The organism is Pseudomonas kuykendallii (assembly GCF_900106975.1).
Lineage (GTDB): Bacteria > Pseudomonadota > Gammaproteobacteria > Pseudomonadales > Pseudomonadaceae > Pseudomonas_O > Pseudomonas_O kuykendallii.
Genome location: NZ_FNNU01000001.1, coordinates 531,286 through 643,503 on the forward strand (window position 1 = coordinate 531,286; position 112,218 = coordinate 643,503).

At 67.4% G+C, this 112,218-nt stretch carries 106 protein-coding genes and 1 riboswitch (2 of these 107 cut by a window edge); of the genes, 57 read left to right on the forward strand and 49 right to left on the reverse strand.

The window, feature by feature from the left end:
• Both argH and BLV15_RS02385 read left to right on the forward strand, forming a co-directional pair.
• Positions 1-530, forward strand: partial view of an argininosuccinate lyase gene (argH, locus tag BLV15_RS02380; protein WP_090224299.1) — the end only. It extends 865 nt beyond the left edge of the window; the window shows 530 of its 1,395 coding nt (coding positions 866-1,395); its start codon lies beyond the left edge, outside the window; it ends in the stop codon at positions 528-530.
• A 94-nt stretch (positions 531-624) separates the two neighbouring features.
• A complete protein-coding gene (locus BLV15_RS02385; RefSeq protein WP_090224300.1) occupies positions 625-1,047 on the forward strand; it encodes a hypothetical protein in 423 nt (140 codons plus the stop codon).
• 7 nt (positions 1,048-1,054) lie between these two features.
• Here BLV15_RS02385 and BLV15_RS02390 read toward each other — a convergent pair whose 3' ends face one another.
• Positions 1,055-2,029: a magnesium transporter CorA family protein gene (locus BLV15_RS02390; RefSeq protein WP_090224302.1), complete on the reverse strand. Its 975-nt coding sequence runs from the start codon at positions 2,027-2,029 to the stop codon at positions 1,055-1,057.
• Positions 2,030-2,161: 132 nt separating this feature from the next.
• On the opposite strand from BLV15_RS02390, the gene BLV15_RS02395 reads away from it, so the two are divergent.
• From BLV15_RS02395 to BLV15_RS02410, 4 genes are all read left to right on the forward strand, one after another.
• The gene (locus tag BLV15_RS02395) at positions 2,162-2,428 is read left to right on the forward strand and encodes a hypothetical protein (protein ID WP_090224304.1); all 267 of its coding nucleotides are present in this window, start codon (positions 2,162-2,164) and stop codon (positions 2,426-2,428) included.
• 57 nt (positions 2,429-2,485) lie between these two features.
• Positions 2,486-3,232, forward strand: a complete 747-nt coding sequence (locus BLV15_RS02400; RefSeq protein ID WP_090225178.1) for a substrate-binding periplasmic protein — start codon at positions 2,486-2,488, stop codon at positions 3,230-3,232.
• Positions 3,233-3,291: 59 nt separating this feature from the next.
• Positions 3,292-3,540, forward strand: a complete 249-nt coding sequence (locus tag BLV15_RS02405) for a TIGR02647 family protein (RefSeq protein ID WP_090224306.1) — start codon at positions 3,292-3,294, stop codon at positions 3,538-3,540.
• Between the two features lie 131 nt (positions 3,541-3,671).
• A complete protein-coding gene (locus BLV15_RS02410; RefSeq protein WP_090224307.1) occupies positions 3,672-6,539 on the forward strand; it encodes a class I adenylate cyclase in 2,868 nt (955 codons plus the stop codon).
• Between the two features lie 18 nt (positions 6,540-6,557).
• On the opposite strand, the gene BLV15_RS02415 is transcribed toward BLV15_RS02410, so the two are convergent.
• Positions 6,558-6,722: a DUF1289 domain-containing protein gene (locus BLV15_RS02415; protein WP_090224309.1), complete on the reverse strand. Its 165-nt coding sequence runs from the start codon at positions 6,720-6,722 to the stop codon at positions 6,558-6,560.
• Positions 6,723-6,744: 22 nt separating this feature from the next.
• Positions 6,745-7,077: an iron donor protein CyaY gene (cyaY, locus tag BLV15_RS02420; protein WP_090224311.1), complete on the reverse strand. Its 333-nt coding sequence runs from the start codon at positions 7,075-7,077 to the stop codon at positions 6,745-6,747.
• Positions 7,078-7,324: 247 nt separating this feature from the next.
• On the opposite strand from cyaY, the gene lptM reads away from it, so the two are divergent.
• The 6 genes from lptM to BLV15_RS02450 all read left to right on the forward strand — a co-directional run bounded on the left by lptM (position 7,325) and on the right by BLV15_RS02450 (position 12,109).
• Positions 7,325-7,459, forward strand: coding sequence for an LPS translocon maturation chaperone LptM (gene lptM / locus BLV15_RS02425; protein ID WP_090224313.1), 135 nt, complete (start codon positions 7,325-7,327; stop codon positions 7,457-7,459).
• Positions 7,460-7,662: 203 nt separating this feature from the next.
• Positions 7,663-8,910 (forward strand): diaminopimelate decarboxylase, encoded by a 1,248-nt coding sequence (lysA, locus tag BLV15_RS02430; RefSeq protein ID WP_090224315.1) that lies wholly within the window; start codon positions 7,663-7,665, stop codon positions 8,908-8,910.
• 10 nt (positions 8,911-8,920) lie between these two features.
• Complete coding sequence (gene dapF / locus BLV15_RS02435) at positions 8,921-9,751, forward strand: diaminopimelate epimerase (RefSeq protein WP_090224316.1); 831 nt, start codon at positions 8,921-8,923, stop codon at positions 9,749-9,751.
• A 13-nt stretch (positions 9,752-9,764) separates the two neighbouring features.
• Entirely contained in the window at positions 9,765-10,463 is a 699-nt protein-coding gene (locus BLV15_RS02440; RefSeq protein ID WP_090224318.1) for a DUF484 family protein, read from the forward strand.
• A 51-nt stretch (positions 10,464-10,514) separates the two neighbouring features.
• Positions 10,515-11,411, forward strand: coding sequence for a tyrosine recombinase XerC (xerC, locus tag BLV15_RS02445; protein ID WP_090224320.1), 897 nt, complete (start codon positions 10,515-10,517; stop codon positions 11,409-11,411).
• Complete coding sequence (locus BLV15_RS02450; protein WP_090224322.1) at positions 11,408-12,109, forward strand: HAD family hydrolase; 702 nt, start codon at positions 11,408-11,410, stop codon at positions 12,107-12,109. The genes xerC and BLV15_RS02450 overlap by 4 nt, the downstream gene beginning before the upstream one ends.
• Before the next feature lie 61 nt (positions 12,110-12,170).
• On the opposite strand, the gene sutA is transcribed toward BLV15_RS02450, so the two are convergent.
• From sutA to glnK, 4 genes are all read right to left on the reverse strand, one after another.
• Positions 12,171-12,488, reverse strand: a complete 318-nt coding sequence (gene sutA / locus BLV15_RS02455; protein ID WP_090224324.1) for a transcriptional regulator SutA — start codon at positions 12,486-12,488, stop codon at positions 12,171-12,173.
• A gap of 68 nt (positions 12,489-12,556) precedes the next feature.
• Positions 12,557-12,982 (reverse strand): secondary thiamine-phosphate synthase enzyme YjbQ, encoded by a 426-nt coding sequence (locus tag BLV15_RS02460; RefSeq protein WP_090224326.1) that lies wholly within the window; start codon positions 12,980-12,982, stop codon positions 12,557-12,559.
• 188 nt (positions 12,983-13,170) lie between these two features.
• Positions 13,171-14,487: an ammonium transporter gene (locus BLV15_RS02465; RefSeq protein ID WP_090224327.1), complete on the reverse strand. Its 1,317-nt coding sequence runs from the start codon at positions 14,485-14,487 to the stop codon at positions 13,171-13,173.
• Positions 14,488-14,517: 30 nt separating this feature from the next.
• Positions 14,518-14,856: a P-II family nitrogen regulator gene (gene glnK, locus BLV15_RS02470; protein WP_003457590.1), complete on the reverse strand. Its 339-nt coding sequence runs from the start codon at positions 14,854-14,856 to the stop codon at positions 14,518-14,520.
• Positions 14,857-15,260: 404 nt separating this feature from the next.
• On the opposite strand from glnK, the gene BLV15_RS02475 reads away from it, so the two are divergent.
• Together BLV15_RS02475 and BLV15_RS02480 are read left to right on the forward strand one after the other, a co-directional pair.
• Positions 15,261-15,533 carry an accessory factor UbiK family protein gene (locus BLV15_RS02475; RefSeq protein ID WP_090224329.1) on the forward strand — a complete coding sequence of 91 codons (273 nt, stop codon included), beginning with the start codon at positions 15,261-15,263 and terminating at the stop codon, positions 15,531-15,533.
• A gap of 39 nt (positions 15,534-15,572) precedes the next feature.
• On the forward strand, positions 15,573-17,069 hold the full coding sequence (locus BLV15_RS02480; protein ID WP_090224331.1) for a YifB family Mg chelatase-like AAA ATPase: 1,497 nt from the start codon (positions 15,573-15,575) through the stop codon (positions 17,067-17,069).
• On the opposite strand, the gene BLV15_RS02485 is transcribed toward BLV15_RS02480, so the two are convergent.
• Entirely contained in the window at positions 17,066-18,715 is a 1,650-nt protein-coding gene (locus BLV15_RS02485; protein WP_090225179.1) for a putative bifunctional diguanylate cyclase/phosphodiesterase, read from the reverse strand. The two genes, BLV15_RS02480 and BLV15_RS02485, sit on opposite strands and share 4 nt — an antisense overlap.
• A gap of 324 nt (positions 18,716-19,039) precedes the next feature.
• On the opposite strand from BLV15_RS02485, the gene rep reads away from it, so the two are divergent.
• From rep to BLV15_RS02500, 3 genes are all read left to right on the forward strand, one after another.
• Complete coding sequence (gene rep / locus BLV15_RS02490; RefSeq protein WP_090224333.1) at positions 19,040-21,049, forward strand: DNA helicase Rep; 2,010 nt, start codon at positions 19,040-19,042, stop codon at positions 21,047-21,049.
• A gap of 132 nt (positions 21,050-21,181) precedes the next feature.
• Positions 21,182-21,715, forward strand: a complete 534-nt coding sequence (locus BLV15_RS02495) for a Dps family protein (protein ID WP_090224335.1) — start codon at positions 21,182-21,184, stop codon at positions 21,713-21,715.
• A gap of 177 nt (positions 21,716-21,892) precedes the next feature.
• Positions 21,893-22,456, forward strand: coding sequence for a histidine phosphatase family protein (locus BLV15_RS02500; protein ID WP_090224337.1), 564 nt, complete (start codon positions 21,893-21,895; stop codon positions 22,454-22,456).
• A gap of 69 nt (positions 22,457-22,525) precedes the next feature.
• Here the strand turns inward: BLV15_RS02500 and BLV15_RS02505 are convergent, their stop codons facing one another.
• From BLV15_RS02505 to BLV15_RS02515, 3 genes are all read right to left on the reverse strand, one after another.
• Positions 22,526-23,371, reverse strand: a complete 846-nt coding sequence (locus BLV15_RS02505) for a copper resistance protein B (RefSeq protein ID WP_175534271.1) — start codon at positions 23,369-23,371, stop codon at positions 22,526-22,528.
• Positions 23,368-25,095 carry a copper resistance system multicopper oxidase gene (locus BLV15_RS02510; protein ID WP_090224340.1) on the reverse strand — a complete coding sequence of 576 codons (1,728 nt, stop codon included), beginning with the start codon at positions 25,093-25,095 and terminating at the stop codon, positions 23,368-23,370. Before BLV15_RS02510 ends, BLV15_RS02505 begins: the two co-directional genes overlap by 4 nt.
• Before the next feature lie 90 nt (positions 25,096-25,185).
• On the reverse strand, positions 25,186-25,542 hold the full coding sequence (locus BLV15_RS02515; protein WP_090224342.1) for a hypothetical protein: 357 nt from the start codon (positions 25,540-25,542) through the stop codon (positions 25,186-25,188).
• A 182-nt stretch (positions 25,543-25,724) separates the two neighbouring features.
• Between BLV15_RS02515 and BLV15_RS02520 the strand changes: the two genes are divergently transcribed.
• Positions 25,725-26,297, forward strand: coding sequence for a xanthine phosphoribosyltransferase (locus BLV15_RS02520; protein ID WP_090225181.1), 573 nt, complete (start codon positions 25,725-25,727; stop codon positions 26,295-26,297).
• 18 nt (positions 26,298-26,315) lie between these two features.
• Here the strand turns inward: BLV15_RS02520 and BLV15_RS02525 are convergent, their stop codons facing one another.
• The 7 genes from BLV15_RS02525 to dadA form a co-directional block, all read right to left on the reverse strand.
• The gene (locus tag BLV15_RS02525; protein WP_090224343.1) at positions 26,316-26,837 is read right to left on the reverse strand and encodes a DNA-binding protein; all 522 of its coding nucleotides are present in this window, start codon (positions 26,835-26,837) and stop codon (positions 26,316-26,318) included.
• Between the two features lie 10 nt (positions 26,838-26,847).
• Positions 26,848-28,980: an acetyl-CoA hydrolase/transferase C-terminal domain-containing protein gene (locus BLV15_RS02530; protein WP_090224345.1), complete on the reverse strand. Its 2,133-nt coding sequence runs from the start codon at positions 28,978-28,980 to the stop codon at positions 26,848-26,850.
• A gap of 141 nt (positions 28,981-29,121) precedes the next feature.
• Positions 29,122-29,544, reverse strand: coding sequence for a c-type cytochrome (locus BLV15_RS02535; RefSeq protein ID WP_175534272.1), 423 nt, complete (start codon positions 29,542-29,544; stop codon positions 29,122-29,124).
• Positions 29,545-29,680: 136 nt separating this feature from the next.
• Positions 29,681-30,229: a cupin domain-containing protein gene (locus BLV15_RS02540; RefSeq protein WP_090224349.1), complete on the reverse strand. Its 549-nt coding sequence runs from the start codon at positions 30,227-30,229 to the stop codon at positions 29,681-29,683.
• A 141-nt stretch (positions 30,230-30,370) separates the two neighbouring features.
• On the reverse strand, positions 30,371-31,459 hold the full coding sequence (gene alr, locus BLV15_RS02545; protein WP_090224350.1) for an alanine racemase: 1,089 nt from the start codon (positions 31,457-31,459) through the stop codon (positions 30,371-30,373).
• Positions 31,460-31,512: 53 nt separating this feature from the next.
• A complete protein-coding gene (locus BLV15_RS02550; protein WP_090224352.1) occupies positions 31,513-31,863 on the reverse strand; it encodes a RidA family protein in 351 nt (116 codons plus the stop codon).
• Positions 31,838-33,136, reverse strand: a complete 1,299-nt coding sequence (gene dadA / locus BLV15_RS02555; RefSeq protein WP_090224354.1) for a D-amino acid dehydrogenase — start codon at positions 33,134-33,136, stop codon at positions 31,838-31,840. The genes BLV15_RS02550 and dadA overlap by 26 nt, the downstream gene beginning before the upstream one ends.
• A gap of 156 nt (positions 33,137-33,292) precedes the next feature.
• Here dadA and dadR point away from each other — a divergent pair, with 156 nt between their 5' ends.
• Positions 33,293-33,781: a transcriptional regulator DadR gene (dadR, locus tag BLV15_RS02560; protein WP_090224356.1), complete on the forward strand. Its 489-nt coding sequence runs from the start codon at positions 33,293-33,295 to the stop codon at positions 33,779-33,781.
• Between the two features lie 191 nt (positions 33,782-33,972).
• Positions 33,973-35,295 (forward strand): NAD(P)/FAD-dependent oxidoreductase, encoded by a 1,323-nt coding sequence (locus BLV15_RS02565; protein ID WP_090224357.1) that lies wholly within the window; start codon positions 33,973-33,975, stop codon positions 35,293-35,295.
• A gap of 14 nt (positions 35,296-35,309) precedes the next feature.
• Here BLV15_RS02565 and BLV15_RS02570 read toward each other — a convergent pair whose 3' ends face one another.
• Positions 35,310-35,588, reverse strand: coding sequence for a DUF1127 domain-containing protein (locus tag BLV15_RS02570; RefSeq protein WP_090224359.1), 279 nt, complete (start codon positions 35,586-35,588; stop codon positions 35,310-35,312).
• Between the two features lie 165 nt (positions 35,589-35,753).
• On the opposite strand from BLV15_RS02570, the gene BLV15_RS02575 reads away from it, so the two are divergent.
• Positions 35,754-37,172: an aminotransferase-like domain-containing protein gene (locus tag BLV15_RS02575; RefSeq protein WP_090224361.1), complete on the forward strand. Its 1,419-nt coding sequence runs from the start codon at positions 35,754-35,756 to the stop codon at positions 37,170-37,172.
• Between the two features lie 99 nt (positions 37,173-37,271).
• The gene (locus BLV15_RS02580; protein WP_245728122.1) at positions 37,272-38,804 is read left to right on the forward strand and encodes a phospholipase D family protein; all 1,533 of its coding nucleotides are present in this window, start codon (positions 37,272-37,274) and stop codon (positions 38,802-38,804) included.
• 202 nt (positions 38,805-39,006) lie between these two features.
• On the opposite strand, the gene BLV15_RS02585 is transcribed toward BLV15_RS02580, so the two are convergent.
• Complete coding sequence (locus BLV15_RS02585; RefSeq protein ID WP_090224363.1) at positions 39,007-40,155, reverse strand: MFS transporter; 1,149 nt, start codon at positions 40,153-40,155, stop codon at positions 39,007-39,009.
• A 218-nt stretch (positions 40,156-40,373) separates the two neighbouring features.
• Complete coding sequence (locus BLV15_RS02590; RefSeq protein ID WP_090224365.1) at positions 40,374-41,864, reverse strand: aldehyde dehydrogenase; 1,491 nt, start codon at positions 41,862-41,864, stop codon at positions 40,374-40,376.
• Between the two features lie 184 nt (positions 41,865-42,048).
• Here BLV15_RS02590 and BLV15_RS02595 point away from each other — a divergent pair, with 184 nt between their 5' ends.
• Positions 42,049-42,414 carry a cupin domain-containing protein gene (locus tag BLV15_RS02595; protein ID WP_090224367.1) on the forward strand — a complete coding sequence of 122 codons (366 nt, stop codon included), beginning with the start codon at positions 42,049-42,051 and terminating at the stop codon, positions 42,412-42,414.
• Between the two features lie 99 nt (positions 42,415-42,513).
• Here the strand turns inward: BLV15_RS02595 and rpmG are convergent, their stop codons facing one another.
• Together rpmG and rpmB are read right to left on the reverse strand one after the other, a co-directional pair.
• Positions 42,514-42,669, reverse strand: coding sequence for a 50S ribosomal protein L33 (gene rpmG, locus BLV15_RS02600; protein WP_003284185.1), 156 nt, complete (start codon positions 42,667-42,669; stop codon positions 42,514-42,516).
• Between the two features lie 26 nt (positions 42,670-42,695).
• The gene (gene rpmB / locus BLV15_RS02605; protein ID WP_090224368.1) at positions 42,696-42,932 is read right to left on the reverse strand and encodes a 50S ribosomal protein L28; all 237 of its coding nucleotides are present in this window, start codon (positions 42,930-42,932) and stop codon (positions 42,696-42,698) included.
• 338 nt (positions 42,933-43,270) lie between these two features.
• Here rpmB and BLV15_RS02610 point away from each other — a divergent pair, with 338 nt between their 5' ends.
• Entirely contained in the window at positions 43,271-44,848 is a 1,578-nt protein-coding gene (locus BLV15_RS02610; RefSeq protein ID WP_090224370.1) for an ABC transporter substrate-binding protein, read from the forward strand.
• A 10-nt stretch (positions 44,849-44,858) separates the two neighbouring features.
• On the opposite strand, the gene BLV15_RS02615 is transcribed toward BLV15_RS02610, so the two are convergent.
• A complete protein-coding gene (locus BLV15_RS02615) occupies positions 44,859-45,773 on the reverse strand; it encodes a D-hexose-6-phosphate mutarotase (protein WP_090224372.1) in 915 nt (304 codons plus the stop codon).
• Positions 45,774-45,864: 91 nt separating this feature from the next.
• Positions 45,865-46,266: an acyl-CoA thioesterase gene (locus BLV15_RS02620; protein ID WP_090224374.1), complete on the reverse strand. Its 402-nt coding sequence runs from the start codon at positions 46,264-46,266 to the stop codon at positions 45,865-45,867.
• A gap of 327 nt (positions 46,267-46,593) precedes the next feature.
• On the opposite strand from BLV15_RS02620, the gene BLV15_RS02625 reads away from it, so the two are divergent.
• The 19 genes from BLV15_RS02625 to BLV15_RS02715 all read left to right on the forward strand — a co-directional run bounded on the left by BLV15_RS02625 (position 46,594) and on the right by BLV15_RS02715 (position 66,721).
• A complete protein-coding gene (locus tag BLV15_RS02625; protein ID WP_090224375.1) occupies positions 46,594-47,901 on the forward strand; it encodes an MFS transporter in 1,308 nt (435 codons plus the stop codon).
• A 148-nt stretch (positions 47,902-48,049) separates the two neighbouring features.
• Positions 48,050-49,018 carry a phosphate ABC transporter substrate-binding protein PstS family protein gene (locus tag BLV15_RS02630; RefSeq protein ID WP_090224377.1) on the forward strand — a complete coding sequence of 323 codons (969 nt, stop codon included), beginning with the start codon at positions 48,050-48,052 and terminating at the stop codon, positions 49,016-49,018.
• A gap of 170 nt (positions 49,019-49,188) precedes the next feature.
• Positions 49,189-51,471: an ABC transporter permease subunit gene (locus BLV15_RS02635; RefSeq protein ID WP_090224379.1), complete on the forward strand. Its 2,283-nt coding sequence runs from the start codon at positions 49,189-49,191 to the stop codon at positions 51,469-51,471.
• A gap of 113 nt (positions 51,472-51,584) precedes the next feature.
• Positions 51,585-53,306: a phosphate ABC transporter permease PstA gene (gene pstA, locus BLV15_RS02640; protein WP_090224380.1), complete on the forward strand. Its 1,722-nt coding sequence runs from the start codon at positions 51,585-51,587 to the stop codon at positions 53,304-53,306.
• A gap of 64 nt (positions 53,307-53,370) precedes the next feature.
• Positions 53,371-54,204 carry a phosphate ABC transporter ATP-binding protein PstB gene (gene pstB, locus BLV15_RS02645; protein WP_090224382.1) on the forward strand — a complete coding sequence of 278 codons (834 nt, stop codon included), beginning with the start codon at positions 53,371-53,373 and terminating at the stop codon, positions 54,202-54,204.
• Between the two features lie 86 nt (positions 54,205-54,290).
• Positions 54,291-55,028 carry a phosphate signaling complex protein PhoU gene (phoU, locus tag BLV15_RS02650; protein ID WP_090224383.1) on the forward strand — a complete coding sequence of 246 codons (738 nt, stop codon included), beginning with the start codon at positions 54,291-54,293 and terminating at the stop codon, positions 55,026-55,028.
• Positions 55,029-55,176: 148 nt separating this feature from the next.
• Positions 55,177-56,082, forward strand: a complete 906-nt coding sequence (locus BLV15_RS02655; RefSeq protein ID WP_090224385.1) for a response regulator — start codon at positions 55,177-55,179, stop codon at positions 56,080-56,082.
• Positions 56,083-56,286: 204 nt separating this feature from the next.
• Positions 56,287-57,183 (forward strand): peptidoglycan DD-metalloendopeptidase family protein, encoded by an 897-nt coding sequence (locus tag BLV15_RS02660; RefSeq protein ID WP_090224386.1) that lies wholly within the window; start codon positions 56,287-56,289, stop codon positions 57,181-57,183.
• 256 nt (positions 57,184-57,439) lie between these two features.
• Positions 57,440-57,545, forward strand: a riboswitch (guanidine-I (ykkC/yxkD leader).
• A 43-nt stretch (positions 57,546-57,588) separates the two neighbouring features.
• The gene (locus tag BLV15_RS02665) at positions 57,589-58,593 is read left to right on the forward strand and encodes an ABC transporter substrate-binding protein (protein ID WP_090224388.1); all 1,005 of its coding nucleotides are present in this window, start codon (positions 57,589-57,591) and stop codon (positions 58,591-58,593) included.
• Between the two features lie 97 nt (positions 58,594-58,690).
• On the forward strand, positions 58,691-59,713 hold the full coding sequence (locus BLV15_RS02670) for a fatty acid desaturase family protein (protein WP_090224390.1): 1,023 nt from the start codon (positions 58,691-58,693) through the stop codon (positions 59,711-59,713).
• A gap of 2 nt (positions 59,714-59,715) precedes the next feature.
• Entirely contained in the window at positions 59,716-60,489 is a 774-nt protein-coding gene (locus BLV15_RS02675; protein ID WP_090224392.1) for an SDR family NAD(P)-dependent oxidoreductase, read from the forward strand.
• A complete protein-coding gene (locus tag BLV15_RS02680) occupies positions 60,489-61,238 on the forward strand; it encodes an SDR family NAD(P)-dependent oxidoreductase (protein WP_090224394.1) in 750 nt (249 codons plus the stop codon). The genes BLV15_RS02675 and BLV15_RS02680 overlap by 1 nt, the downstream gene beginning before the upstream one ends.
• Positions 61,239-61,240: 2 nt before the next feature.
• Positions 61,241-62,125: a DMT family transporter gene (locus BLV15_RS02685; RefSeq protein ID WP_090224396.1), complete on the forward strand. Its 885-nt coding sequence runs from the start codon at positions 61,241-61,243 to the stop codon at positions 62,123-62,125.
• A complete protein-coding gene (locus BLV15_RS02690; protein ID WP_090224397.1) occupies positions 62,122-62,889 on the forward strand; it encodes a creatininase in 768 nt (255 codons plus the stop codon). Before BLV15_RS02685 ends, BLV15_RS02690 begins: the two co-directional genes overlap by 4 nt.
• Positions 62,877-63,515 carry a cysteine hydrolase family protein gene (locus BLV15_RS02695; RefSeq protein ID WP_255964505.1) on the forward strand — a complete coding sequence of 213 codons (639 nt, stop codon included), beginning with the start codon at positions 62,877-62,879 and terminating at the stop codon, positions 63,513-63,515. The genes BLV15_RS02690 and BLV15_RS02695 overlap by 13 nt, the downstream gene beginning before the upstream one ends.
• Positions 63,512-64,288 (forward strand): N-acyl homoserine lactonase family protein, encoded by a 777-nt coding sequence (locus BLV15_RS02700; RefSeq protein WP_090224399.1) that lies wholly within the window; start codon positions 63,512-63,514, stop codon positions 64,286-64,288. The genes BLV15_RS02695 and BLV15_RS02700 overlap by 4 nt, the downstream gene beginning before the upstream one ends.
• A complete protein-coding gene (locus BLV15_RS02705) occupies positions 64,285-65,040 on the forward strand; it encodes a hypothetical protein (protein ID WP_090224400.1) in 756 nt (251 codons plus the stop codon). Before BLV15_RS02700 ends, BLV15_RS02705 begins: the two co-directional genes overlap by 4 nt.
• Positions 65,037-65,873 (forward strand): ABC transporter permease, encoded by an 837-nt coding sequence (locus tag BLV15_RS02710; protein WP_090224402.1) that lies wholly within the window; start codon positions 65,037-65,039, stop codon positions 65,871-65,873. Before BLV15_RS02705 ends, BLV15_RS02710 begins: the two co-directional genes overlap by 4 nt.
• Positions 65,874-65,878: 5 nt before the next feature.
• Positions 65,879-66,721 carry an ABC transporter ATP-binding protein gene (locus BLV15_RS02715; protein ID WP_090224403.1) on the forward strand — a complete coding sequence of 281 codons (843 nt, stop codon included), beginning with the start codon at positions 65,879-65,881 and terminating at the stop codon, positions 66,719-66,721.
• An 87-nt stretch (positions 66,722-66,808) separates the two neighbouring features.
• On the opposite strand, the gene BLV15_RS02720 is transcribed toward BLV15_RS02715, so the two are convergent.
• Both BLV15_RS02720 and BLV15_RS02725 read right to left on the reverse strand, forming a co-directional pair.
• Complete coding sequence (locus BLV15_RS02720) at positions 66,809-67,552, reverse strand: endonuclease/exonuclease/phosphatase family protein (RefSeq protein ID WP_090224405.1); 744 nt, start codon at positions 67,550-67,552, stop codon at positions 66,809-66,811.
• 135 nt (positions 67,553-67,687) lie between these two features.
• Positions 67,688-68,524, reverse strand: coding sequence for a MurR/RpiR family transcriptional regulator (locus tag BLV15_RS02725; RefSeq protein ID WP_090224407.1), 837 nt, complete (start codon positions 68,522-68,524; stop codon positions 67,688-67,690).
• 199 nt (positions 68,525-68,723) lie between these two features.
• Between BLV15_RS02725 and BLV15_RS02730 the strand changes: the two genes are divergently transcribed.
• From BLV15_RS02730 to BLV15_RS02750, 5 genes are all read left to right on the forward strand, one after another.
• On the forward strand, positions 68,724-69,782 hold the full coding sequence (locus BLV15_RS02730) for a polyamine ABC transporter substrate-binding protein (RefSeq protein ID WP_090224409.1): 1,059 nt from the start codon (positions 68,724-68,726) through the stop codon (positions 69,780-69,782).
• A 112-nt stretch (positions 69,783-69,894) separates the two neighbouring features.
• Positions 69,895-71,010, forward strand: coding sequence for an ABC transporter ATP-binding protein (locus tag BLV15_RS02735; RefSeq protein ID WP_090224410.1), 1,116 nt, complete (start codon positions 69,895-69,897; stop codon positions 71,008-71,010).
• Complete coding sequence (locus BLV15_RS02740; protein WP_090224412.1) at positions 71,010-71,909, forward strand: ABC transporter permease; 900 nt, start codon at positions 71,010-71,012, stop codon at positions 71,907-71,909. The genes BLV15_RS02735 and BLV15_RS02740 overlap by 1 nt, the downstream gene beginning before the upstream one ends.
• Positions 71,906-72,769 (forward strand): ABC transporter permease, encoded by an 864-nt coding sequence (locus tag BLV15_RS02745; RefSeq protein WP_090224414.1) that lies wholly within the window; start codon positions 71,906-71,908, stop codon positions 72,767-72,769. The genes BLV15_RS02740 and BLV15_RS02745 overlap by 4 nt, the downstream gene beginning before the upstream one ends.
• Positions 72,762-73,856, forward strand: coding sequence for a DmpA family aminopeptidase (locus tag BLV15_RS02750; protein WP_090224415.1), 1,095 nt, complete (start codon positions 72,762-72,764; stop codon positions 73,854-73,856). Before BLV15_RS02745 ends, BLV15_RS02750 begins: the two co-directional genes overlap by 8 nt.
• Here the strand turns inward: BLV15_RS02750 and BLV15_RS02755 are convergent.
• From BLV15_RS02755 to BLV15_RS02805, 11 genes are all read right to left on the reverse strand, one after another.
• Positions 73,843-75,180, reverse strand: coding sequence for a hemolysin family protein (locus BLV15_RS02755; RefSeq protein ID WP_090224417.1), 1,338 nt, complete (start codon positions 75,178-75,180; stop codon positions 73,843-73,845). The two genes, BLV15_RS02750 and BLV15_RS02755, sit on opposite strands and share 14 nt — an antisense overlap.
• A gap of 134 nt (positions 75,181-75,314) precedes the next feature.
• Positions 75,315-76,646 carry a phosphate regulon sensor histidine kinase PhoR gene (gene phoR / locus BLV15_RS02760; protein WP_090224419.1) on the reverse strand — a complete coding sequence of 444 codons (1,332 nt, stop codon included), beginning with the start codon at positions 76,644-76,646 and terminating at the stop codon, positions 75,315-75,317.
• A gap of 86 nt (positions 76,647-76,732) precedes the next feature.
• Positions 76,733-77,422 carry a phosphate regulon transcriptional regulator PhoB gene (gene phoB / locus BLV15_RS02765; protein WP_090224421.1) on the reverse strand — a complete coding sequence of 230 codons (690 nt, stop codon included), beginning with the start codon at positions 77,420-77,422 and terminating at the stop codon, positions 76,733-76,735.
• A 78-nt stretch (positions 77,423-77,500) separates the two neighbouring features.
• A complete protein-coding gene (gene ubiA / locus BLV15_RS02770; RefSeq protein WP_090224423.1) occupies positions 77,501-78,388 on the reverse strand; it encodes a 4-hydroxybenzoate octaprenyltransferase in 888 nt (295 codons plus the stop codon).
• A gap of 70 nt (positions 78,389-78,458) precedes the next feature.
• A complete protein-coding gene (locus BLV15_RS02775) occupies positions 78,459-79,004 on the reverse strand; it encodes a chorismate--pyruvate lyase family protein (RefSeq protein ID WP_407072438.1) in 546 nt (181 codons plus the stop codon).
• A 52-nt stretch (positions 79,005-79,056) separates the two neighbouring features.
• Positions 79,057-79,581, reverse strand: a complete 525-nt coding sequence (locus BLV15_RS02780; RefSeq protein WP_090224426.1) for an Mpo1 family 2-hydroxy fatty acid dioxygenase — start codon at positions 79,579-79,581, stop codon at positions 79,057-79,059.
• Positions 79,582-79,661: 80 nt separating this feature from the next.
• Positions 79,662-81,227, reverse strand: coding sequence for a methyl-accepting chemotaxis protein (locus BLV15_RS02785; protein WP_090224428.1), 1,566 nt, complete (start codon positions 81,225-81,227; stop codon positions 79,662-79,664).
• 149 nt (positions 81,228-81,376) lie between these two features.
• Positions 81,377-83,221, reverse strand: a complete 1,845-nt coding sequence (gene recD / locus BLV15_RS02790; protein WP_090224430.1) for an exodeoxyribonuclease V subunit alpha — start codon at positions 83,219-83,221, stop codon at positions 81,377-81,379.
• 289 nt (positions 83,222-83,510) lie between these two features.
• Positions 83,511-87,083: an exodeoxyribonuclease V subunit beta gene (gene recB / locus BLV15_RS02795; protein ID WP_090224432.1), complete on the reverse strand. Its 3,573-nt coding sequence runs from the start codon at positions 87,081-87,083 to the stop codon at positions 83,511-83,513.
• Positions 87,080-90,367 carry an exodeoxyribonuclease V subunit gamma gene (gene recC / locus BLV15_RS02800; protein ID WP_090224434.1) on the reverse strand — a complete coding sequence of 1,096 codons (3,288 nt, stop codon included), beginning with the start codon at positions 90,365-90,367 and terminating at the stop codon, positions 87,080-87,082. Before recC ends, recB begins: the two co-directional genes overlap by 4 nt.
• Positions 90,368-90,436: 69 nt before the next feature.
• Positions 90,437-90,988, reverse strand: a complete 552-nt coding sequence (locus tag BLV15_RS02805; protein ID WP_090224436.1) for a DUF1003 domain-containing protein — start codon at positions 90,986-90,988, stop codon at positions 90,437-90,439.
• Positions 90,989-91,106: 118 nt separating this feature from the next.
• Here BLV15_RS02805 and BLV15_RS02810 point away from each other — a divergent pair, with 118 nt between their 5' ends.
• The 4 genes from BLV15_RS02810 (at position 91,107) to BLV15_RS02825 (ending at position 96,912) form a co-directional block, all read left to right on the forward strand.
• Positions 91,107-92,219 carry a PilT/PilU family type 4a pilus ATPase gene (locus BLV15_RS02810; protein ID WP_090224438.1) on the forward strand — a complete coding sequence of 371 codons (1,113 nt, stop codon included), beginning with the start codon at positions 91,107-91,109 and terminating at the stop codon, positions 92,217-92,219.
• 172 nt (positions 92,220-92,391) lie between these two features.
• Positions 92,392-94,116: a Na/Pi cotransporter family protein gene (locus BLV15_RS02815; protein WP_090224439.1), complete on the forward strand. Its 1,725-nt coding sequence runs from the start codon at positions 92,392-92,394 to the stop codon at positions 94,114-94,116.
• Between the two features lie 66 nt (positions 94,117-94,182).
• Positions 94,183-94,503, forward strand: coding sequence for a hypothetical protein (locus BLV15_RS02820; protein WP_090224441.1), 321 nt, complete (start codon positions 94,183-94,185; stop codon positions 94,501-94,503).
• A gap of 153 nt (positions 94,504-94,656) precedes the next feature.
• Positions 94,657-96,912, forward strand: coding sequence for a putative bifunctional diguanylate cyclase/phosphodiesterase (locus BLV15_RS02825; RefSeq protein WP_090224443.1), 2,256 nt, complete (start codon positions 94,657-94,659; stop codon positions 96,910-96,912).
• Between the two features lie 127 nt (positions 96,913-97,039).
• On the opposite strand, the gene BLV15_RS02830 is transcribed toward BLV15_RS02825, so the two are convergent.
• Entirely contained in the window at positions 97,040-98,269 is a 1,230-nt protein-coding gene (locus BLV15_RS02830; RefSeq protein ID WP_090224444.1) for a nucleoside recognition domain-containing protein, read from the reverse strand.
• 107 nt (positions 98,270-98,376) lie between these two features.
• On the opposite strand from BLV15_RS02830, the gene wrbA reads away from it, so the two are divergent.
• Complete coding sequence (gene wrbA, locus BLV15_RS02835) at positions 98,377-98,973, forward strand: NAD(P)H:quinone oxidoreductase (RefSeq protein WP_090224446.1); 597 nt, start codon at positions 98,377-98,379, stop codon at positions 98,971-98,973.
• A gap of 314 nt (positions 98,974-99,287) precedes the next feature.
• Here the strand turns inward: wrbA and BLV15_RS02840 are convergent, their stop codons facing one another.
• The 4 genes from BLV15_RS02840 to BLV15_RS02850 all read right to left on the reverse strand — a co-directional run bounded on the left by BLV15_RS02840 (position 99,288) and on the right by BLV15_RS02850 (position 100,642).
• On the reverse strand, positions 99,288-99,455 hold the full coding sequence (locus BLV15_RS02840; protein ID WP_090224448.1) for a DUF1328 domain-containing protein: 168 nt from the start codon (positions 99,453-99,455) through the stop codon (positions 99,288-99,290).
• Positions 99,456-99,493: 38 nt separating this feature from the next.
• Positions 99,494-99,649, reverse strand: coding sequence for a hypothetical protein (locus tag BLV15_RS22030; protein WP_175534273.1), 156 nt, complete (start codon positions 99,647-99,649; stop codon positions 99,494-99,496).
• Between the two features lie 40 nt (positions 99,650-99,689).
• The gene (locus BLV15_RS02845) at positions 99,690-99,983 is read right to left on the reverse strand and encodes a hypothetical protein (RefSeq protein ID WP_090224450.1); all 294 of its coding nucleotides are present in this window, start codon (positions 99,981-99,983) and stop codon (positions 99,690-99,692) included.
• A gap of 224 nt (positions 99,984-100,207) precedes the next feature.
• Positions 100,208-100,642 (reverse strand): ferritin-like domain-containing protein, encoded by a 435-nt coding sequence (locus BLV15_RS02850; RefSeq protein ID WP_090224452.1) that lies wholly within the window; start codon positions 100,640-100,642, stop codon positions 100,208-100,210.
• 374 nt (positions 100,643-101,016) lie between these two features.
• Here BLV15_RS02850 and algB point away from each other — a divergent pair, with 374 nt between their 5' ends.
• Positions 101,017-102,366: a sigma-54-dependent response regulator transcription factor AlgB gene (gene algB / locus BLV15_RS02855; protein WP_407072439.1), complete on the forward strand. Its 1,350-nt coding sequence runs from the start codon at positions 101,017-101,019 to the stop codon at positions 102,364-102,366.
• Positions 102,363-104,150 carry an ATP-binding protein gene (locus BLV15_RS02860; protein WP_090224455.1) on the forward strand — a complete coding sequence of 596 codons (1,788 nt, stop codon included), beginning with the start codon at positions 102,363-102,365 and terminating at the stop codon, positions 104,148-104,150. The genes algB and BLV15_RS02860 overlap by 4 nt, the downstream gene beginning before the upstream one ends.
• Positions 104,151-104,156: 6 nt before the next feature.
• Here the strand turns inward: BLV15_RS02860 and BLV15_RS02865 are convergent, their stop codons facing one another.
• On the reverse strand, positions 104,157-104,945 hold the full coding sequence (locus BLV15_RS02865; RefSeq protein WP_090224457.1) for an N-acetylmuramoyl-L-alanine amidase: 789 nt from the start codon (positions 104,943-104,945) through the stop codon (positions 104,157-104,159).
• Positions 104,946-105,190: 245 nt separating this feature from the next.
• Here BLV15_RS02865 and BLV15_RS02870 point away from each other — a divergent pair, with 245 nt between their 5' ends.
• Positions 105,191-106,663: a DASH family cryptochrome gene (locus BLV15_RS02870; RefSeq protein ID WP_090224459.1), complete on the forward strand. Its 1,473-nt coding sequence runs from the start codon at positions 105,191-105,193 to the stop codon at positions 106,661-106,663.
• Here the strand turns inward: BLV15_RS02870 and BLV15_RS02875 are convergent.
• The 4 genes from BLV15_RS02875 to BLV15_RS02890 all read right to left on the reverse strand — a co-directional run bounded on the left by BLV15_RS02875 (position 106,618) and on the right by BLV15_RS02890 (position 110,860).
• Positions 106,618-108,558 carry a GGDEF domain-containing protein gene (locus BLV15_RS02875; RefSeq protein ID WP_090224460.1) on the reverse strand — a complete coding sequence of 647 codons (1,941 nt, stop codon included), beginning with the start codon at positions 108,556-108,558 and terminating at the stop codon, positions 106,618-106,620. The genes BLV15_RS02870 and BLV15_RS02875 overlap by 46 nt on opposite strands.
• On the reverse strand, positions 108,555-109,433 hold the full coding sequence (locus BLV15_RS02880; protein ID WP_175534274.1) for an endonuclease/exonuclease/phosphatase family protein: 879 nt from the start codon (positions 109,431-109,433) through the stop codon (positions 108,555-108,557). Before BLV15_RS02880 ends, BLV15_RS02875 begins: the two co-directional genes overlap by 4 nt.
• A gap of 22 nt (positions 109,434-109,455) precedes the next feature.
• Positions 109,456-110,085 (reverse strand): thiol:disulfide interchange protein DsbA/DsbL, encoded by a 630-nt coding sequence (locus tag BLV15_RS02885; protein WP_090224462.1) that lies wholly within the window; start codon positions 110,083-110,085, stop codon positions 109,456-109,458.
• A gap of 142 nt (positions 110,086-110,227) precedes the next feature.
• Positions 110,228-110,860 carry a c-type cytochrome gene (locus tag BLV15_RS02890; RefSeq protein ID WP_090224464.1) on the reverse strand — a complete coding sequence of 211 codons (633 nt, stop codon included), beginning with the start codon at positions 110,858-110,860 and terminating at the stop codon, positions 110,228-110,230.
• Positions 110,861-111,149: 289 nt separating this feature from the next.
• On the opposite strand from BLV15_RS02890, the gene yihA reads away from it, so the two are divergent.
• On the forward strand, positions 111,150-111,803 hold the full coding sequence (yihA, locus tag BLV15_RS02895; RefSeq protein ID WP_090224465.1) for a ribosome biogenesis GTP-binding protein YihA/YsxC: 654 nt from the start codon (positions 111,150-111,152) through the stop codon (positions 111,801-111,803).
• Between the two features lie 212 nt (positions 111,804-112,015).
• Here the strand turns inward: yihA and polA are convergent, their stop codons facing one another.
• Positions 112,016-112,218, reverse strand: the final stretch of a protein-coding gene (gene polA / locus BLV15_RS02900; protein ID WP_090224466.1) for a DNA polymerase I. It continues 2,587 nt past the right edge of the window; the window shows 203 of its 2,790 coding nt (coding positions 2,588-2,790); its start codon lies beyond the right edge, outside the window; the stop codon is at positions 112,016-112,018.

The window sequence follows — 112,218 nt, forward strand, 5'->3', positions numbered from 1 at the left end:
AGAACCCGGACGTCCCCGAGCTGGTGCGCGGCAAGACCGGCCGCGTGTTCGGCGCGCTGATGGGCCTGCTGACCCTGATGAAAGGCCAGCCGCTGGCCTACAACAAGGACAACCAGGAAGACAAGGAACCGCTGTTCGACGCCGCCGACACCCTGCGCGATTCGCTGCGCGCCTTCGCCGACATGATCCCGGCGATCAAGCCGAAGACCGCCATCATGCGCGAGGCGGCGCTGCGCGGTTTCTCCACCGCCACCGACCTGGCCGACTACCTGGTGCGCAAGGGCCTGCCGTTCCGCGACTGCCACGAGATCGTCGGCCATGCGGTGAAGTACGGCGTCGAGTCCGGCAAGGACCTGGCGGAGATGAGCCTCGACGAATTGCGCCAGTTCAGCGACCAGATCGAGCAGGACGTGTTCGCCGTGCTGACCCTGGAAGGCTCGGTCAACGCCCGCGACCATATTGGCGGGACCGCGCCGGCGCAGGTCCGCGCCGCCGTGCTGCGTGGCAAGCAACTGCTCGCCACACGATGAGCCGCCGCCCCGGGCCGCATTCGCGGCCCGCATCGCCCTCAAGCCGGGCGTTCGCTGGCCGATAGCCTGGCAAACCTCTTCAGGGAAGGCGGTAATGACCAGCATCAGCCAGAACCTCGCCGCGCATACGCGTATCGCCAGCACTGCCAACGGCGCCGTCGCCAACAGCGACGCCGCGACCAGCGGCAAGCTGTCGATCGGCAAGCCCAACCAGGCGACCGCCGCCAAGGCCAGCGGCTCGAGCGGCGACAGTTCCAACAGCACGGTGGACAAGCTCAAGGAAATGATCGCCAAGCTTCAGGAGCAGCTCAAGGAGGCCCAGAAGCGCCTGGACCAGGCGAGCCGCGACGCCAGCGCGAACCCCGATTCCGAAGCCAGTCAGGCGGCGTTGCAGGCGGCCCAGACCGAGGTCGCCTCGCTGAACAGCTCGCTGACCCAGGCCTACGCGATGCTGATGAAGGCGATCAAGGAAGCCGGCGGCAGCGCCACGGGCAACGCGGTGAGTGCCAGCGCCTGAGCGATGCTCACAGCCAACCCTTGTACTTGAACAGGGCATAGGAAAGCAGCGCCGAGCCGACCATCATGCCCAGCGCCATCGGGTAGCCCAGCGTCCAGTCCAGCTCCGGCATCACCTTGAAGTTCATCCCGTACACGGTGCCGACCAGCGTCGGCGGGAGGAACAGCACGGCGGCGATGGAAAACACCTTGATGATGCTGTTCTGCTCGATGTTGATCAGCCCGAGGGTGACGTCGAGCAGGAAGACGATCTCGCCGGACATCTTGGTCTGGTAGTCGTTGAGCGAGCGCACGTCGCGCTCGCTGGACTTGAGCCAGGTCCGCGCCGCCTCGCTGAGCCAGCCATTGCCAGCCTGGCGCACGTAGGTGATCTGCCGGCCGATGCTCAGGAGACTTTCGTTGAGCTTGGCCAGCAGCGAGTTGTAGCGCCCCAGATCCTTGATCACCCGCTGCAGGTCGGCCTTTTCCTGGGCGCGCTCGCGGGTCTCGCTGAAGATGTGCTGCGACAGGCTGTTGAGCTGCGCCTGGAGCTCCTCGAGCACGTCGGCGATGCGGTCGACCATGCTGTCCAGCAGCGAGGCGAACAGCATGTCGCTGTTCTGGTGGCAGTCGGCCTGGCGCGCGGCCTTGTTGACGAAGGTGCGGAATGCGGTCATCTCGCTGTAGCGCACGGTCACCAGCCAGCGCTCGGACAGCACGAAGGACGACTCCTCCGAACGCGGGTGTTTCTCGGTGATGCCGGTGACCACGCTGGTGGTCATGTAGAGCGCGCCGTTCTCCTCATAGAAGCGCGAGGAATCCTCGATCTCGGCCATTTCCTCGCGCGTCGGCACCCCCATGCCGAGGGCCTTTTCCACCAACTTCTCCTCGGCCGGCGTCGGGTTCAGCAGGTCGATCCACAGCGCCTCCGCGGGCAGCTCGCCGAGGTCGTCGGGATGACAGGCGCGCAGGCCCTCGCTGCTGGGCAGGTAGTAGGTGATCATGCGGGGAACACTCCAGGTTCTTCATCGGCTCGACGCCAGCAATAGAGCGGCATCGCGGGCGATTCGTTCTCGCGCGTCTGCCGCGCAGGCCGCGCGCATGGCAGACTGGCGCCTCATTCACGGGAAAACAGCATGAACGAAAACGACGACGAAGCATTCGCCGAAGCGCGGCTGATCGAAGCCATCGAGAACCAGCTCGAAGCCGGCGAGCCGGCGGCGGCACAGGCGACCTTCAACAAGCTGACCCTGGTCGGCTACGAGCGCGAAGACATTCTCGCGTTGATGGCCCAGGTCCTGGCCCAGGAAATCCGCACGATGCTGCGCGACGACCGTGGTTTCGACATGGACTGGTACGAGCAGGCCCTGCGCGCGCTCCCGGAGCTGCCGGAGGACGACTGAACACGGCTGGCTGGACTCTTGCTTGCCTTCCGTCGACTCATTGCCGGCCGTTCGTTCATGCTCGTACCGCGTTTGCTGTTGTTGTTTGCCGCTGCACTCCTTGGTGCGCAAGCGCTGGCCGAACACTACGTGGTCGGCGCCGAAGACGATTGGTACCCCTACACCGCCCTGCGCGACGACAAGATAACCGGCATGTCGGCGGACATCGTCCGGGCCGCTTTCGAGGCGGTCGGCGCGGATGTCGAACTGGTCGCCTATCCCTACTCGCGCTGCATGCAGCTGGCCCGCCAGGGCACCATCGCCGGCTGTTTCAACACCGCACCGGACCGGCGCATCGCCGCCGAGTTCCAGCTGTCCCAGCCCCTCTTCAGTGCCGAACTGATGCTCTGGGCGCGCCGCGACCAGGCGGAGGCCCTGGACGACCTCGGGCAACTGGCAGGAAAGAAGGTGGCGATGGTGATCGGCTACGAATACGGGCCGCTCATCGATCAGCACCCGACCCTGAAGCGGGTGCCGGTGCGCCGCGATCTCAACGGTTTTCTGATGCTGCAGCGCGGTCGCGTCGACTACTGCGTGGCCTATAGAGGCACCAGCGAAGCGCTGTTTCGCGAGACGCCGGCCCTGCAGGACCAGTTCGTGGCGGTCGCCAGCGTCCTGCGCCCGCAGCTGAGCCTGTCGTTTTCCCGCCGTTACCCGGGAGCCGACGAACTGCGGCAGCGTTTCGACGAGGGCCTGCAGCGCATTCACGAAAACGGACGCTATGAGCGCATCCTGACTGCCTGGCGTCATGAAACATCCGACTGATCGCGGTCTACACTGCTGATGCCCGCCCAAAGTAGGCGGGCTCACACTCTGGAGTTGCCATGTCCTATACGCCCGAGCTGATCGCAGAACTCGAAATCCTCGCCCTGTTCAACCTGGCCAACACCCAGGAAGGACTGAAGATCCACCACACTGCCGCGCCTTCCGCCATTGCCGCCGTTCGCCGGCTGTACGACAAGGGCCTGGTCGATGCCGCCGATGGCGGCTACCTGACCAGCCTCGGCCTCGACGCCGCCGAGCATGCCCAATCGCTGCTGACCATCCTGGCCTTCGAACCCGAAACGGCCTGACGCCGGACCGCCCCGCTTCGCCGGCCTCTGCGCCGGCGTTTCCCCTCAAGAACGCCCCGAAACGCCCGATACACTGAGCATTCGGCGCACCTCCTGATAGGCTGGGCGCCCTCATTCGACGCGGACCCGCCATGTCGCGCAGCCACGAAATTCGCCCCGACATCGACGAGGGTATCGACCGCAAGGTGCTCAAGCAGCTTCGCGCGCGCTACCTGGCGGTCAATGACGGTCGCCTGCAGCGCGCCATGCAGATGCTTTCCACGCGCCAGCAACTGGTCCTGCGGCTGATGCCGCTGCTGTTCCACGTCAACCACCCGCTGCTTCCCGGCTACGTCTCCGGCACCACGCCCGCAGGCCTTTCGGGCTTTCAGCCGGACGACCAGATCCTCGCCGAAGCGCAGCGCCTGACCCGTTCCTTCGCCTACCGCGAGCGCACCGGCAACCCACTCGCCGGCAAGCCCCGGCAACCGATCCACGGTCTATTCCTGATGGGCAGCCTGGGCACCGTCGCGCAGGCCGATCAGAGCGACATGGATATCTGGGTCTGCCACGCGCCGGAGCTGAGCGCCGCCGAAGTCGCCGACCTGCAGCGCAAGTGCGATCAACTCGAAGCCTGGGCCACCACCCAGGGCACCGAGGCGCACTTCTTCCTCATCGACCCCTCGCGTTTCGCCAGCGGCGAGCGCGAAGGCAAGCTGACCTCGGATGACTGCGGCACCACCCAGCACTACCTGCTGCTGGACGAGTTCTACCGCACCGCGATCTGGCTCGGCGGACGCACGCCGGTGTGGTGGCTGGTGCCGGCGTACGAGGAGCAGCGCTATGCCGAGTACGTGCACACGCTACTGTCGAAGCGCTTCATCCGCGCCGAGGAGGTGCTCGACCTCGGTCACCTGGCACGGATTCCGCCCAGCGAATTCATCGGCGCCGGCATGTGGCAGCTGTTCAAGGGCATCGAGTCGCCCTACAAGTCGGTGCTCAAGCTGTTGCTCACCGAGGTCTACGCCAGCGAGCATCCGCAGGTCGAATGCCTGGCGCTGCGCTTCAAGCGCGCGGTGTTCGCCAACCAGCTGGACCTCGACGAACTCGACCCCTACATCGTCGTGCTGCGCCGACTGGAGGAGTACCTCGGCGAACGCGGCGAGCAGGAACGCCTGGAACTGGTGCGCCGGAGCCTCTACCTGAAGATCAACAAGAAGCTCAGCCGCCCCGCCCGCGGCCGGGCGAAGAGCTGGCAACGCCTGCTTCTGGAGCGCCTCGCCGACGAGTGGCAATGGCCGCCACGGCAACTGGCGATGCTCGACAGCCGCAGCCAGTGGAAAGTCCGCCAGGTCAGCGCCGAACGCCGCGCGCTGGTCAACGAGCTGACCTACAGCTACCGCTTCCTCTCGCAGTTCGCGCGCAACCTGCAGGTCGGCAGCTCGCTCAACAGCCGCGACCTCGGCGTGCTCGGCCGGCGCCTCTACGCCGCCTTCGAGCGAAAGGCCGGCAAGGTCGAGAACGTCAACCCGGGGATCGCCCCGGACCTCGCCGAGGATGCGCTGACCCTGGTGCACGCCTCGCTCGGCGAATACAACGGCGAAAGCCAGTGGGCGCTGTTCGGCGGCAACCTGAACGCCCAGGAATGGCAGGATTTCGCGCCGCTCAAGCGCGCCCGCGAGCTGATCGGCCTGCTCGCCTGGTGCCATCGCAACGGCGTCATCGACGCCAGCACGCGGCTCACCCTGCACGCCGGCAGCTCCGACCTCAGCGAGTTCGAACTGAACAACCTGCTGACCAGCCTGCGCCAGGTCTTCCCGCTGCCGCTGCCGACCGCCGGGGAGAGCGCCCTGCTGCGCGCCAGCGCGCCGAGCGAGGTGTTGCTGCTGGTGAACGTCGGCGTCGACCCGCTCAGGCAGCACAGCCAGCTCAACGTGCACCTGACCACCGAGCGCACCGACGCGCTGGGCTATGCCGGCGCGCGCGAGAACCTGGTGCTGACCCTCGACCAGGTCACCCTCAACAGCTGGAACGAGATGCTGGTCGCCCGCTTCGACGGCCCGTTCGCGCTGCTCGACTGCCTGCGCAGCGTCCTCGACAGCCTGCCCGCGGGCCGCGCGCGCCCGGACCTGCGGGTGCGCTGCTTCTGCCGCAACCGGGCGCCGGCGATCGCCCAGCGCGTGGAGGAGCTTTTCCAGGACGTACTCGGCCACCTCGACGGCGAACGCAACAGCCGCTACCTGGTGCAGGTCCAGCAGCAGTACCACCTCCTCGAACTGAATCCCGGCCAGGCCGTCAGTCACGCTGCCCTCGCCGACCTGCCGGCGCTGGTCGAGCACCTGGGCGCGGGGCTGGGCCATTTCAGCCCGCTGCACCTGGACCGCTACGCGCTGGAGGGCAGCGAGCTGGCGCTGATCCTGCCGCTGGGGCAGGCCGACTGCATCCAGGTGTTCTACCGCCTGGCCGGCGATTTCGCCGAGCTGAGCGTGCTCGACGAACGCAATGCGCTGTGGCGCCAGCAGTTGCCCTTCCGCGACGAACACAGCCTGCTCAACCCGCTGCAGCGCTTCCTGCAGTCGGTGCTCTACCGGCGCAACGCGTCGCAGCCGCTGGACGAGCTGCCGGCGCTGCCGCTGGATATCCGCTATTACGAAGTGCTGCCGGCGCCGCCCCTGCGCGCCCAGCGCCTGGAGCGCCGCGCCGCGCCGCAGAGTTCGGACAACCCGTTTTTCTACAACGTCCAGGCGATCGTCGAGCCGCTGGACAGCGTGCGCGAGAACGTCACCCTGTACTGCAATGACCGGGAATTTTCCGAACTGGAATACGGTGCCGACCTGTTCGCCGCCGTGGCGCGGCACATTGTCGAGCAGCGTCGCGAAAACGAGCGTTATCGCTGCTACCTGACCGATCTGGACCTCTCGCAGGTGGCCAGCGACGGCCAGCTGCAGACCATCGACTACCTGCGCTACAAGGCCAAGCTGGAAGAGGCGCTGAATGGGGCGTTGCTGGGAACGCCCTGAGCGCGAGGGAAGATAAGGCTAGGGTTGCCGGTTGCGCAGGCGGTCGGCGGCGGCATCGACGATCTGACGACGACGTGCGTCGTCAGACTCGCTCCACTGGAGGATTTCCTCAAGGCTGCGGCCGCAGCCCAGGCAGACGTCCAGCGCGTCGAGGCAGCAGCGCCGACAGCAGGGCGACGCCACCGACGCCGCGCCCGGCGTCGGCTCAGAGTTCCTCGAACTCAACGTCGCTGCCGGTCTGTTCGCGGGTCACCCGCGCCATCAGTTCGCCCAGCGGCTCCTCGCTGGTGTCGCAGATCCAGCGCGCGCTCTTCTCGTCGTAGTCGAAATGGAAACCGCCAGAACGTGCGGCGACCCACAGCTGGCGCAGCGGCTCCTGGCGGCTGAGGATCACCTGCGTGCCGTTCTCGAAACCGATCGTGAGGACCCCGGCGGAATTCTCCAGATCGACGTCCAGGTCGCTGTCGTCGAACACGTCCTCGATCTCCTGCTGGGCAGCGTCGATCAGGTCATGGTAGCGGGCTTCGCTCAGGCTCATCGGGTGAATCCTCGTCAATGGAACAGTCTTGTCGTAGCCAATCATCTCCCGGCACGCCAGTCGCGACGATGGCCGGGCGATGCCGTTGCCGCCCTTCGGCAGCCATCGCGAGGCCATTCGTCGGACCTCCGCCAATGCCCCGCGAGAACCGCCGTAAGCCGCGCCGGACGGGAGTCCTGCGCATAGGCAAGGCGCCGGGCGGCCGGTATACTCCGGCGCAATCACGCTTTTCACAAGGATTTTCGCCATGAAGCGCCTGCTGCTTCCCTTCCTCGCGCTGGTCGTGCTCAGCGCCACCCTCGCCGGCTGCGGCCAGAAAGGGCCGTTGTACCATCCGGACGACGAAAAGGCCGCCAACAGCAAAGATCGTTTCGAATTCTAAGAACCCGGTTCCCGGTCTGGCGAGCTAGCGCCGGACAGGCCTGAAGCGGCCCCGCAAGGCCCGAGACGGCGGAATCTGCGCATCGTAGATAAGCCCCGAAGGCCGCTTTCACGCCGCAGCAGATCGGGAACGGGTTCGACGAGGTCGCCCGCGGCCGCCGCACCGAGTGCCGGCGGAACGGGCGCTTCCACCGAGGAGGCATCATGGAATCCTTCAACTACCGCGACGGTTCGCTGTTCGCGGAGGGCGTGGCGCTGTCCGCCATCGCCGAACGTTTCGGCACGCCGACCTACGTCTACTCGCGCGCCCATATCGAGGCGCAGTACCGCGCCTACGCCGATGCGCTGGCCGGTGTTCCGCACCTGGTCTGCTTCGCGGTCAAGGCGAACTCGAACCTGGGCGTGCTCAACCTGCTGGCGCGCCTGGGCGCCGGCTTCGACATCGTCTCCAGTGGCGAACTCGAACGCGTGCTCGCCGCCGGCGGCGATGCCGGCAAGGTGATCTTTTCCGGCGTGGGCAAATCGCGCGACGACATGCGCCGCGCGCTGGAAGTCGGCGTGCACTGCTTCAACGTCGAATCCACCGACGAGCTGGAGCGCCTGCAGGAAGTCGCCGCCGAACAGGGCGTGAGCGCCGCCATCTCGCTGCGAGTGAACCCCGACGTCGACGCCGGCACCCATCCGTACATCTCCACCGGGCTCAAGGAAAACAAGTTCGGCATCGCCATCGCCGACGCCGAGGCGGTGTACGCGCGCGCCGCCAGCCTGCCGAACCTCAAGGTGCTCGGCGTGGACTGCCACATCGGCTCGCAGCTGACCAGCCTGCCGCCGTTCCTCGATGCCCTCGACCGCCTGCTGAGCCTGATCGACCGCCTCGCCGAGCGTGGCATCCAGATCCGCCACCTCGACCTCGGCGGCGGTCTCGGCGTGCGCTACAAGGACGAAACCCCGCCGCTGGCCAGCGACTACATCGCCGCGGTGCGCCAGCGCATCGCCGGCCGCGCGCTGACCCTGGTGTTCGAGCCGGGCCGCTCGATCGTCGCCAACGCCGGCGTGCTGCTGACCCAGGTCGAGTACCTGAAGCACACCGAGCACAAGGATTTCGCCATCGTCGATGCGGCGATGAACGACCTGATCCGCCCGGCGCTGTACCAGGCCTGGATGGACGTGGTACCGGTGCAGCAGCGTGACGGCGAGAAGCGCCGCTACGACCTGGTCGGCCCGATCTGTGAGACCGGCGACTTCCTCGCCAAGGACCGCGAACTGGCACTCGCCGAGGGCGACCTGCTGGCCGTGCGTTCGGCCGGGGCCTACGGTTTCGTGATGAGCTCCAATTACAACACCCGCGGCCGCGCCGCCGAGGTGCTGGTGGACGGCGAACAGGCCTACGAAGTGCGCCGTCGCGAAACCCTCGAAGAACTCTACGCAGGCGAAAGCCTGCTACCGGTCTGAGGGCCCGACCATGCTATTGCGCTTCACCAAGATGCACGGCCTGGGCAACGACTTCATGGTCCTCGACCTGGTCAGCCAGCACGCGCACATCCAGTCCAAACACGCACGCCAGTGGGGCGATCGGCACACCGGCGTCGGCTTCGACCAGTTGCTGATCGTCGAACCGCCCAGCAATCCGGACGTCGACTTCCGCTATCGCATCTTCAACGCCGACGGCACGGAAGTGGAGCAATGCGGCAACGGCGCGCGCTGCTTCGCACGCTTCGTCATCGACAAACGCCTGACCAGCAAGCGCGAGATTCGCGTCGAGACCAAGGGCGGCATCATCGAGTTGACCCTGCGCGCCGACGGCCAGATCAGCGTCGACATGGGCGCACCGCGCCTGCTGCCGAGCGAGATTCCGTTCCAGGCCGAAAGCCAGGCGCTGAGCTATCGGGTCGAGGTCGACGGCGAAAGCGTCGAGCTGGCCGCGGTGTCGATGGGCAATCCGCACGCCGTCCTGCGCGTCGACGACGTGCAGGCCGCTCCGGTGCGCACGCTGGGGCCGAAACTGGAACAGCATCCGCGCTTCCCGCAGCGGGTCAACGTCGGCTTCCTCCAGGTGCTCGACCGCAAACTGGCCCGCCTGCGCGTGTGGGAACGCGGCGTCGGCGAAACCCAGGCCTGCGGAACGGGCGCCTGCGCCGCCGCGGTTGCCGCGATCCAGCAGGGCTGGATGGATTCGCCGCTGCATCTGGACCTCACCGGCGGCCGCCTGGCCATCGAGTGGGCAGGCCCCGGTCACCCGGTTATCATGACCGGCCCTGCCGTACGCGTGTACGAAGGCCAGATCCGTCTATGAACAAGAGCCAGCGATGAGCGAGAAAAACCAAGAGCCGCCTGTACTCGACGCCGCCGCGGTCGCCGCCTACCTGCGCGAGCATCCGGAATTCTTCGTCGACTTCGAGGAGCTGATTCCGGAGCTGCGCATCCCGCATTCGCGGGGCGAGGCGGTGTCGCTGGTGGAGCGCCAGGTCAAGCTGCTGCGCGAGCGCAACATCGAGATGCGCCATCGCTTGTCGCAGCTGATGGATGTCGCCCGCGACAACGACCGGCTGTTCGACAAGACCCGCCGCCTGGTGCTCGACCTGCTCGACGCCGGCAGCCTGGAAGAAGTGGTCAGCGCCGTCGAAGACAGCCTGCGTCACGAGTTCCAGGTGCCCTTCGTCAGTCTGATCCTGTTCAGCGAAACGCCGCTGGGCGTTGGCCGCTCGGTGAGCGTCGCCGAAGCGCACCAGGCGGTCGGCGGCCTGCTTAGCGGCAGCAAGACCCTCTGCGGCGTGCTGCGCAGCCACGAGCTGGCCTTCCTCTTCGGCGACGAAGACCGCGAGAAGGTCGGTTCCGCCGCGGTGGTCGCGCTCAACCATCAGGGCCTGCACGGCCTGCTCGCGGTCGGCAGCCCCGATCCGCAGCACTACAAGAGCTCGCTGGGTACACTGTTCCTCAGCTACCTAGGCGAAGTGCTGTCTCGCGTGCTGCCGGGATTTTCGGCGCCGCTGCGCTCGGTGCGCTGAGTCGCCCGGCACGGCGCTCCGCTGGATGCGAACACGCCTGACCGGAGCCCCATGCAGAACGATCTCGACGCCTACCTGGAGCACCTACGCAGCGAACGCCAGGTCTCGCCACACACGCTGGAAGGCTATCGCCGCGATCTCGGCAAACTGCTCGCCTTCGCTGAAGAGGAGCAACTGGCCGACTGGCAGTCGCTGGATACGCGCCGCCTGCGTCGCCTGGTCGCCCAGCTGAACCAGCGCGGACAGTCGAGCCCGAGCCTGGCACGACTGCTCTCGGCGACGCGTGGGTTGTATCGCTACCTGATCCGCGAAGGTCGCTCCAACCACGATCCCGCCGCGGGCCTCAGCCCGCCGAAAGCGCAGAAGCGCCTGCCACGCACGCTGGACGCCGATCGCGCCCAACAGTTGCTGGATGGCGCGGTGGAGGACGACTTCCTCGCCCGCCGCGATCACGCCATGCTCGAGCTGTTCTACTCATCCGGACTGCGACTATCGGAGCTGGCCGGCCTCGACCTCGACGGCCTCGACCTGTCGGCCGGTCTGGTCCGCGTACACGGCAAGGGCAACAAGGTCCGCGAGCTGCCCGTCGGTCGCTACGCGCGCCAAGCGCTGGACACCTGGCTCGGCCTGCGCGCCCTGGCCAATCCGGCGGACCGCGCGGTATTCGTCAGCCGCCAGGGACAGCGCCTGGGCGCGCGCGCGATCCGCCAGCGCGTACATCTGGCCGGCGTGCGCGAACTGGGTCAGCACGTGCATCCGCACATGCTGCGCCACTCGTTCGCCAGCCACATGCTGGAGTCGTCGCAGGACCTGCGTGCGGTGCAGGAGCTGCTCGGCCACGCCGACATCGCGACCACGCAGATCTACACGCACCTGGACTTCCAGCACCTGTCGAAGGTCTACGACAGTGCCCACCCGCGGGCGAAGAGGCGCAGCGAACCCGAATGAGCATCCAACTGGTCACCTTCGATCTCGACGACACCCTGTGGGACAACCGCCCGGTGATCGTCGCTGCCGAGCGCAGCATGCGCGACTGGCTCAACCTCCACGCGCCGCGCCTGGGCGCGTTGCCGGTCGATCATCTGTGGGGCATCCGCTCGCGCCTGGTGGAAGCCGAACCCGGCCTCAGGTACCGCCTCAGCGAACTGCGCCGGCGCACACTCTTCCATGCGCTGGCGGAACTGGGCCACGGCGAAGGCGAGGCACGCGCACTCGCCGAGGGCGCGTTCCAGACCATGCTCGACGCCCGCCACCAGATCACCTTCTTTCCGGACACCCTCGCCACCCTGGAGCAACTCGCGGGACGCTATGCGCTGGCGGTGATCACCAACGGCAACGCCGACGTCCGTCGCCTGGGCCTGGCCGACTACTTCCGCTTCGCCCTCTGCGCCGAGGAACTCGGCGTCGGCAAGCCCGATCCGCATCCGTTCCAGGAAGCGCTGCGCCGCGCCGATGCGCAGGCCGAGCGTGCCGTGCATGTCGGCGACCATCCCGGCGACGACATTCTCGGTGCCCAGGCGGCGGGGATGCGCGCAGTCTGGTACAACCCGCTCGGCAACGCCTGGGAACAACCGGGCGCCCCGGATGCGCAGATTCGCAGCCTGACCGAGCTGCCGGCGCTGCTGGACGCCTGGAACCGCGACTGAGCCGAACGCCAGCCATGAAAAAGCCCGCGACATGGCGGGCTTTTTCATCGGCGGGACAGCCTCAGATGGGGCGGCTTCCGTACTTGCTGTCGGGCTTCTTGGGCGGATCGGCGACCACGTTGGGCTCTACTTCCTGCACCTTGCCACCGCGCGCGAGGAACTCTTCCATGGCTCTGGCCAGGGCGTCACGCTCCTTCTGCTTGGCTTCGACGCTGGGCAGCTCTTCGGGCTCGACGGCTGCCTTGGCCTTCTTGCCGGCCGGGGCAGGGGTCTCGCTCTCGCTGTCTTCGCTATCGACGTCTTCGGCAGCGGCGAGCTCCTCGCCTTCGTCCTCGTCGGTTCCTTCCAGTTCGTCCTGTTCCAGTTCTTCGTCGCTCATGTTCGACCTCACGCTCGCGATAAGCAGGTTGTTATGGTCCCGCCGCTACACTGCGCGACAGGAAAAAATCAGCAAACTTCGCCATGCAGGGTAGCGATCAACCGCCGTGCACCGCCCTGGTCGCGGTGCTCACCGAGGTAGACACCTTGCCAGGTCCCCAGCGCCAACTCACCCGACGCTATCGGCAGACTCAGCTGGCAGCCCAGCAGGCTCGCCTTGAAGTGCGCCGGCAGATCGTCGGGGCCTTCGTAATCGTGTTCATAGCCGTCGGCCCCCTGCGGCACTAAACGGTTGAAGAACCGCTCGAAGTCGCGACGCACCGCAGCGTCGGCATTCTCATTGACACTCAACGACGCCGACGTGTGCTGCAGCCACAGGTGTAACAGACCAACCCGATAACGGGACAGTTCCGGCAGAAAGCTCAGCACTTCGTCGGTTATCAGGTGGAAACCACGCGGACGCGCCCGCAAGGTGATCGATCGCTGCAGCCACATCTGGCGTTCTCCCCTTTTGGCGGGCGCATTCTAGCGCGACGCCGGAAAAAACAAAGGCCAGCCAGGGCCTCAATTTAGCCGGGGGTGGCGACTTTCGCCGCACGCTGCGATCTCTGTATAGCAAGGCGGAGGCCGTTTCGCAGGCAAAAAAAAAGCCCGGCGAACCGGGCTTTTCCTGGTGGAGCGTATTACAGGTTGTAGCCGCGCTCGTTGTGCTCGGCGAGGTCGAGGCCAACGGTCTCGGTCTCGTCGCTGACACGCAGGCCGATGACCAGATCGAGAACCTTGAGGATCACGAAGGTCACGATGCCGGTGTAGACAACGGTGAAGGCAACGCCTTTGAACTGGATGAACAGCTGAGCGGCGATGTCTTCCACGGTGCCGAAGCCACCCAGAGCCGGAGCGGCGAAGACGCCGGTCAGCAGAGCGCCGATGATGCCGCCGATGCCGTGCACGCCGAAGGCGTCCAGGGAGTCGTCGTAGCCCAGTTTGCGTTTCAGGCTGGTGGCGCAGAAGAAGCAGATCACGCCGGCGACCAGACCGATCACCAGGGCGCCCATCGGGCCGACAGTGCCGGCGGCCGGGGTGATGGCGACCAGACCGGCAACCACACCGGAAGCGATGCCCAGGGCGCTCGGCTTACCGTGGGTCAGCCACTCGGCGAACATCCAGCCCAGGGCAGCGGCGGCGGTAGCGATCTGGGTGACCAGCATGGCCATGCCCGCGGTGCCGTTGGCAGCTACAGCGGAGCCGGCGTTGAAGCCGAACCAGCCGATCCAGAGCATGGCGGCGCCGACCAGGGTGTAGCCCAGGTTGTGCGGAGCCATCGGAGTGGACGGGTAGCCTTTACGCTTGCCGAGCACGATGCAGGCAACCAGACCGGCGATACCGGCGTTGATGTGCACTACGGTGCCGCCCGCGAAGTCCAGCACGCCCCAGTCCCACAGCAGACCACCGTTGCCGCTCCACACCATGTGGGCGATCGGTGCGTACACCAGGGTGAACCACACGACCATGAAGATCAGCATGGCGGAGAACTTCATGCGCTCGGCGAAGGCGCCGACGATGAGGGCCGGGGTGATGATCGCGAAGGTCATCTGGAAGGTGATGAAAACGCTTTCCGGGAAGGCCGAGGTCAGGCTGTCGACGGTCAGGCCGCTGAGGAAGACGCGCGACAGGCCACCCACGAAGGAGTTGAAGTTGACGACGCCCTGCTCCATACCGGTGGTATCGAACGCCAGGCTATAGCCATAGACAACCCAGACGATGCTGATCAGGCCAGTGATGGCGAAGCACTGCATCATTACCGAGAGAATGTTTTTCGAACGCACCATGCCGCCGTAGAACAGCGCCAGGCCAGGGATGGTCATGAACAGCACGAGAGCCGTGGCAGTCAGCATCCAGGCGGTATCGCCAGAGTTCAGGGTAACTTCCTGAGCCATGGCCAAACCGGGGGTGAAAAGGGACAAAAGGGCTCCAAGCCCTGCGAACTGACGCAGAGTCATCTGTATATCTCCTGGGTCGGGGTCGGGGGCTTAAATCGCGTCTGTGCCGGTCTCGCCGGTACGGATACGGATAGCCTGTTCGAGGTTCACCACGAAAATCTTGCCGTCGCCGATCTTCCCGGTGTTGGCGGCCTTGGTGATGGCTTCGATGACGCGGTCCAGCTGATCGTCAGCGATGGCTACGTCGATCTTCACCTTGGGCAGAAAGTCGACGACGTATTCGGCGCCGCGATACAGCTCGGTGTGACCTTTCTGGCGACCGAAGCCTTTGACTTCAGTGACCGTGATGCCCTGCACGCCGATCTCCGACAGCGACTCGCGCACGTCGTCCAGCTTGAACGGTTTGATGATGGCAGTGACTAGCTTCATAACTATCTCCCGTGTAAATGACTTGCCCCAGGAACAGATGACCTGAACCAAGTCTATGCGCAGTGTCTGGCTTTGTAACGCGTCGCGGCCCTGGCTCGGCCGCGCCGACATCAACCTACCGTTCCCGACGAAGCATTCTCCCCCGCTTCGCCTAACGCACCGGAACTGCATCGGTGCACGCGTCACAGGCAGCTAAGCAGAAAGCTTGCCATCTACGGCGATAGACGGTTTTTGGGGGCTCGCGGGCAGATCGATCACCAATCGAGCCAGCCAAATCGTCAATGCGCACCAAAACGGAGCATACCCTACAGAGCGCATGCGCGATAAACGTGCGCTTATGCCTCAAGGCCGGGAATTTCCGGCGCCATGCTAGACTCCGCCGCCACTGTCACCGGAATTAGCCCATGTTGCCGCCCAAAGCCCTGCTCGATGCCCTCAGCACTCACGCTTCGCGACTGTTCAATGGCGAGCGCCCCGTTCAGCGCGAAGAATTCGAATCGCAGCTCAAGGCGTTGCTGCAAAGCACCTTCAGCAAGCTCGACCTGGTCAGCCGCGACGAATTCGACGGCCAGATGATCGTGCTCGCACGCACCCGCGCTCGCCTCGAAGCCCTGGAAAGCAAGGTTCTTGAACTCGAAGAACGCCTGGCGAAAGAGTCCCCTCCCGCCGTCGAGTGAATCGCGCTCGGCGAGCGGCATGTCATCAAGGAGTGATGCATGTCCCTGGCCATCGTCCACAGCCGCGCCCAGGTCGGCGTGGAAGCCCCGCCCGTCACCGTCGAGGCGCACCTGGCGAACGGCCTGCCGTCCCTGGCGCTGGTGGGCCTGCCGGAAACCGCGGTGAAGGAAAGCAAGGACCGCGTGCGCAGCGCCATCCTGAACTCGGGCTTCGACTTTCCACCCCGCAGAATCACCCTGAACCTGGCTCCGGCCGACCTGCCCAAGGACGGCGGCCGCTTCGACCTGGCCATCGCGCTGGGCATCCTCGCCGCCAGCGGACAACTGCCGGTGGAAAGCCTGGCCAACTGCGAATGTCTCGGCGAACTGGCACTTTCCGGCGCAGTACGGCCGGTGCAGGGCGTGTTGCCCGCCGCGCTGGCCGCCCGCGCGGCCGGACGCGCCCTGGTCGTGGCGAAGGCCAACGCCGAGGAAGCCAGCCTGGCGTCCGGGCTGGTGGTCTTCGCCGCCGACCATCTGCTGGAACTGGCCGCCCATTTCAGCGCGAAGACTCCGCTGGCGCCGTTCCAGGCGCAGGGTCTGCTGCGCCGCCTGCTGCCCTACCCCGACCTTGCGGACGTACAGGGGCAGATCGCCGCCAAGCGCGCGCTGCTGGTCGCCGCAGCCGGATCGCACAACCTGCTGCTCAGTGGCCCGCCGGGCACCGGCAAGACCCTGCTGGCCAGCCGTTTGCCGGGACTGCTGCCCGCGCTGGACGAGCGCGAGGCACTGGAAGTCGCCGCCATCCACTCCGTGGCCAGCCACACACCGCTGGAAGCCTGGCCGCAGCGCCCCTTTCGGCATCCGCACCATAGCGCTTCGGCACCGGCGCTGGTCGGCGGCGGCAGTCGCCCGCGCCCCGGCGAAATCACCCTGGCTCACCAGGGCGTCCTGTTTCTCGACGAACTGCCGGAGTTCGACCGCAAGGTCCTGGAAGTCCTCCGGGAGCCCCTGGAAAGTGGCGAAATCGTCATTGCCCGGGCCAACGACAAGGTGCGCTTTCCCGCACGCTTCCAGCTCGTCGCGGCGATGAATCCCTGCCCGTGCGGCTACCTCGGCGACCCCAGCGCACGTTGCCGTTGCTCCTCCGAGCAGATCCAGCGCTATCGCGGCAAGCTGTCCGGGCCGCTGCTCGACCGCATCGATCTGCACGTCGCCGTGCTGCGCGAGCCGATGGCCCTGGATACCGCCCCGCGACACGGCATGGGCAGCCACGAGGCGGCGGCCATCGTCGCCGCGGCGCGCCAGCGGCAACTGCGGCGCCAGGGCATGGCCAACGCGTTCCTCGACCTGCAGGGGCTGCGGGAGCATTGCCTGCTGAGCGCGGAGGACCGCCTCTGGCTGGAAACCGCCTGCGAGCGTCTCGGCCTGTCGTTGCGGGCGGCGCACCGGGTACTGAAGGTAGCGAGGACCCTGGCGGACCTCGAAGACGTCTCGACCCTCGACCGCGCGCACCTCGCCGAAGCCCTGCAGTACCGCGCCAGCGGCCTGGCTTAGGACGGCTGCTGCGGGTTGGCCTGGCGCGGACCGCCCGAGAGCAGCTGGACGAGATGCTGCAGCGCCAGCGGCCGGCTGATCAGGTAGCCCTGCACCTGGTCGCAGCCGAAGCGCGCCAGCAGCGCCAGTTGCTCGGCGCTTTCCACCCCCTCGGCGACCACGTCCAGACCGAGGTTGTGCGCCAGATCGATCATCGCCCGCACCAGCCGATAGCTTTCCGCCTTGTCATTCATGCCGCCGACGAAACTCTTGTCGATCTTCAGCAACGCGATCGGCAACCGGTCGAGGTGAACGAAGGAGGAAAACCCGGTACCGAAGTCATCCAGGGAGAAGCGCACGCCGAGCTTGCGCAGTGCCTGCATGGTCTGGCGCACCTGGTCGCTGCGGCGCATCACCGCCGTCTCGGTGAGCTCGAACTCCAGCCAGCGCGCGTCCACCTGGTTTTCCTCGATCAGCCGGCTCAGGGTCGGCAGCAACTGGCTGTCCTGGAACTGGCGGAACGACAGGTTGACCGCCATGTGCAGCGCCGGCAGCCCCTTCGCACGCAGGTCCTGCATGTCGCGCAGCGCGCGGGAGATCACCCAGTAGCCGAGCGGCACGATCAGGCCGCTCTCCTCGGCCAGTGGAACGAACTCGCTCGGCGCCAGCAGCCCCCGGCGCGGATGCTGCCAGCGCACCAGCGCCTCGACGCCGAGGAAGCGCCCGGATTGCAGGCACAGCCGCGGCTGGTAATGCAGCACCAGCTCGTCGCGGCGCAGCGCCCGGCGCAGCTCGCCTTCCAGCCGGGCGCGGGTACGGGCACTGTGGTTGATGCGCTCGTCGTAGAGATGGAAGGTGCAGCCCTGGGCGTTCTTGGCCTGCTGCATGGCGATGTGGGCGTGCCACATCAGCGGGTCGATCGCGCCGCCATTGGCGTGCGCCAGGCCCAGGCTGCAGCCGATCAACAGGCTTTCGCCCTCCAGCCAGTAAGGCTCTTCCAGGGCCTCGACGACCCGCGCGGCGAGCCGCTCGGCGCGGCGGAAGTCGTTGGAGGTATCGATCAGCAGGGCGAATTCGTCGCTACCCAGGCGTGCCAGGCGATCGCTCTCGCCGAGCTGGTCCTTCATCCGCGCGACCACTTGCAGGATCAGCCTGTCGCCGGCCTCGTAACCGAGGCTGTCGTTGACCGCGCGAAAGTTGTCCAGGTCCAGGTGCCCGAGGGCGAAGCCACGGCCCTCCTGCTCGGCCATGCGCGCACTCAGCAGCGCCTGGAAACCCTGGCGGTTGGCGATGCCAGTGAGCGGGTCCAGCTCGCCGAAACGGCGACGCAGGCTGCGCTCGGCGACATAACGCAGGCAGCGGCGCAGCGTCGCCGGACTGGTGTCGTCGTACACCAGCCAGTCGCTGACGCTGGGCGGCACGCTTTCCGGTTCCGCCTCCAGCAGCATCACGATGGGCACCGTGCTGGCGCCGGCCGCAGGCAACTGGTCCGGCGTGCAGAGCAGCAGGCAGTCGTCGTCGAGCAGTTCCGCCACGCCTTCCCAAGACGGCGCGCTGACCAGTTGCGGCGCATTGTCGAGGGTCGTCAGCCGGTCGCGCAGCAGCCCGACCCAGGACGGATCGTCGCCAAGAAGAATCAAACGCGAGGGTTGCACTAGCGCGGGCACGCGACCTCCCCAGGCCATGACAGTGTTCGCCGGAGCCTCCCTCACCACTACGACGGTGGCCAGGCTGCGGATCGCGGCCTCGCATCACCGCGCGAGGGGCTCAACCCGTGCTGCCTGGCACTGTTCGGGAGTCGTTTTTCTGGCGGTCTTCCCTGACCCGGCCGGGCGCGAAATCGTCGACGGCCATTTGACAATTCACCCGTAGCCTACTGGAGCAGGCGAAATAACCAAGCCGTGGCACGCTGCCATCAGCGCAACGGCGCGAGCCAGCGGCCCAGTGCCTGCTAGAATGCCGCCCCTTCTCCTGAGCGAAACGCGACGACCATGTCCCGACTCAATCCCCGGCAGCAGGAAGCCGTGAACTACGTCGGCGGCCCACTCCTGGTGCTCGCCGGCGCCGGCTCCGGCAAGACCAGCGTGATCACCCGCAAGATCGCCTACCTGATCCAGAAATGCGGCATCCAGGCCCGCCACATCGTCGCCATGACCTTCACCAACAAAGCGGCGCGCGAGATGAAGGAGCGCGTCGGCACGCTGCTGCGCGGCAGCGAGGGCAAGGGGCTGACGGTCTCGACCTTCCACAATCTGGGCATGAACATCATCCGCAAGGAGTACGCGCACCTGGGCTACAAGCCGGGCTTCTCGATCTTCGACGATGGCGACATCAAGGCGCTGCTCACCGACATCATGCAGAAGGAATACGCCGGCGATGACGGCGCCGACGAGATCAAGAACCTCATCGACAGCTGGAAGAACGAGCTGATCCTGCCCGACGAGGCCCTGGCCAACGCGCGCAACCCCAAGGAACAGACCGCCGCCATCGTTTACCTGCACTACCAGCGCACGCTCAAGGCGTACAACGCGGTGGACTTCAACGACCTGATCCTGCTGCCGGTGAAGCTGTTCCAGGAGCACAAGGACATCCTGGAAAAGTGGCAGAACCGCATCCGCTACCTGCTGGTGGACGAGTACCAGGACACCAACTCCAGCCAGTACCTGCTGGTGAAGCTGCTGGTGGGCATGCGCAACCAGATCACCGTGGTCGGCGACGATGACCAGTCAATCTACGCCTGGCGCGGCGCGCGCCCGGAAAACCTGATGCTGCTGAAAGAGGATTACCCGTCGCTGAAGGTGGTGATGCTGGAGCAGAACTACCGCTCCACCAGCCGCATCCTCAAGTGCGCCAACACCCTGATCGCCAACAACCCCCATGCCTTCGAGAAACAGCTGTGGAGCGAGATGGGCATGGGCGACGAGATCCGCGTGATCCGCACCCGCAACGAAGACGCCGAGTGCGAGCGCGTGGCCCTGGAAATCCTCACCGAGCACCTGCGCACCGAGCGCCCGTACAGCGATTTCGCCATCCTCTACCGCGGCAACTACCAGGCCAAACTGATGGAGCTGAAGCTGCAGCACCACCAGATTCCCTATCGCCTGTCCGGCGGCACCAGCTTTTTCGCCCGCCAGGAGGTGAAGGACCTGATGAGTTACTTCCGCCTGCTGGTCAATCCGGACGACGACAACGCCTTCCTCCGGGTGATCAACGTGCCGCGCCGCGAGATCGGCTCGACCACCCTGGAAAAGCTCGGCAACTACGCCACCGAACGCAAGATCAGCATGTACGCCGCCAGCGACGAGATCGGCCTCGGCGAACACCTCGACAGCCGCTACACCGAGCGTCTCTCGCGCTTCAAACGCTACATGGACAAGCTCCGCCAGCAGTGCTCGCAGGACGATCCCATCGCCGCGCTGCGCAGCATGGTGATGGACATCGACTACGAGCAGTGGCTGCGCCAGAACGCCTCCAGCGACAAGGTTGCCGAGGCGCGCATGGGCAACGTCTGGTTCCTCGTCGATGCGCTGAAGAACACGCTGGAGAAGGATGAAGACGGCGAGATGACCATCGAGGAGGCCATCGGCAAGCTGGTCCTGCGCGACATGCTCGAGCGCCAGCAGGAAGAGGAAGAAGGCGCCGAGGGCGTGCAGATGATGACGATCCACGCGTCCAAGGGGCTGGAGTTTCCTTCGGTGTACATCCTCGGCGTGGAGGAGGAAATCCTTCCGCACCGCTCCAGCATCGAAGCCGACACCATCGAGGAAGAGCGCCGCCTGGCGTACGTCGGCATCACCCGCGCCAAGCGCAACCTGACCATGACCTTCGCCGCCAAGCGCAAGCAGTACGGCGAGATCATCGAGTGCTCGCCGAGCCGGTTCCTCGACGAATTGCCGCCCGAGGACCTGATCTGGGAAGGCCAGGAAGACGCGCCGGTGGAAGTGAAGGCCGCGCGGGGCAACGACGCCCTGGCGGCGATGCGCTCGATGCTCAAGCGCTAACGGTCCATAGATAACGCTGCTTGGCGCCATCGACAAAAGTGATGAGTAACCACAGCGCGGGTGTGGTCTAGTTGAACCCAAGGTTTCAACGCCGCCACCGCGCGGAGATCGTTATTTTTCGAGGAGAGCACCATGGCCACTGCAAGCGCCAAGCAGGAACTGAAAACCGTCAACAGCGTCCGCGACGAGGCCGCGAAAGGCCCGGACGCCGGCATCGGCAACGCCGTCGAGATCGGCAAGGCCCTCACCGTGCTGGTGTCCGACATGTTCGCGCTGTACCTCAAGACCAAGAACTTCCACTGGCACGTCAGCGGGCCGCACTTCCGCGAGTACCACCTGCTGCTGGACGACCAGGCCGCGCAGATCTTCGCCATCATCGATCCGATCGCCGAACGTGCACGCAAGATCGGCCAGCCGACCCTGCGCTCGGTGGAGCAGGTGGTCGCCAGCAAGCGCCTGCAGAGCAGCGAAGTGGAGAACCTCAGCGCCGAGCAGATGCTCAGCGAGCTGCACGCCGACAACCAGGCCCTGGCCGCCTACATGCGCAGCACCCACACGCTGACCAGCGACGCCAACGACGTGGCCACCACCAGCCTGCTGGAAGAGTGGATCGACCAGGCCGAAGAGCGCGCCTGGTTCCTCGGCGAAACCCTGCGCAACCGCTGATTCCGGCTCGCGCCACGAACGAACGCCCCGCCTTTTCGGCGGGGCTTTTTTTTGCGCCGGAACGCCGTTCCGCCTGGCGATCACCGCCGGTCGCGCAACTTTCGCCCTGCGCCGGGCATCGAACCCGGACAGGCGCGCCATCCCGAGCGCCGACCACGCAGAGGGACCTCGCCCATCATGCAGATCACCCTGGTGCGCCACGGTCGCCCGAACTACTCCGGCGCCGAACGCTGTACGCCCCGCGAAATGAAGACCTGGATCGAAGGCTACAACCGCGCGCCGGTGGTGTGCTCCGAAGTGCCGCAATCGCTGATCGACCAGGCGAAACGCACCGAGGTGTTCGCCTGCAGCTCGATCTCGCGCTGCGTGGAATCGCGCACCCGCATCGCCGGCGGATGCACCGACGAGGTCGACGAGGTGTTCGCCGAAGCGCACCTGCCCTACCCCGACTGGAACGGGCCGAAGCTGCCGGTGAAGGTCTGGCGGATACTGTTCCGCGGCGCCTGGTTCCTCGGTTTCTCCCGGCACACCGAATCGATCCGGGTGTCGCGCAAGCGCGCCCGCAAAGCCGCCGACCGTCTCATCGAACTGGCCAGGATCCACGGCAGCGTGATGCTCGTCGGCCACGGCATCATGAACGTGCTGATCTCCGCCGAGCTGCGCAAGCGCGGCTGGTCCGGCCCGCTCAACCTGATCCTCAAGGATTACTGGCAGCCCTGCACGTACCGCAAGGCACGCTGAGCGCGGCTGCGGAGACCCCGGCGACGCCCGATTTCCCGAGGCGCACGACCGGGGTTCAGCCCTTTTCCGTCAGAACCAGAAGCGCAGGCCGGCGACCAGGCGCGAGTCGCTGCGCGCCTCGTCCCGATCCTCCCCGAGCGACGCGGTTTCGCCGAAGCGGCGGGTCCACTCGAGGCCGACATAGGGCGCGAACTGCGGCGTGACCTCGTAGCGCAGGCGCAAGCCGAAACGACCCTCGGCGAGGCCGCTGCCGATCGCCCTGGCGCGGTCGTCCCTGCCGTAGGCGTCCAGCTCCAGTTGCGGCGCCAACACCAGCTTCTGGCTCAGTTGCAGCTCGCGCTCGACCTCCAGCCGCGCCGCACTGCGGCCGTTCGGCCCCAGGTAGGCGCTGGCCTGCACCTCGAACCACCAGGGCGTGGTGCCGGCGATGCCGAAGGCCAGCCATTGCCGGTCGGGATCGCTGCCGAAGTCCTGGCGTACACCCAGGCGGCTGTCCCAGAAGGCCGCGACGGCATGCGACCAGAGCAGCTCCGCGCGCCCTTCGCTCTCGCCGCCGACACGCTCACCCTCGCTCTGCAGCCAGAGCTTGTCGGTATCGCCGCCCCACCAGGCGTCCGCGTCCCAGGCCAGGCCGTGGTCATCGCGCCCGTCCCGGTACTCGAGCCGCTCGAACAGCACCTGATGGGCCAGCGACTCGCCGTGGCGGTGCTGGTCATGACTGGCCGGCATCGGCATCGGCGGCGCCTGCTCTTCGCGCGGCAGGATGCGGTTGGCGTCTCCCGCGTCGCCCGTCGGCGCCGGCATGCCGTGGTCCATCATCCCCATGCCATGCATGTCGTGCGTCATGCCGGACATTTCCTCGGCCTGCAGCGCCGGAGCGAGCGCCAGCGCGGCGATCATCAGTAAACGCCTCATGCGACCACCACCTTGCGGAACATGCCCGCTTCCATGTGATACAGCAGGTGGCAATGGAACGCCCATTCGCCGGGCGCATCGGCGCTGACCAGCAGCGCTACCTGCTTGCCCGGCTGGACGTTGACGGTGTGCTTGCGCAGCAGCACGCCGCTCGCCTCGTTCTCCACCTCGAAGAACATCCCGTGCAGGTGGATCGGGTGATTCATCATGGTGTCGTTGATCAGCCGCAGGCGCAGGCGCTCGCCGTAACGCAGGGGGATCGGCTCGGCCTCGTTGTACTTCAGCCCGTCGAAGCCCCAGACGAAACGCTGCATGTTGCCGGTCAGGCGCAGCACCAGATCGCGCGCCGGCGGTCGAGGATCGAGTCCACCGCCCAGGCTGCTCAGGTCGGCGTAGGTCAGCACGCGACGGCCGTTGCCGCGCAGCCGCGGGCCGGGATCGTCCAGCGCGTCGGACGGATTGGCGACGCGCATGTCGACCTGCGCCGAGGTCGGCAAGGGCGCGCTGGCGGGCATGGCGGCGTGATCCATCCCGGCCATCGATCCATGATCCATCCCCGCCATTGCCATGTGTTCCATGCCGGCCATGGTTCCCTCGCCGTGGCCCATGTCGCGCATGTCCAGCCAGACCGGCGGATCGAGGCGCGGCACCGCCGCCTGCATGCCGGCCACCGGCGCCAGGGTCGCGCGGGCGTAGCCGCTGCGGTCCATGGACTGGCAGAAGATGCTGTAGGCCTGCGCGTCCGGCATGCGCACCAGCACGTCGTAGGTCTCACCGGGGGCGATGCGGAACTCGTCCACCGTCACCTCGGCGACCGCCTGGCCGTCGGTGGCGACCACCGTCAGCGGCAGGCCGGGAATCCGCACGTCGAAGTAGGTCGAGGTGCCGGCGTTGATGAAGCGCAGGCGCACCCGCTCGCCGGGTTCGGCGATGGCCGTCCAGTTGGCTGCCGGCGTGGCGCCGTTGACCAGGTAGGTGTAGGTAGCGCCGGACACGTCCTGCAGGTCGGTGGGGCTCATGCGCATGCGGTTCCACATCGCGCGCCTGTCCCAGGCGGCGGCCAGCCCGAGGTTTTCGACGTCGCGGGCGAACTGCGCCACGCTGGGCTTGGCGCGGGCGAAGTATTCGCTGTCCGCCTTCAGCCGGCCGAAGATGCGCATCGGGTCCTCGTCGGTCCAGTCGCTGAGCATCAGCGTGTAGTCGCGCTCCACCGCCAGCGGCTCGCCGTGTTCGGGCTCGACCAGCAGCGCGCCGTACAGCCCGGTCTGCTCCTGAAAGCCGCTGTGGCCGTGATACCAGTAGGTGCCGGCCTGCAGCACACGGAAGCGGTAGGTGAAGGTTTCCCCCGGCGCGATGCCGGCGAAGCTGATGCCGGGCACGCCGTCCATGTCGGCCGGCAGGAGGATGCCGTGCCAGTGGATCGAACTGGGTACGGCGAGGCGGTTGGTCACCCGCAGGCTGACCTCCTCGCCCTGGCGCCAGCGCAGGGTCGGCGCCGGCAGCGAGCCGTTCACCGTGGTGGCGAGCGCCGCGCGGCCGGTGTAGTTGACCGCCTGCTCGGCGATCTCCAGTTCGAAGCGATTACCCGAGAGTTGCCGCGGCGAAGGCGCGACGGCCTGCGCCAGTGCGCCCTGCGGCCAGCCGCCGGCGAGCGCCAGTGCGCCACCGGCGCCCAGCCCCTGGACGAAACGGCGCCGCGAAAGCGCCGGAAAGGATGCGTTCATCTGTGAAATCCTGATCGGGCGGAACAGGCGCGGTCGCGCAAGGACGACGGCGGCTGTCCGCGAAAGTCGAAAGAGAAGGAAGACGCGCGATCAGGCGAGGGAGCGCGGCGGGCGCCGCAAGGGGTCGGGAACGATGCTTCGGTAACGCTCGGGATCACCGAGCAGGGGCGCGGCGTGTACGGGCGCGGCGCCGGGCTCCATCAGGCTGGAGGCCAACGGCAGGGCGACGCAGGCCAGGCAACAGAGACCGAGGTCGTGGTCCATGCTGGCGGACGAGCTGTCGCAGGAGGCAGCCATCGCGGCATGCGCCGAGGCCGTCATCAGGCCGCCGTCATGGCTGGTCATCGGCATCTGCGTGCAGTCGATCATCGCCGACGCCGCCATCCCCCGCCCCGCCGTGGTGGCGAGCAGCAGCAACATGAGCAGGATGTGCAACGGACGATTCATCGGGGCGATCCGCGTGGGCGTGGTCGGATTCTAACCGAGCCAAAGGCGAAGAACAGCGGCGCGACACGCCTGCTTGACCCATTGCAAGGTTTCCGCCCGGCGGCCGGTGGAATTGACGGGCATACCGAGCCGTTTTGCGGGAGAATGCGCGGCTTTCCTTGGGGTCGCAGGGGGCCGCGTTCGTGGAACTGTTGAAAGAGAAAATTCGCACCGAAGGCATCGTGCTGTCGGAGCAGGTGCTGAAGGTCGACGCCTTCCTCAACCACCAGATCGATCCGCGGCTGATGCAGCAGATCGGCCACGCCTTCGCCGAGCGTTTCCGCGATCAGGGCATCACCAAGATCGTCACCATCGAGGCCTCGGGCATCGCGCCAGCGGTGATGGCCGGCCTGGAGCTCGGCGTGCCGGTGATCTTCGCACGCAAGTACCAGTCGCTGACCCTGCGGGAGAACCTGTACATCTCGAAGGTGTTCTCCTTCACCAAGCAGACCGAAAGCACCATCGCCATCTCCGCCAAGCACCTGCACGCCAATGACCACGTGCTGGTGATCGACGACTTCCTCGCCAACGGCCACGCCGCCAAGGCCCTGCTCGACCTGATCGGCCAGGCCGGCGCCAGCGTCGCCGGGCTCGGCATCGTCATCGAGAAGTCCTTCCAGGAAGGCCGCAGCCTGCTGGAGAACGAGGGCTACCGCGTCGAGTCCCTGGCCCGGGTGAAATCGCTGAAAGACGGCAAGGTCACCTTCGTCGACTGACCGGCGCCGACGGCCGACTCAGTGCGGCGGTCGCCACAGCCCCACCAGCCGGCCCTGACTGCCGGCCACCGGATCGGTCAGTGGCGGTGCGACGCGGGCTATGCGCGCGCGGTGGGCGTCATGGGTCGCCGCGTCGGGGCGCTGCAGGTCGAAGTCGCACTCCGGTGGATAGGCGCCGACCACCAGGAAATCCTCGCTGGCCTGCAGTCGGCAATGCCCGGTGCCGGCCGGCAGCACCAGCGCGTCGCCGGCGCGCACCTCCACCTCGGTTCCCGACTCGCCGCCCAGCAGCAGGCGCGCCCAGCCGCTCGCCACACCCAGCGCCTCGTGGGTGTCGGCGTGGTAATGCTGATAGTCGAACACGCTCGCGCGCCAGCGCGGCGGCCACAGGTGACTGGCGAACAGCCCCTCGAAGCGCTCGGCCAGCGCGTCCTGACCGAGCGGCAACCGACGGTAGATGAGCACCGGCAACGGGCTGTTCGGCGTGCGTCCGTCGCTGGCGAAATGCAGGGTCTCCGGTCTCGGCGCGGTGCTTGGCATCGCTCGGTCCTCAGTGTTGGGCGGTGGCCTTGAGGCCGGCCAGCACCAGTTTCTGGTAAAGCTGCTCGCGCAGGCCCTCGGGTTTTTCCAGCCCCATGCGCTCAAGGTGCGCGGCATAGGCGGCCGGCTCCGGCAGGTCGAACAGCGTGGCCATGCCCAGTTCGAGGATCTCGCTGAGCTTGAGCTTGCTCTTCAGCCAGCGCAGCGCGCGCAGCAGTGCCTGCTCCTCGGCCGTGAAATCGCAGCCCAGCGGGTATTCGGCGAACAGCCGCGGATGCTGCGACTGCACGTCGAGCAGTCGCCAGGGCGTGTTCTGCCGGTGGACCCAGTCCAGCTGGAAGTCCGCCGACAGCTTGCCGGCCTTCTGCGCCTGCTCGATCAGCGCGTCCTGGAACCGCGAGTCGGCGATGCGCAGCAGTGCCTTGATCACCTCCTCGTCGTTCTTGCCGCGCAGGTCGGCGATGCCGTACTCGGTGACGACGATGTCGCGCAGGTGGCGCGGAATGGTCGTGTGGCCGTACTGCCAGACGATGTTCGAACTGGCCTCGCCGCCCGACTCGCGCCAGGCGCGCAGCATCAGGATCGAGCGCGCGCCCTCCAGCTCGTGGGCCTGGGCGAAGAAGTCGTACTGCCCGCCAACGCCGCTGAGCACGCGGCCGTCCTCCAGCTGGTCGGCCACGCCGGCGCCGAGCAGGGTCACGGTGAAGGCGCTGTTGATGAAGCGCGCATCGCGGCGCTGCAGGCGCTTGAGCTCCTCGTCGCCATACAGGCGGTTGATGAAGCCGATGCCGGTCATGCCGACCCGCTGGCGCTGCGCGTGGCTCATCTGCCGAAGGCGTTCGTAGAAGGCCTGCGGGCCAAGGAAGAAGCCACCGTGCACCAGCACGCCGGCAGCCTGCCCGAGGTATTCGCTCAGCGCCTGCTCGCTGGCGCGGTCGTTGAGATCGGCGCTGACCAGCCGCCCGTCCGGCAGGCGCACGCCGTCCCGCTCCAGACGGACCTCGCCGTCGAGCAGGCCGTGACGTTGCAACCAGAGCAGGCTGCGCGGCGTGATCCGCGCCGGTAGCCCGGCGGCGACCAGCGTACCCAGGCTGCGCGGCCTGCCGTGGGCATCCAGCGCGCCGAGGTTGGCCATCCGTTGCAGGCGCGCGTCGGCGTACACGGGGCGGCGCACCACGCCGGCCTCCATCAGCGCCAGCATCCCGAGCACGAACATCTCGCTGCAGCCATAGAGCCCTTCGGCGAACGGCGCCAGGCCACCCTCGCGCTCGATCAGTTCGCCCCAGCCCTGCGGCACGCGAAGCTCCTCGAGCACCGCCCGGTAGCCGGCGTTGTCGGCCTGGCGCGCCAGCAGCGCCGCACTCAGCGCATCGCCCATGGCGCCGATGCCGATCTGCAAGGTGCCGCCGTCGCGCACCAGCGTGCTGGCGTGCAGGCCGATGGCATGGTCCTGCAGGCTGACCGGCATGTTCGGCGTGGAGAACAGCGTGTCACGCTCGAGCGGCTCGATCAGCAGGTCGAACTCGTCCTCGGGCAACTCGGCGTCGCCGGGCATGTACGGCAGGTCGGCATGCACCTGGGCGACGCTGAGCAGGGTTTCGCCGGCCTCGCGGCGCCGCTTGAGCAGCGGCATCAGGTCGAGGGTGATGTCCGGGTTGCAGGACAGGCTCAGGCAATCCGGATCGTCGCGGCGGCGGGCCACCAATTGCGCCACCAGGTTGATGCCCTTGCGGTCGAGATCGCGCGCGACCTGGCTGTAGTTCAGACTGATGTAGCCGCGCTGCGCCTGCGGGCTGTCCAGCAGGCTGCCGGGCTGCAGGTAGAACTCCTCGATGTGGATGTTCGCCGGCAGCTCGCCGCGTTGCAGGTCCAGGCGATAGTCGAGCTCGGGATAATCGCCGAACACCCGTTCGACGAACGGCCCGAGCAGCCGCTGCTCGAGTTCGCTGTGGGCCTGCGGGCGGCCCAGCGACAATGCGGTGTAGATCGTCAGCTCGCGCTGCGGCGTTTGCTTGATGCGCTGGTAGAGCGCATTGGCGAATCGATTCGGCTTGCCCAGCCCCAGTGGCAGGCCCAGGCGAATGTGACCCTCGATGCGTGCCAGCACGGCATCGACGGCCTGTTCCAGCGTGCAGGAAGGCACCGGCGGACTCCTTGGCGAATGCGTCGGAGTTTGGACCCGCCCGGATGCCGCTTTGATCCCCGCGGCGTGCCGAAGCCGGGGAGGCGAATCGCAGGCATGAAAAAGCCGCCCGGAGGCGGCTCTTTCAGCGAAGACGTGCGATCAGAGACCGGACATCTTCTTGACGGCGCCACGCAGGTCGTCATCGGAGCAGGTTGCGCAGGTGCCTTTCGGCGGCATGGCGTTGATCCCGCTGATGGCCTTGGCCAGCAGACCGTCGAGGCCACCCTGTTCGTCGGCACGGGTTTTCCAGGCCGCGGCATCACCGATCTTCGGTGCACCGAGCACGCCAGCGCCATGGCAGGCGTTGCAATGCTTGGCAATCACGTCGTCGGGGCTCATGCCACCGCCGGAAGCCGACGCGGCAACGGCGGCGACGCCCTTGCATTCCTGGCCGCTCACGCATACTTCGCCAACCGGCTTGAGGCGTGCGGCAATCTCATCATTGGTCGCAGCCTGAGCGCTCATCGCCCACAGGGCCAGCGCGGCGGCATTCGCCACCAGCATCTTGTTTATCCAGTTCACCCTTACACCCTCATCGTGGCTAGAAACGCTCGCGGCCACGGTTTCGCGAGCGGGCGCCAGTATACCGATAAGCCCGCCCAGCCGAAACAACCCTGCGCCATGCATGGGCTTGCGGCATCGCGTCGCAGCCGTGGCCTCAGAAGTTGGCAGGGGTGGTGGCGCTGATCAGTCGCGCCGGCTTGTCGAAGGGGTTGCGGAAGCGGTGCGGCTTGTTGCTCTCGAAGTAGTAGCTGTCGCCGCTCTCGAGCACGAACAGCTCGCCGGAGACGGTCAGTTCGAGGCGCCCGTCGATCAGCATGCCGGCCTCTTCGCCGTCATGGTTGAGCATCTCCGCGCCGGTATCCGCCCCCGGCGGGTAGGTTTCGTCGAGGAAGGCGATGGCGCGGCTGGGATGCGCCTTGCCGATCAGCTTCATGGTCACGGCGCCGTCGGAGATGTCGAGCAGCTCGCTGGCACGGTAGACCACCTGGGTCTGGTTGTCCTGTTCGAAATCCAGGGAAAAGAACTCCACCAGCGACATCGGGATGCCGCCGAGCACTTTCTTCAAGGAGCTGATCGAGGGGCTGACGCTGTTCTTCTCGATCATCGAGATGGTGCTGTTGGTGACGCCCGCACGCTTGGCGAGTTCACGCTGAGAGAGGCCTTTGTGCTTGCGGATGGATTGCAGTCGAACACCGACGTCCAATGGTTGAACCCTCCTCGAGGGGATAGCTGCGGTCGAAGTGGGCCGTATCATCGCACAGCGTTCGGAATTTACAACGCTGCGATCAGGTTTCCCGCACAAAAGCGCCGCAGCCCAGGATTCCTGGGGCCTGCAGAGGGGCCTTCAGTGGCCCGAATGGACGCGCGGTACGCGCTTCAGGTTGCACATCAGCTGGTAGGGGATGGTTTCGGCCCGGGCGGCGACCTCGCTCACCGAAACGGATTTGCCCCAGAACTCCACCCGGCTGCCGAGCCCGGCCTGCGGCAGGTCCGTCAAATCGACGGTGAGCATGTCCATCGAGACGCGCCCGATGAGCCGGCTCGGCTGGCCGTCGATGCTCACCGGCGTGCCGCTCGGAGCGTGCCGCGGGTAACCGTCGGCATAGCCCATGGCGACCACCCCGACGCGCGTCGGGCGCTCGCTGACGAAGCGTGCGCCATAGCCCACCGGCTCGCCGGCGGGCAGCTCGCGCACGCAGATGATCTTCGATTCGAGGGTCATCACCGGCCGTAGCCGATCGACCAACGGGTGCGCCTCTTCGAAGGGCGTGGCGCCGTAGAGCATGATCCCCGGCCGCAGCCAGTCGCTCGGGCGCTGCTGGGGAAAGAGCTGCGGCCAGCCCAGCAGCGCCGGCGAGTTGCGCAGGCTGACTTCCGCGGCCAGCCCTTCGCGGGCCGTCTCGAACACCGCGAGCTGCTCCGCCGTGCGGCCGTGGTCCAGCTCATCGGCGCGGGCGAAGTGGGTCATCAGCACGACCTTGGCCACCTTGCCGCTGGCCAGCAGCCGCCGGTGGCCCTGCTGGAACTCCGCCGGATGCAGGCCGACGCGGTGCATGCCGCTGTCGAGCTTGAGCCAGACGCACAGCGGCCGGCTCAGCGCGGTGCGCTCGATAGCCTCGATCTGCCAGCTCGAATGCACCACGCACCACAGGTCGTGCTCGGCGATCAGCGCCAGTTCATCGGCCTCGAAGAAACCTTCCAGCAGCAGGATCGGCGCGCGGATACCGGCGGCGCGCAGCTCCAGCGCTTCCTCGATCATCGCCACGGCGAAACCGTCCGCCTCGTCGGCCAGCACCGCCGCGCATTCCAGCGCGCCGTGGCCGTAGGCATCCGCCTTGACCACGGCGAGGGCGCGCGCGCCGCCCACTTCGCGGGCCAGGCGGTAGTTGTGACGGAAGGCTTGCAGGTCGATCAGGGCACGGGCGGGGCGCATGGTTCGGGACTTCTGAAGGATTGAAGGAGGCCCGGCGCGCGGCCGGGCAGCGGTCAGGCCTGAGCGGCGATCACGCTCATTTCCACCCGCACACGCGGGTCGTAGAGCGCGGCCTCGACGCAGGCGCGGGCTGGCGTGGCGCCCTCGGCGACCCAGGCGTCCCACTCCAGGTTCAACCCGGCGTAGTCGGCCATGTCCTTGAGGTAGATGGTCACCGAAAGGATCTTCGACTTGTCGCTGCTCGCCTCGGCCAGAAAGCGGTCGATGTTGGCCAGGGTCTCGCGGGTCTGCGCGCGGATGTCGCCGGCGTAGTCGTCGGCCAGTTGCCCCGCCAGGTAGACGGTGCCGTTATGGATGACGATTTCGCTGAAGCGTTTTTCAGTGCGCAGGCGCTGGATGGACATGCTTGTGGGTCTCCTGTGAGTTGCCGTAGCGGGTGATGTCCAGGCCTTCGGCGCTGATCTGCGGGCGCTTTTGCGCCATCAGGTCGGCGAGGAAACGGCCGGAGCCGCAGGCCATGGTCCAGCCCAGGGTACCGTGTCCGGTATTGAGGAACAGGTTGCGGAACGGCGTAGCACCGACGATCGGCGTGCCGTCCGGGGTCGCCGGGCGTAGGCCGGTCCAGAACTCGGCCTGGGCGAGGTCGCCGCCCTCGGGATAGAGGTCGTTGACCAGCATCTCCAGGGTGGCGCGGCGGCGCGGGTTGAGGCTCAGGTCGAAGCCGGCGATCTCGGCCATGCCGCCCACGCGGATGCGGTTGTCGAAGCGGGTCATGGCGACCTTGTAGGTCTCGTCGAGGATCGTCGAGCTGGGCGCCATCGCCGCGTTGGTGATCGGCACGGTCAGCGAGTAACCCTTGAGCGGATAGACCGGTGCGCGGATGCCCAGCGGTTTGAGCAACTGCGGGCTGTAGCTGCCCAAGGCCAGCACGTAGCGGTCGGCGGTTTCCAGCTTGCCGTCGATCCACACGCCGTTGATCCTGTCGCCGGCGAAATCCAGGCGCTGGATGTTCTGCCCGAAGCGGAATTCGACGCCCAGCGCGCGGGCCATTTCCGCCAGCCGCGTGGTGAACATCTGGCAGTCGCCGGTCTGGTCGTTGGGCAGGCGCAGCGCGCCGGCGAGCTTGTCGGTGACCTTGGCCAGCGCCGGCTCGACCCGGGCGATGCCGGCACGGTCGAGCAGTTCGTAGGGCACGCCGGACTGTTCCAGCACGGCGATGTCCTTGGCCGCGGCGTCCAATTGAGCCTGGGTGCGGAACAGCTGGGTGGTGCCGAGCTGACGGCCTTCGTAGGCGATGCCGGTTTCCGCACGCAGTTCGTCGAGGCAATCGCGGCTGTACTCCGAGAGGCGCACCATGCGTTCCTTGTTCACCGCGTAGCGCGCCGCCGTGCAGTTGCGCAGCATCTGCGCCATCCACAGGTACTGCTGAACGTCGCCGGTGGCCTTGATCGCCAGCGGAGCATGCTTCTGCAGCAGCCACTTCATCGCCTTGAACGGCACGCCGGGCGCCGCCCAAGGCGAGGCGTAGCCGGGCGAGACCTGGCCGGCGTTGGCGAAACTGGTTTCCATGGCAGGCGCGGGCTGACGGTCGACGACCGTCACCTCGAAGCCGGCACGGGCCAGATAATAGGCGCTGGCGGTACCAATGACACCGCTACCGAGAACCAGAACACGCATGCTGCCTCCTCGCCCGGACGCCATCCGAACGGCTAAGTTTGTCGAACCCGAATGTGCGGCAGTATATGGAGCAATAAGCAGTGATTTTGACTATTTAAAAAGCTATATTTGGCGACAAATCTGGGCCGAAAGGCTTTTTGTGGAGGGCTATCTCCTGTGAGAACTCAGCACCAATCGCGCCGCGAGCTGGACAAGATCGACCGCAACATCCTGCGCATCCTGCAAGAAGAAGGCCGCATCTCCTTCACCGAGCTGGGCGAGCGCATCGGCCTCTCCACCACACCCTGCACCGAGCGGGTCCGCCGGCTGGAGCGCGAGGGCATCATCATGGGCTACTCGGCGCGGCTCAATCCGCAGCACCTGAAGTCCAGCCTGCTGGTGTTCGTGCAGATCAGCCTCGACTACAAGTCCGGCGACACCTTCGAGGAGTTCCGCCGCGCCGTGCTCAAGCTGCCCCACGTGCTCGAGTGCCACCTGGTGTCCGGCGACTTCGACTACCTGGTGAAGGCGCGGATCAACGAGATGGCCTCCTACCGCAAGCTGCTCGGCGACATCCTTCTCAAGTTGCCGCACGTGCGCGAATCGAAAAGCTACATCGTCATGGAAGAGGTGAAGGAGAGCCTCAACCTGCCGGTGCCGGACTGATTTAGAAGGCGCCTATTCCTCGGACGGTGAGCCGGCCGATCGGTTCGCCTGGCAGTGAAGCGCGCTCGCCGCGCCAAAGCCGATCCAGCGGCATCCTGACACTTCCGCCACGGCCTCCGGGCCTTGATGCTCGACGGTGTCCCCCCTATGCTGCGTAAAATTTTCCACACACCCTAATCAGGATTTCACACATGAGCGCTCGCGTTCGGCTTCCGGTGCACACGGATCGGCATGCTCCTTCCTATTACACCGCCACCGCCAACCAGGCGCTCAGCTACCCGCCGCTGCGCGACGCCCTGCGCGTCGACGTGTGCATCGTTGGCGGCGGCTTCAGCGGGCTAAATACCGCCATCGAACTGGCCGAACGGGGGTTCTCCGTGGCGCTGCTGGAGGCCCGGCAGATCGGCTGGGGCGCCAGCGGACGCAACGGCGGCCAGCTGATTCGCGGCGTCGGCCACGGCGTCGAGCAGTTCCGCCCAGTGCTCGGCGAGGACGGCGTACGCTCACTCAAGCTAATGGGCCTGGAAGCCGTGGAAATCGTTCGCCGGCGCATCGAGAAGCACGCCATCGACTGCGACCTGACCTGGGGCTACTGCGACCTGGCGAACAAGCCGGCCGACCTGGCCGGTTTCGCCGAGGACATGGCCGAGCTGCAGGGGCTGGGCTATCGGCATCCGCTGCGCCTGCTGCAACCGGGCGAGATGCACAGCGTGGTGGGCTCGGACCGCTACGTCGGCGGGCTGATCGACATGGGTTCCGGCCACCTGCATCCGCTCAACCTCGCGCTCGGCGAGGCCGCCGCCGCCGCCGCGCTGGGCGTGCGCCTGTTCGAACATTCCGAAGTGATACGCATCGAGTACGGCGACGGGGTGAAGGTGCATACCGAACAGGGCCGGGTCTGCGCCAAGACCCTGGTGCTCGCCTGCAATGCGTACATCAACGACCTGGAGCCGCGGCTCGGCGGCAAGGTACTGCCCGCCGGCAGCTACGTGATCGCCACCGAGCCGCTTTCCGAGGACCAGGCACAGGCGCTGATCCCGCAGAACATGGCGCTTTGCGACCAGCGCGTCGCGCTGGACTACTATCGCCTGTCCGCCGACCGCCGCCTGCTGTTCGGCGGCGCGTGCCACTATTCAGGCCGCGACCCGGCGGACATCGCCGCCTACATGCGACCGAAGATGCTCAAGGTCTTCCCGCAACTGGAAAACACCCGTATCGACTACCAGTGGGGCGGGATGATCGGCATCGGCGCCAATCGCCTGCCGCAGATCGGCCGCTTCGCCGATCGCCCCAACGTGTATTACGCGCAGGCGTATTCCGGCCATGGACTGAACGCCACCCACCTGGCCGGCAAGCTCCTCGCCGAAGCCATCAGTGGGCAGCAGGGCGGCGGCTTCGATCTGTTCGACAAGGTTCCGCACATCACCTTTCCGGGCGGCAAACGCCTGCGCTCGCCGATGCTCGCCCTGGGCATGCTCTGGTACCGCTTCAAGGAAGCCACCGGGCTGGCGTGACACGGGCGTCGCCCTCACCGGTCCGGGCGCGTCCCGCGTCCGGTCTCGCGCCAGAGCGTCCAGATCGACTTTTCCGCCTCGGCCAGCGCATCGGCGCGGCTCAGGCCGATGTCGTGCAAGGCGTGGCGGCTGAGGCTCAGCAGCGCCTTGCGGGTGCGCAGGGCGCGCCAGAACACCACCCAGCGCCCCTCGCCCACCGGCGCGGCCGGCACCAGGCGCAGCGTCGGGCGCCGATCCTCCAGCACCGGTACGGGTTCGACGAGTTCCTCGCAGCTTTTGATCGAGTCGCGCATGACGCTCTCCTTGCCTTCATCTGTATGGGAGAACATCATTGCGTCCATCGAAAAACCGATACAGATTCAGCGTATAGAAATTTACCCCATACAGCCGGGCGAAAATCACCTCTGAATCGATAGTTTTTGACGTATCTGTACTGATTGCAGAGGAATCCTCACTCGATGACGCTTTACCAGAACCTTGCCGATGTGATCGGCGCCCGCATCGAGCAGGGCCTCTACCTGCCCGGTGATCGCCTGCCGTCGGTGCGCGCGCTGAGCGTCGAGCACGGAGTCAGCCTGAGCACCGTGCAGCAGGCCTACCGGCACCTCGAGGACCAGGGCCTGGCGACACCGCGGCCTAAGTCGGGCTACTTCGTGCCCGCCGCGCGCCAGGCGCCGGCGCTGCCCAACGTGATCCGCAACGCGCAGCGGCCGGTGGAGGTCTCGCAGTGGGATCAGGTGCTGGAGCAGATCGGCGGCGAGCCCAGCGAGAAGCTGATCCAGCTCGGGCGCGGCCGCCCGGACATCAGCAGCCCGACGCTGAAACCGCTGCTGCGCTCGCTGTCACGGCTGGGCCGGCGCCAGGACCTGAACACCCTCACCTACGGCAACATCTATGGCGACATCGGCCTGCGCGAACAGATCTCGCGGCTGATGCTCGACTCCGGCTGCCAGATTCCGGCCACCGAGATCGTCGTGACCACCGGCTGCCACGAAGCGCTGTCCGCCGCCATTCGCGCCCTGTGCGAGCCCGGCGACATCGTCGCGGTGGACTCGCCGAGCTTCCATGGCGTGATGCAGGCGCTCAAGGGTTTCGGCATGAAGGCCCTGGAGCTGCCCAGCGACCCGCTCACCGGGATCAGCCTGGAGGCGCTGGAGCTGGCCCTGGAGCAGTGGCCGATCAAGGCCATCCAGCTCACCCCGACCTGCAACAGCCCGCTCGGCTACATCATGCCGGAGGCCAACAAGCGCGCCCTGCTGACGCTGGCCCAGCGCTACGACGTGGCGATCATCGAGGACGACGTCTACGGCGAACTGGCCTACCGCTACCCGCGCCCGCGCACCATCAAGTCGTTCGACGAGGATGGCCGCGTGCTGCTCTGCAGCTCCTTCTCGAAAACCCTGGCGCCCGGCATGCGGGTCGGCTGGATCGCCCCTGGCCGTTACCTGGACCGCGTGCTGCACATGAAATACATGGGCACCGGCGCCACCGCACAACTGCCGCAACTGGCGCTCGCCGAATTCATCAGCGGCGGCCACTATGAACCGCACCTGCGGCGCATGCGCGCACAGTACCAGCGCAGCCGCGACGTGATGATCGAATGGATCGCCCGCTACTTCCCAGCCGGGGTGAAGGTCAGCCAGCCGCAGGGCAGTTTCATGATCTGGGTGGAAATGCCCGAGGGCTTCGACAGTCACCGGCTGAATCGTACCCTCGCCAGCCAGGGCATACAGATCGCCACCGGCAGCATCTTTTCCGCGGCGGGAAAATACCGGAACTGCCTGCGGATGAACTACGCCAGCAAGCCGAGCGCGCCGATCGAGCAGGCGGTGCGCGCCGTCGGCGAAGCGGTGGCGGCGCAGATGGCTGAAAGTTGAGCGGCGCGATTGCCCGCCCCAGAGCCCTCGCGCCGCTTCGCTGAATCAAACCGCGAGAGAGCCGTCTAACCGCTAGGTTGAACGTAGCGGGAGGCTACTTTGCGTCGACATCTGCTGTTGCTGGTTGCGCTACTGCTGACCGCCTGCGCCAATCACGTGCCGATCGAGCCCAGCCAGGCATTGCCGGCCAAGGATTCGCCGCTCGGCGCCGCCCTCATCGCCCAGTCACGGCAGCACCCGGCAGGACAGTCCGGCTTTCGCCTGCTGTCTTCCAGCACCGAGGCGTTCATCGCCCGCGCCGAGCTGATCCGCGCCGCCCGGCAGAGCCTCGACCTGCAGTACTACATCGTCCACGACGGCCTCAGCACCCGCGCGCTGATCGACGAGTTGCTCAAGGCCGCCGACCGCGGCGTGCGCGTGCGCATTCTCCTAGACGACACCACCAGCGACGGCCAGGACGACGAGATCGCCCTGCTCGGCGCCCACCCGAACGTCCAGGTACGGGTGTTCAACCCGCTGCACCTGGGCCGCGCCACCGGCATCACCCGCGCCTTGGGGCGGCTGTTCGACGTCACCCTGCAGCACCGCCGCATGCACAACAAACTCTGGCTGGCGGACAACGCCGTGGCGGTGGTCGGCGGGCGCAACCTGGGCGACGAGTATTTCGACGTCGAGCCGAACCTGAACTTCACCGACATCGACCTGCTCGGCGCCGGCCCGGTGGCCGAACAGCTCGGGCAGAGCTTCGATCAGTACTGGAACAGCGCGCTGAGCAAGCCGATCGAGCAATTCGTCAGCTTTCCGCCCAGCGCCCGCGACCTGGCGAAGACCCGTCGCGGACTGACCGACTATCTCAACGCGGCTCAGATCGAGCAGCGCGAGAACTACCAGCGACTGATGGACTACCAGGACCACCCGCGCCTGGCAGGCTGGCTGAACGAGCTGATCTGGGCGCACGGCAGCGCGATGTGGGATGCACCGACCAAGATCCTCAAGAGCGAGCCCGATCCACAGTTGCTGCTGACTTCGCAACTGGGCCCTGAGCTGACCAATGTCAGCGAGGAGCTGATGCTGATCTCCGCCTACTTCGTGCCCGCCGAGGATGGGCTGACCTACCTCACCGGGCGCGCCGACGCGGGCGTTTCGGTGAGCCTGCTGACCAACTCGCTGGAGGCCACCGACGTGCCTGCGGTGCACGGCGGTTACGCGCCCTACCGCAAGGCGCTGTTGCGTCACGGGGTGAAGCTCTTCGAGCTGCGCCGGCAGCCGGAGCAGGAGGCGTCCTACAACCTGAGCGGCTCCTCGGAGTCCAGCCTGCACAGCAAGGCGCTGGTGTTCGATCGGCGCAAGGTGTTCATCGGCTCGCTGAACTTCGACCCGCGCTCGATCCTCTGGAACACCGAGGTCGGCGTGCTGGTGGACAGCCCGGAGCTGGCCGGCGAGGTGCGCCGCCTGACCCTGGAAGGCATGGCGCCAGCGCTCAGCTACGAGGTGCGCCTGGAGAACGGGCGGCTGGTGTGGATCGCCGAGGACAATCGTCGCCTGCACCGCATCGACAGGGAGCCGGGCGGCGCCTGGCGCCAGTTCAACGCCTGGCTGGCCAAGGTCATCGGGCTGGAACGGTTGCTGTAGCCAGGCAACGCAGCGACAGGCTGATGCCAAGGCCAAGGTCATCCGATTGACAGTAGGGTGGGCTTCAGCCCACCGAGATATGCCGGCAGGTTGGTGGGCTAAAGCCCACCCTACGAGATTGGCGATCAGCGGTATCGCACCCTCCCAAAGGCATCGCCAGCAAGCTGGCTCCTACGAAGAGCAGGAGCAGACGGCAACCGCCCTACGTCTTCTGCGTCGACACCTCGATGAAGCCTCCCGGGCGCCGGATCAGCCAGACGAACACCGCCGCGCCCGTCGCCATCACCAGCGGCAACGCATGCCCGCTGAGCCACTGGCTGGCCGCGCCGGTGAGCAGCGGGCCGACCAGGCAGCCCAATCCCCAGAGCTGCGCCACGTGCGCATTGGCGCGAACCAGTTCGTCGTCGCGATAGCGCTCGCCGATGAGGATCAGCGACAGGGTGAACAGACCGCCGGCGGCAGCGCCGAACAGCACCAGCAGCGGCCAGATCACCGAGGTGTGCAGCAGCAGCGGGATGCTCAGGCTCGACACCAGCAGGAGCACGCCGCACGCGCGGAACAGCGCGCCGCGGGACATGCGGTCGGCGAGCAGGCCGATCGGCAGCTGCAGCGCGGCATCGCCGACCACCACCACGCTGGCCATCAGCAGCGCCACCTCCTGGGTGAATCCCTGGCGCAACCCGTAGACCGGCAGCAGGGTCAGCATCATCGCCTCGAAGGCGGCGAACAGCGCCACCGCCCAGGCGATCGCCGGAAGCTTGCGGCAGAAGGCGAACAGGCCTCGCCCGGAAGCGCCATGGGCATCCACGCGCGGCGCGCCGGAGCGGCCGAGCAGCACCAGCGAACCGCCGACCAGCAGGCCGGTGCCGGTCCAGAACGCCGAGTCGTTGTCGGTGCCGAGCAGGCTCAGCAGCAACGGCCCGGACAGCTGGCTCAGCGCATAGCCGGTGCCATACAGGGCCACCAGGCGGCCGCGCCATTTTTCCGGGGCCAACTGGTTGATCCAGCTTTCGCCGAGGATGAACACCATCGTCAGCGCCACGCCGATCCCCAGGCGCAACGCCAGCCATACCGCGTAGTGCTGCACCAGCGCCAGCAACGCCACCGACACCGCGCCGAGCAGCAGGCAGGTCTGCATCAGCCGCGTGGTTCCCAGCCGGGCGGCGAGATGGCCGGCCAGCGACGCGCCGAGCAGCACGCCGACCGCTGGCGTCGCCGCCATCACGCCGATCGCGAAATTGCCGTAGCCCCAGCCCTCCAGGCGCAGCGACACCAGCGGCATGGTCACGCCCAGCGCCAACCCGATGCTGATCACCGCCGTACAGACGGCGAAATAAGTCCCCCAACGCATGGTCGATCTCTCTTCTTTCACGGCAGCAAAGCAAACGGCCGGGCTTCCCAAGGAAACCCGGCCGCAGGTAGGGCTCGCAACGAGCCGGCCCCGTGTACCGGGGCGGACCTTCTTCTACGCGGGTCAGGCCCGCTGAGCGTGTTCTGGAATCTGCCGGAGCCTCGCGAGCGACAGGCGAGCCTGCGCTCAACGCCGCGCAGCAGACGCCGAACAGGCCGTTACAGCTTGATCCAGGTGGACTTCAGCTCGGTGTACTTGTCGAAGGCGTGCAGCGACTTGTCGCGACCGTTGCCCGACTGCTTGAAGCCACCGAAGGGCGCCGTCATGTCGCCGCCGTCGTACTGGTTGACCCACACGCTGCCGGCGCGCAGCGCCTTGGCGGTGAGGTGCGCCTTGGACAGGTTGCTGGTCCAGACCGCCGCGGCCAGGCCGTAGACAGTGTCGTTGGCGATGGCGATGGCTTCCTCGACATCGTCGAAGGCGATCACCGACAGCACCGGACCGAAGATCTCTTCCTTGGCGATGCGCATGGCGTTGTCCACGCCATCGAAGATGGTCGGCTCGACGTAGGTGCCGCCGGTTTCCTCCAGCACCCGCTTGCCGCCGGCGACTAGCCTGGCGCCGTCGTCGTGACCGGCCTGGATGTAGGACAGCACGTTGTTCATCTGCGTGGTGTCGACCAGGGCGCCGACGCTGGTGGCCGGATCGAGCGGGTTGCCCGGCTTCCAGGCCTTCAGCGCCTCGATCACCAGCGGCAGGAACTGCTCCTTGATCGAGCGCTCGACCAGCAGCCGCGAACCGGCGGTACAGACCTCGCCCTGGTTGAAGGCGATGGCGCTGGCGGCGGCCTCGGCGGCGGCCTTGAGATCGGGCGCGTCGGCGAAGACGATGTTCGGGCTCTTGCCGCCGGCTTCCAGCCAGACGCGCTTCATGTTCGATTCGCCGGCGTAGACCATCAGCTGCTTGGCGATCCGCGTCGAGCCGGTGAACACCAGAGTATCGACGTCCATGTGCAGCGCCAGCGCGCGGCCGACCGTGTGGCCGTGGCCGGGCAGCACGTTGAGCACACCGGCCGGGATGCCCGCCTCGATGGCCAGCGCGGCGATGCGGATGGCGGTCAGCGGCGATTTTTCCGACGGCTTGAGGATCACCGAGTTGCCGGTGGCGAGCGCCGGGCCGAGCTTCCAGCTGCTCATCAGCAACGGGAAGTTCCACGGAACGATGGCGGCGACTACGCCAACCGGCTCGCGGGTGACCAGGCCCAGCTCGTCATGCGCGGTGGCGGCGACCTCGTCGTAGATCTTGTCGATCGCCTCGCCGCTCCAACGTAATGCGCGGGCGGCGGCGGGAATGTCGACGGCCATGGAATCGCTGATCGGCTTGCCCATGTCGAGGGTCTCCAGCAGTGCCAGCTCCTCGCCGTTGGCTTCGATCAGGTCGGCGAAACGGATCATGATCGCCTTGCGCCGGGCGGGCGCCAGGCGCGACCAGATACCGGACTCGAACACCGCGCGGGCGTCGGCCACGGCGGCCTCGGCATCGACCTTGTCGCAGCTGGAGACTCGTGCCAGCAGGCGGCCGTCGACCGGGCTGATGCACTCGAAGGTCTCGCCGCTGGCGGCGTTGCGGTAGGCGCCGTGGACGAAGGCGCGGCCTTCGATGTGCAGGGCTTTGGCGCGCTGTTCCCAGTCGCTGCGGGTCAGGGTCATGGGGCAATCCTCTTCGTTCGTTGGACGCTGGCGCGAGTGCGGCACCGTCGCGCAAGGGTGCCGGCCACCCTAAACCACAGGCGCCGGGGTTTTCAATATTTTTTACAGCGCAGGGCAAAAGCTCTTCTCATGTTCGTTTTATTAAACATAAACTCGGAACTTTCCTCTTTTCGAGCTTCCGAGCATGTCCATCGAACAGATCGTCGACCTCGCGCACTCCAGCGCCCCACTCGAGCAGTACCGCCCGGCCGCGGAAAAAATCCTTTCCGGCGATCCCGCCCAGGGCGTGCGCAACGTCTTCGCCAGCCCCTGCGGGCAATTCAACGTCGGCTTCTGGGAGGGCGAGCCCGGCCACTGGACGGTGAACTACAGCGAGCATGAGTACTGCGAGATTCTCGAGGGCGTCTCGGTGCTTCACGCTGCCGACGGCGGCAGCCGCACCGTGCGCGCCGGCGACCGTTTCGTCATCCCGGCCGGCTTTCAGGGGAGTTGGGAAGTCGTCGAACGGTGCCGCAAGGTCTACGTGATCTTCGAGCAGGCGACCCGCTGAGCGCGCGCGGGCTGGCGAGATCCGAACAGGCCCTCAGGTTTCCTGCAGGCAAGAAAAAGCCCGCCGATCGGCGGGCTTCTTCCATCAAGGGCCGATCAATTACTTGATCTTGGCTTCCTTGTAGATCACGTGCTTACGAACGACCGGATCGAATTTCTTGATTTCGATCTTGTCGGGCGTAGTGCGTTTGTTTTTGTCGGTGGTGTAGAAGTGGCCGGTACCGGCGCTGGACACCAAACGGATCAGATCACGCATGTTGCTCTCCTAAAAAGACCGAAGCCTTAGAACTTTTCGCCACGGGCGCGGAGTTCGACCAGAATGGCGTCGATACCGCGTTTGTCGATGATACGCATACCCTTGGCAGAAACGCGCAGACGCACGAAACGTTTCTCGGTCTCGACCCAGAAACGGTGATGCTGCAGGTTCGGCAGGAAACGACGACGGGTTTTGTTGTTTGCGTGGGAAATGTTATTCCCGGTTACCGGACCCTTACCGGTAACTTGACAGACTCTCGACATGACTCAGCCCTCTGTAACCACATGCCCAACCCGGCATGGGTTGGCCGCTTGATCTCTCTGATTCGGCGCTTGGCGCCACGTTTCTTCGGGGTCTTACTGGCTGCGCCTTCGTGGGAAGGAACCAGGCCCCTAGAAAAGAGCGCTGCTTTATACCAGAACACCCCTACCCTAGCAAGGCGAAACATGCCATCGCCGAAGCGGGCGCCCGCGGCGCTACCGGCGCGCGGTGTGGGCGGCGGGGCTGTGCGGCGCACTACCGTCCGTCGCCGCAAAGCCGTTGTTCCGCCGCAGTGCATGGTCTAGGGTAAGTCCCCCGCGCCAGTCCACAGGAGTTCGCCGTGCGCCGCGCCATTCTATCCCTGCTGTTCTGCCCGTTGCTGGCGAACGCCGCCACCCTCGCCGTGTGCACCGAAGCCAGTCCGGACGGCTTCGACGTGGTCCAGTACAACTCGCTGACCACCACCAACGCCTCGGCCGACGTGCTGATGAACCGCCTGGTGGAGTTCGATGCCGAGAAAGGCACCCTGGTGCCGAGCCTGGCGACGCACTGGGAAGTTTCTGCCGACGGCCTGAGCTACCGCTTCACGCTGCGCGACGACGTGAAGTTCCACAGCACCGACTACTTCACCCCGAGCCGCACGCTGAACGCCAGCGACGTGCTGTTCAGTTTCCGCCGCATGCTCGACCCCGAGCATCCCTGGTACAGGACCGCGCCGGCCGGCTACCCGCACGCCCAGTCGATGCAGTGGCCGAGCCTGGTGGAACGCATCGAGTCCAGCGACCCGCACAGCGTGATGATCGTCCTCAAGCATCCGGACGCAACCTTCCTCGCCACCCTGAGCATGGGTTTCGCCTCCATCTATTCCGCCGAGTACGCCGCCCAGCTGATGGCCGCCGGTACGCCGGATAAGCTCAACAGCCAGCCGATCGGCAGCGGCCCGTTCATCCTCAAGCGCTACCAGAAGGATTCGGCGGTGCGCTACATCGCCAACCCGGACTACTTCGCCGGCAAGCCGGTGGCCGATGCGCTGATCTTCGCCATCACCCCGGACGCCAACGTGCGCCTGCAGCGCCTGCGCCGCAACGAGTGCCAGATCGCCCTGTCGCCGAAACCGCAGGACGTGCGCGAGGCGCAGGCCGACGCCAAGCTGAAGGTGATCGAGACGCCCGCCTTCATGACCGCCTTCGTCGCGTTGAACAGCCAGCATCCGCCGCTGGACCAGGCCAAGGTGCGCCAGGCGATCAACCTGGCGTTCGACCGGCAGAGCTACCTGAAGGTGGTCTTCGAGGGCAGCGCGACGGCCGCCAGCGGCCCCTATCCGCCGAACACCTGGAGCTACGCCAAGGACCTGCCGGGGTATGCCTACGATCCCCTGCAGGCGCGCCAGCTGCTGGCCGAGGCCGGCCTGGGCAACGGTTTCAAGACGACGATCTGGACCCGCCCCTCCGGCAGCCTGCTCAACCCCAACCCCGGTCTCGGCGCGCAGATGCTCCAGGCCGACCTGGCCAAGGTCGGCATCCAGGCCGAGATCCGCACGCTGGAATGGGGCGAGCTGATCCGCCGCGCCAAGGCCGGCGAGCACGATCTGCTGTTCATGGGCTGGGCTGGCGACAACGGCGATCCGGACAACTTCCTCACCCCGCAGTTTTCCTGCGCGTCGGTGCAATCCGGGCTCAACTTCGCGCGCTATTGCGATCCACGCCTGGACGGGCTGATCGGCGACGGCAAGCGCACCTCCGACCAGACCGAGCGCAGCGCGCTGTACCGGCAGGCGCAGCAGTTGATCCAGGAGCAGGCGCTGTGGCTGCCGCTGGCGCACCCGACCGCCAGCGCGCTGGTACGCGCCGATGTCGAGGGTTACCGGGTCAGCCCGTTCGGGAGGCAGGACTTCGCGAACGTGAAAGGCGGGCGCTGAGCGGCGCCGATCAGAGCGCTTCGGCGCGGATCGAGACGCCCATCTCGTGGGTCGCCTCCGGCGCCAGGACGATGCAGTCGTCCATGACGTTGGCGGTTTCGATGCAGAGCATCCGCTGCCAGGCGTCGTCGGCGAACTGCGAGAGCCGTGCGGCCTTGTCGATCCACGGGTTCCACAGCACGGCCGAATCCGACCCGCTGGCCTGCAGCACGATGCGCCGCTGCCAGGCCGGGTCGACGATGCTCAGCGTCGGCGGCAGGTCCAGGTAGATGCGGTCGGTCTCGCCAGTGAAGCGCAGCGCGCCCTCCTGGCGGCGCGCCTGCCAGTTCTCCAGCGTCTCGATGTAGCGGCGCCCTTCGAGCCCCTCGACGCGGACCTGATGAATATCGCCGACCGCGAAGTAGCTGTGCAGCGCCTGGCTGAACGCCACCGGCTCGCGACCCAGGTTGGTGGTGCTCAGGCTGATACTCAGGCGCGTGTCGAGGCGAACGGCAAGCTTCAGCTCCAGGGCATGCGGCCAGCCGAGCAGGCCGTCCTCGGCGGCGTCGAGGATGAATTCGATGGACACGCCATCGTCCTCGTCGGCAATGTTCAGCAACTGCCAGTCACGCGCGCGCACCTCGCCATGCGCCGGCGCCGGCGTATCGGCCTGGCGCATCGCCTGCACTTCGGCAGGGTTGCGCGCCAGGTCGCCGAACCACGGCCAGCACACCGGCACACCGCCACGCACCGACTGGCCGCGGGTGAACGCGGCGTCCTCGCTGAGCCAGATCAGCGGGCGTCCGCCGGCCGGGGTGTAGGCGAGCACCTGGGCGCCCTGTTCGGCGATCAGCAGCTCGGCGCCGTCGGCGCCGCGAATCTGCCAGCAGGCGAGGTCGCCACGCTCGATGCGTTCGATGTGTGCGCTGCGGGAGGCCAGGGCCATGCGGGAATCTCCGAAAAAACGTCGCCAGAATGGCGGACAGGCCGCGGCACCGACGCGAGGGGCGACGACGCGCGGCAGGTGAAGAAAGGGCTCAGCGGCGCGGCGGTACCGGGCGGGTGCGCCCGCTGCCATCGATGGCGACGAAGACGAACACCGCCTCGGTGACCTTGCGCCATTCGCTGGAAAGCGGGTCGTCGCTCCACACCTCGACCAGCATCTGGATCGAGCTGCGCCCGACTTCCAGGGCCTCGGTATAAAAGGAGAGCTGCGCGCCGACGGCCACCGGAACCAGGAACGCCATGCGGTCGATGGCTACGGTGGCGACACGGCCGCCGGCGACCTTGCTCGCCATGGCGGTGCCGGCGAGGTCCATCTGCGCGACCAGCCAGCCACCGAAGATGTCGCCGAAACCGTTGGTTTCGCGCGGTAGAGCGGTTATCTGCAAGGCCAGGTCACCCTGGGGGGTGAGGTTTTCTTCTTCGATCTCGATCATTGCCTGGAAGCCTCAGCCTCTCAATTATTGGAATTGGAGAGACGCGGTTTAAGTGGGGAATTCCGCAAAGACCCCGTCGGATCACGATGACGCGGTTCTGTGCCGCTCGCCGGACGGACGATCTTTGCGCAATGCCCCCGGCGACGCGCGCCGGGACGGGCGGCGCTGCCGTGCCGGCAGTATATCGGCGGATGCGTCGAGCGACGACCGCAGGGTTCCGCTTTTCGCGAGGCGCCCCGCAAAAGCTGTGTCGATGTGTCGCAATTTGCTAGAGTCCGCGGCTGCGGCGGCTCAACGCCGCGGCCTTCCACGAGATACAACACCGCCATGCATGCCCTGCCTACCGGTTCCGCGCCGGTGACGCGCCCGTTGACCCGCAACGACTACAAGACGCTCGCCCTCTCCGCCCTTGGCGGCGCGCTGGAATTCTACGATTTCATCATCTTCGTGTTCTTCGCCACCGTGGTCGGCAAATTGTTCTTCCCCGCCGACATGCCCGAGTGGCTGCGCCTGCTGCAGACCTTCGGCATCTTCGCCGCCGGCTACCTGGCGCGCCCGCTGGGCGGCATCGTCATGGCGCACTTCGGCGACCTGCTCGGGCGCAAGCGCATGTTCACCCTGAGCATCTTCCTGATGGCGGTGCCGACGCTGCTGATGGGCCTGCTGCCGACCTACGCGCAGATCGGCATCCTCGCGCCGCTGGCGCTGCTCCTGCTGCGGGTGATCCAGGGCGCGGCGATCGGCGGCGAAGTGCCGGGCGCCTGGGTGTTCGTCGCCGAGCACGTGCCGCGGCGCAACGTCGGCTACGCCTGCGGCACCCTGACCTCGGGCCTGACCGCGGGCATCCTGCTCGGCTCGCTGATGGCGACGCTGATCAACAGCCTCTACAGCGCCGAGGACATCGCCGCCTGGGCCTGGCGCGTGCCCTTCGTCATCGGCGGCGTGTTCGGCCTGTTCTCGGTCTACCTGCGCCGCTGGCTGCACGAAACCCCGGTGTTCGCCGAACTGCAGCAACGCAAGGCGCTGGCCGACGAACTGCCGCTGAAGACCGTGCTGCGCGGCCATCGCCGCGCGGTGGCGATCTCCATGCTGCTGACCTGGGTGCTTTCCGCCGGCATCGTAGTGGTGATCCTGATGACCCCCAGCGTGCTGCAGAGCGCCTACGGCTTCGACGCCGCCCAGGCGCTGAAGGCCAACAGCCTGGCCATCGTCATGCTCAGCCTCGGTTGCATCGCCGCCGGCGCGCTGGCCGACCGCGTCGGCGCCGGGAAGGTGTTCGTCGTCGGCAGCCTGCTGCTGGCCGCCAGTTCCTGGACTTTCTACAGCCAGTTGCACGCCCACCCGGACCTGCTGTTCCCGCTCTACGCGCTGACCGGCCTGTGCGTCGGCACCATCGGCGCCGTGCCTTTCGTGATGGTCAACGCCTTCCCCGCCGCCGTCCGCTTCACCGGGCTGTCGTTCTCCTACAACCTGGCCTACGCGATCTTCGGCGGGCTGACGCCGATGAGCGTCGCGCTGTTGCTCAAATACAGCCCGCTCGGCCCGGCCTACTACGTGCTGGCACTGTGCGGCCTGGGCCTGGCGCTGGGTCTCTACCTGCTCGACGCCGAGCGCTGGCAAGCCACCCCGCACTGATCGCCAGGTGCCGCGCCGAGGCCCGCCACGCGCGGCCTCGGCGTTTCTGCGACGGTCATTCAATTGTCATAAACCTTTCATAGAGTGTTCATACGGCCTGCCGATACTGGCCCCCGTTCGACCCACACTGGAATGCTAGGAGCAAGGCATGAAACTGAATCGTCTAATGGCGGCCCTGACCTTCGTCGCCGCTGGCGTAGGCACCGCAAGCGCGTTCGCCGCGATCGACCCGGCGCTGCCCACCTATGAGAAAACCTCCGGCGTGTCCGGCAACCTGTCCAGCGTCGGTTCCGACACCCTGGCCAACCTGATGACCCTGTGGGCCGAGAACTACAAGAAGTTCTACCCCAACGTGAACATCCAGATCCAGGCCGCCGGTTCCTCCACCGCGCCGCCGGCACTCACCGAAGGCACCTCCAACCTGGGCCCGATGAGCCGTCAGATGAAGGACGCCGAGATCCAGGCCTTCGAAGAGAAGTACGGCTACAAGCCGACCGCCGTTCCGGTCGCGATCGATGCGCTGGCCGTGTTCGTGCACAAGGACAACCCGATCAAGCAACTGACCATGCAGCAGGTCGATGCGATCTTCTCCAGCACCCGCCTGTGCGGCGAGCCGAAGGAGATCAAGTCCTGGGGTGAAACCGGCCTGACCGGCGAATGGGCGAACAAGCCGATCCAGCTGTTCGGTCGCAACTCGGTATCCGGCACCTACGGTTACTTCAAGGAAGAAGCGCTGTGCAAAGGCGACTTCAAGTCCAACGTCAACGAGCAGCCGGGTTCGGCCTCGGTGGTGCAGTCGATCTCCAGCACCCTGAACGCCATCGGTTACTCGGGCATCGGCTACAAGACCTCCAGCGTCCGCGCCGTTCCCCTGGTCAACAAGAAGGGTGAGCTGGAAGAAGCCAACGAAACCAACGCCCTGTCCGGCAAGTACCCGCTGGCGCGCTTCCTCTACGTCTACGTGAACAAGGCGCCGAACAAGCCCCTGGCGCCGCTGGAAGCGCAGTTCCTGAAGATGGTCCTGTCCAAGCAGGGTCAGGAAGTGGTGGTGAAGGACGGCTACATCCCGCTGCCGGCCAAGGTGGTCGAGAAGGCCCTGAAGGACGCCGGCCTGTAACGGGCGCGCGGCGACCGCAAGGCGCCCGTCGTGCCTGACGAAGCCCGCTGCTCCTCCGGGGTGGCGGGCATCGTCATGTCAGCACCTTGTCATCTATCTGTCACAGAAGACGGCTAGATTGAAGACCCTCGCAACAAGCGGCCCTGTTCGCAGCGCCCCGAGAATTCCTCATGAATGACCTGGCCAACAACAGCATGAGCGCCCAATCGAACGGCCTGAGGCTGGATTTCAACACCCCCGCCCAGCAACGCAAACGGCGCGTTCGCGCGTTCAAGGACCGGCTCACCCGCTGGTACGTGTCGATCGGTGGCCTGGCCGTGCTCGGCGCCATCACGCTGATCTTCTTCTACCTCGCCCACGTGGTGCTGCCGATCTTCGCCGGCGCCGAGCTGAAGCCGCTGAAAGCGCAGCAGCCCGCCTGGCTGGCCGCGCAGAACGACGCGCTGCTGCTCGCCGTGGAAGAGCAGAACAAGGTGGCGATGCGCCTCGATCGCGCCGGTCAGGTACAGTTCTTCACCCTCAAGGACAGCGCGCCGCTGAACCGCGTGCAGCTGCCGCTGCCGGCGGGCGCCAGCATCACCTCGGTGAGCCAGGACCAGCCCGGCAGCCACCGCGTGCTGCTCGGCCTGTCCAACGGCCAGGTGCTGGTGTTCACCCACACCTACCCGGTGACCTACCCGGACAACGTCAAGACCATCACGCCGACGCTGCAGTACCCGTTCGGCGAGGCGCCGATCGTGCTCGACCCACAGGGCCGCGCGCTGGAGCACGTGGCGCTCAGCGAGAACGGCGACACGTTGATGCTCGCCGGCTCCACCGGCGCCGAACTGAGCCTGCTGTCGATCAGCCGCGAAGAGAACCTGATGACCGGCGAGGTCAGCCAGGACGAGACGCGCATCGGCCTGCCGCAGATCGCCGAGCCGATCAAGGCGCTGGTCATCGACCCGCGCCAGCAGTGGCTCTACGTGATCAACGGCAAGGCCACCGCCGACGTCTTCGACCTGCGCAGCAAGAGCCTCAACGGCCGCTACGCGATGCTCAAGGGCGACGCCGAAGTCAGCACCCTCAGCCCGCTGCTCGGCGGTACCTCGCTGCTGGTCGGCGACAGCAAGGGCGGCATCGCCCAGTGGTTCATGGTCCGCGACGGCGACGGCAAATCGGTGCTGACGCACATCCGCGACTTCAGCCTCGGCGAAAAACCGATCACCCAGATCGTCCCCGAGGAACGTCGCAAAGGCTTCATGGCGCTGGACGCCGACGGCATGCTCGGGATTTTCCACAGTACCGCGCACCGCACCCTGCTGGTCGAGCGGGTCGCCGACGGCCCGACCCACGCCGCGCTGTCGCCGCGCGCTTCGCGCCTACTGGTGGAGTCCAACGGACAGCTGCAACGCTTCGTGGTCGACAACCCGCACCCGGAAGTGTCCTGGAGCGCGTTGTGGAGCAAGGTCTGGTACGAGAACTACGACGAGCCGCGCTACGTCTGGCAGTCGACCTCGGCCAACAGTGATTTCGAGCCCAAGCTGAGCCTCGCCCCGCTGACCTTCGGCACCCTGAAGGCGGCCTTCTACGCGATGATCCTCGCCGCCCCGCTGGCGATCTGCGCAGCCATCTATACCGCCTACTTCATGGCCCCGGCGATGCGCCGCAAGGTCAAGCCGGTGATCGAGCTGATGGAAGCGCTGCCGACGGTGATCCTCGGCTTCTTCGCCGGGCTGTTCCTCGCGCCCTATGTCGAAGGGCACCTGCCGGGCATCTTCAGCCTGCTGTTGCTGACGCCGGTCGGCGTCCTCCTCGCCGCCTACCTGTGGAGCCGTCTGCCGGAGAAAGTCCGCCTGGCGATTCCCGAGGGCTGGGAAGCGGCGCTGCTGATCCCGGTGATCCTCGGCGTCGGCGCGCTGTCGCTGGGCATGAGCGGGCACCTGGAGAACTGGCTGTTCGGCGGCGACATGCGCCACTGGCTGTCCAACGACCTCGGCATCGCGTTCGACCAGCGCAACGCCCTGGTGGTCGGCCTGGCGATGGGCTTCGCGGTGATCCCGAACATCTTCTCGATCGCCGAGGACGCCGTGTTCAGCGTGCCGAAAAGCCTAACCTTCGGCTCCCTCGCCCTCGGCGCGACGCCCTGGCAGACCATGACCCGCGTGGTGATCCTCACCGCCAGCCCGGGGATCTTCTCAGCGCTGATGATCGGCCTCGGCCGCGCGGTGGGCGAGACCATGATCGTGCTGATGGCCACCGGCAACACGCCGATCATGGACATGAACATCTTCGAGGGCCTGCGCACCCTGGCGGCCAACACCGCGGTGGAAATGCCCGAATCCGAAGTGGGCAGCTCGCACTACCGGGTGCTGTTCCTCGCCGCGCTGGTGCTGCTGAGCTTCACCTTCGTGATGAACACCCTGGCGGAAGTGATCCGTACCCGCCTGCGCAAGAAGTACGCCTCGCTATAGATACACGGCCGGCCACGCCGGCCCGCTGATGGCCCTCGCCCCTCGGGGAGAGGGTGCCCGCAGGGCGGGAGAACGCGCTCAGACCCGCAGGGGTGCTGGCTTCTCCCCGATGAATGCACTGCACGGCGCGACGTCGCCGGGCGAAACGAACGAAGGTACGAGCGGTGAAACAGCAAACCCTGAAATCCTGGTTCAAGAGCGGCTCGCCCTGGGTCTGGATGACCGCCAGCGGCGTGTCCATCGCGGTGATCATGACCGTCGGCCTGCTGGCGGTGATCGCCACCCGCGGCCTGGCCAACTTCTGGCCGGCGGATGTGCTGGAAGCCGATTACCAGGTGCCCGGCACGCCCGCCAAGGTCATGGCCGGCGAGCTGGTCCAGGCCGAGGAAGTGCCGCGCGCGCGCCTGGCCGGGGCCGGCCTGCCGGTGGACGTGAACGGCGGCGAGTTCATGACCCGCGAGCTGTTCAAGGTCGGCAACCGCGAGGTGTATGGCGCCGACTTCACCTGGGTGGTCGCCGAATGGACCAGCAACCTGCGCACGCCGCAGAACCTGATGGTCATGGAGCGCCGCGAGTGGGGCAACTTCTACGGCTACCTGGTCAACGTGAAGGAAAACGGCCAGGTGATCGCCGAGGGTGACGACGCCTGGGCCGCGATGCAGCAGCGCATCGGCCGCGTCGACGCGCTCTACGGGCAGATTTCCAAACTGGAAAAACGCGACATCGGGCGCATCAACGCCGGCCTTGAGCGCCTGCGCCTGAAAACCCGCAAGCTGGAGATGAACGGCCAGCTGGACGCCGCCGGGCAGGCCGATCTGGACGCCGAGCGCGCGCAGTGGGGTGCCGAGTACAAGGTCCTCGAAGGTCAGCTCAACGACCTGCACCAGCAGTTCGACCGCGACAGCGTGACGGTGCGCACCGTCGACGGCCAGGAGCAGGAGATGAGCCTGGGCAAGGTGGTCCGCGCCTACCGGCCGAACACCATGGGCACCGGCGCCAAGCTTGGCTTCTACTTCGCCAAGCTGTGGGAATTCCTCAGCGACGAGCCGCGCGAGGCGAACACCGAGGGCGGCATCTTCCCGGCCATCTTCGGCACCGTGATGATGACCCTGATCATGGCCGTGATCGTCACCCCGTTCGGCGTGCTGGCGGCCATCTACCTGCGCGAGTACGCCAGGCAGGGGCCGCTGACGCGGGTCATCCGCATCGCCGTGAACAACCTCGCCGGGGTCCCGGCGATCGTCTACGGCGTGTTCGGCCTGGGCTTCTTCGTCTACGTGCTGGGCGGCTCGATCGACCGGCTGTTCTTCGCCGAAGCCCTGCCGGCGCCGACCTTTGGCACGCCGGGGCTGATGTGGGCGTCGCTGACCCTGGCGATCCTCGCCGTGCCGGTGGTGATCGTCGCCACCGAGGAAGGCCTGGCGCGTATCCCGCGGGCGTTGCGCGAAGGCTCCCTGGCGCTCGGTGCGACCAAGGCGGAAACCCTCTGGAAGGTCGTACTGCCGATGGCCAGCCCGGCGATGATGACCGGCCTGATCCTCGCCGTGGCCCGCGCCGCCGGCGAAGTCGCCCCGCTGATGCTGGTCGGCGTGGTCAAGCTGGCGCCGGCGCTGCCACTGGACGGCAACTACCCGTACCTGCATCTGGACCAGAAGATCATGCACCTGGGCTTCCACATCTACGACGTCGGCTTCCAGAGCCCCAACGTCGAGGCCGCGCGACCGCTGGTGTACGCCACCGCGCTCCTGCTGGTGCTGGTGATCGCCCTGCTCAACCTGAGCGCGGTGTTCATCCGCAACCACCTGCGCGAGAAGTACAAGGCGCTGGACCACTGAATGAATTGCGCCGGACGCGCGCCGCGCGGCCGGCTAACCGAATTGTTAGCGTAGGGAGCACCCCATGCAGCACGAAACGCATACCCACGGCATCGACATCAAGGCCCTCGGCCGCGACAAGCAGAGCCTGCGCCTGGCCGACGAGACCGTCGCCCTCGAAGTCCCCGGCCTGAACCTGTTCTACGGCGACAAGCAGGCGCTGTTCGACGTCAGCATGAACATTCCCAAGCAGCGCGTGACCGCCTTCATCGGCCCGTCCGGCTGCGGCAAGTCGACCCTGCTGCGCACCTTCAACCGGATGAACGACTTGGTCGACGGCTGCCGTGTCGACGGCGAGATCCTCCTCGACGGCCAGAACATCTACCGCAAGGGCGTGGAAGTCGCCGAGCTGCGCCGCCGCGTCGGCATGGTCTTCCAGAAGCCCAACCCGTTTCCCAAGAGCATCTACGAGAACGTCGTCTACGGCCTGCGCATCCAGGGCATCAACCAGAAGCGCGTGCTCGACGAAGCGGTGGAATGGTCGCTGAAGAGCGCCGCGCTGTGGGACGAGGTGAAGGACCGCCTGCACGACTCCGCCCTCGGCCTCTCCGGCGGCCAGCAGCAGCGCCTGGTGATCGCCCGCACGGTGGCGGTGCAGCCCGAAGTGCTGCTGCTCGACGAACCCTGCTCGGCGCTCGACCCGATCTCGACGCTGAAGGTCGAGGAACTGATCTACGAGCTCAAGAGCAAGTACACCATCGTCATCGTCACCCACAACATGCAGCAGGCCGCGCGGGTTTCCGACTACACGGCGTTCATGTACATGGGCAAGCTGATCGAATTCGGCGACACCGACACGCTGTTCACCAACCCGGCGAAGAAGCAGACCGAGGACTACATCACCGGCCGCTACGGCTAGGGACTCGTGCCGTAGGGTGCGCCGCGCGCACCGACTCGCCACTGGTGCGCGCGGCGCACCCTACCGGTTTTTCGCGGAGTTAGAGAATGATCAACAAAGACGGCCACACCCAACACATCTCCCAGCAATTCAACGCCGAGTTGGAGGAGGTTCGCAGCCACCTCCTGGCGATGGGCGGCCTGGTCGAGAAGCAGGTCAACGACGCGGTCAACGCGCTGATCGACGCCGACACCGGCCTCGCCCAGCAGGTCCGCGAGATCGATGACCAGATCAACCAGATGGAGCGCAACATCGACGAGGAATGCGTGCGCATCCTCGCCCGTCGCCAGCCGGCGGCGTCCGACCTGCGCCTGATCATCAGCATCTCCAAGTCGGTGATCGACCTCGAGCGGATCGGCGACGAGGCGACCAAGATCGCCCGCCGCGCCATCCAGCTGTGCGAGGAAGGCGAGTCGCCACGCGGCTACGTCGAGGTGCGCCACATCGGCGGCCAGGTGCGCAAGATGGTCCAGGAAGCGCTGGACGCCTTCGCCCGCTTCGATGCCGACCTGGCGCTCTCGGTGGCGCAGTACGACAAGACCGTCGACCGCGAATACAAGACCGCGCTGCGCGAGCTGGTCACCTACATGATGGAAGACCCGCGCTCGATCTCCCGCGTGCTCAGCGTGATCTGGGCGCTGCGCTCACTGGAGCGGATCGGCGACCACGCGCGCAACATCGCCGAACTGGTGATCTACCTGGTGCGCGGCACCGACGTGCGCCACACCGGGCTGACCAAGAAGAGACGCCAGCTCCCCGGCGAACCGGAAGAAATCGCGCCCTGAGCCACGCGCGCCCTGCCCCGGCATCCGGCCGCCGGCGGCGCGCGCGCTTCCCCGAGGCCCCGTCCGGGATTTTCCGCCCATGGCGTGGGCGGTTAGCCATTAGCTACTCGCCAAGGCTATGCTTAGGTCCAATCTTCAGGAGTGGCCGATGAGCAAAGTCAGTGTGCTGGTGGTGGACGACGCCTCCTTCATTCGCGATCTGGTGAAAAAGGGGTTACGCGACCACTTTCCCGGCATCCAGCTGGAAGAAGCGGTGAACGGGCGCAAGGCCCAGCAGCTGCTCGGCCGCGTGACCGTCGACCTGATCCTCTGCGACTGGGAAATGCCGGAGATGTCCGGCCTCGAACTGCTCACCTGGTGCCGCGAACAGGACACGCTCAAGACCACGCCGTTCATCATGGTCACCAGCCGCGGCGACAAGGAAAACGTGGTCCAGGCGATCCAGGCCGGCGTCAGCGACTACATCGGCAAGCCCTTCTCCAACGACCAGTTGATCAACAAGGTGAAGAAGGCCCTGAGCCGCGCCGGCAAGCTCGAGGCGCTGTCCGCCTCCGCGCCGGCGCGCACGCTGTCGGGTGGCATACCCAACGACTCCCTCGCCGCGCTCACCGGCGGCAAGGCCGCGGTGATCAACACCAGCGCCGCGCAGCCACCGCGACCGGTGGCCGCCCCCGCGGCTCCCGCGGCCAGCAAACCCGCACCCGCCGCCGCGCCGACAGGCCGGGGCCAGGGCCAGTTGCGCCTGCCCGGCGGCATGCTCGGTTGCGTGATCAAGGCCATCAGCCTGAAGGAAGCGGCCATCGTGGTGCGCCGCGGCGAGCTGATCCCGCAGGTGCTGGAAAGCGCGGTGCTCGACCTGGAGCAGGGCGAAGGCGGCGAAGTCGCGCGCCTCAACGGCTACCTCCACTCGGTGGCCGCCTTCGAGCCGAAACCCGACAGCGACTGGCTTCAGCTGATCTTCCGCTTCGTCGACCGCGACCCGCAGAAGATGGACTACCTCTCGCGCCTGATCGCCCGCGGCACCGCGCAGAAACACTTCGTCCCCGGCGCCTGAAGCCCCCGCAACCCCGTTTCGTGGGTTGCACCCGCCCTACCAACACCATCGCCCTTGTAGAAGCAATCGCCACCGTAGGGTGGGCTTCAGCCCACCATCCCGCGCGGTCACCCAACGCATGCCCGGCAAACGACGACCGGCGATTCGCCGAGCCGGGCCGGCGCTGCTATCTTCGCCTCGCGACCCCTTCCACTGCGGAACCCCATGCCCGGACGCCTGTTCTTCCTCTGCTGCCTGCTGGCGCTCAGCGCGCCGGCCGCCGCGCTGACCGTCTACAAGTACACCGACGCCAACGGCGTGGTCACCTACAGCGACCAGGCCGCGCCCGGCGCGAAGGTGTTCGTGTTCCAGGACCGCATGGTCGAGCGCCTGGACAACCAGGTGAAGCTGGAGACCCACAAGCACGCCGGCGGCGAGACCCTCAGCGTGCGCAACGACCTCTACGCGCCGGTGGAAGTCGAACTGCGCCTGGAAAAGCTCGACAACGCGGTCGGCGCGCCGGACAAGCCGATCCACTGGGTACTGCCGCCACGCAGCTCGATCCGCCTGGCCACCCTCGCGCCGCGCGATCCCAGCCAGCCGCTGCGCTACACGCCCAAGCTGCGCTACGCCCTCGGCGATCCGCGCCTGCAGCCGCTGGCGGTGCGCTATCCGCTGCCCTGGCGCGGCGGGCCGTTCCGCAAGAGCCAGGGCGCTAACGGCGGCTACAGCCACAACACGCCGAAGGGCCGCTACGCCATCGATATCGCCATGCCCGAGGGCACGCCCATCGTCGCCGCCCGCGCCGGGATGGTGGTGAAGGTGGAAAACGACCAGAGCGGGCGCGGCAAGAACCCTTCGGGCAACTTCGTGCGGATCCTTCACGACGACGGCACCATGGGCGTCTACCTGCACCTGATGCAGGGCTCGGTGAAGGTGCGCGAGGGCCAGCGCGTGCTGCCCGGCAGCGCGCTGGCACTCTCCGGCAACACCGGCAACAGCACCGGTCCGCACCTGCACTTCGTGGTCCAGCGCAACGTCGGCCTGGCGCTGGAATCGATTCCCTTCGACTTCGCCCAGCCGGTGAACGCGCTGCCCAATTTCGCCGTGGGGGGCGAGTAGGCGGCTTCGCTGCACTGAAAACTGGCGTGGCGCCTGCCGCTGGTGCGCCGAAGCGTTGCAGGCGCGACGGACATTCCCCGCACCGATTCCGCCGGATGCCGCCAACCCGTTGAACGCGCTGGGGTTTGCCGACCCGGCGGGCAGGCTGCGACAAACTGGCACCGGACTTGCAAAAACCCAAGCGAACGGGATGAGTCAACGCGCCGGCAACGCTGGTACATCGTGCACTCATGACGCTTGGCACACAGGAGCAACACCAGAGGCGAACTAGGGTTCCGGTCCACGCGAGTGGATGGCAGGTCCGAGAGTTCTCCGGCCCCAAGGACACGGGGGCTACACGGCGGGATAAAAGCCCGGGAGACGCGTCGTCATCCCGTGCCCGATTCCCTGTGTAGGAGTTCCGCCATGAGCCTGTCGCTAACCCGCTTCGCGTTCCGCAAGACCCTCGCCGGCCTCTGTCTGGCCGCCGCCACGCTACTCCCGGTTGCCGCCTCCGCGGCCGAATCGCTGAAGATCGGCACCGTGGTCTGGGCCGGCTACGCGCCCTTCTACGTCGCCGATGCCCTCGATCTGTACAAGAAGCACAACCTCAAGGTGCAGCTGCAGTTCTTCAACGACCCCGCGATGATCCCGTCGGCGATGGCCGGCAGCGCGCTGGACGGCGGCATGCTCACCTATGACCAGGTGATCAACTCGGCCGCCAAGGGTCTGGCGCACAAGGTGGTGATGCCGATCGACTTCTCCAACGGTGGCGATGCCATCGTCGCCGAGAAATCCATCACCTCGGTGGCCGACTTCAAGGGCAAGAAGGTCGGCTTCAACCCGCTGTCGCCGTCCGACTTCCTGCTCGCCTATGCGCTGAAGACCAACGGCCTGACCGACAAGGACATCCAGCCGGTCAACATGACGCCCGAAGGCATTCCCGGCGCCATGGCCTCCGGCAGCCTGCCGATCGGCGTGACCTACGAGCCCAACGTGTCGCAGATCCTCGGCATGCCCGGCGACAAGTTTCACGTCGTCTACTCCTCCAAGGACGCGCCCGGCCTGATCACCGACGTGCTGGTGTTCGACGAGAAGATGATCGCCAAGAAACCCGCCGCGATCAGCGCGCTGATCCTCGGCTACCTCGACGGCCTCGCCTACATCCAGAGCCATCCGGACGAAGCGGCGAAGATCATCGGCAAGGTGCTCGGCGTCGACGCCGAAGAAGCCAAGGCGCAGATGAGCGGCGTGTACAACATCCCGCTCAACGAGATGGAAACCAACTTCACCAAGGCCGAGGCCACCACCTCGTTCTTCGGCAGCGGCGCGGTGATCGCCAAGCTGCTCAAGGATAACGGCCAGATCGCGGAGATCCCCGACTTCGCCAAGACCTACGACGCCCAGTTCGTCAAAGCGCTGACCGAGTAATCGTGTCCTCGCCGGCGGAGGGCACTGCCCTCCGCCGACGCTGCAACCGCGCCAGAGATCGCCGCGGCGAGCCCGCGCTCCACCGCTGGAGGAACCCATGTCCACCCAGATCTACCGCTACGCCGACGGCCGCCTGGCCAACAGCCTGGCCATCGCCTACACCCTCGTCGGCTACGTCGGCGGCATCGGCTTGCTGCTTTCCGGTCACTGGGCGGCGATCGCTGCCGGCACGCTGTTGCTGGCCCACGCGATGATCGTCGCCGCCTACCTGATCCACGAATTCGCCCACGGCACCATCTTCGCCAAGCCCCGGCACAACGAATGGGCAGGCGAGCTGTGCAGCTGGATCTGCGGCAGCTGCTACGCCGGCTTCCAGGACCTGCGCAAGAAGCACATGCGCCACCACGTCGACCGCGCCGACGTGATCACCTTCGACACCAAGGCCTTCCTCGCCCGCAGCCCGGCCTGGTTCCGCAAGCTGGTGCTGGCCGCGGAATGGGCCTACGTGCCGGCGGTCGAGCTGATCATGCATTACTACGTGATCCTCCTGCCGTTCATCACCGACAACGCCAAGCACCGCGCCAACCGCCGCAAGGTCGCGCTCACCCTGCTGATCCGCGGCGTGCTCTTCGGCCTGCTCGCCTACGCCTCGCCGCTGGCCGCCGTGCTGTACTTCGTCGCCTGGTCGATCATGCTCACCGTGCTGCGCTTCACCGATGCCTACCAGCACACCTACGACGCCTTCGCGGTGCTCGAGGACGGCGGCAAGATCCCTGACGACAAGACCCGCGACCGCACCTACGAGCAGATGAACACCTTCAGCAACGTGGTCTCGGTGCGCTGGCCGGTGCTCGACCTGCTGTTGCTCAACTTCGCCTACCACAACGCCCACCACGAAAAACCGGTGGCGCCCTGGTACCGCCTGCCGGCGCTGCACAAGCAGCTGTACGGCGACGACTACGCCCAGGTGCTGCCGATGCACCTGCTGTTCAAGAGCTTCCACCAGCACCGCCTGCGCCGCGTCATCGACGACAACTACGGCGTGGTCGAGCCGGAAGGCAAACACCGCGCCGACGGTTTCTACGGCGCGGTCGGCGTGTCCTTTCTGACGGCGGTGTGAGCATGATCGACTACCGCGGCAAACAGGTGCTGATCACCGGCGCGGCCAGCGGCATCGGGCGCGGCCTGGCGCGCGCCTTCGCCGAGCAGGGCGCCACCCTGGATCTGCTCGACCGCAACGCCGAGGCGCTGGGGCAGGTCGCCGAGGAACTGGCGACGCTGACCTCCAGCCGCATCGCCTGCGTCGACCTGGGCGACAGCGCTGCCATCGCCGACTACGCCGCTCGCCGCGGCGGGCGGCCGCTGGATGTGCTGATCAACAATGCCGGCGTCGAGTACGCCACGCCACTGAGCGATACCGGCGCACAGGCCGATGCCCACTGGCAGGCGCTGCTGGACAACAACGTCGCCTCGATGCTGCGCCTGACCCGCGCCCTGCTGGGGCACTTGAAGGATGGCGCCAGTGTGATCAACCAGGCGTCGATCTGGGGCCTCAAGGGCGTGCCGGGGTTTTCCGCCTATGTCGCCAGCAAGCACGCGGTGATCGGCCTGACCCGCTCGCTGGCCTGGGAACTGGGCGGGCGGAGGATTCGCGTCAACGCCGTGTGCCCCGGCTGGATCGCCACCGAGGCGGCGATGCGTTCGCTGCGGGTGATGGCCGCCGAGGCCGGGCGCAGCGAGGAGCAGGAACTGGCCACGATCCTCGCCGCCCAGGCGGTGCCCGAACTGCTCACGCCGGCGGACCTGGCCGGCACCTTCCTGTTCCTCGGCAGCGCACTGGCGACGCCGATCACCGGGCAGGCATTGTCGGTCAGCCACGGCGAGGTCATGCACTGATGGCGCGGCCACTGGAACACCAGGTCGCGCTGGTCACCGGCGCCACCCAGGGCATCGGCCGCGCCATCGCGATCGCGCTGGCCGACGCCGGCGCGCGGGTGTGGATCAATCACCTCGACCAGCCGCAGGCCGCCGAGGCGCTGGTGGCACAGATCGTCGCCGGCGGCGGCCGCGCCCACGCGGTACAGGCCGACGTCGCCTCGCCGGAGCAGGTCGAGGCGATGTTCGTCGAGGTGCTCGGCGACGGGCCGCTGGACATCCTGGTGAACAACGCCGGGATCATTCTCGAGAAAGCCTTCCTCGACACCGACGAGGACGACTGGGCACGTCTGCTCGGCGTTGACCTCGGCGGCGTCTACCGCTGCTGCCGCCAGGCGCTGAGGCACATGCAGCCACGCGGCACCGGCAGCATCGTCAACATCGCCTCGGAACTCGGCCAGCTCGGCCGCGCCCAGTATGTCGCCTACTGCACCGCCAAGGCCGGGGTGATCGGCCTGAGCAAGTCGCTGGCCCGCGAGTTCGCCCCGGCGATCCGCATCAACGCGGTGGCGCCCGGCCCGGTGGACACGCCGATGGTCTCGCTGGAGCACATGAGCGCCGAGATGATCGCCGCGGAAACCGCGATCCCCGCCGGCCGTCTCGGGCGCCCCGAGGAAATCGCCGCGGCGGTGCTGTTCCTCGTCTCGCCGCAGGCGAGCTTCTTCCACGGTCAGACCCTCGGCGCCAACGGCGGCGCCTGGATGGGCTGAAGATGAGCCTGCTGCGAGCGGAACTGGCGCTGATGAGCGGCGCGATCCTGTGGGGCCTCGGCTGGATTCCGCTGCAGATGTTCGCCAACCGCGGGCTGCTCGGCATGCCGCTGATCCTCGCCTGCTACGGCCTGCTCAGCCTCGTCAGCCTGCCGCTGATCCTGCGCCAGCGCCGCGCCTGGTGGAGCCAGCGCTTCAACCTGCTGGCGATCGGCGCGTGCGGCGGCTGGGCCACCGCCGGGCTGGTCAGCGCGCTGTCCGAAGGCGACGTGATGCGCGCCATGCTGCTGTTCTACCTGGCGCCGGTATGGGCGCTGCTGGGCGGCTGGCTGCTGCTCGGCGAACGCCTCGACGCCACGCGTATCGGCGCTGTGCTGCTGGCCATGCTCGGCATCGCCCTGACCCTTGGCGTCAGCCGCGAGAGCTTCCAGGCGCTGCACAGCAGCGATGCCCTGGCGCTCTCCGCCGGCATGGCCTTCGCCCTCAACAACATCGCCACGCGCTCGGCCGAGCGTGTGCCGCTGACCAGCAAGGCGCTGGTCGCCTTTCTAGGCAGCGCCGCCTTCGGCGCGCTGTTCTGCCTGATCCAGGGCCGCGGCCTGCCGCCGATGTCGGTGCAAACCTGGGGCCTGGTGGCGCTGTTCGGTGCCTTCTGGCTGGTCTCCATGGCCGCGGCGCAGTACGGCTTCAGCCACGTCGAGGCCAGCCGCGGTGCGGTGCTGGCGCTGGTCGAACTGATCGCCGCGGTGCTCAGCTCGGCGGCCTTCGGCGAGCGCGAGATCGGCCTGCGCGAATGGCTCGGCGGCGCCCTGGTGCTGGCCGCCGCCTTCATCGCCGCGCGTCCGCCGCGGCCCACCCCTCCGTCTGTCTGCGAGGCAAACCGATGACAACCGTACGCATGGACCAGCTCAGCTGGGTCGAATACGCCCGCCGCGTGAGCGAGGAATCGCCCGTGGTCTTCCTGCCCTGTGGCGCCACCGAACAGCACGGCCCGCACCTGCCGCTGGGCACCGACGCGCTGCTCGCCAGCGCGCTCTGCGAGGACGTCGCCGCGCGCGTCGGCGGGCTGGTCGCACCGGCGCTGTCCTACGGCTACAAGTCGCAGCCCAAGTGCGGCGGCGGCAACCATTTCTGCGGCACCACCAGCCTCGACGGGCAGACCCTGATCGCCCTGGTACGCGACGCCGTGCGCGAGTTCGCCCGCCACGGCGTGACCCGCCTGGTGCTGGTCGACGGCCACTACGAGAACCAGTGGTTCGTCACCGAGGGCATCGAGCTGGCGCTGCGCGAGCTGGGCCCCACCGCGAAGCTGCAGGTGATGCGCCTGGAGCACTGGGATTTCTGCAGCGAGCAGACCCTGGCCGACGTGTTCCCCGAAGGCTTCCCCGGCTTCGCCCTGGAGCACGCGGCGGTGATCGAGACGTCGCTGATGCTGCACTACCTGCCGAACCTGGTGCGCATCGACCTGATCCCCAACGATCCGCCCGCCGATTTCCCGCCCTACGACATGTACCCGAGCCGCACCGAGTGGGTGCCGCCGTCCGGCGTGCTGTCCTCGGCCAAGGGCTCCAGCGCCGAGAAGGGCGCGCGCATGGCCGGCGACATCTGCAACGGCATCGCCCAGGCGGTGCGCAAGGAATTCGCGCTGTGAGCACGGCCCTGATCGTCATCGACATGCAGCGCGACTTCTGCGCCGCCGGTGGCTACGCCGACCGCGCCGGGCTGGACATCACGCGCCTGCGCGCGCCGATCCCGGCGATCCAGCGCCTGCTCGACGGCGCCCGTCGCCACGGCCTGGCGATCTTCCACACCCGCGAGGGCCATCGTCCCGACCTCGCCGACCTGCCGGAAAGCAAGCGCCGGCGCGCTGAGTGCGCGGGTGCGCCGATCGGTGGCCAGGGCCCCCTGGGGCGCCTGCTGGTGCGCGGCGAGTACGGCCACGACCTGATCGACGAGTTGCAGCCGCTGCCCGGCGAGCCGGTGATTGACAAGCCCGGCTACAGCGCCTTCGCCCACACCGACCTGGAGCTGATGCTGCGCAACCGCGGCATCGACGAGCTGATCGTCACCGGCGTGACCACCGAGGTCTGCGTGTCCTCGACGCTGCGCAGCGCGGTGGATCTCGGGTTCGCCTGCACCCTGGTCGACGATGCCTGCGGTTCGGCGCACGCCACGCTGCATGCCGCCGTGGTGGCGATGATGGCGGTGGAAGGCGGGCTGTTCGGCCGCGTCCTCGACAGTCAGGATGTACTGGCCGAATGGGAGGAGCGCCGATGACCCAGGTAACCCGCCTGTGGCCGCTGCTCACCGCGACCTACCGCTACGACAAGTCGATCTCCACCTACCGCCGTGGCCAGGGCATCGCCATCGAGGCGCCTATCCTCGCCTACCTGATCGAGACGAAGCAGGGGCGCATTCTCTACGACGTCGGCTGCGACTACCGCAAGATCGCCGACCCGGCGCTGCGCGAGCGCTGGTACGGCGACTTCCCGCTGGGCGCGCCGCAGATGAGCGAGGAGCAGCGCCTGCCGGCGCATTTCGCCCGCCTCGGCCTGACCCCGGCGGACATCGACCTGGTGTTCCTCGGCCACCTGCACTTCGATCACGCCGGCGGTCTCTGCGAGGTCTGCGGCGCCGAGGTGCACGTGCACGCCGCCGAGCTGGAGGCCGCCCGCGGGCAGGCCGACGAGGCCTACTTCGCCGACGATTTCGCCGGCGACTACCGTTGGAAGGTGCAGACCGGCGAGTACGACCTGGTCCCCGGCGTGCGCGCGATCGACACGCCCGGCCACACCGCCGGGCACATGTCGCTGCTGATCGAGCTGCCCGAGGGCAAGCCGGTGATCCTCGCCGGCGACGCCGCCGACCTGACCGAGAACATCGAGGAGGAAATCGCTCCCGGCACGCTCTGGCAGGATCGCGAGGACATGGCCATCGACAGCATCCGCAAGCTCAAGGCGCTGGCGCGGGAGACCGGCGGCGAGCTGTGGCCGAACCACGACATGGCCTTCTTCAACGGCCTGCGCCAGTTCCCGGAGTTCCATTCATGAAACCTGTTCCCGACGCCTACCTCGGGGTCTGGCAGCGCACGCTGCTGACCACCACCGGTGGCGTTCACGACAGCAGCACCCAGGTCTACTGGCTGCAGACCGAGCGCCTGTTCGCCGACCTGCGGATTCCGCAGCCGGCACCAAGCAGCGAGACCGAGCGCGTGCTGCAGGCCGGCTTCGCCGGCGTCACCGAGGTCAACGACGACTTCTGCCAGTGGCACCGGGCGATCGACTTCCAGCCGCCGAGCGGCCGCGAGGACATCGGCCGGATGCGTTTCGAGTCCAGCGAGCGCGTGCTCGAGGACGGCCTCGACGGCGGCTACCACGAGGTCTGGGAACGCCTGCCGGAATCCCTCGGGCGCAACTGGGGCACCTGGCTGAGCGCCGGCGACGGCCGCCAGGGTTGCCTGCTGCTGGCCGGCGACTGCTTCCTCTTCGCCGCCGGTCGCGCCACCGCCCTGCCCGCCGCGCCCTCGCTCGCCGCGCTGCTGGCGGGTGGCGCGGAGGCCGGCACGCTGCTCGACTTCGAGCTGTCGTTCGGCCGCCATTGCCAGGGCACGCAGCCCTGGCGCATCGCGTTATCGACGCTGCCCGAGCGGGTCGGCCAGGCGCTCCTGCCGAGCCGCATCGACCCCGACCAACCCGCGCAACTGCTGGATGCCGAGACCCTCGGCCACCTCGGTGCCACGCCGCCGCAGGGCGGCTGGCAGGCCTGCGCGAGCCCGTCTTCACCCCGGAGAAACGAACCATGACCGCCCATCGCCCCCTGCCCGAAACACGTCCGGCGGCGCCGCCGAAAGCCGCCCGCTGGTGGGTCATCCGTGGAGACCTGCCGCGCGGCGCGATCTGGGGCCTGGCGCTCGCCGGGCTGCTGGCGCCGCTGCTGGCGTGGTGGGCCGCGACCACCTTCGGCGTGTCCAACCCGATGTTCCTGCCCGGCCCGGACGCCGTGATCAAGCGCCTCGGCCACTGGCTGACCGACGAGGGCCTGTTCGCCGACATCGCCATCAGCGTCTGGCGGGTGATGGGCGGCTTCTGCTCCTCGGCGCTGCTGGCCCTGCCGCTGGGCCTTTACATCGGCACCTACCGTCCGGTGCAGGCGTTCCTCGAGCCGCTCACCGACTTCATCCGCTACATGCCGGCGGTGGCCTTCATCCCGCTGGTGATGCTCTGGGTCGGCATCGACGAGGGCTCGAAGATCCTCATCATCTTCATCGGCACCTTCTTCCAGATGGTGCTGATGGTCGCCGAGGACGTTCGCCGGGTGCCGATGGCGCAGATCGAGGCGGCGCAGACCATGGGCGCCAGCCGCTACGAGGTGATCAAGCTGGTGATCCTGCCGTCGGCGCGCCCGGCGCTGCTCGACACCCTGCGCATCACCTGCGGCTGGGCCTGGACCTACCTGGTGGTGGCCGAACTGGTGGCCGCCAACTCCGGCCTCGGCTACGCCATCCTCAAGGCGCAGCGCTACATGCAGACGGACAAGATCTTCGCCGGCATCCTGCTGATCGGCGTCATCGGCCTGCTCACCGACCAGGCGTTCCGCTGGCTCGGCCGCCTGGCCTTCCCCTGGTTGAAGAGGTAAGCGCGATGAACGACGCGAAAATCCGCATAAGCCATGTCGACAAGGTGTTCGCCAGTCGCGGCAAAACGGTGCAGGCGCTGCAGGACATCAATCTGGAGATCCGCCCGAACGAATTCATCACCTTCGTCGGCGCCTCCGGCTGCGGCAAGTCGACCCTGCTGCGCAGCATCGGCGGCCTGGAACGGCACAGCGCCGGCGACATCCTGGTCGACGGCCGCGCGGTGGACAGCCCCGGCATCGACCGCGCCATGGTGTTCCAGCACTACAGCCTCTACCCCTGGCTGACGGTGATGAAGAACATCAAGTTCTGCCGCCAGTTGAAGGTCGTCTCCGACACCGTCAACAGCGACGCCGATGTCGAGGTGGCCAGCGGCCGCGCCGATGCGCTGCTCAACCTGATGGGGCTCTCGGCGTTCGCCGATGCCTACCCGAACCAGCTCTCCGGCGGCATGCAGCAGCGCGTGGCGATCGCCCGCGCGCTGATGCCCAAGCCGCAGATCCTGCTGATGGACGAGCCGTTCGGCGCGCTGGACGCGCAGACCCGCGAGGTGATGCACGACCTGATCCGCCACGTGCACCGGCTGGAGAAGAGCACCATCCTGTTCGTCACCCACGACGTCGAGGAAGCCATCTACCTGGGCGGGCGCATCGTGTTGATGGCGCCGCGGCCGGGGCGCATCGACAGCGTCTACGACGTGCCGCTGCCCGCCGAACGCCACCAGGACATGAAGCTCTCCGCGGAATTTCTCGCCCTCAAGCGCGAAATCCTCAATCGCATCCGCGAAACCTCCGGCATGAGCACCGATCTGGAACTGCTCGAACAGCTGAGCCGCAGCGCGCCGGCCTGAACGGCGTGGGCGCGGGGTGACGGAGGGCGCGTGGCCGGTGGGCTGAAGCCCACCCTACGGCGTTACGGTGTTGGAGCCGGTGCGGGATCAGGTCCGGCTGAGCCGGCAACTCAGGGCGCAATGGTCGGAGACGCCGGTGCTCAGGACGACATCCTCGAGCCGGTAGCCCGGCGTGTGGAACAGCCCGTCGACCATGAACGGGATGTCCCCGGCGCGGTGCAGCGAGCCGTCGATGCTGGTGGTGTGCTGCGCCGGGATGCCGTCGATGAAATGCTCGGCGATCAGGTCGAAGGTGGCGCGGCCGCGCGGGGCGTTGAAGTCGCCCGCCAGCAACAGGTCGCCGGCCTGCCGCGCCTGTGCTTCGGCGAGGCCGATCAGCTTGCCGGCGCTTTCGCGCTGGTACGGCGTGGAGGTGCCGAACGGCGTGACGTTGAGGTGGGTGACGGCGATGCGGAAGCCGCCGACGCTGGCGCTGAGCATGACTTCGGCGATGCTCAGCGGGTCGGCGCCGCGCTTGCCGTCCGTGTTGAGGAAGGTCATCTCGCGGATGCTCCCGGCGCTGCCGGAATAGTACTCGGCGCACACGTCCGCCAACGCCGTCTCGCGGGCGATCAGCCCGACGCCGACCACGTTGTCCGGCCCCTCCCCCGGATAGCGCGCCATCGCCGCGAAGCTCATGCGGCTGCCCATCAGTGCCTCGAAGAACGGAATGTCGCGCTCGCACAGCTCCTGCAGGCAGAGCACGTCCGGACGTTCGCGCCGGAGAAAGGCCTCGACACGCGGCAGGTGCATGGAACGTTCGATGTTGACGGAGACGAGCTTGAGCGACATGGGATCGGCGGGCAGTGGAATGAGGCGCGGGGTGCGCACGGCCGGCGACGGGACCGTGCAACGAGGATGCCGGAGTGTACCAGACGCCCGCGCCAGACCGCCCGCGTCCGCCGCCAGGCGCCACCGGGCGCGGCCTCAGGAGCGGTACAGCTTGAGGCTCTGCACACGCTCCCGGTAGGCCGCCATGCGCTCCTTCAGTTCGTCCTTGCGCTGCGCTGCCACGCAATGCAGCAGCACGTTGAGGGCGCTGGTCAGGCCGCCGGTGGACTCGAGGATCAACCCGGTCTTGGTCTTCATGGTGATGATCCAGGGCGTGTCGATGTGCCGGGCGATGCCGTACTCGTCGGTGAAGACCACCAGGTCGGTGTCGTTCTTCAGGCAGGTGTTGGCGAAGGCGATGCCGGCGTCGGCGTAGGGCGCGATGTCGATGAGGATCACGCAGCAGCGCTTGTCGCGGCTGTCCAGCCAGTGGCCGAGCACGCCGCTGTAGAGGTCGAGGTATTCCACCCCGGAGCGCACCAGCGAAAGGCGGTTGGCGAAATCCTCGGCGAGCCCGCGGATGGTCTGGAAGCCGCAGACGAACACCCGCTCGGCTTCGCTTACGCGGGCGACGACGTCCTGCCAGTGCTGGTTGCCGAGCTGGCTGGCGAAGGCGGTGAGCGCCTCGATTTCCTCGTTGAGGTGCGCCAGAAGGTCGTCTGGCTGGCGTTCGACGCGCTCGAGCAGGGTGCTGTTGAGCAGAGACTGCACGCGCACCTCGTCGCGCAGTTCTTCCTTCAGGCTCTTCAGCCCCTTGTAGCCGAGGCGCCGCAGGAAGCGGCTGACGGTGTTCGGGCTGACGCCGCTCTTCTGCGCCAGGGTGGTGCCGTTCTCGAACGACAGGCTCTCCAGGTTGGCCTGGATGTACGCCCACAGCGAGCGCTCGGCCGGGGTCAGCTTGCCGCTCAGTTGTTCCATCTTGCTGTCCAGCATGGGCGAAGCTCCGCTAGCTCTGGAATTTTTATGTCAGAGTATTGATGACTGGAAGAAATCTACTATATGCTCGACCCGCCCGGCAAAACATAACGACTAGAAACACGCGTTCTTCCTTTCGGCCCTTCGGCCATGCAATTCCTGCCCCAACCAAAGGCTCGCTCACGCGGGCGGATAATCAGAAACGGAGTACAGGAACATGCCCGCACCCTATCACCGCAATGCCCTGCGCCACCTCGCGCGGGGTGCACTGGCCGTTTCGGCCCTGCTCGCCAGCGCCGCCGGCCAGGCCGCCGAGGAGCTGCACCTGTACAACTGGGGCGACTACATCAACCCGCAGGTGCTCAGCCGCTTCACCGAGCAGACCGGCATCAAGGTGTCCCTCGACACCTACGGCAGCAACGAGGAAATGCTCGCCAAGCTGCAGGCCGGCGCCAGCGGCTACGACATCGTCTTCCCCTCGGTGCACATGCAGGACAGCATGGCCGCCCTCGGCCTGCTGGAAAAGACCTCCATCGACCGGAGCCCGGCGTTCGCCAACATCGACCCGAGCTTCCTGCGCGCCAAGTCCGACCCCAAGGGCGAGTACTGCATGCCCTACGCCTGGGGCACCGTGGGAATCTTCTACAACAAGACCAAGGTCAGCAAACCGATCGAGTCCTGGGCCGACTTCTTCGCCGAGGCCAAGGCCGGGAAGAAGGTCATCATGCTCGACGACATGCGCGAGACCCTCGGCGTCGGCCTGATCGTCAACGGCAAATCGGTGGACAGCACCGACCTTGCGGACATCAAGCAGGCCGAATCCTGGCTGCTGGAGCGCAAGCCGCTGGTCTCCGCCTTCACCTACGAGAGCGTGCCCATGGTGCAGTCCGGCGACGTCGCCGCGGCGCACTACTTCGTCGGCGCGATGATGTACGTGAAGCAGGACCCCGAGCATCTCGCCTACGTGATTCCCAAGGAGGGCGCGACGCTCTACCAGGAAGACATGTGCGTCCTCAAAAGCGCGCCGAACAAGGCCAACGCCAAGCGCTTCATGGAGTTCTTCCTGCAGCCGGAGATCGCCGCGCTGAACACCGAGCAGCAGATGAACGGCACGCCGAACAAGGAAGCGCTGAAGCTGCTGCCGGCCGAGCTGCGCGACAACCCGGAGGTCAATCCGGGGCCGGAGGTGATGGCCAAGCTGCAGATCTTCCACGACCTCGGCAAGGACCTGAAGAAGTACGACCGCGCCTGGACGCGCGTGCGCACGGCGAACTGACCCGCCGGCAGGTCCCGTCCGCGCCGGCGTCACCCGCCAGCCGGCTCACTCCCAGAAGGTTCGCGACCGCCGCTCGCGCCGGTCGCGACCTTGCGCTTTCCCGGAGTCGTTCATGTCACATGCCAACAACCCGGTGGTCGAAATCAGGGCCGCCGTGAAGCACTACCGCACCCCCGAAGGCCACGCCGTCCGCGCCCTGGACGGCGTCGACCTGAGCGTCGGCGCCAACGAGTTCGTCACCCTGCTCGGCCCCTCCGGCTGCGGCAAGACCACCCTGCTGCGCACCATCAGCGGCTTCGAGAGCCTCGACAGCGGCGAACTGCTGATCCAGGGCGTCGCGATGAACCAGGTGCCGCCTAACCGGCGCCCGGTGCACACCGTGTTCCAGAGCTACGCGCTGTTTCCGCACCTGTCGATCGGCGACAACGTCGGCTATGCCCTCGACGTGCGCGGCGTGGCCAGAGCCGAACGCCGCCAGCGCGTCGGCGCGGCGCTGGAACTGGTCGGCATGGGCGGGCTGGAGAAGCGCAAGCCGGGGCAACTGTCCGGCGGCCAGCAGCAGCGCGTCGCCCTGGCCCGCGCCATCGTCGACCGCCCCGCCCTGCTGCTGCTCGACGAGCCGCTCTCCGCCCTCGACCGCCAGCTGCGCCAGGCCATGCAGCGCGAGCTGAAGAACCTGCAGCACGAGCTGGGCATCGCCTTCGTCTTCGTCACCCACGACCAGGAAGAAGCGCTGACCATGTCCGACCGCATCGTCGTGCTCAACGGCGGCCACGTGCAGCAGGTCGGCGCGCCGCAGGACATCTACGACCGCCCGGCGAACGCCTTCGTCGCCGGCTTCATCGGCGAGAGCAACCTGCTGCGCGCACGGGTCGAATCCTGCGCGGACGGCGTCGCCACGCTGGTCGGCGAGCAGGGCGATCCGCTGCGCCTGCCGAGCGCCGGTCTGCAGGTCGGCCAGCCGCTGCACATCCTGCTGCGCCCCGAGCAATTCCACCTCGACTGCCCCGGCGACCCGGCCGCGCACGGCGCGCTGGACGGCGTGGTCGAGCAGACCGTGTTCATCGGCAAGGATTTCGAAGTGAGCCTGCTCAGCGCCACCGGCAGCCGCATCAAGGCGGTGGTGCGCGACGCCTCGCGCCAGGCCCTGCAACGCCTGCATCCGGGCTCCAGCCTGCGCCTGTGGTACGCGCTGGACGCCGCGCACCTGATCGCCGGGGAGGCCTGATGCTCACCGCCGAGAACCGCGCGCGCTGGCGCCTGGCCGGGCTGCTCAGCCCGGCAACCCTGATCATCGGCCTGTTCTTCGTCGTTCCGCTGGCGATCATGGCGCTCTACAGCCTGCTCGAGCCGGGCATGTACGGCGGCGTGGAATGGACCTTCTACCCGGACAACTTCGGCCGCATCCTCGGCTGGGCCGACGGCAGCAACGAGGAATTCGACGTCGTCTACCTGCAGATCCTCCTGCGCTCGTTCAAGCTGGCCGCGATCACCGTGCTGCTGACCCTGCTGGTCTGCTACCCGGCGGCGTTCTGGGTCAGCCGCCAGCCGGAGCGGCTGCGCAATTTCTGCCTGTTCCTGATCACCCTGCCGTTCTTCACCAGCCTGATCGTGCGCCTCTACGCCTGGGTGCTGATCCTGCGCCCCACCGGCTTCCTCAACGCCAGCCTGCAGGGGCTGGGGCTGATCGACGCGCCGCTCGACCTGATCTACACCGAGGGCGCGGTGCTGCTCGGGATGACCTACATCTTCGTGCCGTTCATGTTCCTGCCGATCTACGCCAGCGTGGAGAAGCTCGACCGGCGCCTGCTGGAAGCCTCCGCCGACCTCGGCGCCGGGCGCTGGCAGAGCTTCTGGCGGGTGATCTTCCCGCTGACCCTGCCGGGCATCGCGGCCGGCTCGATCATCGTGTTCATTCCCAGCCTGGGCAATTTCATCGTGCCGTCGCTGCTCGGCGGCGCGCGCGTGCTGATGATCGGCAACCTGGTGGAGCAGCAGTTCCTCGCCGCGCGCAACTGGCCGTTCGGTGCCGCCCTGGCGATGCTGATCATGGCCGCGGTGCTGCTGTTCCTGCTGCTCTACGTGCGCTGGCAGGGGCGCGCCGCGCTGAAGGAGGCCGCCCGATGAACAGACTGCTCGGACTCGTCGGCCGCCGCCTGCTGGGGGGTTACAGCCTGGCGTTCTTCGTCTTCCTCTACCTGCCGATCGGCCTGATCGTGGCCTACTCGTTCAACGGCAACCCGCTGAACATGATGATCTGGAGCGGCGCCAGCCTGGACTGGTATCGCTCGCTGTTCGGCCTGTCCAATTCGCTGAGCGAGAACGCGCTCTACGTCGAATCCACCGGGCAACTGCTGGCGGCGCTGCGCACCAGCCTCGCCGTGGCGCTGGTCACCACGCTGATCTCGACCCTGGTCGGCACGCTCACCGCGCTGGCCCTGGCGCGCTACCGCTTCCGCCTGCAGGGCTTCTACCGGGTGCTGCTGTTCCTGCCGATGCTGATGCCGGACATCGTCCTCGGCATCGCCCTGCTGATCTTCTTCGTCGGCGCCGGCGTGCCGCTGGGCAAGGGCTCGATCATCATCGGCCACTGCACCTTCCTGATCAGCTACGTGTTCCTCATCGTCAGCGCGCGCCTGGCCGGCATGGACACGCGCCTGGAAGAGGCCTCGGCCGATCTCGGCGCCTCGGCCTGGACCACCTTGCGCCGCATCACCCTGCCGCAGATCCTCCCTGGCGTGCTCGGTGGCGCGTTGCTGGCGTTCATCATCTCGATGGACGACCTGGTGATCACCTACTTCATCTCGGGTGTCGATTCGACCACCCTGCCGGTGTTCATCTACGGAATGATCCGCCGCGGCATCAAGCCGGAAATCAACGCCATCGCCACCCTGCTGCTGCTCGCCTCGCTGTTGATCGCCTCTCTCGGTCTGTACCTGCGCAACCGCAAGCCCGCCACTTCCTCGGATGACCACGCCCATGGCTAAACCCCGCGCCCGCGAACTCGGCCTGGCCGTTCCCGGCACCACCGGCCCGCACAACGCGATCACCGACGTGCCCGGCGTCCGCGTCGGCTACCGCACCCTCGACTACCTCGCCGACAACGGCAAGCGGGTGAAGACCGGCGTCACCGCGATCCTCCCCCGTGGCCATGCGCGCGAGCCGCAGCCGGTGTGGGCCGGCTTCCACGCGCTGAACGGCAACGGCGAGATGACCGGCACCCACTGGATCGAGCACGGCGGCTACTTCGTCGGCCCGCTGTGCATCACCAACTCCCACAGCGTCGGCATCGTCCACCACGCCGCGACCCGCTGGACCCTGCGCCAGTACGCCGAGGCCTGGGACGCCAACCACCTGTGGGCGATGCCGGTGGTGGCCGAGACCTACGATGGCGTGATCAACGACATCAACGGCCAGCACGTCAGCGAGGCCGACGCCCTCGCCGCGCTGGACGATGCACAGGACGGGCCCATCGCCGAAGGCAACGTCGGCGGCGGCAACGGGATGATCTGCTACGGCTTCAAGGGCGGCACCGGCAGCGCCTCGCGCCTGATCGAGATCGACGGCCAGCGCTATACCCTGGGCGCCCTGGTGCAGGCCAACCACGGCCAGCGCGCCTGGCTCAAGGTGCTCGGCGTGCCGGTCGGCGAACGCTGGGGCGAGGACGCACCGGTCGGCCTGGAGCGCGAGCGCGGCTCGATCATCGTGGTGCTGGCCACCGATGCGCCGCTGCTGCCGCACCAGCTCAAGCGCCTGGCACAGCGCGCAGGGCTGGGCATCGCCCTGGGCGGTACGCCGGGCGGCAACAATTCGGGGGATATCTTCATCGCCTTCAGCGTGGCCAACCCGCGCCCGCTGCCGCAGCTGGCGCCGACCCGGCTGAACCTGGACTATCTCAACGACGAGTGCTTCGACGCGCTCTACCTGGCGGCCGTACAGGCCACCGAGGAAGCCGTGCTCAACGCCATGCTGGCCGCCGAGGATGCGCCGATGCAGAAGCCCGAGGGCGTCTGCCGGGCGCTCGACGGCGAACGCCTGCGGCAGGTGCTGGGGGTAACCGTCAGTCCAGCTTGACGACCTTGGCGAGGACGATCTTCGGACCCTTCATCTTCTTCACGATGATCCGCAGATGGTCGGTTTCCAGCACGTCCTCTTCTTCCGGCACCCGTTTCAGGGTGTCGTAGATCAGCCCGGCGAGGGTTTCCGCCTCGACGTGGTCGAGGTCCACGCCGAGCAGGCGCTCGACCTTGAACAGCGGCGTGTCGCCCCGCACCAGCAGCTTGCCCGGCTGGTAGGCGAGGATGCCGCGCTCGGCCTTGCGGTGTTCGTCCTGGATGTCGCCCACCAGCACTTCGAGCACGTCCTCCATGGTCAGGAAGCCGACCACCTTGTGGTCCGCCTCCTCGACCAGGGCGAAATGCGAGCCGCCCTGGCGGAACTGCTCGAGCAGCGCGGAAAGCGGCATGTGCCGGGAAATCCGGTCGATAGGGTGGATCAGGTCGTCGAGCTTGAGCGCCGAGGGCAGCATTTCCAGCAGCGACAGCTCCAGCAGCAGGTCCTTGATGTGCAGCACGCCGACGAAGGTCTCGGCGGCCTCGTCGTACACCGGGTAGCGGCTGTACTTGTGCCGGCGGAACACCTCGAAGACTTCCTCCAGCGGCGCGTGGCGCTCGAGGTAGACCAGGTCCTCGCGGGAGTTGGCCCAGTCCACCACCTCCAGTTCGCCCAGCTCCACCGCCGAGGCCAGCACGCGCATGTCCTGGTCGCTGGGGTCGTGGGCGCGGCTGGAGTGCAGGATCAGCTTGAGTTCGTCGCGGCTGTAGGCGTGCTCGTGGTGCGGCCCCGGCTCGCCCTGCCCGGCGATGCGCAGGATGCCGTTGGCGCTGGCGTTGAGCAGGTAGATGGCCGGGTACATCAGCCAGTAGAACAGATACAGCGGCACCGCCGTCCACAGCGACAGCAGCTCGGGCTGGCGGATCGCCCATGATTTCGGAGCCAGCTCGCCGACCACGATGTGCAGGTAGGAAATGATGAAGAAGGCACTGAAGAAGGCGATGCCGTGGACCAGCGCCGGCGAGTCGATATCGAAGTACTGCAGCAGCGGCGTCAGCAGGTGGGCGAAGGCCGGCTCGCCGACCCAGCCGAGGCCGAGGGAGGCCAGGGTGATGCCCAGCTGGCAGGCCGACAGGTAGGCGTCCAGCTGGTTGTGCACGGTGCGCAGGATCTGCCCGCGCCAGCCGCTCGTCTTGGCGATGGCTTCGACCCGGGTGGCGCGCAGCTTGACCATGGCGAACTCGGCGGCGACGAAGAAGCCGTTGAGCAGCACGAGGAACAGGGCGAACAGCACGAGGCCGAAGTCGGCGAAATAGGTGTAGAGGGAGCTAGGGGAAGGGTCCATGGGGGGTTCGTAGGGCTGATGATGGCTCAAGGTTGAGGGTTGGATTCAGGCTTTGCAACAGTTTCGGCGGCGAGTGGCCGAGCGGCAGCCCCGGCGCCACGGGCCTGGCCGCGAACGCCGCGCGCAGGCGTGGCTCAGTCCTCCGCAGCGGACAACGCCCCGACGGAAAGCGGAACGACCTGGGCCGGCGCGAAGTGGCAGGTGAAGACGCTGCCCTTGCCCGGCACGCTGGCGATTTCCAGCTTGCCGCGATGGCGCAGTAGCACGTGCTTGACGATGGCCAGGCCGAGGCCGGTGCCGCCGGTGCTCAGCGCGCGGCTGGAGTCGACGCGGTAGAAGCGCTCGGTGAGCCGCGGCAGGTGCTTGGCCTCGATGCCGACGCCGCTGTCGGCCACCGCCAGGTGTGCGCCCTGGGCGTCGCTCCACCAGCGGATGCGCACGTCGCCGCCGGCCGGGGTGTATTTCACCGCGTTGAACACCAAATTGGAGAAGGCGCTGCGCAGCTCGGCCTCGCTGCCCTTGAGGCGCAGGCCCACTTCCATGTCCAGCTGCACGCGGTGGCCACGCTCGCCGGACAGCGCCAGGGCATCGGTGCGGATCGACTGCAGCATCGGCTCCACCGCCACCGGCTGGTTGTCCGAGGGGTAATCGGTGGCCTCCAGGCGCGCCAGCAGCAGCAGGTCGTTGAGCAGGTTCTGCATGCGCCCGGCCTGCTCCTGCATCTGCTGCATGGCGCGGCGCCAGCGCGGGCTGGTGCCGGGGTCGTTGTCGAGCAGGGTTTCCAGGTAGCCGGCGATCACCGTCAGCGGCGTGCGCAACTCGTGGGAGACGTTGGCGACGAAGTCCTTGCGCATCTGCTCCAACTGGTGGACGCGGGTCACGTCGCGCACCAGCATCAGGCGTTCGCCGTTGCCGTAGCGGGTGATGAGGAACTGCAGGCGCAGGTCCTCGTTGATCGGCGAGGGAATCTCCAGCGGATCGGTGTGCTGCTCCTGCTCGAAGTACTCCTTGAAGCGCGGATGACGCACCAGGTTGCCCACCGGCTGGCCGCCGTCCTGGCGGGTCTTGAGCCCGAGCAGGGTCTCCGCCGCCGGGTTCCACCATTCCAGGTTGCCGCCGCTGTCGAGCATGATCACCGCGTCGCGCAGCGCGCCGGTGGATTCCTGGGCGCGGTCGATCACCGCCTGCAGGCGCTCGCGCGCCTGGCGGTTGCGCCGTTGCAGGTGGTAGATGCGGTCGAACAGGTCTTCCCACAGGCCGCGCGCCTCGGGCACTTCGGCCTGTGCGTCGGCGCTTTCCAGCCAGCGCCGCAGACGCAGCAGGTCGCGCAGCAGCCAGCCGAGGTAGAGCGCCAGGCAGAGGGCAAAACTCCAGCCGTAGGCATCGCTGATGAAGCCGAGCAACAGCCCGCCGCCGATCAGCGCGAGCAGGTGGCGGAGCAGAATGCGGCGCCAGTCGGTGTTCAAGGCGGGTCAGGTCCTGTGCGGGAGGAAACGGCGATCGGTCATGCGCAGTCTACCGGTTCGCAACGGCCGGCTGGTCGCGCCCGCCGTCAGCTCTTGGTGGAGAAGCGGTAGCCGGTACCGCGTACCGTCTGCACCAGGTTCTCGTGCACCTCGCCCAGCGCCTTGCGCAGGCGGCGGATATGCACGTCCACGGTGCGCTCCTCGACGTACACGTTGCCGCCCCAGACCTGGTCGAGCAACTGGCCGCGGCTGTAGGCGCGCTCCTGGTGGGTCATGAAGAACTGCAGCAGGCGGTACTCGGTGGGGCCCATCTCGGCCGGCTTGCCGTCGATGGTGACACGGTGGCTGACCGGATCGAGCAGCAGGCTGCCGACCTCGATCGGCGCCTCGTTGTCCACCGGCCCGGCGCGGCGCAGCACGGCCTTGAGCCGGGCGACCAGCTCGCGCGGCGAGAACGGCTTGGTGATGTAGTCGTCGGCGCCGACTTCCAGGCCCTGGATCTTGTTGTCCTCTTCGCCCTTCGCGGTGAGCATGATGATCGGCACTTCGGCGGTCATCTCGTCTCGCTTGAGGCGCCGCGCCAGCTCGATGCCGGTGGTGCCGGGCAGCATCCAGTCGAGCAGGATCAGGTCCGGCTGCCGGTCGACGATCAGCGCGTGCGCCTGCTGGGTGTTTTCCGCCTCGAGGCATTCGTAGCCGGCCATCTCCAGCGCCACCGCGATCATCTCGCGGATCGGCGCCTCGTCGTCCACGATGAGGATTGTTCTACCTGCCATGTCCATTCCTGCCCAAACCATCTATGCGTCGCATTAGATAACGGAAATGTTGCAGCGATGTGACAGGCGCGCGTCCGCCTAGAAGGCGTAATCCAGCACGATGCCGAGGAAGATCGCCAGCCCGGCCCAGTGGTTGTGCAGGAAGGCCTTGAAGCACACCAGCGGCTCGCGCCGGCGGGTGGTCCAGAACTCCCAGGCGAAGCACGCCGCGGCCACGCCCAGGCCGAGATGGAACCAGCCGCCCAGCTCGAAGCGCCCGCCGGCCAGCAGCAGGCACAGCAGCGCCAGCAGTTGCAGCGTGAGGATGATAGCGCGGTCGGCGTCGCCGAACAGGATGGCGGTGGATTTCACCCCGATCTTCAGGTCGTCCTCGCGGTCGGCCATGGCGTAGTAGGTGTCGTAGGCCACCGTCCACAAGAGGTTGGCGATGTACAGCAACCAGGCCGCTGCCGGCAGGCTGCCGGTTTCGGCGGTGAACGCCATCGGCATGCCCCAGGAGAACGCCGCGCCGAGCACCACCTGCGGGTAGAAGGTGTAGCGCTTCATGAACGGGTAGCTGGCCGCCAGCACCACGCCGCCGATCGACAGCCAGAGAGTCGTGACGTTGGTGAACAGCACCAGCACGAAGCTCGCCGCCAGCAGCACGGCGAACAGCACCAGCGCCTCTTTCGGACGAATCGCCCCGCTGGCCAGGGGACGCGCGCGGGTGCGGGCGACGTGGCCGTCGAAATCGCGGTCGGCGTAGTCGTTGATCACGCAGCCGGCGGCGCGCATCAGCAGCACCCCAGCCACGAAGATGAACAGGTTCTTCGCGCTCGGCACGCCCTTGGCCGCCACCCACAACGCCCACAGCGTCGGCCACAGCAGCAGGTAGATGCCGATCGGCTTGTCCAGGCGCATCAGCTGGATGAAGTCCCAGGTGCGCGGGTGCAGGCGGTTCAGTGAGTGCAGCAGGCGGGTGTACATCGAGGGCGGCTCCGATCCGGTCGCGCGGAGTATACCGGCTCGCCGTCGCCGTCGAAGCGCGGCGCGCGGATCACGCCCCGGCGGCGTGCCACAGCGCCGGCAGGAACACCTCGGCGACCAGCACGCCCAGCGCGCCACGGCGGAAGCACGAACGCCGCGCCCAGAGCCCGGCCGCGGCCTGTTCGCCCGGCAGCCATTCGGCCGGATAGACGCAGGCCTGCAACTCGCCGCGCGCGAAGGCCTGGTCGCTGAACAGCAGTTCGCCCAGAGAGCGCCGCCCCAGCGCCTCCAGCGCCAGCCCGGAGCCCTCCAGCGCCGCGCGTGCGGCGACGCTGCGGGCGAATACCCAGGGCTGGCCGTGGCCGCGCAGGAGCACTTCGCGCACCCAGCCCTGGCTGCCCGGGGCGACACCGAGCGCCGCGCACTCCTCGTCGCGCAGCGGCTGCCAGCCTTCGGCGAGCGGCGTGACGTCGAACGCGCCGTCCGCCAGGGCGGTGAGGCGACGGGTCAGCGAGCCCTGGTCGAACAACCAGTCGCGCACGGCGGCATCGGCGGCGGGTGGCAGCTCGGCAGCGCCGAGCCAGCGGGGGGAAGAAGCGGAAGAAGGGATCGACACGGCAACCTGGGCGAGATTCAAAGCGCGGAGTCTACCCGAACTGGCGGTTTGCTCAGGCGGTGGCGTCGCGCCCGCGGACATGCGTCGGCCCGGCGCGCTCTTCGATCTGCCGCTCGACGTCCTTGCGCAGGCCGAGCAGGAAGGCCAGCTCGGCGACCACGAACAGCGGGCCGACCGCCAGGCCCATGAGGTCATCGACGAACGCCGGCTTGCGCCCCTCGTAGTAATGGCCGACGAACTGGATCACCCAGCCGACGAAGAACAGCCCGAGCCCGGCACCCAGCCACAACGCGGTGCCCTGCACCGCCAGCGCCGCGCCGGCGGCCAGGCTGAGCAGCAGCAAGGCGCCCATGACCAGCCCGAAGCGCAGGTCCAGGCGCAGGTAGAACAGCCCTGTCACCAATGCCAGCAGAGCCGCCGGCGACAGCCACAAACCGCCCAGCGACAGACCCGGCCGCGACAGCAGCACGGCCACGGCGACCACGATCAGCGGGATACCGACGAAATGGGTGAGGATGTTGCGCTTGTCGCGGTGGTAGTCGGCGTATTGGGCCAGGTGATCGACGAGGGTTTTCATTGTTGTTGTCCTCAGGGTTGAGGCCTCGATGATGCGCAAGCGCCGGGCAGACGGCAAGCGGCCTCACGGCGAGCGGGCTCTCAAGGCTCGGGGCGATAGCCCAGGCGCAGCCCGCCCCAGTGCCGGCCCAGCACGCGGATCGGCACCGAGAGATCGTGCATCAGCTCGCCGGTATCGCGCATGTAGGTCTGCAGCAGCAGGCGCTGCTGGTGGCTGCCGCAGCGGCGTCCGGTGCGGTCGTCGAAGATCCGCTTGCTGCGGCTGCGCAGCATGTCCTGCGCCGGGTCGCCGGTGGGCGCATGGCTGAAAGCGCGGTTGTGCGTCGGCACGTAGCCCTCCGGGGTGCTGGCGATGGCGAACACCAGGCCGTCGTGACGCGCCAGCAACGGCTCCTGGATGGCCGGCAGGACGTCGTCGCTGTAGCCGTCGAAACGGGTGCGGTAGCGCGCCGGTTTGCTGCCGGCGACCAGCCGGTAGTTGCGGTCGAAGAGGTCGTCGACGCTCAGCTTGCCGGCGGCGATATCCGCCTCGAACCGCGCCGCGATGGCCGCCGCGCCTTCCTGCGCGAGGTCGAAGATGCGCTGGTGATAATCGTCCAGGCGCACCTCGGCGAGTTGCTCGCTGACCGCCTCGGCCTGGCCCACCAGTTGCGTCGCCGCCTCGCCGAGCTGGCGCGTCTGCGCATCGCTGGCGTGGGCGTCGGCGCGCAACTGCGCCAGCGCCTCGAACAGTTCCACCAGGCGCTGCTGGTTGTCCTGGGTGCCGGCGGCGATCTGCGCCACCTGCGCCTCGACGTCGCCGGCCAGCCCGGCGATGCCGGACAGCTGACGGCCGGTCTGCTCGACCTGCCCGGCCGCTTCGTCCAGCTCGCTGGCCTGCTGCTGGATATGATTGACCACCGCTTCGCTCTGCTGACGGATGTCGGCGACCATCTGGCCGACCTCCCCGGTGGCCTCGGCGGTGCGCGCGGCGAGGTTGCGCACCTCGTCGGCGACCACCGCGAAACCGCGCCCGGCCTCGCCGGCACGCGCCGCCTCGATGGCCGCGTTGAGCGCCAGCAGGTTGGTCTGGCTGGCGATGGACTGGATCACCGCGGTGACCTGGCCGATCTGCTCGGTACGCGCGCCGAGCCCGGCGATCAGCTCGCGGCTGGCGGCGGTCTGCGCGCTGAGCTGCTGCATCCGGCCGATCGCCTGCTGCAGCTCGTGCTGCCCGCTGTCGGCGCTCTGGCGCACGGCCTGCGCGGCTTCCAGCGTATGCCCGGTACGCTGCGCGCTGTCCTCGCCGGTGGCGGTCATCGCCTCGGCGCTGGCGGCCAGCTGGTCCACCGCGGCCATTTGCGACTGCAGCTTGCCGGCCAGTTGCTGCACACCGAACGAGACCTGGGCGGCATACAGCGCGTTGTGGCTGGTGTGCCGCGACAGGCTCTGGCTGAGCGCGCTGAAGTCGGTCGCCGGCTGTGGCGCGGCGTTCCCTTCCGCCGGACGTTGCCAGGGGCCCAGCCACGGCCACAGCGCCAGCAGCAGCGCCGCCGGAATGCTCAGCCACAGCGGCAACGCCCAGGATTGGTAGACGACGACAAGCAGGATCAGCCCGGTCGCGTGCAGCAGGCAGGCGACGGGGTGGCAACGGTAGCTGGATGACATGCGGCGTTCTCGTTGTTATTGACCGGTCATGCCTGCATTTAGGCAGTTCTCGCGCGGCCACGCCATCGCCGAATGGTCGTAACGACGCTGAACTTTGTTATCGGCCGCCGCGCCGCGTAGTTGAGCGGCGCCACTTACCTCTGGTCGTCTCAGAAGAGGTCCAGTTGGCCCTGGTCGGGCGTCGCCGGCGCAGTCTCCATGGGCACGTCCTCGCGCGCCAGCCGCCGGGCCAGGCCGGCCGCGCGTTCGGCGCGGGTTTCCACCGCGTCGAGCAGGCGCGCCGGCCGGCCCCAGATGTCCACGCGGTGCTTGGCGCGGGTGATGCCGGTGTAGAACAGCGCGCAGGTCAGCAACGGGCTGGGCAGTTCGGGCAGTGCCAGCAGCACCTCGCCGAACTCCGAGCCCTGGCTCTTGTGCACGGTCATGGCGAACGCGCTGTCGTGGCTGGGCAGGCGCGCCGGGGCGAAGGCGCGATAGCCGTCCTCCCCCTCGAAATGGACGCGCAGGCCGAATTCACCGTGCAGGCACAGGCCGATGTCGCCATTGAACAGGCCGAGGGCGTAGTCGTTCTGCCGCACCATCACCGCGCGGCCGGGATACCAGCGTTCGCGCTCGGGCAGGCTCAGGCGGCGCTTGATGCGCGCTTCCAGCGCCTCGTTGATACCCGTCACGCCCCACGGCCCCTCGCGCTGCGCGGTGAGCGCGCGGAAGGCGTTGAACGCGGCGAAGGCCTGCGCCGGGTCGCCGCTGCGCGTCGCCTGCAGGTAGGGGCGATACGCCTGGTCGAGGCGTTCCAGCAGCGCCGCCGGGGACGGCTGGTCCTGCCAGTGCAGGTCGGCGCGGTTTTCCCGCAGCAGGCTCAGGGTGCCCGCCGCATCGCCGCCGTTGATCCGCCGCGCCAGCTCGCCGATGCCGCTGTCGCCGGCGAAACGGTGGCTATGGGTGAGCAGCACCACGGCGTCGCCGAGCTTCGAGCGCGGCGCCTCGACCGCCACGGCCTGGCCGGTGATGCGCCGCAGGTCGGCCACCGCCTGGGCGTCGAAACCGCGCCCTTCGCAGAGTTCGGCGAACACCGCGCCGGCCTCCACCGCGGCCAGCTGGTCCTTGTCGCCGAGCAGGATCAGCCGCGCGTGCGGCGGCAACGCGTCGACCAGCTTGGCCATCAGCGCCAGGTCGACCATCGAGGCTTCGTCGACCACCAGCACGTCCAGCGCCAGCGGCCGCGCCGCGTCGTGGCGCACCCGGGGCGTATCGCCACGGCTGCCGAGCAGGCGATGCAGCGTGCGCGCCTCTTCCGGTAACGCCGCCTTGATCGCCTCGTCCACCGGCAGCGCCGCCTTAGCGGTGCGGATCGCCTCGGCCATGCGCGCCGCCGCCTTGCCGGTGGGCGCGGCCAGGCCGATGGCCAGGTCGCTGGCGCCCGACGCGGCGGCGCCCGGCTGTTCCAGCAGCGCCGCGAGCAGACGTACCACGGTGGTGGTCTTGCCGGTGCCGGGGCCGCCGGAGATCACCGACAGGCGCCGACGCACCGCCTGCGCCGCGGCCAGGCGCTGCCAGTCAGGCAGGGTGCCGGCGTTGAAGGCGAACAACCGCGCCAGGCTTTCCCCCAGCGCCGCTTCATCCACTTCGGGAACATCCGCCGCACGCCGCAGCAACTGCGCGGCGAGCTGCGTTTCGTAGGCGTGGTAGCGCGCCAGGTACAGGCGCTCGCCATCGAGGATCAGCGGCGCGAAGCCACCCGGCGCACCGACCAGCGCGCTGCCCTGCAACTGCGCGCGCCAGTCGGCCAGGCCCGGCAGGACGAAGGCGTGCTCCGGCCACGGGCGGCGCCCGGCGCGGCGCTCCAGCAACAGGCAGACATCGCCGGCGCCCAACGCCTCGCAGCACAGTGCGGCGGCGGCCAGCACCGACTCCCCCGCCGCCGGATCGAGGCGGCGCAGGCTATCGACCAAGGCGCGTTCCAGCGGCCCAAGCGGCAGTTCGGCAAGGCTCATCGGCAACCTCCGTAGGGTGCGCCATGCGCACCAGTCGCCACTGCGGAGCTGGCGGTGCGCGCGGCGCACCCTACGGCGAGCGGCCATTCGGCAAGGTTCATCGGCAACCCCCGTAGGGCGCGCCATGCGCACCAGTAGCCACCGCGGTGTTGGCGGTGCGCGCGGCGCACCCTACGGCGAGCGGCCATTCGGCAAGGTTCATCGGCAACCCCCGTAGGGTGCGCCATGCGCACCGATATCCCCGTACGGGGCCACGGTGCGCACGCGGGTTGCACCCGCCCTACACCGATCATGTGGCCGCTCCGGCGAACAGTCGGTCGAGGGCATCCAGCAGTGCATCGCCGGGCCGGGCGAAGTACACGCCGGCCTGCGGCATGCCGCGCAGGAACAGGTAGTAGGCGCCGCCAAGCTGCGCGTTGCTGAAGTCGGCCAGGCGCTGGCGCAGGAAGCGCCGCAGCGCCACCAGGTAGATCAGGTACTGCAGGTAGTAATGTTCGTCGGCCAGGGCCTGCAGCAGGCGTTCGCCGCCGTAATGGCTGGCGTCCGGGCCGAGCCAGTTGGACTTGTAGTCGAGGATGTACCAGCGCCCGGCGTGCTCGAAGGTGAGGTCGATGAAGCCCTTGAGGAAGCCCTCGAGGCTGTCGAACTCCAGGCGCTCGGCGGCCAGGCGCAGCGGTTCCGCCAGGCCCATCGCGGGGTCGGCGAGCAGCACGCGCAGGCGCTGCACGTCGAGGTTCGCTACCGGGAAGGTGAAGCCCAGCTCGGGCAGGCGACGGGCGCGTTGCAGGCTGGCCAGGGTCAGGCCGGCGCGGTCGAGATCGGTCTCCAGGACCTGCTGCAGGTGCTGCTCGGCGATCGGGCCCCAGGTCTCGGCGTCGATGCCGTGGGCACTCAGCGCCGGGGCGACCAGCTCGGCCAGCGGCGCCTTGTCCCGCGCCCAGTCTTCGAGAATCGCGTGCAGGCAGGTCCCCGCCCGCGCCCCACGGGGGAAGGCGAAGAAACCTACGCCCGGCTCGCTGGCGGCCGGCATCGCCAAGGCGTCGCGGTCCGGCGCCTCCATGTGCATGCCGGCGGCCAGCCCGGAGAAGCTGCCGATGCGCCAGGCGCTCTGCAGGCTGCGCTGGAACGGCTGCAGCGCGGCCGGCGCCTGGGCGCGCGGCTCGCCGCCGGCAGTGGCTTCGCGGTCGAGCAGACCCACGCGGGCGATCATCCCCTGGCTGCTCTCGGCCAGGCGGTCCAGCTCGGCCGCCAGCGCCACGCCGGGCTTCTCGCTGAGGTGCGCGGCGATTTCGCCGAGGGCGTCGTCTCCGGGCAACTGCCGACCGTGCAGCAGCCAGGCCAACGCGCTGCTGTGCAGGCCTTCGTCGGGCAGGCCACCGTCCTTCTTCGGCTTGGGCACGGCGACCGGGCCCCAGTGCAGCCACAGCCGGTCACGCGCGCGGGTCAGCGCCACGTAGGTCAGGCGCAGCTTCTCGGCGAACACTTCGCGCCGGGCTTTTTCCAGACGCTGGTCGAGCCGCGCGCTGCCGAGGTCGAGCAGCGGCTGGCCGTTTTCATCGTGGCAGCGGGCGCTGTCGGTGAATTGACCGAGCAGCTTGCCGTCCCAGAGGAACGGGCAGAACACCAGCGGATACTCCAGGCCCTTGGACGTGTGGATGGTGACGATCTGCACGCGCTCGGCATCGCTTTCCAGGCGCAACAGGGCATCGTCGCCGGCGCCCTCGCTGTTGCGCTGGCCGTTGAACCAGGCGAGCAGCGCTTCCAGGCCGGGACGTTGCAGGCTCTCGGCCTGCAGCAGCTCGGCCAGATGCAGCAGGTTGGTCAGCCGGCGCTCGCCGTCGATGCCCGCCAGCAAGCGTTCGGCCACCTGTTCCTGATCCAGCCAGGCGCGGAACACCCGCATGAAACCGTGCTGTTGCCACAGCTGGTGGTACTGCTCGGCGTCGGCGCGCTCCTTGTCCCAGGCGCGTTCGTCGTCCTGGCAACGCGCCAGCTGCGCGGCATCGCGGCCGAGCAGGCGGCTGGCCAGGGCATAGCGCAGCACGCCTTCGCGGCCCGGCTCGGCATAGGCGGCGAGTACCGCGGCCAGTTCGCCGGCTTCCTCGCTGTGCCACACGCTGTCGCGCCCGCGGCGCACGCTGGGCACGCCGCGCGCGGCCAGTTCGCCGGCGACGCTGGCGGCCTCGCGGTGGCTGGCGACCAGCACGGCGATGTCGCCGCCGCGCAACGGCGTGCGCCGGCCATCCTCGTCGAAATAGGCGCTGCCCTCGGCACTGGCGGCGAGCAGCCCGGCGATGCGCCGGGCGGTGTCGAGTGCGGCGATCTCGCCGGCGCGGCCCTTGTTGAAGCCCTCGTCGCCGAGCCAGACCAGCGCCAGCGGCGCATCGCCTTCCGCCGCCGGCAGCACCAGCTGCGCGCGAGGCTTGGCTCCGGCGCTGACCGGCGGGTAGTCCAGGCCGTTTTCGGCGAACGGCTGCGGGCGATCGAACAGGCGGTTCAATGCGTCGATCAGCTGCGGCGTTGAGCGGTAGTTGAATGGCAGGTCGTAGCGCCGCGCGGCCGCCGCGCGGGCGCTGAGGTAGGTGGCCAGGTCGGCGCCCCGGAACGCGTAGATGGCCTGCTTGGGGTCGCCGACGAAACACAGGTCGCCGCCCGGGCTGCTGCGCGACCCGCCCGGAACAACCGGGTAGAGGCGGTCGAAGATCCGGTACTGCACCGGATCGGTGTCCTGGAATTCGTCGATCAGCGCCAGCGGGTATTGCGCGCGCAGGGTCGCGGCCAGGTCGTCGCCGGCCGGGCCGTGCAGCGCCTCGTCGAGACGGTTGAGCAGGTCGTCGAAGGCCAGCAGGCGCTGCGCCGCCTTGCGCGCCGGCAGCTCGGCGTTGAGCTGGTCGAGCAGTTGCACCAGCAGGGCGATGAGCTTCTGCTTGCCTGCGGGAATTGCCTCGGCCAGCGCCTGGGCAAGGTCATCGAGGGCATGCGCCAGGGCGCATACCGGCGCCTCATGGCCCTTCTTGCAGGCTTTGGCCAACGCGGCGGTGCCGAGTTTTTCCAGCGCCTGGGGAGGCTCGAACAGCGCGGCTGGGTCGGCGAAGTAACTCTCCAGCTCGCCCTGCCACAGGGAGAATTTGCCGACCTTGTGCGTGCTCTGGCTGAGACCGGGGTGGGCGCGCAGCTCGTCGATCCAGGCCTGCCCGGCCTCGTGCCACAGCGCCGCGGCCTGCTCCCAGGCCGCATTCGCGGCGGCCAGTGCGTCCTGCGCCGGGGCCTCGCGCGGTTCGACGCGCAGGTAGGGCTTGCCCAGGTGGCTGCGCAGACGCTGGCGCAGCGCCGCCGGGGTGATCTTCTGCTTGGCCAGGTAGCGCGCCCAGGCCGGGTCGGCCTCCGCCAGCACGTGGCGCCAGGCGTCGCCGAGCAAGGCGTCGAGCACCTCGCGGTCGTCCTGGGTCAGCTCGCTGTCGAAGTCACCGCCGGCCTCGAAGGCGGAATCCTGCAGGGCACGCTGGCAGAAGCCGTGGATGGTGAAGATCGCCGCCTCGTCGAAGCCGTGCACGGCCAGCAGCAGGCGCCGCCGCGCGTCCTCGCCGGGGTGGCGACGGTGCAGTTCGGTGAGGAAGTCGTCCCTGCTCGGCGTGCCCTCATAGACCGCGAGCAGTTCCGCCAGGCGCGCGCGGATGCGCTCACGCAGCTCGGCGGTGGCGGCGGTGGTGTAGGTGACCACGAGGATCTGCCCGACGCCGAGCTGCTGCTCCAGCAGCAGGCGCGCGTACAGCGCGGTCAGGGTCCAGGTCTTGCCGGTGCCGGCGCTCGCCTCGATCAGCGAGCGGCCGGTGAAGGACGAAGTCTGCAGGTCGAGGCTCATGCGTCCTCCTCGTCGGCGGCCAACGCCAGCAACGCCGGGCCGAGTAGCTGTTCGGCGAGCTGTTCGAAGCGTTCGCCGAGGGGGTCGCGGTCGCGGAAGGCCAGGGCGTACCAAGGGTCCAGCGCTTCGCCGGGGATCGGGCTGAAGTCGGCGCCGAGCCAGGCGCTCTGCGCCGCGCCGCGGGCGGCCTCGAGGGGCTCCTTCCTGCTGCGTGCGCTGGGGGTGACCAGCGCCTTGGCGAAGTCGTGGCTGCTGCGGGTGAGGAACGGTAGCGGCGTGCTGAGCGCCTCGCGGTAGGCGGCCAGCCAGGGCTCCAGCAGCGCGTGCGAACTGGTTTGCGGGCCGAGCTGCCAGTCGCCGGCCGGCGAGATCAGCAGGCTGTCGCGGGCGATCCCTTCGCCGGCGGCGACGTTCAGCAGCAGATGCCGCAGCCAGAAACCCGGCAAGTCCCAGGCGCCGGGCGCATACAGCCGCCAGTCGAACAGGCCGCTGGCGGTCACGCCGTCGAGCCAGCCATGCACGCGCACGCCGGCCAGGGTGACATCCACCAGCAGCGGCTGCGGCGCATCCTCCGGGCGTGCCTCGAACAAGCGCGGGGCGAAGGCGCGCACCGGGCCGCGCAGCTTGCCCCACAGCGCGTGGCCGAGTTCGCCGGGCGGCAGCCAGCCGGCGGCGCGCGCGATGCGGCGCTCATCCTGCTCGCTCCAGTCGCGCTCCACCGCTTGCAGTGCCAGGGTGCGCAGGCCACGGCGGGCCGGGCCTTCGAGGGCGAACGGCTCGTCGCTGGCGATGGCTTCTTCCTCGTCGGCCAGGCGCAAACCGAGGCGCTGTTCGAGGAGGAATCGCGCCGGATGGTGGAAGCAGTGCAGCAGCTGCGACGGCTCAATCGTGAGCCACTCTTCACCCGGCTCCGGCAATTGCCCGATGAAGGGCGGCGGGCTCAGCTGTGGCGCTTCGGCCAGGCGTCGCGCGGCGCGGAACCACGACGTGGAGAAGCCCAACTGCTGGCCGTCTTGCTGGAAGTTGCCCGGCGCGAAGGGTTGCAGCGGGTGCGCGACGGTGATCGCGGCGCTGGCCTTGCCATTCGGCGCAACGGCGGTGATGTCGACGGCCTCGAGCAACTCGCTGACCAGCACCGAGGGCGGCAGCACGGCGTTGTCGCGCGGGTCGCGGCCGACGTAGCTGAGGTACAAGCCATCGCGCGCCGAGAGCAGGGTTTCCAGCAGCAGGTAGCGGTCGTCGAGGCGCCGCGCACGATCGCCCCGGCGCGGCTTCTTGCCGATCAGGTCGAAGCCGGCCACCGGCGTGCGGCGCGGCAGCGCGCCGTCGTCCAGGCCGAGCAGGCAGACCTGGCGGAACGGCAGGCTGCGCATCGGCACCATGGTGCAGAAGGTCACCGCGCCGGTAAGGAAACCCGAGGCGCCACCACCGGCCTCCAGCGCGGCGCCGAGCTGCTGGCGCACCAGGGCCAGCTCCAGCGGGCGGACGATGCCGGCATCCGCGGCCTGGCGCGCCAGCGCGGCGCAGGCCTGGCTGAGCAACAACAGGGTGTCGCCGGCTTCGCGCTCGTCGAACAGGCTGTCGATCAGACCTTGCAGGTCGAGCGCCCAGTCGGCCAGGGGACGCGCGCGCTGCAGGCTTGCGGCCAGGCCGGCGAGCGTGCCGACGAAGGCGCAGAGGCGCCCGAGCAGTTGCCCGCGCGCGCCCTCCAGGGCGTCCAGCGGCAGGCTGTCGCCGAGCAGCGGAAGCGCCTCGCCGGCCAGTTGCGGCGGCGCGGCGAAGCCCAGCAGCAGACGGTCCAGGCCCTGGGCCCAGGTGAAGGCGTTGTCCCCGGGCAGGCCGAGGGCGCGGCGGTGTTCGCCATCGCGGCCCCAGCGCACGCCGGCATCACGCAGCCAGTCGCGCAGCAGCGGCAGGTCTTCGGCCTCGATGCCGGCGCGCCGCGCGATGGCCGGCTGCTCCAGCCAGGCCAGCACGTCTTCGGCGGCGAAGCGGCTTTCCGGCAGCGCGAGCAGTTCGAGGAAGGCTTCCAGCAGCGGCAGCTCGGCGCGCAGGCTGCGGTCGGCGAGGCTGAACGGAATGCGCGGGGAGGCCTGCCGCGACGCGCCGGTGCGCGAGGCGAACACCGCCTCGATGTAGGGTGCGTAGCGTTCGATGTCCGGGGTCAGCACCACCACCTGGTCCGGCGTCAGGCTCGGGTCGGCGGCAAAGCGCGCGAGCAACTGGTCGTGGAGGATTTCCACTTCGCGCAGCGGCGAGTGGGCGACGTGCAGCTCCAGCGAACGTTCGTCTTCGCGCAGGGCGATGCGCTCGTCGGCCTGGCGCGTACGCAGGCGCAGAACGTCGTGCTGCAAAGCGTGCAGCAGGCTGTCGTCGACGAGATCGGCGTCTTCCGAATAGAGCCCGGTTTCCTGGCTGCCATCGGCCGACGCCAGGCTGAACAGGCTGTCGAAGAAGTCCCTCCCCTGCTTGCCGAGGCTGGCGAGCAGCGGGTGGCCAACATCCAGATACCATTCATCCGGGCTCAGCTCCGGCTGTTTCGCCAGCTCGCGGATGTCGCGGATATCGCCCCAGGCCTCGCGGCACGGGTTGAGGGCGAACAGCACCACCTCGGTGTGCCGGCCCAGGGCCTCGAGCACGCGCAGGTGGTGCGGCGGCAGCGAGCTGATGCCGAACACCAGCAGGCGCTCGGGCAGGTCGGCGAGGGGCGCGGGGTCGTACAGGCGTTGCAGCAGGTCGTCGAGCAGACGCGCGCGATGCGGGTGGCCGTCGGCGGTGAGCTCGCGCCAGAGCAGCGCCTGCCAGGCTTCGTCGGGGCCGAGGTCGCACAGCTCGCCGCGCTCCCAGACCGCCAGCCAGTCGTCGCGATAGAGCAGGTACTGGTCGAACACGTCGGCGATCTTCGCCGCCAGCGACAATCGCCGGCGTTCGTCGCCACCCTCGAGGTAACGCTGCAGGCGCTCGGCGCGCTGCAGGTTGGCCGGCTCGCAGAGCCAGTCGTAGAGGCGCCAGGTCAGCGTCACCGTGGTGAACGCCGACTGCTCCGGCAACTGGCCGAGCACCTGGCGCGAGAGGTCCCAGACGAACGCCGCCGGCAGCTTCACCTCCAGTTGCATGGCGATGCCCTGCTCGCGCGCCAGTTGCAGCGTCAGCCAGCGGCCGATGCCCTGGCTCGGTACCACCACGCGCGCCGGCGCGAAGGGGTCGCGTTGCGGCTGGGCGAGCAGGCGCGTGGCCAGGGCGCCGAGGGTTTCCAGATCGGGAGCGTGGTAGAGGTTGAGCATGGATGCGCGGTCTGCCGGGGGAATGCCTAGGTTATCAGTTCACCGCCGGTTCACGTCGCCGCGAGCCGATCAGGCCTGCCGCTGCGCCAGCCGCTCCAGCAGTTCGATCTGCTGCGCCTGCATCGCCACCAGTTCGCGCCACTGGGTTTCGCGCAGGGCGTCGACCTTCTCGTGCAGCAGCATGATTTCCAGCTCGGCCTTGAGGTTGACCTCATAGTCGTGCTCGGCGTTGATGCGGTCCTTCTCCGCCTGGCGGTTCTGCGACATCAGGATCAGCGGCGCCTGTATCGAGGCCAGCATCGACAGGAACAGGTTGAGCAGGATGTACGGATAGGCGTCGAAGGCGGCGTCGTAACGGGCCAGGATCAGCGAGTTGAGCCCGACCCAGACCACGATCAGCCCGATGAACGAGAGGATGAACGCCCAGGAACCGCCGAAGCTGGCGATGGCATCCGCGGCGCGCTGGCCGAAGCTGGCGGCATCCTCCTCTTCCTGCGCGGTGTTGCGCGCGATCGGCGTGTGCCTGGCGAGGTGACGGGCAACGCGCTGGGCGTTTTCGTCGAGTTCGCCATAGGGCGCGCCGAGCAGGTTGCGGGCGACTTCTTCGTACTTGTGCTGCATGGTTTCCTCGCGGTGCAACGATGGGGGCGGTGCGGCGCCTGCGTCGAATTGCGCCGCGGCGTCACCTGCACGATCATGCGCCTCCGATCCCCGGAAGCGCAGCAGGAGCAACGACGAAATGGACAATCACAGCGCCCCCGATCAGGAGATCCACACCCTGCTGCGCCAACTGGCCGAGCGCGGTGGCTCGGACATGTTCTTCAGCGTCGGCGCGCCGCCGCACGTGAAGGTAGACGGCAATTCCGTGGCGCTGGAAGCCCCGGTTCTGGGCCCCGGCGCGGTGCGCCAACTGGCCTACGCGCTGATGAATCCGGCGCAGGTCGCCGAGTTCGAGCGCGAGCTGGAGCTCAACCTGGCGGTGAGCGTGCCGCAGGTCGGGCGCTTCCGCGCCAACGTCTACCTGCAGCGCGGCGAGGTCGGCATGGTCGTGCGCCATGTGAAGAGCGATATCCCGGCGCTCGCCACGCTGGGCCTGCCGGCACCGCTGGAGCGCCTGGCGCTGTTCGACCGCGGCCTGATTCTGGTGGTCGGCGCGGCCGGTTCCGGCAAGTCGACCACCCTCGCCTCCCTGCTCGACCACCGCAACGCGCGCAAGGGCGGGCATATCCTCTGCATCGAGGACCCCATCGAGTTCATCCACTCGCACAAGCGCTCGCTGGTCGACCAGCGCGAGGTCGGCCTGGACACCCACAGCTTCGCCGCCGCGCTGCGCAACGTGCTGCGCGAGGCGCCGGACGTGATCATGCTCGGCGAGGTACGTGACGCCGAATGCATGCAGCACGCCCTGCACTACGCCGAGACCGGCCACCTGTGCGTCGCTACGCTGCACGCCACCAGCAGCCTGCAGGCGATCGAGCGGGTGGTGCACTTCTTCCCCGAGGGCGCGCGCAAGCAGGTCCTCGCCGACCTCTCGCAGAACCTCCTGGCGATCGTCGCCCAGCGCCTGATTCCGGGGCTGCGGCAGCGCCGCGTGCTGGCCGTGGAACTGCTCCTGGCGACCCCGCACCTGCGCGACCTGATCAAACGCGACGAACTGGGCGAACTCAGGGACGCCATCGGCACCGCGCCGGAAAGCGGGCTGCAGACCTTCGACCAGCACCTCTTCGCGTTGCAGCAATCCGGCGCGATCAGCCTCGAGCAGGCACTGAAGAACGCCGAATCGCGCACCGATCTGGCGCTGCGCATCCGCCTGGACGGCAACACGCCGGACGCCGACGGGCTCGGCGAATGAGCCGGCCCGGCATTCAACCGGCTGAAACCTTTCTGTAATAATCGCGCCATCGGCCGCGCGTTGAAGCGAACCCGTGGGGCGATATCCTGTCCACCCAAGGGTATCCGCCGCGCCTGCTCGCTCAGGCGATCCGGTATTTCCGACGCACATCGATCGCCAGGGAGGCCGTCTTATGCTGACCTTGCTCAATCTGCTTTCCGCCATCGCGCTGCTGGTGTGGGGCACGCACATCGTGCGTACCGGCATCCTGCGGGTGTTCGGCTCGCAACTGCGGCGCATCCTCAGCCACAGCATCAACCGCCTGCCGCTGGCCTTCGCCGCCGGCATCGGCGTCACAGCGCTGGTGCAGAGCAGCAACGCCACCGCGCTGCTGGCGACCTCGTTCGTCAGCCAGGGCCTGATGGCGCTGGCGCCGGCGCTGACCATCATGCTCGGCGCCGATGTCGGCACGGCGCTGATGGCGCGGGTACTGACCTTCGACCTGTCCTGGCTGTCGCCGCTGCTGATCTTCGCCGGTGTCCTGCTGTTCCTCTCGCGCAAGCAGACCCGTATCGGCCAGCTCGGCCGTGCCTTCATCGGCCTCGGCCTGATCATCCTGGCGCTGCAGCTGATCGTCGCCGCCGCCCTGCCGATCACCGAATCGCGCGGGATCAAGGTGCTGTTCGCCTCGCTCACCGGCGACCTGCTGCTGGACGCGATGGTCGGCGCGCTCCTGGCGATGGCCACCTACTCCAGCCTGGCCGCCGTTCTGCTCACCGCGACCCTGGCTAGCGCCGGGCTGATCAGCCTGCCGGTGGCGATCGGGCTGGTGATCGGTGCCAACATCGGCAGCGGCGTGCTGGCGTTCCTCAACAGCAGCATGCAATCCGCCGCCGGCCGCCGCGTGGCGCTGGGCAGCCTGCTCTACAAGCTGCTCGGCCTGCTGCTGGTGTCGCCGCTGCTGCACCCGCTGGTGAACTGGATGAACGAGCAGCAGACCTTCGAGGCGGCGAATCTGGTGATCGGTTTCCACCTGGTCTACAACACCCTGCGCTGCCTGCTGATGCTGCCCACGGTGCGCTGGATGGCGCGCCTGTGCACGCTGCTGCTGCCGGAAAAACACCTCGACAACGGCGTCGCCCGGCCGCGCCACCTGGACCGCAGCGCGCTGGAAACGCCGAGCCTGGCGCTGTCCAACGCGGTGCGCGAAACCCTGCGCATCGGCGACCTGGTGGACCACATGCTGGTCCGCCTGCAAGAGGTGCTGCAGCGTGACGAGCAGGCCTCGGGCCAGGAAATCCGTCGCCTCGACGACGACGTCGACGCCCTCTACAACGCAGTCAAGCTGTACCTGGCGCAAATCCCCCGCGAAGCCATGGCCGATGCGGACGCCCGGCGCTGGGCGGAAATCATCGAGCTGGCGGTGAACCTCGAACACGCCGGCGACACCATCGAGCACATGCTCGGCAAATTGCAGCACCACAAGACGGCGCGGCGCCATTCCTTCTCCGAAAAGGGCCTGGAAGAACTCAACGAGATGCACGAACAGCTGCTGGCCAATCTGCGCCTGGGGCTTTCCGTGTTCCTCTCCGGCGACCGCCAGGGCGCCCGCCAGCTGCTGCGCGAGAAGCGCCGCTTCCGCGTGCGCGAACGGCGCCTGGCCCATGCCCACGTCGAACGCCTGAGCCAGCAGGTGGTGCAGAGCATCGAAACCAGCTCGCTGCACCTGGAGCTGATCGCCGACATGAAGCGCCTCAACTCGTTCTTCTGCAGCAGCGCGTACGCGGTGCTCGAGGATGGCGAAACCGGCGCCCTGCCGAGCGAGGGGGCGGACCCGTTCAGCCCGCCGCATCCCGCGCAGGACGCGGCCGACGCGGCCGATGTCGAGACGCCGAAGGCAGGCGGCGAGCGGGGCTGACCGGGGTCAACGGGCGGGCGTACTGGAGGGATATTCTGTAATGGCCCTTCGCTATGGTCGCTACCGATGCCATGCCAACCCGCCGCACCCGTCCTGCTCGTCTGCGCTCATCCGGAAACGGAGCAGCGCCTTCGTCTGCTCCTGCGCTCGATGGACCTGGACGGCGAAGTGGTCTGCTCGCCGGTGGATTGCAGCCAGGCGCCGCTTTGCCGCTGGTTCGGCGATGCGGGCCTGAACCCGAACGGCGAACTGCACGCTGCCCTTGCCGAAACCGTGGCCGTGCTCGAACGCACCCGGCATTCCTTCAAGTCCCGCGAGCTCGGCGAACTGCGCCGGCAGCTCACGCGACTGCTAGCCGAGTTGTCCGAGACGCATCGAGTAGGTTAAAAGGGCGCCCTTGGTTCCGCATGAGCGGGAATCGGCTTTGCCGGGCAGGACATTCAGGGCCTGAAAGACAGAGTGCCGCGATGGACATCTTTGAGAGAGGGTGGCCATCGCGGCGCTTTTTTTTTGGGGCTCGAGTTTCCAGGAGAGGATGAAATGAGGCCGGAACAGGAACTTCAAGGCTTGCTCAAACGCATCGGCCTGGATCGGCAGGAGGTCGAAAACCGCTGCCGCTTCCTCGGCTGGAACGAACAGGACGCGGCGCGTCTGAGCCGCTCGGCAGGCCTGATGGAGGAGCCCCACGCGGCCTTCGTCGAGGCGCTGTACGCGCACATGGTCAAATTCGACCCGCTGCAGCGGATTCTCAACGACGCGGACACTCTCAGGCGCCTCAAGCGCAGCCAGTTGAACTACTACCGGCGCCTGTGGATGGGGCCGTACGACCGCGACTACGTGCGCGAGCGGCTGCAGATCGGCCTGGTCCACGAGCGCGTCGGCGTCGAACTCAAGTGGTACATGGGCGCCTATCGCATGTACCTGGATGGCATGACCGACGCACTGTTCGCCGACAGCCCCAACGCGGCGCTCTACCAGAGCATGCTCAAGGCCGTGTTCTTCGACATGACGCTGGCGATCGACATCTACACCGCGGCCCAGCGCCAGGCCCTGGAAGACAGCGAGGCGCGCTTCGCCCGCGCGCTGCGTGGCGCCAACGACGGGCTCTGGGACTGGGACGTGGTGAACGACCGGCTGTACGTCTCGGAGCGCTGGGCGAGCATGCTCGGCTATGGCCGCGACAGCTTCAGCGAAAGCAGCCAGGGCTGGTTCAGCCGCGTGCACCCGGACGACCTGCCCTCGCTGCGCCAGGCCATCGACGCCCACCTGCGCGACGAAACCGCGTTCCTGCACATGGAATACCGGATTCGTCGCGCCGACGGCGAGTTCGCCTGGGTGCTGGTCCGCGGCGTGGCCGAGCGGGACCGCCAGGGCGGCCTGCGGATGGCCGGCTCGCAAACCGACGTCAGCCAGCGCAAGGCGGTCGACAGCCAGCTCCGCCACGCCGCCCGGCACGACCCGCTGACCGGCCTGGCCAACCGCACCCGGCTCGACGAATTGCTGCACCAGGCGCTGCAACGCCAGCGCAAGGCCGGCGCCCGCCAGGCCGCGCTGATGTTCATCGACCTCGACCGCTTCAAGCTCATCAACGACAGCCTCGGGCATGCCGCTGGCGACCACGTGCTGATCGAGGTCGCCCACCGGCTGAAACGCTGCCTGCGCCCTGGCGACCACCTCATCCGCTTCGGCGGCGACGAATTCGTGGTGCTGCTCGACGACATGGCCCTGCAGGCCGACGCCGAACAGGTCGCCCAGCGCATGCTGGAAAGCCTCCAGCATCCGCTGCACCTGCGCGAACACGCACTGGTGGTCAGCGCCAGCATCGGCATCGCCCCGCTGCGCGACGAGGGCCGCACGCTGGATGCGTTGCAGGCAGCCGACCTGGCGCTGTACCGCGCCAAGGCCGCCGGCAAATCGCAGTTCGCCCGCTACAGCGAGGAGCTGCAGGTCGCCGCCCAACATCAGCTGGAGCTGGAGAGCGCGCTGTCGCAGTCGCTGGCCAAGGGTCAGTTCGAGGTGCACTACCAGCCGATCTGCCGCATCGACCATGGCCACCCCTACCTGCAGACCGTCGAGGCGCTGGTGCGCTGGCGGCACAAGGGACGCCTGGTCGGGCCGCTGGAGTTCGTCCCGGCGCTGGAGGAGTCCGGCGAGATCGTCCGCGTCGGCGAATGGGTGCTGCGCGAGGCGTGTCGCCAGGTGCGCCGCTGGCAACTGGACGGCCAGGCCCACCTGCGCTGTTCGGTGAACCTGTCGAGCCGGCAACTGGGGCAGATGGATTTCGCCGCGCGGGTCGCCGACATCCTCCGCGAAACCGGCCTGCCGGCGGCCAGCCTGATTCTCGAGATCACCGAAAGCCTGCTGATGGAAGACAGCGCGGAGACCCTCGCCAGCCTGCGCGAACTGGCCAGCCTGGGTATCCGCCTGGCGCTGGACGACTTCGGCACCGGCTATTCGTCGCTGGGCTACCTGAAGCGCTTCCCGCTGCACATCCTCAAGGTCGACAAGAGCTTCATCAGCGGCACCCCGCACGATCCCGAGCTCACCGCGATCAGCCGGGCGATCATCGGCCTGGGCGCCAGCCTCGGCCTGCAGGTGGTCGCCGAGGGCGTGGAACTGCAAGAACACCTGGACTTCCTCGCCCGCGAAGGCTGCCGTTATGCCCAGGGCTACTGGTTCAGCCGGCCGCAGCCGCCGCAGGAACTGCAGCGGCTGTTCGACAGTGGCGATTGCTTCGAGGGGCGCTGGTCCCTGTTGCCGAGCCCCTCCCAGGCGGAGGGCAACGACGCGCACTGAGCGCCTGCTGACGGGCGGACGAAAACGCCCGGGGAAGCGGCGTCACACGAAAATAGATGAGCCTTCCGGGCATCTCCAAGGCAGCCTGCCGACGCTCAGCCGATCGTGAACGGCCAGGGGCGTCGGTTCAGCCGAAGAACCAGTAGCAGACCAGGATCGCCGCGACGACCCCGGCGAGGTCCGCCAGCAGCGCGCAGCCGACCGTGTGCCGCGCGCGCTGGATGCCCACCGCGCCGAAGTACACGGCGAGCACGTAGAAGGTGGTTTCGGTGCTGCCCTGCACCGTCGCCGCGACCAGCGCCGGGAAGCTGTCGACGCCCTGGCTCTGCATCGTCTCGATCAGCATCGCCCGCGCCGCGCTGCCGGAGAACGGCTTGACCAACGCGGTCGGCAGCGCATCGACGAAACGCCCATCCAGCCCCAGCGCGCCGACCAGCCAGCGGATCCCGTCCAGGCCGATGTCCAGCGCACCGGACGCCCGCAGCACGCCCACCGCACAGAGCATCGCCACCAGATAGGGCAGCAGGCTCTTGGCGACGTCGAAACCCTCCTTCGCGCCCTCGACGAAACTCTCGTAGACCGGCACCCGCTTCAGCGCGCCGAGCAGCAGGAAAGTCATGATCAGGCCGAACAGGCAGAGGTTGCCGAGCAGCGACGACAGCGCCGCCAGCGCGGTGGCCGACAGCGTGGCGAGCACGCCCATGAAGCAGCCGAGGATCAGCGCGCCCGGCACCAGGTAGGCGAGCACCACCGGGTCCCATAGTTTCAGGCGCTGCATGAAGGCCACCGAGAACAGCCCGACCAGGGTCGAGGCGCTGGTCGCCAGGAGGATCGGCAGGAACACCAGGGTCGGGTCGGGCGCCCCCTGCTGCGCGCGGTACATGAAGATGTTCACCGGCAGCAGGGTCAGCGACGAAGCGTTGAGCACGAGGAACAGAATCTGCGCGTTGCTCGCCACGGTCTGGCTCGGATTGAGCTCCTGCAGCGCGCGCATCGCCTTCAGCCCGATCGGCGTGGCGGCATTGTCCAGGCCGAGGCCGTTGGCGGCGAAATTGAGGGTGATCAGCCCCAGCGCCGGGTGGCCGGGCGGCACCTCCGGCATCAGCCGGCTGAACAGCGGCCCGAGCATTCGCGCCAGCCAGTCGACCAGCCCGGCCTGCTCGGCGATGCGCAGGAAGCCGAGCCACAGCGTCAGCGTGCCGAACAGCAGGACCATCACCTCGACCGACAGCTTGGCCATGGCGAACAGGCTTTCCACCAGCGCGGCGAACACCGCCGCATCGCCGCCGAGCAGCCAGCGTCCCAGTGCGGAAACGGCCGCCACAACGAAAAAGCCCAGCCATAAGCCGTTGAGCATGCAGACCTCCGCAAACAGGAGGCTGGATGATAACTGCGCGACACTTCGCGGTCACGGCATGGTCTACCTTGCTTTCTGCTGTCATCCACCAAGCGAGGAAGCGAAAGATGAAGAAAATCCTGGTGCTCTACTACTCCATGTACGGCCACATCGAGCAGATGGCCGAAGCCGTCGCGCAGGGCGCGCGCAGTGTCGAGGGCGTGGAGGTGACGCTCAAGCGGGTGGCGGAAACCATGCCCGAGGACCTCGCCCGGCAGGCGGGCGCCAAGCTCGACCAGGCTGCGCCGCTCGCCACGCCGCAGGAGCTGGCCGACTACGACGCCATCCTGTTCGGCAGCCCGACGCGGTTCGGCAACATGGCCGGGCAGATGCGTACCTTCCTCGACCAGACCGGCGGGCTTTGGGCGAAGGGTGCGCTGATCGGCAAGATCGGCAGTGTGTTCACCTCGACCGGCACCGGCGCGGGCACCGAAACCACCATCACCTCGTTCTGGAACACGCTGGCGCACCACGGCATGTTGATCGTCGGCCTGCCCTACAGCGCGCCGGAGCTTTCGGACATCAGCGAAGTGCGCAGCGGCTCGCCCTACGGCGCGGCCACCATCGCCGGGCCGGACGGCTCGCGTAAACCGAGCGAGAAGGAGCTCAGCCTGGCGAAATTCCAGGGCGCGCACGTGGCGAAGCTGGCGGTGAGGTTGCAGTAAGAGGCTGGAAGCGGCCGAACGGCCTGTACACGTGATTGAGCTGCCCACCGGAGTCGATTGACGACTCCGGTGCAGCTTCGCCTGATCCGGCCCGCGAACGGGAGTACTCGCTGTACCCCTAGGTCGCTCCGAATTCAAAGCATTCAGAGCAACCCGGCCCCCTGATCACATCCGCTGTCGGATGAGTGACGGCTGAAGGCCAGCCGTTTCGCTGATCGATGAATTCCCTATCGCTCAGCGGGCGACTCCCTCCTTGAGTCGCGATTCTCTCGATTGCCCGACTCAGCCGGGCAATCGGGCATTCCAGGCCCGGGTTAGCGCGGTCCGCGCATGCGGCCGAAGATGAACGAAGCCACGAACAACACCAAGAACAGGATGAACAGGATCTTGGCGATTCCAGTGGCAGTGCCGGCAATACCACCGAAGCCGAGAACACCAGCGATGATGGCGATGATCAGGAAGGTTATGGCCCAGCTCAACATAGGATTTTCCTCTTTCTCGTTTTTGATGTTGCTAGCGTTCAGACGACCTCGGGGGTGTGTCCGGACGCGGTTACGGTTTCTTCACGGTCATTGACGTAATGACTCTCCAACAGCGCCTGGCCGACCACGAGTGCACAACTCATCATCAATCCCAGGAACAGCAGGGCAGTGATCACAAAAGCAAGAATCCACATGTCCATCTCCTTTTCACCGCTCTGCCAGCGATGTCCTTCGTTAGAAAACGTAGCTTTCCTGCTTCGGCAGTTCGTTCCAGATCTGCTGGCTTTCGCGAGCAGAAGGCTGCGTGGCGGGCTGCAGCGATTCCTGGGTGTACTGCTGTGCAACCTGAGCCTGCACCTGGAGGGTCGGTTGCAGGCGCTGCACCTGGCCCCACGGGGTTTCGACCACGGCCAGACCAGAAGCCTGAACGGCGACGGTCTGCGGTTTTTCGGTCACTTGGATCAACACCAACGCGGCTACGGCGAACAGTCCTTTGGAGAGGGGCGACTTGAGCAGTTGGTTGTTCATCCTGATTCCTCCGAGCGACTGGTTTCCAGCGCGTTTCAATTTCGTATGTGACTAACATTGCAGCCGCCGTGCCATCTGCAATTCGTTTTTTTGTCTTTTAAAATCAATAACTTATTTAGAGTATTCGAAGGCTTTCGGTGGCAATCTGCACGATGGTCCATTTTCCCTTCGTGCGTTTTGCAAGGTCGTGCGCCGGCTCAGGCATCCGTGCCCGAATGTCGCATTCAGGCGAGGCTCTTCTTTAGCGCGCTCATGCGCGCGTGGCAGGCACGAATCTTCGGCAGCTCAATGCCCAGCAGCGCCTGGACGTCGGCGTCCGCCTCCTTGAGCGCGTCCTCGTAGGCGGCGAGGATGCGGTCCTCGGTGGCTTCGAGCTGCACGATGTAGGTCGCGTCCTTGTCGGACGCCAGGCCGGCTCGCGCATCGGCATAGGCTTCGCGAAGCCTGCCGGACAGCGTGCCACCCTGCGCCGGATGTTCGTCGCCGGCCGCCACCTTCACCGCCAGCGCCTGGATGACGGCGTTCTTCACCTGCGCCATCTCCTCGAACACCTGGCGCAACTCCGGGCTTTTCACTTCGCCCAGGGCGTGGCGGTAGAAGCGCTCGCCATCACGGGTGATCTCGATGAGCTCGTTGAGGGTGTGGGTCTTGTCGTTCATGGCCGTTCTCCGGAGAAAGCGCCAGGCAGGCGCGGAACAGGCCCGGATCGTCATGGGTCGCCGCAGCGGGCGGAGGGTGTCGCGTGACCGGGCCAGGTCGAGCGAAGGATGAATCGCTCCATTTGGCCTTGTGGTCGCAATCGACATGCCACGTCTTCTGAATTAATTTCTCTTTATATTCAATATCTTGGATAGCTGGCGGAAGTTATCTTCATGCACGCTGCAGGATAAGGCACTATCGACCGTGCAACTTGCACGGCAATTACGGGACTAAGCAAACGCCGAGCTGCGGAAAACGAGAAAAAGGCAGCCGCTGCGATGCGCATCGAGCGCATCCGGGACATAGCCGAGCGCGTTGAACGGGGAGTATGAAAGTGGAAAACAAGATCGAGGCCAACGGCCGCATTCTTCTGGTGGATGACGAGGCGGCCATCCTGCGCACCTTCCGTTACTGCCTGGAAGACGAGGGCTACACCGTGGCCACCGCCAACAGCGCGGCGCAGGCCGACTCGCTGTTGCAACGGCAGGTGTTCGACCTGTGCTTCCTCGACCTGCGCCTGGGCGAGGACAACGGCCTCGACGTACTGCAACAGATGAAGGTACAGGCGCCGTGGATGCGCGTGGTGATCGTCACCGCCCACTCGGCGATCGACACCGCGGTGGACGCCATGCAGCTGGGCGCGGCGGACTACCTGGTGAAGCCGTGCAGCCCCGACCAGTTGCGCCTCGCCGCGGCCAAGCAACTGGAAGTCCGCCAGCTCGCCGCCCGCCTGGAAGCCCTGGAAGGCGAAGTGCGCCAGCGCAGCAACGGCCTGGGCTCGAACAGCCCGGCGATGATGAAAGTGCTGGAAACCGCGCGCCAGGTCGCCGATACCGACGCCAACATCCTGATCCTCGGCGAATCCGGTACCGGCAAGGGCGAACTGGCCCGCGCCATTCACGGCTGGAGCCGCCGGGCGAAGAAGACCTGCGTCACCATCAACTGCCCGTCGCTGTCCGCCGAGCTGATGGAAAGCGAGCTGTTCGGCCACAACCGCGGCGCCTTCACCGGCGCCACCGAGAACACCCTCGGCCGGGTCAGCCAGGCGGACGGCGGCACGCTGTTCCTCGACGAGATCGGCGATTTCCCGCTGATCCTCCAGCCCAAGCTGCTGCGTTTCATCCAGGACAAGGAATACGAGCGCGTCGGCGACCCGGTGACCCGCCGCGCCGACGTGCGCATTCTCGCCGCGACCAACCTGAACCTCGAGGACATGGTCCGCGAGGGACGCTTCCGCGAAGACCTGCTCTACCGCCTCAACGTCATCACCCTTAACCTGCCGCCGCTGCGCGAACGGCCGGAAGACGTGCTGCAACTGGCGGAGAGCTTCCTCTCGCAATTCGTCAAGAGCTACGGCCGCCCGGCGCGCGCCTTCAGCGCCGAGGCCAGCGATGCGCTGACCAGCTACTCGTGGCCCGGCAACGTGCGCGAGCTGCGCAACGTGATCGAGCGCGCCAGCATCATCTGCCCGCAGGAATACGTCGAAGTCAGCCACCTCGGCATGAGCACCCACAGCGGTGGCAACAGCGCGCCGCGCGTCGGTGAATCGCTGAGCCTGGAACAGTTGGAGAAAGCCCACATCGCCGCGGTGATGGCCACCAGCGAAACCCTCGACCAGGCCGCCAGAACCCTGGGCATCGACGCCTCGACGCTGTATCGGAAGCGCAAACAGTACGGCCTATGAAAGCCATCATGAATCTGCGTGCCCGGCTGTTCCTGGGCATTTCTTCGCTGATGACCCTGGCCCTGCTCGGCCTGTGCCTGGGCGTGTTCAGCGTGATCCAGATGGCGCAGTCGCAGGACCAGCTGATCCGCAGCAACTTCGTGGTCATCGAAGTCGCCCAGCAGCTTCGCCAGAACCTCGGCAACCAGTTGGCGCTGTTGCTGGAGCGGCCGGTGCAGACGCAGCGGCTGGAGCAGATCCGCAGCGATTTCCAGCGCACCCTGGACGATGCCATCAAGCACAACGCCAAGGGCCCGGATGTCGAGCAATTGCAGCTCGCGCGCGACGAGTTCGATGCCTACAACGCCTTCCTCGACCAGCCTGGCCAGCCGCTTCAGGGCTTCACCGGCAATCCGGCGTTCAGCAAGGCCTACACCCAGCTGCGCGATCACCTGGTGAAGATGCAGCAGGACGCGCTGGGCGACATGCGCAGCGAAGGCGCACACGCACGCAACCGCTCGATTCTGATCGCCATCCTGCTCGGCCTGATCGGCCTGGCCGTGCTGGTGCTCGGCTACATCACCGCGCACAGCTTTGCGCGGCGCTTCAGCGCGCCGATCGAGGGCCTGTCGAAAGCCGCCGACCAGATTGGCCAGGGCGACTTCAACGTGGTCCTGCCGGTGTCGCCGATCGCCGAGATGTCCACCCTGATCCGCCGCTTCGGGCTGATGACCGAAGCGCTTCGCGAGCTCAAGGAAACCAACGTCGAGGCCCTGCTGCGCGGCCAGCAGCGCCTGCAGGCCCTGCTCGACAGCATCGACGACGGTCTTCTGATCATCGACCAGCGCGGTCAGATCGAACACGCCAACCCGGTCTCCCAGCGCCAGCTGGCCTGGAGCAACGAGCACATCGGCCTGAGCCTGGGCGAGGCACTCAACCAGCCGGCCCTGGACGATGCCGTGCACAAGGTGCTCGGCGACCAGCCGCTGGAGGCACCGCAGGACGACCTGGTGATCGAGGCCGGCGGCGAGACCCGGCTGCTCGCCTGGCGCCTGTCGAACATCAGCGATGCCCAGGGCCGCACGGTGGGCGCGGTGCTGATCCTGCGCGACGTGACCAGCCAGCGTGCCTTCGAGCGGGTGCGCAATGAGTTCGTCCTGCGCGCCTCCCACGAATTGCGCACCCCGGTCACCGGCATGCACATGGCCTTCGGCCTTCTCCGCGAGCGCCTGAAATTCGGTCCGGAGAGCCGCGAGAGCGACCTGATCCAGACGGTCGACGAGGAGATGCGCCGACTGGTCCGCCTGATCAACGACCTGCTGAATTTCTCGCGCTACCAGAGCGGACAGCAGAAGCTGGAGCTACGCCCCTGCGACGTCGGCGAACTGCTGGAAAACGTTCGCCTGCGCTTCGCTGGCCAGGCCGCCGAGCAGCAGGTGTCGCTGGAGCTGGACATGCAGTTGCCGCTGCCCACGGTACAGATCGATCGTCCGCAGATGGAGCGGGTGTTCGACAACCTGCTCGACAACGCCCTGCGCTATACCCCCGCCGGCGGCAGCATTCGCTTGCAGGCGCGGCGCCATGGGGAGCGGGTAATTCTCAGCGTGGAGGACACCGGCGAGGGCATTCCCTACAGCCAGCAATCGCGGATTTTCGAGCCTTTCGTGCAGATCGGTCGCAAGCAGGGCGGTGCCGGTCTCGGCCTGGCGCTGTGCAAGGAAATCGCGCGGCTGCACGGCGGCCGCCTCGGCGTGCACTCGCGCCTCGGCCAGGGCACGGTGTTCTATCTGGCGCTGCCGATCTGAGGCCACTCAGGGCCGCGCGCTCGCCTGGTTCAGGCTGAGCAGCAGCGCGGCGGTCTGCGCGTCCGGCTCGCCGTCGAAGCGGGTCGGCCGGTACTTCATCTGGAACGCTCCGATCACCTTGCGCGTGGGGCCGTCCAGCACGCCGTGCTGGGGCACTTCGTAGCCCTGCACGGCGAGCTGTTGCTGCCACCAGAGCACGGACGGCAACGCCTGCGCGAACTGGGCCTGATAGCGCGCCACCAGGCCCGCGTCCGGCCAGGGCACCAGCCCGGCATCGGCCAGGCGCTTCCAGGGAAACATCGGCCCCGGGTCGGTCTTGCGCTGCGGCGCGATATCGCTGTGGCCGATGATGCTGCCCGGCGGCAGGTCATGGCGCTTGACGATGTCCTTGAGCAACACGATCAGCGCATCGATCTGCGCATCGTCGTAGGGAATCCAGCGCAAGGTGCCGTCCGGCTGCTCCTCGAAGCCCGGATTCACCAGCTCGATGCCGATGCTGCTGGCGTTGAGCCAGGTACGCCCCTGCCACTGGCTGACGCCGGCGTGCCAGGCGCGGCGGTTCTCATCCACCAGGCGATAGATCTTCACCGGGCTGGTGCTGATCAGGTAATGCGCGCTGACCTCTCCCTGGGTCAGCATGGCCAGCGAGCGCGGCAGATCGGCGGAGGTGTAGTGGACCACCACGTACTGGATGCGGCTGTTCTGCCCCCTCGAGGTGAACGAGGTGTCGAGGCGCGGGCCGCTGCTGCAACCGGCAAGAAGGAAAAAGGCAAGCAAAACGGCTGAACACTTCATGGCGAAACGACGGCGACAGTAAAAGAGTCGAACAGCATAACCACTCTCAGGCGCCCCGGCAGCTTTCCGGGCGAACGCCGAAAAGTCATCCCTGGCGAAAAAACCTCGACCTTTTGGCATTTCCACGTGCCGCTCGGCGGATGCGGTTGTTTGCCGCGGAACACCAAGCTGTTATAGAAGCTCTATTTCAGCGAAGCGGCGTTTGCGACGAACTCGCGCGCTGATCAGCTAAGGACGACGAACGTATGCGCCGCGCATTGCTCTGGTTCAAACAGGATCTCAGGCTCGATGACCATCCGGCGTTGTGGGCGGGCATGGAGGCGGACGAACTGATCCCGGTGTTCATCCTGGACCCCAAGTGGGTCAGGAGCGGACCGCTGGGCGCGCGTCGCCTGGGCGTTCATCGCGCCCGCTTTCTTCTCGAAAGCATCACCGCTCTGGACAACTCGCTGCGCGCGCTGGGCTCGCGGCTGCTGCTGCTGCCCGGCCATCCCGAAGACGTGATTCCCGATCTGGTCCAGCGCCTGGATATCCAGGAAGTGCTGACGCTGGAAGAGATCGCGCCGGAAGAGCTCACCCAGCTGGCGGAGGTCCGTTCGCGACTGGGCCATGTACGCCTGCGTGAATTCCAGGGCAATTCGCTGTTCCGCATGGAAGAGCTGCTCAAGGGCCTGGAGCAGATGCCGCAGGTCTACAGCGAGTTCTGCCGGGTCGTCGAGCAGCGCCTGCCGGTGTTCCAGCCACGTCCGGTGCCGCGCAGCCTGCCGGTCTTCCCGCAGGCGGCGCAGGACATGCTGCTGCCGATGCCCACGCTGTCGCAACTGGGCCTGGGCGAACCGCTCAGCGTGCCGAACAGCGCCTTCCCCTTTGCCGGTGGCGAGCCGGCGGCGCAATCGCGCCTGCGCGACTACCTCTGGGAACGCCAGGGTGTGCGCAACTACATCGAAAATCGCCATGGGCTGATCGGCACCGAGTATTCCTCTAAGCTCTCGCCCTGGCTGGCCAACGGCAGCCTTTCGCCAAGACGGGTCGCCGCCGAGCTACGTCGCCACGAGTCGCGCTACGGGCGCAACGAGTCCACCCATTGTCTGTGGCAGAAGCTGCTCTGGCGCGAATTCTTCCGCCTGACCCTCGAGCGCCACGGCCAGGCGTTGTTCGAGCCCGGCGGCGTGAAAGCCACGGCGCGCGCGCCGGACAAGATCGACGAACGCTTCCAGCAGTGGTGCCAGGGGCGCACCGGGATGCCGATCGTCGATGCCAACATGCGCGAACTGGCCGATACCGGGTTCATGTCCTATTGCGGCCGACAAATCGTCGCCAGCTACCTGGTTCACGACCTGAAGCAGGACTGGCGCCACGGCGCCGCCTGGTTCGAGGAACACCAGCTCGATTACGACCCGGCGAGCAGCTGGGGCAACTGGGCCTATGTCGCCGGTTACGCCAGCGATCCGAAGCGCAGCGACACCTTCAACGCCTTGCGCAAGGCGCGCGACCTCGATCCGGAGGGCACCTACGTCAGCCTGTGGCTGCCGGAATTGCGCGTGGTTTCGCCGCAGCTGCGGCACACGCCGTTCCTGCTGCCCTTGCTGCAACTGGAGATGATCGACTATCCACGCCTGTCGAAAGTCCCGGAATCCTGGACCGACTACCTGCCCAATGCCGAGGAGCAGTTCTACGGCGTACCCAATGAGGACAAGGAGTCGTTACAGGCGTCATAGCGCTCGCTCTCGATACGATTGCGCCCGCCACGCTTGGCGCGATACAGCGCCTGGTCGGCGCGCTCGAAGACCTGTTCGGCCACCTCGCCCGGGTGATACGCGGCAAGACCGCCGGACAACGTGATCGTTACCGGTTGCCCCTTGAAGTGGAACGGACAGGCCTCGATGGCCGTGCGCAGGACGTCGAGCAGCTTGAGTCCGCCTTCCATCGGCGTGGAAGGCATCAGCAGCACGAACTCCTCACCGCCGAAGCGCGCGATGAAATCGGTCACCCGCACCCGCTTGGCCAACTCGCCGGCGATGATCTTCAGCACCTTGTCGCCGGCGAGGTGGCCATACTCGTCGTTGATCCGCTTGAAGTGGTCGACGTCCAGCACCGCCATCAGCAGCTCGCCCCCATAGCGCTGCCAGCGCGCACCCTCGATCTCCAGACGCTCGTTCCACGCCGCCCGGTTGGGTAGACCGGTGAGTGCGTCGACCAGCGCCTTCTGCCGCTGCTCCTCGAGGTTCTCGCGGAAACCCTTGGCTTCCTGCGCCATGCTGGCGACCCGCTCGACCAGCGTCTGCAGCCGGCCGGCGACCTGCTCCTCGCGCTGGTCGCGCTGGCGCTGGTACTCGTCCATGGTGTGAAGCAGCCCTTCGAGGCGGCTTTCGATCACCTGCTTGAGGCCGGACAGATCGTTCGCTTCCTGCACGCTGCTGTGCAGACCGGTGACCTGCTGGCGCAGGTCGCTGTCCAGCTCGCGCGCCGACGCCAGGCCATCGACGTAGCCTTCCTGGGCGTCCACCAGGCTGCCCTGGAAGTTTGCCAGGCGCTCGTTGAGTTGCCGGAGATACTCCTCGAACTCGTGCTGCCCGCTGCCGACCACGGCCTGCATCAGCACGGCAAGGTCCTCCAACGCCGGAACCAGCTCATACCAGTTGAGCCCGCCGCGAATCCGCTCGGCGAGCGCCGCGGACTGCGCGTGATGGCTCTCGGGCAACGGCAATTCGTCGAGCATGCCCAGCAGGATCGCCTCGACCCGAGCCGCGATGACGATGTAGGCCGGCTCGCTCTGCGCCGGCAGCGCATAGGCGGGATCGGCCGGCTCGAGTATCGCAGCGGCCATCGGCAGGCTGTCGAGATGCATGCGCGAAAGGCCGACTCCCGCAATCACCTTCGGCTGGGCCGGCAGCGCCTGGGCGACCGCCTCGGCATCCGGTTCGGGCAGTGGCAAGGGCGCTTCGGCAGGCGTTGCCGTAACGTCATCCGCGAGCGTCGCATCCGCGGCGGGAATCGGCTGCAGCGCGACAGCGGCCTCGGCGGCAGGCTCGGCAGGAGCACGCGAAGGACTCTCGGCCGGCCCTTCATCGGTATCGGACGCATCGACGGGGTCACGCGTGCCGAACAACCGCTGCAACAGGCCGGGACGCTCCTTCTCGTCGTTTTCCAGCTGGGTCAGCGCCTGGCGTTGCAGGTCGCTGAGTTCGATCATCAGCGCCGGCAATTCGCGTGTCTGTCCGGCGCGCTCTTCGATGCCACGGGCGAACCGCTTCAACGCCTTGCGCACATCGCGGGGCAACGGCAGTTGCTGCAACTGGGTAACCAGCGAGGCCAGCGCACCATTGAGCTGGCCGACGCGTTCCCCGCGGCGGCGCTCGGAATCGAGCACGGCCTTTTCCAGGCGCGGAATCAGCGCCGACAGGCTGGCGTCGAAGTCGTCGCGACGAACGATCTCGCGCAACTCCTGCATGCACTGGTCGACGCCGCGGTCGCTGCCTTCGGCGGCAAGGCTGCTGCGCACCAGGCCGCGGCGCAGCAGATCGAGACGAACCTCCCAGCGCTTCTCGAGCCGCTCCTGCTGCTCGAGGCTTTCCAGGTACTTGTCTTTCCAGCGCTGAAGATCGTCGCTCATGGCTCCACCGGTGTGGACGGACGCGGCACCAGCGCAGAATCGCCACCGAGGCTGCTCGGCAAGCGAATTTCGACGGCGACCGGCAAGTGGTCGGAAATGGCTTGGCTCAGCACTTCCACCCGTTCTAGAGCGAGGCCGGGGCTGAGCAGGATGTGGTCCAGGCAACGCACCGGGCGCCAGCTCGGGAAGGTCGCCTCGACCTGTGGCGCGAGCAGCCCGAGATCACGCAGCGGCGAATGCTCGATCAGGTCGGCGGCGAGGGTGTTCATGTCGCCCATGAGAATCTGGTGGCGATAGCCGCCGATCAGTTCGCGGATGTAGGCGAGTTGGCGCGATCGCGTCTTCGGCCCCAACGACAGGTGCATCATCACCACGACCAGCGCGTCCTCGCCTTCGCCGAAGCGCATGAGAATCGCGCCGCGACCGGGCGGGCCGGGCAGCGGGTGGTCTTCGAGCTGGCTGGGGTTCAGCCGGCTGAGCAACCCGTTGCTGTGCTGGGCGAATCGCCCGAGGTTGCGGTTGAGCTGCTGGTACCAATAGGGAAACTTGCCCAGCCGGGCCAGGTGTTCGACCTGGTTGACGTAGCCCGAGCGCAGGCTGCCGCCATCGACTTCCTGCAGGGCCACCAGGTCGTAGCCATCGAGCAGCGCGCCGATGCGCTGCAGGTTCAGCGCCCGCCCGCCGTGGGGCAGAAGGTGCTGCCAGCTGCGGGTCAGGTAGTGGTGATAACGGGCAGTGCTGATTCCGACCTGGATATTGAAGCTGAGTAGACGCAGGCGTCCGTCGGCGGGCAGGCCGTCGGACGAAAGAAAATGCGGGTTGACCTGCGCATTGCACAGGCTGACCGCGCGTTCGGAACTCCAGCGCCGCAACATGCCACGCTCCCGCGCGTGCCGCTCAACGTGCGGCACGCTCCTTCTCGATCAGGAAGTCGGCCAGTTTCAGCGTTTGCTCCGGGCCGCCCGCGGTGCCCAGGTCGAAACGGTACTTGCCATTCACGACCATGGTCGGCACACCGGTGATCTGGTAGGCCATGGCCAGCTTCTTGTCCTTCTCCATCTGGCTCTTCACGCCGAAGGAGTTGAAGGTCTTCAGGAAAGCTTCCTTGTCGACACCCTGGTCAGCAAGGAAGTCGGCCATCTCGTCTTCGTCGGCGAGCTTCTTGCCTTCCTTGTGGATCGCGGCGAAAACGGCGTCATGCACCTTGGCTTCGACGCCCATGGCTTCCAGGGCGATGAACAGTTGGCCGTGCACGTTCCACACGCCGCCGAACATGGCGGGTACACGAACGAAGTTCACGTCGTCCGGCAGCTTCTTGGCCCACGGGGTGATCGTAGGCTCGAACTGGTAGCAGTGCGGGCAGCCGTACCAGAACAGCTCGACCACTTCGATCTTGCCGGGCTTGGATACCGGTACCGGGTTGCTCAGCTCGACGTACTGCTTGCCAGCCTCCGGCTCGGCAGCCTGGGCGAGCCCGCCGATCAGACCCGCGGTGGCGAAAACGGCGCTGAGGATCAGGTTACGCATGCATGACTCCTTGGGTTTCATAGCCGCCCACGGCGGGCCTGGCTTCGACCGAGGGAAACGGTCCGGGTTCGAGCTATTGTAGCGGCGCCGGAAACGAAAAAGGGTGGCCATCGCCACCCTTTTTCCTACCCCTCGGCCGGCGTCAGTGCAGACCCTGGATGTAGCTGGATACCGCTTCGATATCCTTGTTGCTGAGCTTGGCGGCGATACCGCGCATGATCATGGTGTCGCCGTCGTTGGTGCGATTGCCTTCGCGGAAGTCGGTCAACTGCTTGGCGACGTAGGTGGCATGCTGGCCACCGAGATGCGGGAAGCCGGCGGCGAAGTTGCCGCTGCCGTCGGGCGAATGGCAACCGGTGCACGCCGGCATGCCGTCAGCCACCTTGCCACCCCGGAACAGCGCCTCGCCCTGCTTGACCAGCGCCGGATCAGCGGCGCCGATGACGATCTTCTGGCTGGAGAAATAGGCGGCGATGTCGGCCAGATCCTGATCGTTGAAACCCTCCAGCAACCCGGTCATCTCCAGCACCTTGCGGCCGGTACCCGGTTCGGCGGTCGGCGAGGTTCCAGCCTTTATGTCTTTCAACTGCTTCAGCAGGTAGCGCTCACCCTGGCCAGCCAGCTTCGGGAAGTTGGGCGCAGGGCTGTTGCCGTCCGCGCCATGGCAGGCACCACAGACAGCGGCCTTGCCCTGGCCGGCAGCGGCATCACCCGCAGCGTGGGCCATACCGGTGATGCCCAGGGTCAACAGCAGACTCACGAGTACTTTGTTCATCAGCTAATCCAATTACGGCTAAGGTTGAAAGAGTTATGGACCGGGCTCATGGCGCACAAATGGGACCAGACAAGCCTCGGCTTTGCAGTCCATGCACAACCCGCGAGGCGGCATACAGCGAGACCGCCATGAGGTTCGCGTCTTGTCGCGCGAATCCATGGATCGACGTGAACTCACCCCCGTGCAACAGGATGAAAGCGCACACAAAATCTGCGGCATTATATACTGGCGTCGCCGAAACGGAAACGAAACCGCCTCCTGCGACACCCGGTCGCACTCTGGAAAACCCATGTCATTCAAGAACCCGATTCTCGGTCTGTGCCAACAGGCCGCCTTCCTCATCAGCGCAGCAAAAGTCGACCAATGTCCTGCGGACGAAGGTCTGGAAGTGGCGTTCGCCGGGCGCTCCAATGCCGGCAAGTCGAGCGCGCTGAACACCCTCACCCATGCCAGCCTGGCGCGCACCTCGAAGACGCCGGGGCGTACCCAGTTACTGAACTTCTTCAGCCTCGACGAGCATCGGCGCCTGGTCGACCTGCCCGGCTACGGCTACGCCAAGGTGCCGATCCCGCTCAAGCAGCACTGGCAGAAACACCTGGAAGCCTACCTGAGCAGCCGCAACAGCCTCGCCGGGCTGATCCTGATGATGGACATCCGCCATCCGCTCACCGACTTCGACCGGATGATGCTCGACTGGGCCACCGCCAGCCGCATGCCGATGCACATTCTGCTGACCAAGGCCGACAAGCTCGCCTACGGCGCGGCGAAGAACGCCCTGCTCAAGGTGCAGCGCGATATCCAGCAGGGCTGGGGCAATGACGTGGTGAGCATCCAGCTGTTCTCGGCGCCCAAACGCCAGGGCATCGAGGAGGCGCAGCTGGTGCTCGCGCAATGGCTGGGACTGCTGGACGACGAGGAAGAGGACGACCAGCCCGAGGAATAGGCCGTGGTCGAAATGCGCGCGAAAAAAAACCTCGAACTTCGTATGGGGAGGGAGAAGTTCGAGGTTTAAGTCCGGACCGCTAGGGCGGGGTCCAGATATCTGCCAACACTAAAACACAACAAGGAGCATTGAACGGCTTCACCCATTCAGAATCTGTGACCGGCCAGCTCCGGAAAAAGTTCCCCGCCCGAGGCGCGAACCCGGGCCTGGAATCAGTGCGCTTCGTCCCAGTTGGCGCCGACGCCAGCCTCCACCAGCAGCGGCACGTCGAGCGTCGCGGCGCCGCTCATCAGCGCGCGGACCTTCTCACGAACCGCGTCGACCAGGCCTTCGCGCACTTCCAGCACCAGTTCATCGTGCACCTGCAGGATCACCCGGGCGTCCAGCCCGGATTCGTCCAGCCAGGCCTGCACCG

Coding starts and splice junctions, on each gene's coding strand:
- BLV15_RS02385 (WP_090224300.1), top strand. CDS start 625: ATGACCAGCATCAGCCAGAACCTCGCCGCGCATACGCGTATCGCCAGC.
- BLV15_RS02390 (WP_090224302.1), bottom strand. CDS start 2,029: ATGATCACCTACTACCTGCCCAGCAGCGAGGGCCTGCGCGCCTGTCAT.
- BLV15_RS02395 (WP_090224304.1), top strand. CDS start 2,162: ATGAACGAAAACGACGACGAAGCATTCGCCGAAGCGCGGCTGATCGAA.
- BLV15_RS02400 (WP_090225178.1), top strand. CDS start 2,486: ATGCTCGTACCGCGTTTGCTGTTGTTGTTTGCCGCTGCACTCCTTGGT.
- BLV15_RS02405 (WP_090224306.1), top strand. CDS start 3,292: ATGTCCTATACGCCCGAGCTGATCGCAGAACTCGAAATCCTCGCCCTG.
- BLV15_RS02410 (WP_090224307.1), top strand. CDS start 3,672: ATGTCGCGCAGCCACGAAATTCGCCCCGACATCGACGAGGGTATCGAC.
- cyaY (WP_090224311.1), bottom strand. CDS start 7,077: ATGAGCCTGAGCGAAGCCCGCTACCATGACCTGATCGACGCTGCCCAG.
- lptM (WP_090224313.1), top strand. CDS start 7,325: ATGAAGCGCCTGCTGCTTCCCTTCCTCGCGCTGGTCGTGCTCAGCGCC.
- lysA (WP_090224315.1), top strand. CDS start 7,663: ATGGAATCCTTCAACTACCGCGACGGTTCGCTGTTCGCGGAGGGCGTG.
- dapF (WP_090224316.1), top strand. CDS start 8,921: ATGCTATTGCGCTTCACCAAGATGCACGGCCTGGGCAACGACTTCATG.
- BLV15_RS02440 (WP_090224318.1), top strand. CDS start 9,765: ATGAGCGAGAAAAACCAAGAGCCGCCTGTACTCGACGCCGCCGCGGTC.
- xerC (WP_090224320.1), top strand. CDS start 10,515: ATGCAGAACGATCTCGACGCCTACCTGGAGCACCTACGCAGCGAACGC.
- BLV15_RS02450 (WP_090224322.1), top strand. CDS start 11,408: ATGAGCATCCAACTGGTCACCTTCGATCTCGACGACACCCTGTGGGAC.
- sutA (WP_090224324.1), bottom strand. CDS start 12,488: ATGAGCGACGAAGAACTGGAACAGGACGAACTGGAAGGAACCGACGAG.
- BLV15_RS02460 (WP_090224326.1), bottom strand. CDS start 12,982: ATGTGGCTGCAGCGATCGATCACCTTGCGGGCGCGTCCGCGTGGTTTC.
- BLV15_RS02465 (WP_090224327.1), bottom strand. CDS start 14,487: ATGACTCTGCGTCAGTTCGCAGGGCTTGGAGCCCTTTTGTCCCTTTTC.
- glnK (WP_003457590.1), bottom strand. CDS start 14,856: ATGAAGCTAGTCACTGCCATCATCAAACCGTTCAAGCTGGACGACGTG.
- BLV15_RS02475 (WP_090224329.1), top strand. CDS start 15,261: ATGTTGCCGCCCAAAGCCCTGCTCGATGCCCTCAGCACTCACGCTTCG.
- BLV15_RS02480 (WP_090224331.1), top strand. CDS start 15,573: ATGTCCCTGGCCATCGTCCACAGCCGCGCCCAGGTCGGCGTGGAAGCC.
- rep (WP_090224333.1), top strand. CDS start 19,040: ATGTCCCGACTCAATCCCCGGCAGCAGGAAGCCGTGAACTACGTCGGC.
- BLV15_RS02495 (WP_090224335.1), top strand. CDS start 21,182: ATGGCCACTGCAAGCGCCAAGCAGGAACTGAAAACCGTCAACAGCGTC.
- BLV15_RS02500 (WP_090224337.1), top strand. CDS start 21,893: ATGCAGATCACCCTGGTGCGCCACGGTCGCCCGAACTACTCCGGCGCC.
- BLV15_RS02505 (WP_175534271.1), bottom strand. CDS start 23,371: ATGAGGCGTTTACTGATGATCGCCGCGCTGGCGCTCGCTCCGGCGCTG.
- BLV15_RS02510 (WP_090224340.1), bottom strand. CDS start 25,095: ATGAACGCATCCTTTCCGGCGCTTTCGCGGCGCCGTTTCGTCCAGGGG.
- BLV15_RS02515 (WP_090224342.1), bottom strand. CDS start 25,542: ATGAATCGTCCGTTGCACATCCTGCTCATGTTGCTGCTGCTCGCCACC.
- BLV15_RS02525 (WP_090224343.1), bottom strand. CDS start 26,837: ATGCCAAGCACCGCGCCGAGACCGGAGACCCTGCATTTCGCCAGCGAC.
- alr (WP_090224350.1), bottom strand. CDS start 31,459: ATGCGCCCCGCCCGTGCCCTGATCGACCTGCAAGCCTTCCGTCACAAC.
- BLV15_RS02550 (WP_090224352.1), bottom strand. CDS start 31,863: ATGTCCATCCAGCGCCTGCGCACTGAAAAACGCTTCAGCGAAATCGTC.
- dadA (WP_090224354.1), bottom strand. CDS start 33,136: ATGCGTGTTCTGGTTCTCGGTAGCGGTGTCATTGGTACCGCCAGCGCC.
- BLV15_RS02565 (WP_090224357.1), top strand. CDS start 33,973: ATGAGCGCTCGCGTTCGGCTTCCGGTGCACACGGATCGGCATGCTCCT.
- BLV15_RS02570 (WP_090224359.1), bottom strand. CDS start 35,588: ATGCGCGACTCGATCAAAAGCTGCGAGGAACTCGTCGAACCCGTACCG.
- BLV15_RS02575 (WP_090224361.1), top strand. CDS start 35,754: ATGACGCTTTACCAGAACCTTGCCGATGTGATCGGCGCCCGCATCGAG.
- BLV15_RS02585 (WP_090224363.1), bottom strand. CDS start 40,155: ATGCGTTGGGGGACTTATTTCGCCGTCTGTACGGCGGTGATCAGCATC.
- BLV15_RS02590 (WP_090224365.1), bottom strand. CDS start 41,864: ATGACCCTGACCCGCAGCGACTGGGAACAGCGCGCCAAAGCCCTGCAC.
- BLV15_RS02595 (WP_090224367.1), top strand. CDS start 42,049: ATGTCCATCGAACAGATCGTCGACCTCGCGCACTCCAGCGCCCCACTC.
- rpmG (WP_003284185.1), bottom strand. CDS start 42,669: ATGCGTGATCTGATCCGTTTGGTGTCCAGCGCCGGTACCGGCCACTTC.
- rpmB (WP_090224368.1), bottom strand. CDS start 42,932: ATGTCGAGAGTCTGTCAAGTTACCGGTAAGGGTCCGGTAACCGGGAAT.
- BLV15_RS02615 (WP_090224372.1), bottom strand. CDS start 45,773: ATGGCCCTGGCCTCCCGCAGCGCACACATCGAACGCATCGAGCGTGGC.
- BLV15_RS02620 (WP_090224374.1), bottom strand. CDS start 46,266: ATGATCGAGATCGAAGAAGAAAACCTCACCCCCCAGGGTGACCTGGCC.
- BLV15_RS02625 (WP_090224375.1), top strand. CDS start 46,594: ATGCATGCCCTGCCTACCGGTTCCGCGCCGGTGACGCGCCCGTTGACC.
- BLV15_RS02630 (WP_090224377.1), top strand. CDS start 48,050: ATGAAACTGAATCGTCTAATGGCGGCCCTGACCTTCGTCGCCGCTGGC.
- BLV15_RS02635 (WP_090224379.1), top strand. CDS start 49,189: ATGAATGACCTGGCCAACAACAGCATGAGCGCCCAATCGAACGGCCTG.
- pstA (WP_090224380.1), top strand. CDS start 51,585: ATGCACTGCACGGCGCGACGTCGCCGGGCGAAACGAACGAAGGTACGA.
- pstB (WP_090224382.1), top strand. CDS start 53,371: ATGCAGCACGAAACGCATACCCACGGCATCGACATCAAGGCCCTCGGC.
- phoU (WP_090224383.1), top strand. CDS start 54,291: ATGATCAACAAAGACGGCCACACCCAACACATCTCCCAGCAATTCAAC.
- BLV15_RS02655 (WP_090224385.1), top strand. CDS start 55,177: ATGAGCAAAGTCAGTGTGCTGGTGGTGGACGACGCCTCCTTCATTCGC.
- BLV15_RS02660 (WP_090224386.1), top strand. CDS start 56,287: ATGCCCGGACGCCTGTTCTTCCTCTGCTGCCTGCTGGCGCTCAGCGCG.
- BLV15_RS02665 (WP_090224388.1), top strand. CDS start 57,589: ATGAGCCTGTCGCTAACCCGCTTCGCGTTCCGCAAGACCCTCGCCGGC.
- BLV15_RS02670 (WP_090224390.1), top strand. CDS start 58,691: ATGTCCACCCAGATCTACCGCTACGCCGACGGCCGCCTGGCCAACAGC.
- BLV15_RS02675 (WP_090224392.1), top strand. CDS start 59,716: ATGATCGACTACCGCGGCAAACAGGTGCTGATCACCGGCGCGGCCAGC.
- BLV15_RS02680 (WP_090224394.1), top strand. CDS start 60,489: ATGGCGCGGCCACTGGAACACCAGGTCGCGCTGGTCACCGGCGCCACC.
- BLV15_RS02685 (WP_090224396.1), top strand. CDS start 61,241: ATGAGCCTGCTGCGAGCGGAACTGGCGCTGATGAGCGGCGCGATCCTG.
- BLV15_RS02690 (WP_090224397.1), top strand. CDS start 62,122: ATGACAACCGTACGCATGGACCAGCTCAGCTGGGTCGAATACGCCCGC.
- BLV15_RS02700 (WP_090224399.1), top strand. CDS start 63,512: ATGACCCAGGTAACCCGCCTGTGGCCGCTGCTCACCGCGACCTACCGC.
- BLV15_RS02705 (WP_090224400.1), top strand. CDS start 64,285: ATGAAACCTGTTCCCGACGCCTACCTCGGGGTCTGGCAGCGCACGCTG.
- BLV15_RS02710 (WP_090224402.1), top strand. CDS start 65,037: ATGACCGCCCATCGCCCCCTGCCCGAAACACGTCCGGCGGCGCCGCCG.
- BLV15_RS02715 (WP_090224403.1), top strand. CDS start 65,879: ATGAACGACGCGAAAATCCGCATAAGCCATGTCGACAAGGTGTTCGCC.
- BLV15_RS02720 (WP_090224405.1), bottom strand. CDS start 67,552: ATGTCGCTCAAGCTCGTCTCCGTCAACATCGAACGTTCCATGCACCTG.
- BLV15_RS02725 (WP_090224407.1), bottom strand. CDS start 68,524: ATGCTGGACAGCAAGATGGAACAACTGAGCGGCAAGCTGACCCCGGCC.
- BLV15_RS02730 (WP_090224409.1), top strand. CDS start 68,724: ATGCCCGCACCCTATCACCGCAATGCCCTGCGCCACCTCGCGCGGGGT.
- BLV15_RS02735 (WP_090224410.1), top strand. CDS start 69,895: ATGTCACATGCCAACAACCCGGTGGTCGAAATCAGGGCCGCCGTGAAG.
- BLV15_RS02740 (WP_090224412.1), top strand. CDS start 71,010: ATGCTCACCGCCGAGAACCGCGCGCGCTGGCGCCTGGCCGGGCTGCTC.
- BLV15_RS02745 (WP_090224414.1), top strand. CDS start 71,906: ATGAACAGACTGCTCGGACTCGTCGGCCGCCGCCTGCTGGGGGGTTAC.
- BLV15_RS02750 (WP_090224415.1), top strand. CDS start 72,762: ATGGCTAAACCCCGCGCCCGCGAACTCGGCCTGGCCGTTCCCGGCACC.
- BLV15_RS02755 (WP_090224417.1), bottom strand. CDS start 75,180: ATGGACCCTTCCCCTAGCTCCCTCTACACCTATTTCGCCGACTTCGGC.
- phoB (WP_090224421.1), bottom strand. CDS start 77,422: ATGGCAGGTAGAACAATCCTCATCGTGGACGACGAGGCGCCGATCCGC.
- ubiA (WP_090224423.1), bottom strand. CDS start 78,388: ATGTACACCCGCCTGCTGCACTCACTGAACCGCCTGCACCCGCGCACC.
- BLV15_RS02780 (WP_090224426.1), bottom strand. CDS start 79,581: ATGAAAACCCTCGTCGATCACCTGGCCCAATACGCCGACTACCACCGC.
- BLV15_RS02785 (WP_090224428.1), bottom strand. CDS start 81,227: ATGTCATCCAGCTACCGTTGCCACCCCGTCGCCTGCCTGCTGCACGCG.
- recD (WP_090224430.1), bottom strand. CDS start 83,221: ATGAGCCTTGCCGAACTGCCGCTTGGGCCGCTGGAACGCGCCTTGGTC.
- recB (WP_090224432.1), bottom strand. CDS start 87,083: ATGAGCCTCGACCTGCAGACTTCGTCCTTCACCGGCCGCTCGCTGATC.
- recC (WP_090224434.1), bottom strand. CDS start 90,367: ATGCTCAACCTCTACCACGCTCCCGATCTGGAAACCCTCGGCGCCCTG.
- BLV15_RS02805 (WP_090224436.1), bottom strand. CDS start 90,988: ATGCAGCACAAGTACGAAGAAGTCGCCCGCAACCTGCTCGGCGCGCCC.
- BLV15_RS02810 (WP_090224438.1), top strand. CDS start 91,107: ATGGACAATCACAGCGCCCCCGATCAGGAGATCCACACCCTGCTGCGC.
- BLV15_RS02815 (WP_090224439.1), top strand. CDS start 92,392: ATGCTGACCTTGCTCAATCTGCTTTCCGCCATCGCGCTGCTGGTGTGG.
- BLV15_RS02820 (WP_090224441.1), top strand. CDS start 94,183: ATGCCATGCCAACCCGCCGCACCCGTCCTGCTCGTCTGCGCTCATCCG.
- BLV15_RS02825 (WP_090224443.1), top strand. CDS start 94,657: ATGAGGCCGGAACAGGAACTTCAAGGCTTGCTCAAACGCATCGGCCTG.
- BLV15_RS02830 (WP_090224444.1), bottom strand. CDS start 98,269: ATGCTCAACGGCTTATGGCTGGGCTTTTTCGTTGTGGCGGCCGTTTCC.
- wrbA (WP_090224446.1), top strand. CDS start 98,377: ATGAAGAAAATCCTGGTGCTCTACTACTCCATGTACGGCCACATCGAG.
- BLV15_RS02840 (WP_090224448.1), bottom strand. CDS start 99,455: ATGTTGAGCTGGGCCATAACCTTCCTGATCATCGCCATCATCGCTGGT.
- BLV15_RS22030 (WP_175534273.1), bottom strand. CDS start 99,649: ATGTGGATTCTTGCTTTTGTGATCACTGCCCTGCTGTTCCTGGGATTG.
- BLV15_RS02845 (WP_090224450.1), bottom strand. CDS start 99,983: ATGAACAACCAACTGCTCAAGTCGCCCCTCTCCAAAGGACTGTTCGCC.
- BLV15_RS02850 (WP_090224452.1), bottom strand. CDS start 100,642: ATGAACGACAAGACCCACACCCTCAACGAGCTCATCGAGATCACCCGT.
- BLV15_RS02860 (WP_090224455.1), top strand. CDS start 102,363: ATGAAAGCCATCATGAATCTGCGTGCCCGGCTGTTCCTGGGCATTTCT.
- BLV15_RS02865 (WP_090224457.1), bottom strand. CDS start 104,945: ATGAAGTGTTCAGCCGTTTTGCTTGCCTTTTTCCTTCTTGCCGGTTGC.
- BLV15_RS02870 (WP_090224459.1), top strand. CDS start 105,191: ATGCGCCGCGCATTGCTCTGGTTCAAACAGGATCTCAGGCTCGATGAC.
- BLV15_RS02875 (WP_090224460.1), bottom strand. CDS start 108,558: ATGAGCGACGATCTTCAGCGCTGGAAAGACAAGTACCTGGAAAGCCTC.
- BLV15_RS02880 (WP_175534274.1), bottom strand. CDS start 109,433: ATGTTGCGGCGCTGGAGTTCCGAACGCGCGGTCAGCCTGTGCAATGCG.
- BLV15_RS02885 (WP_090224462.1), bottom strand. CDS start 110,085: ATGCGTAACCTGATCCTCAGCGCCGTTTTCGCCACCGCGGGTCTGATC.
- BLV15_RS02890 (WP_090224464.1), bottom strand. CDS start 110,860: ATGAACAAAGTACTCGTGAGTCTGCTGTTGACCCTGGGCATCACCGGT.
- yihA (WP_090224465.1), top strand. CDS start 111,150: ATGTCATTCAAGAACCCGATTCTCGGTCTGTGCCAACAGGCCGCCTTC.